Source organism: Bartonella sp. CL162QHHD, assembly GCF_042195435.1.
Lineage (GTDB): Bacteria > Pseudomonadota > Alphaproteobacteria > Rhizobiales > Rhizobiaceae > Bartonella.
The window spans coordinates 173,015-288,357 of record NZ_JBHIOG010000061.1 but is presented as its reverse complement, the minus strand read 5'-3'; the positions used below and the strand labels follow the sequence as shown (position 1 = coordinate 288,357).

Annotated in this window: 81 protein-coding genes, 1 tRNA gene and 1 pseudogene (2 of these 83 running past the window's edge); 39 read left to right on the top strand and 44 right to left on the bottom strand. The window is 37.8% G+C overall.

Features of this window, described 5'->3' with window-relative positions; genetic code table 11:
- The 3 genes in view from fabA to fabI are tightly spaced (at most 57 nt apart) and all read left to right on the top strand, a layout consistent with a single transcriptional unit that may run on beyond the window.
- Nucleotides 1–497: the 3' portion of a 3-hydroxyacyl-[acyl-carrier-protein] dehydratase FabA gene (fabA, locus tag ACFILD_RS06760; protein WP_273722474.1), read on the top strand. The gene continues 13 nt to the left of window position 1, outside the view; 497 of the gene's 510 nt are visible here — the last part of the coding sequence; the start codon falls outside the window, past its left edge; its stop codon occupies nt 495–497.
- Nucleotides 498–554: 57 nt separating this feature from the next.
- On the top strand, nt 555–1,775 hold the full coding sequence (gene fabB, locus ACFILD_RS06755; RefSeq protein ID WP_375630494.1) for a beta-ketoacyl-ACP synthase I: 1,221 nt from the start codon (nt 555–557) through the stop codon (nt 1,773–1,775).
- 48 nt (nt 1,776–1,823) lie between these two features.
- The gene (gene fabI / locus ACFILD_RS06750; protein ID WP_273790282.1) at nt 1,824–2,642 is read left to right on the top strand and encodes an enoyl-ACP reductase FabI; all 819 of its coding nucleotides are present in this window, start codon (nt 1,824–1,826) and stop codon (nt 2,640–2,642) included.
- Between the two features lie 1,938 nt (nt 2,643–4,580).
- On the opposite strand, the gene gpsA is transcribed toward fabI, so the two are convergent.
- From gpsA to acnA, 11 genes are all read right to left on the bottom strand, one after another.
- Nucleotides 4,581–5,588 carry an NAD(P)H-dependent glycerol-3-phosphate dehydrogenase gene (gpsA, locus tag ACFILD_RS06745; RefSeq protein ID WP_375630496.1) on the bottom strand — a complete coding sequence of 336 codons (1,008 nt, stop codon included), beginning with the start codon at nt 5,586–5,588 and terminating at the stop codon, nt 4,581–4,583.
- Nucleotides 5,589–5,986: 398 nt separating this feature from the next.
- Nucleotides 5,987–6,835, bottom strand: coding sequence for a cytochrome o ubiquinol oxidase subunit IV (cyoD, locus tag ACFILD_RS06740; protein WP_375664917.1), 849 nt, complete (start codon nt 6,833–6,835; stop codon nt 5,987–5,989).
- A complete protein-coding gene (locus ACFILD_RS06735; RefSeq protein WP_375630500.1) occupies nt 6,835–7,503 on the bottom strand; it encodes a cytochrome (ubi)quinol oxidase subunit III in 669 nt (222 codons plus the stop codon). Before ACFILD_RS06735 ends, cyoD begins: the two co-directional genes overlap by 1 nt.
- Nucleotides 7,500–9,518, bottom strand: coding sequence for a cytochrome o ubiquinol oxidase subunit I (gene cyoB, locus ACFILD_RS06730; protein ID WP_273790278.1), 2,019 nt, complete (start codon nt 9,516–9,518; stop codon nt 7,500–7,502). The genes ACFILD_RS06735 and cyoB overlap by 4 nt, the downstream gene beginning before the upstream one ends.
- Before the next feature lie 76 nt (nt 9,519–9,594).
- A complete protein-coding gene (cyoA, locus tag ACFILD_RS06725) occupies nt 9,595–10,566 on the bottom strand; it encodes a ubiquinol oxidase subunit II (RefSeq protein ID WP_375630504.1) in 972 nt (323 codons plus the stop codon).
- 130 nt (nt 10,567–10,696) lie between these two features.
- Nucleotides 10,697–11,149: a type II 3-dehydroquinate dehydratase gene (gene aroQ, locus ACFILD_RS06720; RefSeq protein WP_375630506.1), complete on the bottom strand. Its 453-nt coding sequence runs from the start codon at nt 11,147–11,149 to the stop codon at nt 10,697–10,699.
- Nucleotides 11,150–11,203: 54 nt separating this feature from the next.
- Nucleotides 11,204–12,334 (bottom strand): DNA replication/repair protein RecF, encoded by a 1,131-nt coding sequence (gene recF / locus ACFILD_RS06715; protein WP_273790275.1) that lies wholly within the window; start codon nt 12,332–12,334, stop codon nt 11,204–11,206.
- 20 nt (nt 12,335–12,354) lie between these two features.
- On the bottom strand, nt 12,355–13,476 hold the full coding sequence (gene dnaN, locus ACFILD_RS06710; RefSeq protein ID WP_273790274.1) for a DNA polymerase III subunit beta: 1,122 nt from the start codon (nt 13,474–13,476) through the stop codon (nt 12,355–12,357).
- A 186-nt stretch (nt 13,477–13,662) separates the two neighbouring features.
- Nucleotides 13,663–15,234, bottom strand: coding sequence for a chromosomal replication initiator protein DnaA (gene dnaA / locus ACFILD_RS06705; protein WP_273790273.1), 1,572 nt, complete (start codon nt 15,232–15,234; stop codon nt 13,663–13,665).
- A gap of 698 nt (nt 15,235–15,932) precedes the next feature.
- Nucleotides 15,933–16,199: a 30S ribosomal protein S20 gene (gene rpsT / locus ACFILD_RS06700; RefSeq protein ID WP_273790272.1), complete on the bottom strand. Its 267-nt coding sequence runs from the start codon at nt 16,197–16,199 to the stop codon at nt 15,933–15,935.
- Between the two features lie 238 nt (nt 16,200–16,437).
- On the bottom strand, nt 16,438–19,125 hold the full coding sequence (acnA, locus tag ACFILD_RS06695; RefSeq protein WP_375664916.1) for an aconitate hydratase AcnA: 2,688 nt from the start codon (nt 19,123–19,125) through the stop codon (nt 16,438–16,440).
- A 297-nt stretch (nt 19,126–19,422) separates the two neighbouring features.
- Here acnA and ccmA point away from each other — a divergent pair, with 297 nt between their 5' ends.
- The 4 genes from ccmA to ACFILD_RS06675 all read left to right on the top strand — a co-directional run bounded on the left by ccmA (nt 19,423) and on the right by ACFILD_RS06675 (nt 22,343).
- A complete protein-coding gene (gene ccmA / locus ACFILD_RS06690; protein WP_273790270.1) occupies nt 19,423–20,034 on the top strand; it encodes a heme ABC exporter ATP-binding protein CcmA in 612 nt (203 codons plus the stop codon).
- Nucleotides 20,035–20,045: 11 nt separating this feature from the next.
- Nucleotides 20,046–20,711, top strand: coding sequence for a heme exporter protein CcmB (gene ccmB / locus ACFILD_RS06685; protein ID WP_273790269.1), 666 nt, complete (start codon nt 20,046–20,048; stop codon nt 20,709–20,711).
- Between the two features lie 46 nt (nt 20,712–20,757).
- The gene (locus tag ACFILD_RS06680) at nt 20,758–21,537 is read left to right on the top strand and encodes a heme ABC transporter permease (RefSeq protein WP_375630513.1); all 780 of its coding nucleotides are present in this window, start codon (nt 20,758–20,760) and stop codon (nt 21,535–21,537) included.
- Nucleotides 21,538–21,728: 191 nt separating this feature from the next.
- Nucleotides 21,729–22,343: a DsbE family thiol:disulfide interchange protein gene (locus ACFILD_RS06675; RefSeq protein WP_375630725.1), complete on the top strand. Its 615-nt coding sequence runs from the start codon at nt 21,729–21,731 to the stop codon at nt 22,341–22,343.
- A gap of 847 nt (nt 22,344–23,190) precedes the next feature.
- On the opposite strand, the gene ACFILD_RS06670 is transcribed toward ACFILD_RS06675, so the two are convergent.
- The 3 genes from ACFILD_RS06670 to ACFILD_RS06660 are packed head-to-tail and all read right to left on the bottom strand — an operon-like array spanning nt 23,191 to nt 26,375.
- Nucleotides 23,191–24,192: an Hsp33 family molecular chaperone gene (locus tag ACFILD_RS06670; protein WP_375630515.1), complete on the bottom strand. Its 1,002-nt coding sequence runs from the start codon at nt 24,190–24,192 to the stop codon at nt 23,191–23,193.
- A gap of 36 nt (nt 24,193–24,228) precedes the next feature.
- Nucleotides 24,229–25,164 carry an ornithine carbamoyltransferase gene (gene argF, locus ACFILD_RS06665; RefSeq protein WP_375630517.1) on the bottom strand — a complete coding sequence of 312 codons (936 nt, stop codon included), beginning with the start codon at nt 25,162–25,164 and terminating at the stop codon, nt 24,229–24,231.
- Complete coding sequence (locus tag ACFILD_RS06660) at nt 25,161–26,375, bottom strand: aspartate aminotransferase family protein (RefSeq protein ID WP_375630519.1); 1,215 nt, start codon at nt 26,373–26,375, stop codon at nt 25,161–25,163. Before ACFILD_RS06660 ends, argF begins: the two co-directional genes overlap by 4 nt.
- Nucleotides 26,376–26,861: 486 nt before the next feature.
- On the opposite strand from ACFILD_RS06660, the gene ACFILD_RS06655 reads away from it, so the two are divergent.
- The gene (locus ACFILD_RS06655) at nt 26,862–27,398 is read left to right on the top strand and encodes a GcrA family cell cycle regulator (protein ID WP_273790264.1); all 537 of its coding nucleotides are present in this window, start codon (nt 26,862–26,864) and stop codon (nt 27,396–27,398) included.
- Nucleotides 27,399–28,310: 912 nt separating this feature from the next.
- Here ACFILD_RS06655 and ACFILD_RS06650 read toward each other — a convergent pair.
- On the bottom strand, nt 28,311–28,901 hold the full coding sequence (locus ACFILD_RS06650) for a Smr/MutS family protein (protein ID WP_375630521.1): 591 nt from the start codon (nt 28,899–28,901) through the stop codon (nt 28,311–28,313).
- A 52-nt stretch (nt 28,902–28,953) separates the two neighbouring features.
- A complete protein-coding gene (locus ACFILD_RS06645; RefSeq protein WP_273790262.1) occupies nt 28,954–29,646 on the bottom strand; it encodes a Tim44/TimA family putative adaptor protein in 693 nt (230 codons plus the stop codon).
- A 174-nt stretch (nt 29,647–29,820) separates the two neighbouring features.
- On the opposite strand from ACFILD_RS06645, the gene ACFILD_RS06640 reads away from it, so the two are divergent.
- Nucleotides 29,821–30,315 carry an FxsA family protein gene (locus ACFILD_RS06640; RefSeq protein WP_375630525.1) on the top strand — a complete coding sequence of 165 codons (495 nt, stop codon included), beginning with the start codon at nt 29,821–29,823 and terminating at the stop codon, nt 30,313–30,315.
- Nucleotides 30,316–30,458: 143 nt separating this feature from the next.
- Entirely contained in the window at nt 30,459–30,935 is a 477-nt protein-coding gene (gene secB / locus ACFILD_RS06635) for a protein-export chaperone SecB (protein WP_375630527.1), read from the top strand.
- A 67-nt stretch (nt 30,936–31,002) separates the two neighbouring features.
- On the opposite strand, the gene ACFILD_RS06630 is transcribed toward secB, so the two are convergent.
- A complete protein-coding gene (locus ACFILD_RS06630; RefSeq protein WP_375637207.1) occupies nt 31,003–33,303 on the bottom strand; it encodes an NADP-dependent malic enzyme in 2,301 nt (766 codons plus the stop codon).
- Between the two features lie 195 nt (nt 33,304–33,498).
- Here ACFILD_RS06630 and mutS point away from each other — a divergent pair, with 195 nt between their 5' ends.
- On the top strand, nt 33,499–36,243 hold the full coding sequence (gene mutS / locus ACFILD_RS06625) for a DNA mismatch repair protein MutS (protein ID WP_273790258.1): 2,745 nt from the start codon (nt 33,499–33,501) through the stop codon (nt 36,241–36,243).
- Nucleotides 36,244–37,281: 1,038 nt separating this feature from the next.
- On the opposite strand, the gene ilvD is transcribed toward mutS, so the two are convergent.
- The 3 genes from ilvD to ACFILD_RS06610 all read right to left on the bottom strand — a co-directional run bounded on the left by ilvD (nt 37,282) and on the right by ACFILD_RS06610 (nt 40,823).
- A complete protein-coding gene (gene ilvD, locus ACFILD_RS06620; RefSeq protein ID WP_375657966.1) occupies nt 37,282–39,120 on the bottom strand; it encodes a dihydroxy-acid dehydratase in 1,839 nt (612 codons plus the stop codon).
- 993 nt (nt 39,121–40,113) lie between these two features.
- Complete coding sequence (locus ACFILD_RS06615) at nt 40,114–40,365, bottom strand: DUF1150 domain-containing protein (protein WP_012754519.1); 252 nt, start codon at nt 40,363–40,365, stop codon at nt 40,114–40,116.
- 26 nt (nt 40,366–40,391) lie between these two features.
- A complete protein-coding gene (locus ACFILD_RS06610; RefSeq protein WP_012754518.1) occupies nt 40,392–40,823 on the bottom strand; it encodes an Hsp20 family protein in 432 nt (143 codons plus the stop codon).
- Nucleotides 40,824–40,943: 120 nt separating this feature from the next.
- Between ACFILD_RS06610 and nth the strand changes: the two genes are divergently transcribed.
- The 10 genes from nth to ACFILD_RS06560 all read left to right on the top strand — a co-directional run bounded on the left by nth (nt 40,944) and on the right by ACFILD_RS06560 (nt 50,671).
- A complete protein-coding gene (gene nth, locus ACFILD_RS06605) occupies nt 40,944–41,684 on the top strand; it encodes an endonuclease III (RefSeq protein ID WP_273790256.1) in 741 nt (246 codons plus the stop codon).
- Between the two features lie 138 nt (nt 41,685–41,822).
- Nucleotides 41,823–42,026, top strand: coding sequence for a 50S ribosomal protein L35 (gene rpmI / locus ACFILD_RS06600; RefSeq protein WP_183193590.1), 204 nt, complete (start codon nt 41,823–41,825; stop codon nt 42,024–42,026).
- Nucleotides 42,027–42,059: 33 nt separating this feature from the next.
- The gene (gene rplT / locus ACFILD_RS06595; protein ID WP_012754515.1) at nt 42,060–42,461 is read left to right on the top strand and encodes a 50S ribosomal protein L20; all 402 of its coding nucleotides are present in this window, start codon (nt 42,060–42,062) and stop codon (nt 42,459–42,461) included.
- Between the two features lie 94 nt (nt 42,462–42,555).
- Nucleotides 42,556–43,632, top strand: a complete 1,077-nt coding sequence (pheS, locus tag ACFILD_RS06590) for a phenylalanine--tRNA ligase subunit alpha (RefSeq protein WP_375664915.1) — start codon at nt 42,556–42,558, stop codon at nt 43,630–43,632.
- A gap of 39 nt (nt 43,633–43,671) precedes the next feature.
- Nucleotides 43,672–46,086, top strand: a complete 2,415-nt coding sequence (gene pheT, locus ACFILD_RS06585; protein WP_375664914.1) for a phenylalanine--tRNA ligase subunit beta — start codon at nt 43,672–43,674, stop codon at nt 46,084–46,086.
- A 289-nt stretch (nt 46,087–46,375) separates the two neighbouring features.
- Nucleotides 46,376–47,284: a metal ABC transporter substrate-binding protein gene (locus ACFILD_RS06580; RefSeq protein WP_375630541.1), complete on the top strand. Its 909-nt coding sequence runs from the start codon at nt 46,376–46,378 to the stop codon at nt 47,282–47,284.
- Nucleotides 47,281–48,111 carry a manganese/iron ABC transporter ATP-binding protein gene (locus ACFILD_RS06575; RefSeq protein WP_375664913.1) on the top strand — a complete coding sequence of 277 codons (831 nt, stop codon included), beginning with the start codon at nt 47,281–47,283 and terminating at the stop codon, nt 48,109–48,111. Before ACFILD_RS06580 ends, ACFILD_RS06575 begins: the two co-directional genes overlap by 4 nt.
- Entirely contained in the window at nt 48,108–48,974 is an 867-nt protein-coding gene (locus tag ACFILD_RS06570) for a metal ABC transporter permease (protein ID WP_273790251.1), read from the top strand. The genes ACFILD_RS06575 and ACFILD_RS06570 overlap by 4 nt, the downstream gene beginning before the upstream one ends.
- Nucleotides 48,971–49,876, top strand: a complete 906-nt coding sequence (locus ACFILD_RS06565; RefSeq protein ID WP_273790250.1) for a metal ABC transporter permease — start codon at nt 48,971–48,973, stop codon at nt 49,874–49,876. The genes ACFILD_RS06570 and ACFILD_RS06565 overlap by 4 nt, the downstream gene beginning before the upstream one ends.
- A gap of 408 nt (nt 49,877–50,284) precedes the next feature.
- Nucleotides 50,285–50,671, top strand: a complete 387-nt coding sequence (locus ACFILD_RS06560) for a YbaN family protein (protein WP_375664912.1) — start codon at nt 50,285–50,287, stop codon at nt 50,669–50,671.
- 1,561 nt (nt 50,672–52,232) lie between these two features.
- Here ACFILD_RS06560 and pncB read toward each other — a convergent pair.
- From pncB to aroA, 5 genes are all read right to left on the bottom strand, one after another.
- Nucleotides 52,233–53,537: a nicotinate phosphoribosyltransferase gene (pncB, locus tag ACFILD_RS06555; RefSeq protein ID WP_273790248.1), complete on the bottom strand. Its 1,305-nt coding sequence runs from the start codon at nt 53,535–53,537 to the stop codon at nt 52,233–52,235.
- A gap of 133 nt (nt 53,538–53,670) precedes the next feature.
- Nucleotides 53,671–62,241: a GH36-type glycosyl hydrolase domain-containing protein gene (locus tag ACFILD_RS06550; protein WP_375664911.1), complete on the bottom strand. Its 8,571-nt coding sequence runs from the start codon at nt 62,239–62,241 to the stop codon at nt 53,671–53,673.
- Nucleotides 62,242–62,469: 228 nt separating this feature from the next.
- Nucleotides 62,470–64,170: a 30S ribosomal protein S1 gene (rpsA, locus tag ACFILD_RS06545; RefSeq protein WP_026500132.1), complete on the bottom strand. Its 1,701-nt coding sequence runs from the start codon at nt 64,168–64,170 to the stop codon at nt 62,470–62,472.
- A 133-nt stretch (nt 64,171–64,303) separates the two neighbouring features.
- Nucleotides 64,304–64,951: a (d)CMP kinase gene (gene cmk, locus ACFILD_RS06540; RefSeq protein WP_375617510.1), complete on the bottom strand. Its 648-nt coding sequence runs from the start codon at nt 64,949–64,951 to the stop codon at nt 64,304–64,306.
- Nucleotides 64,948–66,276 (bottom strand): 3-phosphoshikimate 1-carboxyvinyltransferase, encoded by a 1,329-nt coding sequence (gene aroA / locus ACFILD_RS06535; protein ID WP_375659783.1) that lies wholly within the window; start codon nt 66,274–66,276, stop codon nt 64,948–64,950. Before aroA ends, cmk begins: the two co-directional genes overlap by 4 nt.
- Nucleotides 66,277–66,462: 186 nt before the next feature.
- Here aroA and ACFILD_RS06530 point away from each other — a divergent pair, with 186 nt between their 5' ends.
- Together ACFILD_RS06530 and ACFILD_RS06525 are read left to right on the top strand one after the other, a co-directional pair.
- The gene (locus ACFILD_RS06530; protein WP_273790244.1) at nt 66,463–66,843 is read left to right on the top strand and encodes a TIGR02300 family protein; all 381 of its coding nucleotides are present in this window, start codon (nt 66,463–66,465) and stop codon (nt 66,841–66,843) included.
- 117 nt (nt 66,844–66,960) lie between these two features.
- Nucleotides 66,961–67,036 (top strand) — tRNA-Ala (locus ACFILD_RS06525).
- A 1,480-nt stretch (nt 67,037–68,516) separates the two neighbouring features.
- Here the strand turns inward: ACFILD_RS06525 and ACFILD_RS06520 are convergent.
- The 3 genes from ACFILD_RS06520 to ACFILD_RS06510 all read right to left on the bottom strand — a co-directional run bounded on the left by ACFILD_RS06520 (nt 68,517) and on the right by ACFILD_RS06510 (nt 70,510).
- Nucleotides 68,517–68,639, bottom strand: coding sequence for a hypothetical protein (locus tag ACFILD_RS06520; protein WP_375630550.1), 123 nt, complete (start codon nt 68,637–68,639; stop codon nt 68,517–68,519).
- Nucleotides 68,630–69,217, bottom strand: a complete 588-nt coding sequence (locus ACFILD_RS06515) for a hypothetical protein (protein ID WP_273790243.1) — start codon at nt 69,215–69,217, stop codon at nt 68,630–68,632. The genes ACFILD_RS06520 and ACFILD_RS06515 overlap by 10 nt, the downstream gene beginning before the upstream one ends.
- Before the next feature lie 111 nt (nt 69,218–69,328).
- Nucleotides 69,329–70,510, bottom strand: coding sequence for a DNA recombination protein RmuC (locus tag ACFILD_RS06510; RefSeq protein ID WP_375664910.1), 1,182 nt, complete (start codon nt 70,508–70,510; stop codon nt 69,329–69,331).
- 96 nt (nt 70,511–70,606) lie between these two features.
- Here ACFILD_RS06510 and def point away from each other — a divergent pair, with 96 nt between their 5' ends.
- The 3 genes from def to truA are packed head-to-tail and all read left to right on the top strand — an operon-like array spanning nt 70,607 to nt 72,817.
- Nucleotides 70,607–71,143, top strand: coding sequence for a peptide deformylase (def, locus tag ACFILD_RS06505; protein ID WP_375630727.1), 537 nt, complete (start codon nt 70,607–70,609; stop codon nt 71,141–71,143).
- A complete protein-coding gene (fmt, locus tag ACFILD_RS06500) occupies nt 71,143–72,072 on the top strand; it encodes a methionyl-tRNA formyltransferase (RefSeq protein WP_375630553.1) in 930 nt (309 codons plus the stop codon). The genes def and fmt overlap by 1 nt, the downstream gene beginning before the upstream one ends.
- 1 nt (nt 72,073) lies before the next feature.
- Complete coding sequence (gene truA / locus ACFILD_RS06495; protein ID WP_375630555.1) at nt 72,074–72,817, top strand: tRNA pseudouridine(38-40) synthase TruA; 744 nt, start codon at nt 72,074–72,076, stop codon at nt 72,815–72,817.
- Between the two features lie 32 nt (nt 72,818–72,849).
- Here truA and ACFILD_RS06490 read toward each other — a convergent pair whose 3' ends face one another.
- Nucleotides 72,850–73,713: an LOG family protein gene (locus ACFILD_RS06490; protein ID WP_375630557.1), complete on the bottom strand. Its 864-nt coding sequence runs from the start codon at nt 73,711–73,713 to the stop codon at nt 72,850–72,852.
- 106 nt (nt 73,714–73,819) lie between these two features.
- On the opposite strand from ACFILD_RS06490, the gene dapD reads away from it, so the two are divergent.
- Nucleotides 73,820–74,668: a 2,3,4,5-tetrahydropyridine-2,6-dicarboxylate N-succinyltransferase gene (gene dapD / locus ACFILD_RS06485; protein WP_375630559.1), complete on the top strand. Its 849-nt coding sequence runs from the start codon at nt 73,820–73,822 to the stop codon at nt 74,666–74,668.
- A 517-nt stretch (nt 74,669–75,185) separates the two neighbouring features.
- Here the strand turns inward: dapD and lepA are convergent.
- The 6 genes from lepA to ACFILD_RS06455 all read right to left on the bottom strand — a co-directional run bounded on the left by lepA (nt 75,186) and on the right by ACFILD_RS06455 (nt 85,651).
- Entirely contained in the window at nt 75,186–76,991 is a 1,806-nt protein-coding gene (gene lepA, locus ACFILD_RS06480) for a translation elongation factor 4 (RefSeq protein WP_375643000.1), read from the bottom strand.
- A gap of 1,408 nt (nt 76,992–78,399) precedes the next feature.
- Nucleotides 78,400–79,314: a DMT family transporter gene (locus ACFILD_RS06475; RefSeq protein ID WP_273790236.1), complete on the bottom strand. Its 915-nt coding sequence runs from the start codon at nt 79,312–79,314 to the stop codon at nt 78,400–78,402.
- Nucleotides 79,315–79,346: 32 nt separating this feature from the next.
- Nucleotides 79,347–80,252, bottom strand: a complete 906-nt coding sequence (gene argB / locus ACFILD_RS06470; protein ID WP_273790235.1) for an acetylglutamate kinase — start codon at nt 80,250–80,252, stop codon at nt 79,347–79,349.
- Between the two features lie 1,709 nt (nt 80,253–81,961).
- Nucleotides 81,962–83,104, bottom strand: a complete 1,143-nt coding sequence (dnaJ, locus tag ACFILD_RS06465) for a molecular chaperone DnaJ (protein ID WP_273790234.1) — start codon at nt 83,102–83,104, stop codon at nt 81,962–81,964.
- A 158-nt stretch (nt 83,105–83,262) separates the two neighbouring features.
- The gene (dnaK, locus tag ACFILD_RS06460; protein WP_273790233.1) at nt 83,263–85,155 is read right to left on the bottom strand and encodes a molecular chaperone DnaK; all 1,893 of its coding nucleotides are present in this window, start codon (nt 85,153–85,155) and stop codon (nt 83,263–83,265) included.
- 319 nt (nt 85,156–85,474) lie between these two features.
- Nucleotides 85,475–85,651 carry a hypothetical protein gene (locus ACFILD_RS06455; protein ID WP_375664909.1) on the bottom strand — a complete coding sequence of 59 codons (177 nt, stop codon included), beginning with the start codon at nt 85,649–85,651 and terminating at the stop codon, nt 85,475–85,477.
- A gap of 471 nt (nt 85,652–86,122) precedes the next feature.
- On the opposite strand from ACFILD_RS06455, the gene ACFILD_RS06450 reads away from it, so the two are divergent.
- On the top strand, nt 86,123–86,677 hold the full coding sequence (locus tag ACFILD_RS06450) for a copper chaperone PCu(A)C (protein WP_273790231.1): 555 nt from the start codon (nt 86,123–86,125) through the stop codon (nt 86,675–86,677).
- Between the two features lie 120 nt (nt 86,678–86,797).
- On the opposite strand, the gene lysM is transcribed toward ACFILD_RS06450, so the two are convergent.
- Nucleotides 86,798–87,253 carry a peptidoglycan-binding protein LysM gene (lysM, locus tag ACFILD_RS06445; protein WP_375664908.1) on the bottom strand — a complete coding sequence of 152 codons (456 nt, stop codon included), beginning with the start codon at nt 87,251–87,253 and terminating at the stop codon, nt 86,798–86,800.
- Nucleotides 87,254–87,639: 386 nt separating this feature from the next.
- Between lysM and ACFILD_RS06440 the strand changes: the two genes are divergently transcribed.
- The 6 genes from ACFILD_RS06440 to thpR all read left to right on the top strand — a co-directional run bounded on the left by ACFILD_RS06440 (nt 87,640) and on the right by thpR (nt 92,679).
- Nucleotides 87,640–88,362, top strand: a complete 723-nt coding sequence (locus ACFILD_RS06440; protein WP_005774392.1) for a response regulator transcription factor — start codon at nt 87,640–87,642, stop codon at nt 88,360–88,362.
- A gap of 39 nt (nt 88,363–88,401) precedes the next feature.
- Nucleotides 88,402–90,186 (top strand): sensor histidine kinase, encoded by a 1,785-nt coding sequence (locus ACFILD_RS06435; RefSeq protein WP_273790229.1) that lies wholly within the window; start codon nt 88,402–88,404, stop codon nt 90,184–90,186.
- A gap of 23 nt (nt 90,187–90,209) precedes the next feature.
- Nucleotides 90,210–90,674: an HPr kinase/phosphatase C-terminal domain-containing protein gene (locus ACFILD_RS06430; RefSeq protein WP_273790228.1), complete on the top strand. Its 465-nt coding sequence runs from the start codon at nt 90,210–90,212 to the stop codon at nt 90,672–90,674.
- Nucleotides 90,675–90,809: 135 nt separating this feature from the next.
- Nucleotides 90,810–91,211 (top strand): PTS sugar transporter subunit IIA, encoded by a 402-nt coding sequence (locus ACFILD_RS06425; protein ID WP_273790227.1) that lies wholly within the window; start codon nt 90,810–90,812, stop codon nt 91,209–91,211.
- A 10-nt stretch (nt 91,212–91,221) separates the two neighbouring features.
- Nucleotides 91,222–91,515 (top strand): HPr family phosphocarrier protein, encoded by a 294-nt coding sequence (locus ACFILD_RS06420; RefSeq protein WP_012754483.1) that lies wholly within the window; start codon nt 91,222–91,224, stop codon nt 91,513–91,515.
- Between the two features lie 624 nt (nt 91,516–92,139).
- The gene (gene thpR / locus ACFILD_RS06415) at nt 92,140–92,679 is read left to right on the top strand and encodes an RNA 2',3'-cyclic phosphodiesterase (protein WP_375637228.1); all 540 of its coding nucleotides are present in this window, start codon (nt 92,140–92,142) and stop codon (nt 92,677–92,679) included.
- A gap of 106 nt (nt 92,680–92,785) precedes the next feature.
- Here the strand turns inward: thpR and grpE are convergent, their stop codons facing one another.
- Together grpE and hrcA are read right to left on the bottom strand one after the other, a co-directional pair.
- Nucleotides 92,786–93,448 carry a nucleotide exchange factor GrpE gene (grpE, locus tag ACFILD_RS06410; protein ID WP_375606140.1) on the bottom strand — a complete coding sequence of 221 codons (663 nt, stop codon included), beginning with the start codon at nt 93,446–93,448 and terminating at the stop codon, nt 92,786–92,788.
- 124 nt (nt 93,449–93,572) lie between these two features.
- The gene (gene hrcA, locus ACFILD_RS06405; protein ID WP_273790224.1) at nt 93,573–94,643 is read right to left on the bottom strand and encodes a heat-inducible transcriptional repressor HrcA; all 1,071 of its coding nucleotides are present in this window, start codon (nt 94,641–94,643) and stop codon (nt 93,573–93,575) included.
- A 505-nt stretch (nt 94,644–95,148) separates the two neighbouring features.
- Between hrcA and rdgB the strand changes: the two genes are divergently transcribed.
- Nucleotides 95,149–95,796 (top strand): RdgB/HAM1 family non-canonical purine NTP pyrophosphatase, encoded by a 648-nt coding sequence (rdgB, locus tag ACFILD_RS06400; protein WP_273790223.1) that lies wholly within the window; start codon nt 95,149–95,151, stop codon nt 95,794–95,796.
- Nucleotides 95,793–96,992 carry a radical SAM family heme chaperone HemW gene (gene hemW, locus ACFILD_RS06395; protein WP_375643001.1) on the top strand — a complete coding sequence of 400 codons (1,200 nt, stop codon included), beginning with the start codon at nt 95,793–95,795 and terminating at the stop codon, nt 96,990–96,992. The genes rdgB and hemW overlap by 4 nt, the downstream gene beginning before the upstream one ends.
- A 1,598-nt stretch (nt 96,993–98,590) precedes the next feature.
- Here the strand turns inward: hemW and dapE are convergent.
- From dapE to ACFILD_RS06380, 3 genes are all read right to left on the bottom strand, one after another.
- On the bottom strand, nt 98,591–99,763 hold the full coding sequence (dapE, locus tag ACFILD_RS06390) for a succinyl-diaminopimelate desuccinylase (protein ID WP_375637237.1): 1,173 nt from the start codon (nt 99,761–99,763) through the stop codon (nt 98,591–98,593).
- Between the two features lie 222 nt (nt 99,764–99,985).
- A complete protein-coding gene (locus tag ACFILD_RS06385; protein ID WP_273790220.1) occupies nt 99,986–100,732 on the bottom strand; it encodes a M48 family metallopeptidase in 747 nt (248 codons plus the stop codon).
- A gap of 31 nt (nt 100,733–100,763) precedes the next feature.
- The gene (locus tag ACFILD_RS06380) at nt 100,764–101,543 is read right to left on the bottom strand and encodes an alpha/beta hydrolase (protein ID WP_375630579.1); all 780 of its coding nucleotides are present in this window, start codon (nt 101,541–101,543) and stop codon (nt 100,764–100,766) included.
- Between the two features lie 195 nt (nt 101,544–101,738).
- Between ACFILD_RS06380 and infC the strand changes: the two genes are divergently transcribed.
- Nucleotides 101,739–102,257, top strand: coding sequence for a translation initiation factor IF-3 (gene infC, locus ACFILD_RS06375; RefSeq protein WP_273790218.1), 519 nt, complete (start codon nt 101,739–101,741; stop codon nt 102,255–102,257).
- A 595-nt stretch (nt 102,258–102,852) separates the two neighbouring features.
- Nucleotides 102,853–104,619, top strand: a complete 1,767-nt coding sequence (locus ACFILD_RS06370; protein WP_273790216.1) for an ABC transporter ATP-binding protein — start codon at nt 102,853–102,855, stop codon at nt 104,617–104,619.
- Between the two features lie 1,438 nt (nt 104,620–106,057).
- Here ACFILD_RS06370 and ACFILD_RS06365 read toward each other — a convergent pair.
- A pseudogene (locus ACFILD_RS06365) lies at nt 106,058–110,717 on the bottom strand (translocation/assembly module TamB domain-containing protein).
- The gene (locus tag ACFILD_RS06360; protein WP_375657975.1) at nt 110,717–112,681 is read right to left on the bottom strand and encodes an autotransporter assembly complex family protein; all 1,965 of its coding nucleotides are present in this window, start codon (nt 112,679–112,681) and stop codon (nt 110,717–110,719) included. Before ACFILD_RS06360 ends, ACFILD_RS06365 begins: the two are co-directional and overlap by 1 nt.
- Before the next feature lie 407 nt (nt 112,682–113,088).
- Between ACFILD_RS06360 and ACFILD_RS06355 the strand changes: the two genes are divergently transcribed.
- Nucleotides 113,089–114,621, top strand: coding sequence for a YifB family Mg chelatase-like AAA ATPase (locus tag ACFILD_RS06355; RefSeq protein ID WP_375630585.1), 1,533 nt, complete (start codon nt 113,089–113,091; stop codon nt 114,619–114,621).
- An 11-nt stretch (nt 114,622–114,632) separates the two neighbouring features.
- Here ACFILD_RS06355 and ACFILD_RS06350 read toward each other — a convergent pair whose 3' ends face one another.
- Nucleotides 114,633–115,343 carry the 3' portion of a transporter substrate-binding domain-containing protein gene (locus tag ACFILD_RS06350; RefSeq protein ID WP_273790212.1) on the bottom strand. 195 nt of this gene lie beyond the right edge of the window, so 711 of the gene's 906 nt are visible here — the last part of the coding sequence; its start codon lies off the right edge, out of view — the gene reads right to left on this strand; its stop codon occupies nt 114,633–114,635.

The following is a 115,343-nucleotide window of genomic DNA, read 5'->3' as shown; positions in this document are numbered from 1 at the left end:
AGTCTCGCTACACATATGAAGAGCTTCTAAGCTGCGCTCGCGGCGAAATGTTTGGTAGAGGTAATGCGCAATTGCCAGCACCGCCAATGTTGATGATTCATCGAATCACTCAAATTAGTGAAACTGATGGTAAATACGATAAAGGAATGGTTCGCGCCGAATTTGACATTACACCAGACATGTGGTTCTTTAATTGTCACTTTATAGGCGATCCCGTCATGCCAGGATGTCTCGGACTGGATGGTATGTGGCAATTAACAGGTTTTTTTCTTGGTTGGCTAGGCGAACCAGGAAAAGGAAGAGCAATATCAACAGGTGAAGTAAAGTTATCAGGGATGGTAACTCCACAAACCAAAATTCTTGAATATGAAATAGATTTTAAGCGTATTCGACGTGGAAATTTAGTCTTAGGAATAGCTGATGGGTGGCTAAAAGCAGATGGAGAGACTATTTATAAGGCGAATGATTTACGCGTTGCTTTATTCAAAGAAGATTGAACGTTATTTCCGTCAGAAAGAACTTTTCACTATTCTGTATGGAACGAGGAGGTATGAATGCGTCGAGTTGTTGTAACCGGAATGGGAATTGTCTCCGCGATTGGAAATAACCCTAGAGATGTTTTAACCAGTTTACGTGAAGCAAAATCCGGAATTTCTTACGCACCTCAATATGCCGAATTAGGCTTTCGTAGCAGAGTTTATGGCAAACCCGATATTAATATAGAAGAACTCGTAGATCGACGTGCTCTACGTTTTCATGGGCGTGGAACAGCATGGAATCACATCGCCATGGATCAGGCGATTGCTGATGCGGGTCTAGAACCGCATGAAGTATCGAACGAACACACGGGTATTATTATGGGTTCTGGAGGTGCTTCAACACATTCAATCGTAGAAGCTGCTGACATTACACGCCAAAAAGGTCCAAAACGTGTTGGACCTTTTGTTGTCCCTAAAGCGATGAGTTCTACAGCATCTGCAACATTAGCAACTTTCTTTAAAATAAAGGGAATCAATTATTCAATCTCTTCAGCTTGTGCTACCTCCAATCATTGTATTGGTAATGCTTACGAAATGATTCAATATGGTAAACAAAAGCGCATCTTTGCCGGTGGCTGCGAAGATTTGGATTGGACACTATCTGTTTTATTCGATGCCATGGGCGCTATGTCCAGCAGATATAATGACATTCCTCACAAAGCTTCACGTGCTTATGATGTTAATCGTGATGGTTTTGTCATTGCTGGAGGGGCTGGCGTTTTAGTCCTTGAAGATTTAGAACTTGCTAAAGCACGTGGTGCAAAAATCTACGGAGAAATCGTTGGATACGGTGCGACATCCGATGGACATGATATGGTTGCCCCATCAGGAGAGGGAGCGGAGCGGTGCATGCGCATGGCTCTTGCAACAGTCAATAATAAAATTGATTATATCAATCCCCATGCGACAGCAACTCCTGTTGGTGATCCTCCTGAGATAGAAGCTATCCGTCGTGTCTTTGGAGCAGGTGATCAATGTCCCCCCATTTCTGCTACCAAGTCTCTAACAGGACATTCCTTGGGAGCAGCAGGTGTTCACGAAGCAATCTATACATTGTTAATGATGAATCATAATTTTATTTGTGAAAGTGCCCATATTGAAGAACTTGATCCAGCTTTTGCTGATATGCCAATCGTTCGTGAACGACGTGATCATCAACAACTGAATACCGTATTGTCGAATACTTTTGGCTTTGGCGGTACCAATGCAACGCTTGTTTTCCAACGTTATGTATAAACAAAAGCTCTTAGTAATTGAAAAAAGTACGGTCTTACGGAGAATAATATGAAAGGTTTGATGGAGGGCAAACGCGGCCTTATTATGGGAATTGCGAATGACCATTCAATTGCTTGGGGCATTGCCTGTCAGCTCGCACAAGCAGGAGCGGAATTAGCGTTGACTTATCAAGGAAATGCTTTTGGAAAACGTGTTCATCCCCTAGCAGATAAACTTGGGTGCAAATTAGTGCTAGAGTGTGACGTTGAAAAAAGTGAAAATATTGATTACGTCTTTGAGCAACTTGAAAAAGAATGGAAAACAATTGATTTTATTGTCCATGCCATTGGTTTTTCAGATAAAACTCAGCTAAAAGGACGTTACGTTGATGTTACAACACGTGAAAACTTTCAACGCACGATGGTTATTTCAGCTTATTCCTTTACTGAAATTGCCCAGCGCGCGGGTAAGCTTATGCCCAATGGAGGAACACTTTTAACTCTTACCTACGGTGCTTCACAGCAAGTTGTGCCTAATTATAACATCATGGGTGTTGCTAAAGCAGCTTTAGAAGCTATGGTACGTTATTTAGCAGCGGACTTTGGTCCTCAAAATATCCGTGTCAATGCGATTTCCGCTGGTCCTGTTAGAACTTTAGCAGGTAATGGTATTGCAGCTGCGCGGGCAATATTTTCACATCAACGCCGTAATGCCCCATTACGGCGTACCGTAAATATTCATGAAATTGGAAAATCTGCTCTTTATCTACTCTCTGACTTATCATCAGGTGTTACAGGTGAAATCCATTATGTTGATTCAGGCTATAACATCATGTCTATGCCAATACTTGAAGAACTGAAAAAAAGTGACGATTCCCAAGAAGAATAAAATTTATTTCATTGCACTAAAAAAGAAAATAAATCATGTCCATAGTGCTTTAATCGGGTATTGAGTACTTTCTCAGCTATATAATAGTGTATTGACTTATAATAATATGACGTAAGGCATATGTGCAAATGTTTGTAAGAATAAGTCAATACAAAACCAGATGTACGATGCCTTGTTTCGCAAAATATTTTATAAAAAGCCGGAGTATTTCTTCAATCCATGGTTGATAAAGTGTGTATTTTATGACGTTATTTACCTTACTAAAGCATACGCTTTTGTCGTTGCTTATAAAGCAATATCCAGCCCTCATGCTACCGTAGTTTGAAACAGAGATTAGAGAATTATTAAAATCCTTAGTTTCAGCTTTTGTGTAGCAAATTGAAAAAAATATTCCTACCGTTTGATTTATTCTTGAAACGCAAATACAATCTAATTTAGGACGAATATGAAGGCGTAAAGAAATCAATCATTAATCTTACTATTATTCTTTAATGAGGCTTTACGATTTTAAAAGCATGTACATCAATGTTTTTTTAATAATGGAGGTTACGCTTTACCTCACACCTTTATTTTTCTTGTTCTTTAATGAAAGCATTTCTCTGATGTGTCAGGTAAAATAGAACACCCAAAAACACTATAGCTGTTTCTCCTTCATGCATTTTTTAAAGATATCTCTCAATGCACGCCATTCCATTTCATAATGGTACCTGTAGAACGTATAAAAAATCCCTGTGAAGTACATAAAATCCTTTTTTTACCACCATTTTAATGTTTATACAGATGACAAACCGACACCGTCATTTTACTTGCCATGTTCTAATATTGAAACAACCCTTGACACTTGAGATGATTCATTAGAAGTATCTTTAATAATTTTTATCCACATACTAACCCGCTTGTGACAAGCAAACACATATTTTTAATTAACTCAATACAAAAATAAAATGAATTATTTATATAAATCAATTTTTTATCTTTATAATCACATTATTTTTCAGTGTAAATGACAGCCACAAACAAGTACAATAACATTTTTTTCAATCTTAGACTTTCAAAGTTATAATTCCAAAAATCATTTCTTGCATATAAAAAACAGAATTGACATGTGAGAAAATAAAAGACTTAAATATTTCTACTGAACAGCTTCAAGTGCTTAGAGCTGTCTCAACATTGGGGGGTGTAATGATGCTCGGCTTCCTCCTTCATAAACGTAAAGATGGGGATGTGCACAATGGCTTTATCGTTACACTATTCACGGTTACCGTCGCGAAGTGGACTTGGAAGTTTTAAGAGAGGTCTCTTTAAAACAAGCGCGTGAATATACAACAGCTATCGTGTTTTTTTGGGCGTTCTATTTTACCTGACACATCAGAGAAATGCTTTCATTAAAAAATGAGAAAATAAAGGTGTGAGATAATCTCCATTATTTAAAAGATATTGCTTTAGATAGCGTAAAACTGAATTTAAAAATGATTGTAGAAATGGGAACTGGTTTTCATCTTTAAAATTTCATCTTCTTCCCAAAACAGATTGTCTTCTTGTTTTAAAGAATTACAAAAACAGAGATACATAATATCCCTGCCCCGATATTCTTAACTTATACGTTACATAAATAAGATGCTTCTACCTAATGAGTCTTGTATTATTCTGTTTGCAAACATCATTGTGAGATGAATTTAAGAGACAATAAAAATATCTTGTTCATTACATTACATAAACATGTGTAAGTGGAAACGATAATTTATCTTCAAAGAGATAGCTCTTAGATAAAAGCAAAAACTTTTATATTTCAGCCATGTTTCATAAAGAATCGAATGATATGAATCTATAATTTGCTGGAATATGACTACCTTATACAACCATCAATAAAATCTATTTTATATGTCTATCATAGCATGTTTCTATTTTTTACGATTTGAATTATTAAAAAACAGGATATCATTGTATTTCGTCCTTGAGGGCGCGGCTTAGTAATGTATTTGCCGCTTCAGTTATGTTTTTACCACAATAGAGAATTTGATAAATTTGTTCTACAATGGGCATTTCTACCCCAATACGCTGCGCCAACGTATGTACTTCCTTGGTATTTAAGTATCCTTCCACAACCTGACCAATTTGTTTTTCCGCTTCTTTTATATCTATTCCTTTACCAAGAAGTATTCCAAAACGACGATTACGTGACTGATTATCAGTACATGTCAAAACCAGATCACCTAAGCCTGTCATTCCCATAAATGTGGAAAGCTCAGCACCCATAGCCCCCCCTAAACGACTGATTTCAGCTAGTCCTCGTGTGATAAGAGCTATTCGTGCATTTGCCCCAAAACCTATGCCATCTGATATTCCTGCACCAATAGCAATAACATTTTTGACTGCTCCCCCTAATTGAACACCAATCATATCTGAACTTTTATAAACTCTAAAACTTTTGTCACAATAAAAAAGTTGCTGCAATTCTTTACCAAACTCAACATCAGAAGCTGCTATCGTCATTGCAGTAGGCCAACCAATAGCTAGTTCTTGAGCAAAAGTTGGTCCAGAAAAAACAGCTAAAGGAATTTTTTCACCTAAAATCTCACGAGCAACCTCTTGTAAAAAACGTCCAGTACCATGTTCTAAACCTTTTGTAGCCCAAATAACACGTGAATGCTGATCTAAATAAGGCTGAATATTACACAAAACTTGATGAAATACATGGCTTGGAACTGCGATTAATATATTGTGACTCGCCGTTATTGCAGTTTCAAGCGAAGCTTCAAGTAATAAATTGTCAGGAAATCGAATATCGGGTAAATATACTTGATTACAACGTTGTTCCTGTAATTCTTTGATATGTTGAGGACTATATCCCCAAAGTAAAACATTATGACCATTACGGGCAAGAGCTATCGCTAATGCAGTACCAAAAGAACCAGCACCAATAACTGTCATTGCAACGGTTTTCATTAAGTTTTCTGATTATTCTCTAAATTTTTGATTTCAATTGCATATTATTATTACAAATAACTTTAATGCTATCTTTAATATAAATTCTGTAAATCTAAAAACATTACTGCTTCGTGTTTTTTTATCTCACACAACATAAAAACTTGTTTCTCACATTCTCTTTCTTTGTAGTAAATTTTACAAACATCACTTTTTGTATATTCTACAAATAGCTATTTGTCTCAAAAATTAAAGCTTGACTAAATACCCCACGGACTTTCTCTTTTAAATTAAAAGTATATTCAAAATAATGATACTCATATCCACTGATATCTTGTATTTCTTCCCTTCTTTATATCCTACGAATTTCTTCTACGAGCTGATACATGCCGCATCAGCTCCATAGATATTTCTAACAACTACTCCACAGGAAACTGTGTATTTGGATCTTGATCCATGGGTATTTCTGAACCAGGCGCTTGATCTACAGGAGTTTGCGTACTTAGACCCTGCCCCATGGGTATTTCTGAACCAGGTGCTTGATCTACAGGAGTGTGCGTACTTAGACCCTGCCCCATGGGTATTTCTGAACCAGGTGCTTGATCTACAGGAGTGTGCGTACTTAGACCCTGCCCCATGGGTATTTCTGAACCAGGTGCTTGATCTACAGGAGTGTGCGTACTTAGACCCTGCCCCATGGGTATTTCTGAACCAGCTGCTTGATCTACAGGAGTTTGCGTACTTAGACCCTGCCCCATGGGCATTTCTGAACTAGCTTCTTGATCTACAGGAGTTTGCGTACTTAGATCCTGCCCAATGGGCATTTCTGAACCCTGTATCTTTTCTGGCTGTTTTCTTACGGATATATCTTTGCTTGATAACTGCTCAGACACTGAAGAATCATCTCTACTTGATATTTCCGGTTCAATAACACGTCCTGAACCACCCATCATATTATAATTTAAATGAGAAATAGCCCACCAAGTTCCCCCAATAATAACAAAAACGCAAATAGCAGCAAACCATAACGCGCTTAAATTCCACTTGGCGTCTGGACCAGAATTCAAGTGCAAAAAGAAAACAATTTGTACTATAATCTGAATAATCGCCATCCCAATAAGATACGCAACCTTTGTACTAACTGCCCAACTTTCCATCATTCCATACATCACAGGAACAAAAGAACCCAAAGTGAAAAATACAGCCAGAATAAAACCAACCAAATAGGAACCAGTACTGGGACCATGTGTTTCATTTTGCACGCTCATCACAACGCTCCTAATAGATAAACCATGGTGAAAACACCAATCCATACAATATCAAGTAAATGCCAAAAAATGGAAAGGCATGCTAAACGTGTTTTATTGTTCTGATCCAAACCATTACGACGAAGATGAAAAAACATCACAACCATCCAAAGAAGACCAACACTTACATGAAGTCCATGGGTGCCAACCAAAGCAAAAAATGCTGACCAATAAGCAGAGAGAATTTCCCGTCCAAAAAGCTGTAAACCTGTTGCAGGATCAATACCCGCATAAGCATTTGGATCGAAATAAAAAACCTCACTCAAAAGTTCATGAAATTCGTAAAGTTCCATACCAATGAAGCAACACCCCAATACAAAGGTAATAGCCATCCATAAACGCACACCACTGATGTTATTTTTATGTGCTTGTACCATTGCAAAGCCATAAGTGACGGATGAAAACAACAAGAAAGCAGTCTCAACCAAAACAAACTTTAAATCTATAAACTCATTGCCCGCTTTACCACCGCCATAAGAAGCAGAAAATACAGCAAAACTTGAAAACAATGTCGAAAACAGGATTAAGTCTGAAAGAATATAGACCCAAAAACCAAACGTCATTACCGAGCTACTATCGTGGTGAAGTTCATCTATAGTACTCGCGTTATTCATTGTTACAGCACTCATACTGTCACTCCTTGTTCTTTAAGAACAGCCGTAAAGGCATCTTCAGTTTTTTGCACTTCTTCAGCTGGAATATAATAACCATGATGATCACCTGTTAATGAATGACACACAAGCGTTGCAATAAAACCAACCAGTCCAACCGCAACAAGCCACCAAATATGCCAAACAAGTGCAAAACCAACAACTAATGAGAAGAATCCCGCAATAATTCCAGCAGATGTATTTGATGGCATATGAATTTTTGTAAATCCACTTGTCGGCCGTTGATAACCACTTTTCTTCATATTCCAATAAGCGTCATCAGACTGTATCTTTGGAAGGAGGGCAAAATTATAGGAAGGAGGCGGTGAAGAGGTAAACCATTCAAGTGTACGTGCATCACCCCAAGAATCATTTAATGTTACCGGTAAGTGACCTTTATGCTTAATACCGTACCAAATCGCCAAAACAACCTGTAACACAAAACAAAGAATACCAAGTAAGATAATACAAGCACCTAATGCAGCAATAATAAACATCGGCTGCCAACTAGGTTCCATGTAATGCTGAAGACGACGCGTCGCCCCCATTAAACCAAGCGCATAAACGGGGAAAAAGGCAAGGTAAAAACCAATAAACCAACACCAAAAAGATGCAATACCTAGTATGCGATTTGGTTTATAACCAAAAACTTTTGGAAACCAAAATGCAATCCCCGCTAAGTACGCAAAAACTACACCTCCAATAATTGTATGATGGAAATGTGCTATCAAAAAGAGCGAATTATGAAACTGCCAATCAGCAGGAACAATAGATAATAAAACACCGGTTAATCCACCGCCAACAAATGTAAAGATCATGCCCATGCACCAAAGCATTGGAGGCTCAAAGCGAATTCGACCTTTATACATCGTAAGCAGCCAATTAAAGACTTTTACACCTGTTGGAACTGCGATGATCATTGTCGCAATACCAAAGAAAGTATTTACAGCTTCACCGCCACCCATTGTGAAAAAATGATGTCCCCAAACAAGAAGCGAAAGAATCAAAATAACCAACATGGCCCATACCATCGAAGTATAACCAAAGAGGCGCTTTGAAGAAAAAGTTGACACAACCTCAGAAACAATTCCAAAAGCAGGAACAACCAAAACATAAACCTCAGGATGACCAAAAACCCAAACATAGTTAATCCATACCATCGGATTTCCGCCACCAACATTAGAAAAGAAATTCATGCCCAAATAACGATCGCATGCCAAGAGTGCAAATGCTACAGCCAAGACAGGGTAAATAACTAAAATAAGAACATTGCTGACAAAAGCACTCCAACAGAAAATAGGCATTCTCATCATTGTCATTCCAGGAGCACGCATTTTAATCATCGTTGCAATAAAATTTACTGATCCCATTGTTGTTGCAATACCAGAAAGCTGAAGTGACCATAAATAATAATCTACCCCTGTATCTGGACTCGTTTGCAATTCTGTAAAAGGTGGGTACATCAGCCAACCACCACGACCAAAATTACCAACACCTAGGGATATGTTAATTAATATTGCCCCCGCAGCCGTAATCCAAAAACCTAGATTATTTGCAAAGGGAAAAGCAACATCACGCGCACCAATTTGAAGCGGTATAAGATAATTAAAAAGACCAAATAAAATAGGCGTGGCCATGAAAAAAATCATGATCGTACCATGCGCCGAAAAAATTTGATCAAAATGCTCAGGGGGCAAATAACCCGCTGTTTCACTCCCAAGAGCTAAAGCTTGATGCGTTCGCATCATAAGTGCGTCCGCAAAACCGCGAACAAGCATAATAATTCCAAGAACGATGTACATAATACCTATGCGTTTATGGTCAACCGTTGTAATCCAATTTCGCCATAGAATCCCCCACCACCCAAGTGCTGTTAAAGCAATAACAGCAATTAAACCAACCAAAACAATCGCAATACATGTATACAAAACGATCGGTTCATGTGCAAGCGCATGAAAAGCACCTGCCGTAGGATCTGTAAGTCTTCCAAACATTTCTCAACCCATTTCAAATGAAATTCAAGTTTAAAAGAAACCTTTGTTAAAAGGGCTCTTTACTTTATTGACTCTGTTAAATAACATCAGGATCAAATACTGAACATAGTGCACCCCACAGCGTCTGAGCAGCAGCACGTTTCATTAAATCTTCATTACATACCGTCTTTTCATCGACACATCGATTAACAACACGATAGTAAAGCCGCTTCTCAACAGGTGCAAAATAACGAACTTCAGCATCTTTTTCCTTCGCAGCAATATCACCCATACGAGGCGCAATAGAAAGTTGACGATAAGATGCACGATCAAGTACTCGACCATTAGCCCGAGCTTTTACAATCCAATCCTCAAAATCCTGCAAAGACACAGAATGCCACTTAAACCGCATACTCGAAAAACCATCACCACTGTAATTTGCTGAGGCTCCTTTGAATACTCCTTGCTCTTCAGCGACCAAATGCAACTTAGCATTCATCTGCGGCATAGCGTAAAGAACTGTACCCAATTTGGGAACCCAAAAAGCATTGACAGAATTCTCTGACGTTAATTGCAATAAAACTTGACGTCCTTCAGGCGCATAAATCTCATTAATCGATGCAACACCATATTCAGGATAAATAAAAAGCCATTTCCAATCAAGAGCAACAGCATCAATCTGTAATGGCTTTCCTTCACCCACAACTTCCACTGGAAGAGGATTTGTAGGTTCAAGCTTATAGGTATAATAAGCTGTTAATGAACCTAAAACCATTACAATTAAAACTGGAATACCCCACATCAATGCTTCAATTTTATTTGAATGCGCCCAATCAGGAGAATAGTCCGCTTTCATATTCGATGCACGATATTTTATAGCTAAAAATACCACACTCACCATAACTGGGATGACAATACAAAGCATCACCACCACACAAACAACGATCAAAATGAGCTGTTGACGTGCAACATAACCTGATGGCTGTATAACATCAATTTTACAACCAGACAAAAGCAGTGCTCCCCCTAAAATCACAAGCATTTCTAATTGTCTAACAAAGCTTTTCACCTTTATTTACCCCCGTCATACGCACTAAAAATTGTCATAAATATATACCTCACATTGTACAGATTTGAAAATAATTATCAAGAGAATTCAATGCCTATATTACTCTTATTAAACGCCTACTCTTTATCTATCACAATTTAATTGTTTTGCTTAATTGTTTTGCAATATACTCAAGTGCAAACCAATATCCATCACCTCCACACCCAGTTATGACAGCGTCTACACCTGCAGATGTATAAGAATGGTGACGAAAAGCTTCACGCTGATAAATATGAGATAAATGAACTTCTACTTTCGGCCCTGAAAACATTTTTAGGGCATCAAGAAGTGCAACAGATGTATGACTGTAAGCCGCTGGATTAATGATCAATCCAGAACTTGCCTCTATTGCTTCTTGTATCCATGCTACTAATTGCCCTTCACAGTTACTTTGATAAAAATTTATTATAATATCATTTTTTTTTGCCCATTCTCTGCATCTTTTTTCAATATCTTCTAGAGTTTCAGTTCCATAAATTTCTGGCTCACGTTGACCTAGAAAATTTAAATTAGGACCATTTAAAATTGTTATTATCTCTGACATAGCAAGCCTTTTCTTTCAGACCTATCACTTATTAAAAAAATATTTAGCATGTTTTTATGGCAATAAAGCTCCATCCTTAATCTCAAAGAATTCTGCGCGTCCTTTTAAGTCATCGAATAAAAGACGATCTGTTCCTGTCATAAATGTTTGTACAGCTAAATCATCAAGAATATCAAATAGAGCAGCACGTCGATGCGAATCAAGATGAGCAGCCATTTCATCAAGAAGAAGAATGGGAGATCTTTCCGATATCATACCTGTTAGACGTGCATGACACAAAACTAAACCTGTCAGCAGCGCTTTTTGTTCACCTGTTGAACAAGATGTTGCTGCTCTATTTTTATCAGCATAAAAAACCTGCAAATCTGCACGATGTGGTCCTTCTAACGTCCGACCAGCAGCACGATCCATTGCGCGATTATGCCGTAATCGATCACAAAATTGTTCTTCAACTTCAGTTGCTGATATTTCACTAAGAGCTGTTTCCAAAAAACCATCAATTTGCAAAAAAGCTCGTGGAAAAGGTATCTGTGATGGCATTTGCGTAAACATGTCATTTAAAAGACGAATAACATCAACACGCGCCGCAGAAATAGCTGTCGCCAGTTCTGCCATCTGCTTTTCTAAAGCATCAAACCAAGCACAATCTTCATTTCCATCTAAAAACAAACGATTACGTGCGCGCATAGCTCTATCATAATCGGCTATGCGGCGCCTATGCAAGGGATCAATCGCCAAAACCATACGATCCAAAAAACTACGGCGCTCAAGTGAAGGACCTGTAAAAAGACCATCCATAGACGGTGTTAGGACACTAATATGACAATAATCTGTTAGGCAATCACTCGACTCATTCACACCATTAATATGGACCTTTCGACTGTTATCGCTAACCTCGAAAGCTGTACCAATCTTTACTTCACCATAAAGAGCGCATTCAAGACGCGCAAATACAACAAATCCTCCACCACCATCTACAAAGCTAACGTCAGAATAAACAGCGCGCCGCAAACCACGGCCAGGAGAAAGAAAAGATAACGCCTCTAAAAGATTCGTCTTACCAGCACCATTATGGCCAGTAAAAACCACATGCTGACCAGAAAAATGAATATTGAAAAAAGAATAATTGCGATAACGTAAAAGCTTCAGCTGCCTCACTGCCACTTTGTGCACATGACTGGCCATACATTGCAAAACAACCGCCCCTAAACGCGAATAGGCATCAGTACATAGAGCACATCCACATCATCATTATCACGAATCAGAGCGGGTGCTCCAGCCTCAGCCAACATAAAAACCATCTCATCGCTTGAAAGCTGCCCAGCAATATCCAAAAGATAACGTGAATTAAACCCTATCTCAAGCGGTTCAGATGCATAAGTTACTGATAATTGATCTTCTGCACTGCCCGAATCTGGGCTATTAACAACAAGCCTTAACTGTCCATGCTCAATCGTTAATTTAACTGCACGCCCCCGATCACTTGAAATCGTTGAAACACGATCAACGGCAGAAGAAAAGTCCTGCCTATTAACAATTAATTCTTTATCATTTCCAAGAGGGATAACACGTTGATAATCTGGAAATGTTCCATCAATTAATTTTGATGTAAAAATCACAGAGCCTATAGAAAAACGAATTTTTGTCTCTGAAAGCTCTATACACACATCACTATCATTTTCTTCTGAAAGAAGTTTTTGCAATTCTCCTACAGCTTTACGGGGAACAATAACACCAGGCATTCCCTCAACTCCCGAAGGAGCTTCCATCTCAACTTGTGCCAAACGATGACCATCAGTTGCAACCAAACGCAATTTCAAAACATCATCATTAATAATATGGAAATAAATACCATTAAGATAATAACGGGTTTCTTCAGTAGAAATAGCAAATTGTGTACAATCAAGTAAATGTTTTAAGCCTGATGCCGATAAAGAAAAACGATAACCAAACTGCCCAGGAAGCGACTCTGGAAAGTCTGACTTCGGAAGACATTGAAGCTGAAAATGTGCACAACCCGAAACCACGGACATTGTACCTGCTTGATTCTCATCGACGGATAATACAACTTCATTGCTATCAGGAAGTTTTCGAATGATATCATAAAGCAAATGTGCTGGAACAGTTGTTGCTCCAGCTTGTTTAACATTAACTGCAAAAGATTCCATAACCTCTAAATCAAGGTCTGTTGCTTTTAACTGTACACGGCCATTTTCTGCATCAATCAACACATTCGATAAAATAGGAACAGTATTACGGCGCTCTACCACACGGTGAACCCGACCAAGAGACTTGAGAAATTGACTGCGATCAACTGTAATACGCATAAAAGCCCCGTATGATTTACTAAAAACTATAAGAATTCTTTAGACTTAAAGAATAGACCCTCTTTAAGAATCGCCTGCTAGAGTTTATTAAACCTCTCTTAAAATGGCAAGTCACTCCTGCATAAGAAAAAATAAATCTTTTCATTAAATTCTTTAAAGTCTCTCCAAGGAAAGAAACGATAAACACTATACAGCCTGTTCTCCAATCAACCGCTTAAGCAATTCAAGTTCCTTAGCCAAGGTCTGATCACCACAAACCAAATCTTCAATTTTACGCACAGCGTGTAAAACTGTTGTATGATCACGCCCACCAAAACGGCGCCCAATTTCTGGTAACGAGCGAGGAGTTAATACTTTTGCTAAATACATTGCAACTTGCCGTGGCTTCACAACCGTACGTGTTCGACGATTAGATAACAAGTCCTGTTTAGAAACATTATAATGGCGTGCTACCGTACGCTGAATTTCTTCAATCCGAATACGCTTAGGTTCACCAGGACGTGTCAAGTGACCTAATAACTCATCAATCCGCTCTAAAGATAAATCAGACTCAAAAGATTGACGAAACAAGAGCTGATTAAATGCACCTTCAATATCACGCCCCGACCCTAAAACCGTTTTCGCAATATATTCCAAGATATCATCAGAAATTGATACCATGCCATCATCTTGTTGTGCCACCTTCAACCGCTGGCGCAACATTTGCAAACGCATTTCATAATCTGGTGCTTCAATTTCAAGGGCCACCCCTCCCTGAAGACGAGAGCGAACGCGAAGATCAAGCGATTCTAATTCTGCTGGTGGACGATCTGCAGCGACAACAACCTGTTTTGCACTATCAAGCAACATATTAAGCAAATGGCAAAACTCATGTTGTATCGACTTACCCTGTAAAAACTGCATATCATCAATAATTAAAAGGTCGATATCACGAAGCTGTTCTTTAAAAGAAAGAGCATCATTATCACGAATAGCTGTTGCAAAACGCCACATAAAATATTCAGCAGTTAAATAAATAACGCGCGCAGACGTTAAACGCTTCAATGCAGAAGCAGCAATCGCTTGAAGCAAATGTGTTTTTCCTAAGCCAACAGATGCGTGAATAAAAAGAGGATTAAAACGTAAAGCACTTTTATGCCCCTCCGCAATAGAACGCGCAGCCGCTAAAGCAACACGATTAGAAGCCCCCTCAACAAAACTTTCAAAAGTATAACGAGAATCAAGTGGAGATCCAAAAACTCCCGTTTGAGAACTCTTAACTGAATGCTCTGCGCAACTTTCAACAAAAGATGAAGTCGCCTGCTCCTCTAGTACAACAGAAGGAACACTTCTTTTACAAACGACATCTCTTGAAACGCGTTCCATACCGCGAACAATAACTTCAACACGAAGAATTGCTGAATTCTCTTGTTTCCATAAATGAGTCAAAAGAGAACCATAGTGATTATTAATCCATGAACGTAAAAAAGCAGTAGGAACAGAAAGCTTTACAAGAGTATGACTATATTCAGCAAGCTTCACGCGCCCAAACCAACTGGTATAAGCCTCAACACCAACCTGTACCTTTAATTGCGCCATAACACGTATAAAAGCCGCTGCACTTTCCTCCTCTGAAACAATAGAATGCCCTATAGGAGCACTTCTACAAACATTCTCATCACTCTCCGTCATCCTATTCTTTATTATGTTCTCTGCCGACAGGATATTTACCGAAACCCTTTTAAAGGAACTAGCTTTAGAGTTCAATTTATCCACCATCTTCCATCCTGATAAAAATAAAATTTTGTCCTGCCAAACAGCTAAAATAAATCTAGCGAAGGCAAAACGCCCTACCCCAAATAAGATTACTCACCCTCCCCTAGGATAGCCTCATCACAACCCCACTAACAAAGATGACCAATAAGATTTACTTGCACTCATGATATGACCCACCCTTCTAAAATGGTAAACATATCCATTAAGAAAACTAAAAAACCGTCAGAAAACCTCTCCAACACAAAAGTTTAGAAAAGCCTAAATCAAAACATCTTGTATTCAACAAAGTACAGAATAATACGCTGATGTGACCCCTTCATGCTTTTTAGTCTTCATAAGAACCATACAAAACAGCAGAGGTAAAATGCAAGAGGTCAAAATAAAATCAAAAAACCCAAAAAAAATGCTTATATTAATGAGGACTGAAAAAAATATTGATTCAATTCATTTTTTTTCTCTAAATTTACCAATAATTAAAGAATCTCTTCAGATTTAAAAAAAAATAAAATGCTTGACAAAAAAGACTCTGTAAAAATCCACAAAGCTTGTGGATAACCATACCCCCCTCTATAAACTTTCTCTCCTTTTTCAAGTGGAGAATCATTATCGATTCTTATTTTCAATAGAAACTTTTTGAAAATAAACAAAAAGCCAGCATCCTCATGGATACTGGCTTTTTTCTCAATTAAAGGAGAAAAAGTTTAAACGCTGAGAGCCTTCAACCGTTTAGCTAAACGCGATACTTTCCTCGCAGCAGCATTTTTATGAAAAACCCCTTTAGAAACTGCACGCATAATTTCAGGCTCAAAATTCTTAAATGCAATCTCCGCAGATGCCTTATCGCCACCCGCCAAAGCATCATCAAACTTACGTATAAAAGTACGAACGCGTGAACGGCGGGCCTTATTAACCTGTGTGCGCGCCGCAACCTTGCGCACCGCTTTTCGAGCAGAAGGTGTATTCGCCATAAATATAATCTCTCTTTCAACACCTTGGTAAAATGAGTCTCAATAACAACTCTACCAATATAAATAAATCCAACCCAAGCAAAACTATAAAGCTGCCTATAACTTGTGTGGTTTATAACGCAATCCCAAAGCTAACGTCAATTAGATTTTCAAAGATAGTCATAAAAAAACGAAGCCAAACTCTTTGATCCGCAACTTTATAGCCTAATAATAGATATTCCTTAACAAACAAAAGAATCTAAACAGCTAACTTACGCAAGACATATTGCAAAATTCCACCATGATGCAAATAATCTAGCTCATCTTCAGTATCAACACGGCATAATAATGGAACGGTTTTTACCGTACCATCAGAAAAAGTAATTTTCGCTACAGTCTTTTGACGAGGTTTCAAGTTATGAATCCCTTCAATTGTCACCTTTTCATCTCCCTTTAAGCCTAAAGATTTCCAACTTAGCCCCTCCTCAAAGACAAAAGGGACAATGCCCATACCAACAAGATTAGAACGATGTATCCTTTCAAAAGATTGCACAATCACCGCTTTGACACCAAGAAGATTGGTCCCCTTGGCAGCCCAATCGCGTGATGATCCATTACCATATTCAACACCTGCAAAAACAACGAGCGGAATACCTTCTTGTTTATACGCCATTGCTGCATCGTAAATGGTTTGTTCTACCGCTGACGGATAATGAACCGTATAACCTCCTTCTCGACCATTTTCCCCTAACATAAAATTACGAATGCGAATATTGGCAAAGGTCCCACGCACCATAACTTCATGATTCCCACGACGCGTTCCATACTGGTTAAAATCAGCTACTTTAACACCATGATCCATTAAATATTTTCCGGCAGGAGAAGCTGCTTTAATAGAACCAGCAGGAGAAATATGATCCGTCGTGATTTTATCACCAAATAAACCTAAAATCCGTGCATCTCTAATATCTGGTAAGATATCAGGTGTTTTCTGCATATCATCGAAATAAGGTGGATTGCGTACATAGGTGGATCGCTCATCCCAAGAATAGGTAGAACCCGTAGGAATCTGAACTTTTTGCCAATTTTCATCTCCCTTAAAAACATCTGCATACTTTTCGGCAAAAACCTTACGCGTGACATTTTTTTCGATAAACTCCTGTATTTCTTGAGAAGTTGGCCAAATATCTCTCAAATAAATGGGTTGGCCATTTGAATCTTCACCAAGAGGCTCCTTGGTTAAATCCTTACACACCGTCCCGATGAGCGCATGTGCAACAACTAACGGTGGTGAAGCTAAATAATTCGCTTGCACATCAGGGGAAACACGCCCTTCAAAATTACGATTTCCTGAAAGAACCGCAGATGCAATTATACCATTGTCATTAATCGTTTTGGAAATAGCTGGATGCAAAGGACCAGAATTCCCAATACATGTTGTGCACCCAAATCCTACTAAGTTAAATCCCAGTGCATCTAAATCTTTTTGCAGACCCGAATTTTGAAGGTAAGCTTCAACGACTTGTGAACCAGGTGCAAGAGAAGTTTTTACCCATGGTTTACTCTTGAGCCCCTTTGCCACAGCATTTCGTGCCAAAAGACCCGCTGCAATAAGAACACTTGGATTCGATGTATTCGTACACGACGTAATCGCAGCGATCACCACATCACCGTGACCAAGCGTATATTCTTCACCCTCGACCTGATAACGCTTATCTTGTCCAGAAGTCTTCTTATAGTCTTCGACCAATGCCTTCTCAAAACCCTGCCCAACGTTTTCCAATGCAATACGTCCTTCAGGACGTTTAGGACCAGCCATAGAAGAGACAACAGTTCCCATATCTAATTCAATTGTATCACTAAAAATGGGATGAGCTACCATTTCATCATGCCACATCCCTTGTGCTTTGGTGTAAGCCTCCACTAAGGCAATCCGATTTTCATCACGCCCTGTCATATTGAGATAACGCACTGTCTCCTTATCAATTGGGAAAAAACCACACGTTGCTCCATATTCAGGTGCCATATTTCCAATCGTTGCCCGATCAGCAAGTGTCATATGCTCCAAACCAGGACCAAAAAACTCAACAAATTTACCGACAACACCCTTCCGACGTAGCATTTGAGTCACCGTCAATACGAGATCGGTGGCTGTTACACCTTCCTTAAGTTTACCTGTTAGACGAAAACCAATCACTTCAGGTAACAACATAGAAACAGGTTGGCCTAACATTGCTGCTTCTGCTTCAATACCACCAACACCCCAACCTAAAACCCCTAAACCATTTACCATAGTCGTATGCGAATCAGTTCCCACACAGGTGTCAGGATAAATCGTCTCACACCCCTCTTCATTCTTCATCCATACACATTGTGCTAAATATTCTAGGTTAACCTGATGACAAATCCCTGTTCCTGGAGGAACAACACGAAAATTTTGAAAGGCTTGCTGCCCCCATTTAAGGAAACGATAGCGTTCACCATTGCGTTCATATTCATGCTCGACGTTTTCCTTAAAAGCCATGGAAGTGCCAAAAGCATCAACAATAACTGAGTGATCAATGATGAGATCAACGGGAATGAGAGGATTGATTTTTTCAGCGTTACCACCAAGTTTAACCATAGCATCACGCATTGCAGAAAGATCAACAACTGCTGGAACACCTGTAAAATCCTGCATAAGAACACGCGCAGGACGGTAAGCAATTTCTGCCCCGGCACTCCCTTTGTCGTTTAACCACTTAGCAACATTGAGGATATCCTCTTTTTTAACTGTGCGACCATCTTCAAATCGCAATAAATTTTCGAGAATAACTTTCATCGAAAACGGTAAACGAGAAACACCTTCAAGTCCGTTCTTCTCCGCTTCGATCAAACTATAATAAGTATATTCTTTGCCACCAACATTTAATACTCTGCGACAATTAAAGCTATCAATTTGAGTCATGACTGTCCACCCTCAATACTATAACCACCCAATTTCCAGGAATGAACAACACAAACTACGAGTCAAGGTCGCAGCTTGAGCGCAGACGCAATTACCTCCGCTATCCATTTCCCCTCCACCCTCTCATAGGCAAATGCGGAAATCAGCGCCAGAAACCATTTTACACCAGATATTGATGTAAGGTATCCTTTATAGAACTATTTCTAGAACTATTCTAGGTACAATTGCATAAAAAATGTGTTTTTTATTCTATAATACAATAAAGAATATGAAAATAAAAACAAAATAGGCAATCACATGGTGTTATCAGGCAAAGATTTAGCCGCTTACAGAAACGAAGAAATTCTGTTTAAAGGTCTTTCTTTTTGTTTATTTTCACAGCAACTTATGACAATCACCGGTCCTAATGGTATCGGAAAGTCTACATTACTCCGAATCATTGTCGGTCTTCTTGAAGCTGCTGAAGGTCATATAATACTTAAAGACCATGATCAAATATACCCTGTTGCAACTGCCTGTCATTATCTTGGTCCTCAAAATGCTATGAAACCTCTTTTATCTGTCATTGATAATTTGCAATTTTGGGCAGATTTTTACGGTCAACATTTACGTTTTGCGCATGAAGCTCTTGCCGATATTGGTCTTTCTAACCTTGAACATTTACCCTTTAACGCTCTGTCAACTGGACAACAAAGACGCGTAGCTATTGCTCGCCTTTTGCTCTCCTATCGTCCTCTTTGGATTTTAGATGAACCAATATCTGGGCTTGATAACCATGCTCAAAAACTCCTTGCTCGTATTTTCCAGCGTCATCTCAATCAAGGTGGTATGATTATCGCTGCAACTCATAATTCCATAGGCATTCCAGAAAACCATAAAATCGCTCTGGAAAAATTTTTACCTCTCTAGGAGAGAATAAAATGAAAGCACTGTTCTGGCGTGATCTTAAACTATTATTAGCGCTACAAGCCTCTTCACTAACAGGATTATTGTTTTTTATCGCTGTTGTTGTCATAACCCCCTTTGCCATTGGGCCAGACCCCAAAATCCTTGCACAAATAGGACCAGGTATATTGTGGTTTGGAGCCCTTCTTGCAGGGCTTCTCAATCTGAACAAACTTTTCCAAATCGATCGCGATGATGGTAATCTCGACCAATTTATCCTTTCAGGACAAAGACAAAGTTTTACTCTAATTGTCTTTACCAAATGTTTTGCCCATTGGGTAGGAACAATGCTTCCTCTTATTTTTGCCACACCTATTTTAGCCCTCATGCTCCATTTAGATGTAACAATAACTTTTACAACAATACTCACCCTTTTATGCGGAACACCAGCTATTATTTTTATTGGTGCTATAGGCGCTGCACTCGCAACCTCATTGTTGCACAGTACTTTGCTTATTTTTATCATTATCTTGCCGTGGATCATTCCAATTATGATTTTTGGTGTTTCGGCTGCTACAGCCCCAATAAACCCAAATACCTCTTTTCTTACTTCCCTAGCTCTTCTCAGTGCTTTTTCACTTCTTTTGAGTCTCTTTAGCTCTTTTGTTGCTGCAATAACGCTTAAACTTTTATCAGAATAATAAAAGATGATTGCCGCATAGCAAAACTCTGCCTATTATGAATTTTATGAATGAACTATCTCGTACATATAAAATCAGGTCACTCCCTGCAAGTTTCACCCTTTTCATGAAAATAAGCAGTATCGTCTTACCTTGGTTGGCCGGCATAACATTGTGTTTCCTTATCTTAGGGCTTATGCTGGTGATGCATTCTCCTGATGACTATCAACAAGGCATTACTGTTAAGATTATGTACCTTCATGTTCCCTTTGCGTGGTTGTCTACATTCTGCTATGTAACGATGAGTGCAGCGGCATTAGGAAATCTGATTTGGAAATATCATCTTGCTGACGTGGCACTTAAATGTGGAGCGCCTATTGGGGCAATTTTTACCGCCTTGGCTCTCATGACAGGAGCGCTTTGGGGGCGACCTACATGGGGAACATGGTGGGTCTGGGATGCACGGTTAACATCAGTTTTAATTCTGCTTTTTATCTATCTCTCCATTATCCTGCTTGGGCGTGCTTTTGACAACCAAGTAAAAGCCGCTCGTGCTACTGCAATTCTTACACTTGTTGGATTTGTTAATATCCCTGTTATTAAATTTTCCGTTAATTGGTGGAATACATTGCATCAACCAGCATCATTGTTACGTGCTGGAGGATCAACAATCGACAATGCTATGTTATGGCCCCTTATAACAATGCTCTTTTGTTTTATCTTTATGTTTATTGTGCTTTATTTGATGGCTATGCGAAATGAAATCAATAGTCATTATATCCGAATACTTCAGATTAAAAAATCCCGTCGTGCACAACAACAGGACGCTTCATCATGCTCGACCTAAATGGCATCCACAGCGGACTTTTAGGAAATCTATCTCAGAAAATTGATTTTTTCCTTAGCACCCTTAAACACGAGCAAATTGTTGTTTTAAGCTATGTGCTTTCTGCAATATCCCTCTTATGTCTTATTGGATATATTCTTTGCAAAGCTCTATACCAAAAAAAAATTCTCCAACAACTAAACAAAAAAGAGCTGTCACAAAAAGAAAAGTATAATGAAAAACATCCCTCCAAACTTAAAAAAAATATATCTTTGCCTGTTCTGCTTGTTTTTTTTGGACCATTTGTTCTTTTTCTTCTTCTCATGGTGCTTTTTTTCAACTTTATGGATAAAAAACACCTTCAAGATTCTTCTCTTCTCCCAAACGCATTGGCTGAAAAACCTGCTCCCAATATTCATCTTCCTCTTCTTGATAAAGAAAGTTATCTCAATTCAAAACAGTTTAAAGGACGTGTCACATTGGTCAATTTTTGGGGCTCTTGGTGTCTGCCCTGTCGCGAAGAACATCCTATTCTTATGCAAATTGCACAAGATAAACGTTTTGATCTGATTGGTATTAATTATAAAGATAATAAAACAAACGCTCTGCGTTTTTTAAACAGTTTTGGTAATCCTTTTAAATTTATTGGCTTTGATGTTTCAGGATATACAGCCATTGATTGGGGAATATATGGCCCCCCAGAAACCTTTCTCTTGAATAAAGAGAGCATCATTATTGCCAAACATGTTGGTCCCTTAACGTGGCAAATTTATCAAAAAAAAATTCTACCAAAAATTGAACAAGCGATTATGACAGAAGAAAAATAAAATAATGCAGGTTTGTAAAAACATAACGTTTTATCATGCTATGTATACTATTTTATTTATACGGACCATCATTCTTCTTAGAAAAATTTTACAAGAGCATTACCATTGTTGATTCAAAAACATGTGTAAAGAAATATCTGTTGGGAGCTTTATTTTTGATTACTTGGACAAAAACAATATTGCTGTAGAACCATCGTTAGATTAGTGACAGCAACCAACTATTATTTTCAAAGTCATATAGTATTTTGTCTTCGCATTTTTATCTAAAATGCACATTGTTATGAGGGGACTTCACCACTATTCTCATCTTTTTTATAAAATAACAAACCCGTTCCTTCGCAGCGTCATTGTTACATTTATTCCCATTACACTATCTGTTCGTAATAGACTCTATAAAGTCCATATTGAGTCTATACATTCTTATTCTATCGATAATTTCTCTTATGATTATAACTAATGAGCTTTTTTGACTCTTAATAAGATAAATTCGAGTAAGAAAATATGACTACAATCAAAAAGTCTCATTTAACAGAGAAGATAAGTTATGAATACATAATCAATCTATCAATGAACATTATAAAAGAATTCATTGTAAGAAATAAACTTTTGAGATGTAAAAAGTATAAAAGAAGCTTTTTCGAGAGGAGAAAATATATTTTACAGAGAACTCTTTTTTAAGCACTCTATAACGTGATTACTGATTTCAACAGAAAGATCACTCGTATACATTAAAAAACTCTAAGACAAGAAATATTCTAGAAGTTCATATGAGCTTATGCGTAAACTTTTATAACGCAAATAAAATAGGCTTTTGTTGCAATCATCATTTTTTATGAAAAATATTTGATTATGTTTTTTCTTCTAAAAATTCTTGCGGTGTAAAACAATATGTTTTTGAGCAAAATTCACATGTGACTGAAATATATTTATTTTTAACCATTTTATTGCGTTCATCAATAGAAAAACCTTCTAGGATTCCTTTAATTTTTTCGTGTGAACAAGAACATTGATCGACAAGAGAAAAAGGATTAAAAACTCTAACACCTTGTTCATGAAAAAGGCGGAACAAGAGCTGTTTACTACCGACTTGGGGATCTGTTAATTCTGAACTTTCAATCGTTTCCATGAGTATTTTAGATTCCTGCCATTGGTTATCCAATTGGGTATGGGTTTTCGTTTCTTCTCGCTTTTGATGAGGGGCATCTATTTTATGATGAGACGATTCTTGGGGTAAAAGTTGGATCAAAATACCTCCAGCTCGCCAGCTTTTCTGCGGTTTTCCTTGTTGGTCACGATTAATTAATATAGCAACAGCCAGACGGATATCGGTAGGAATTTGTTCTGACTGATCAAAATAAATACGAGAAGCTTCTTGTAAATTTGATCCATCTAATGCAACTATCCCTTGATAGGGTTGCATATGGGGACCTTGATCAATGGTGAAGGCTAAAGTGCCTTTTCCTAAAAGTGTTTCTGAAGAAGTTTGACCATTGTCTATGGCTTGTTTTAGCTGTTCCTTATCAAAACGAGCGTATCCACGTAAACTGGAAGGAGGCGAAAAATCGCACACCAACATATTAACAGGTCCATCGGAATGGGTTTGTAGAATAAATTTTCCCGTAAGTTTTAGAGAAGTTCCAAGCAGAACCGTTAAAAGTAAAGCTTCTGCTAGAAGATAAGAAACCGGTTCAGGATATTGATGTCTGTTAAGAATAGAATTTAAAGTTTCCCCAAGTTGTACGGCACGTCCACGGATATCAAGTTCTTCAACTTGAAAGGGAATAACACTATCATCTTCACGCAAGAAGTTGTTGTTGAGAGAGGCTTCATCTTTAGCTTGTTCACTCATAGCTTTGCCTTTTTTATATAATTTGTTGTAGGGAGGCTATTGTGGAGAGAAAAACGCATCTTGTAAACACCAAGAAAGAATTGCTTTTTGAACATGAAGACGATTTTCAGCCTCATCGAAAACAACGGAGTGCGGTCCATCAATCACAGAATCAACAACTTCTTCACCGCGATGAGCAGGAAGACAATGCATAAAAAGAGCATCAGATTTTGCTAATTTCATGAGAGATTCATTGACTTGATAAGGCTGAAAAGTAGAACGACTGCGAGCACGAAATTCTTGTCCCATGGAGACCCATGTATCGGTCATAATACAATCAGCATCTTGAGCTGCTTTTTGGGGATTATGGGTTAGTGTAAGATGTGCTCCTCGTTCACGTGCCCAATGGATAAATTTTTCCTGTGGCTCACTGCCCTTTGGAGTAGCAATACGCAAATGAAAATCAAAAAGAGCTGCAGCTTCAATTAAGGAATGGAGCACATTATTACCATCCCCCATCCACGCAAATATTTTACCAGAAATAGGCCCCCGATGCTCCTCATAGGTTAATATATCTGCTAGAATTTGGCAAGGATGTGTATCATCTGTAAGGGCATTAATGACAGGAATTTGTGCATATTGTGCCAATTCGAGCATACGTTGATGTTTTGTTGTTCGTAATATCACGATATCCACAAAACGAGATAAAACACGAGCCGTATCAGCTATAGTTTCACTGTGACCAAGCTGCATCTCTGAACCCGTGAGCATGATTGTATCTCCGCCAAGCTGGCGCATACTGATATCGAATGAAATACGGGTTCGTGTGGATGGTTTTTCAAAAATCATCGCAAGTGTTTTACCTATAAAAGGTTTTGAACCTTTTCCTGCTTTAAAAGATGCTTTAAGGATCTTCGCATAATCGATCAGTGCGCGTGCTATTGCTGGCGTTAAAATGGATAAGTCCGTGAAATGACGAAGAGCATTTGTCATGTGTGTGATATTTGTCTTTCTTTGTTTACTTGCGAAAGATAAGCTATTGCTTTTTCAATACGATGCAAACTTTCATCTATTTCTTCTTCCCTAATGATAAGAGGAGGCAATAAGCGCACAACATTGTTGTTGGCAGCAACACTTAAGAGATGTTCATTTTCTAAAGCATTAACGACAAGATTTGAAGACACAACACATTGAATACCCAACATTAGCCCCATCCCCGGAACTGCGCGGATAATATCAGGATAGATATTGAGAATATGCAAAAGTCCACTTTTTAGTTTATCCCCCATGCGCTGAACATGGTTGAGAAAACTTGGCTCTAACAAAATATCAAGAACACTATTTCCTACAGCCATTCCAAGAAGATTTCCTCCAAAGGTTGAACCATGTGTCCCAAGTGTCATGCTTTTTGCAACTTTATCCGTTGCAAGGCAAGCGCCTAATGGAAATCCCCCTCCTAATCCTTTTGCGAGGGTAAGAATATCAGGCGTGATATCACTCCATTCATAAGCAAAAAGCTTTCCTGTTCGTCCTATACCCGTTTGGACTTCATCTAAAATCAATAATAGACCATTATCATCGCATATTTTGCGCAAAAATCTTAAATATTCATGAGGGACCGTTCGTATTCCTCCTTCTCCTTGAATAGGTTCAATAAGAATAGCGGCGGTATTTTTATTAATAGCATTACACAAAGCGATTTCATCACAAAAAGGTACTTGAATAAATCCACCAGCTTTAGGTCCAAAGCCTTCAAGATATTTTTCATGCCCAGTCGCAGCAAGTGCTGCAAGTGTACGTCCATGAAATGCCCCTTCAAAAGTAATTATTTCAATGCGTTCTGAATGACCAGCAGCATAGTAATAATGACGTGCCGTTTTGAATGCGCACTCCAATGCTTCAGTACCTGAATTGCAGAAAAAAACCTTATCCGCAAAACTATTTGCACAAAGCCGCGTGGCAAGAGATGCTTGTTCAGGAGATTGAAAAATATTAGAAACATGCCAAAGTTTTTCAGCTTGTATTTTGAGCGTATCAACCAATTTTGGATGTGAATACCCTAATGCATTAACAGCAATGCCAGATGTGAAATCAAGATAATGTTCTCCTTTATCGGAAATAAGCCATACACCATGCCCCTGTTCAAAATGCAAATTTCGTCGTGCGAAGCATTCATAAAGTGGTTGTATAGAGACAGCATCCATCATAATTCCCTTTATATTTTAACCTTTTCAATATATATACAAAGCAACACTACAAATAAAACAGCATGGTACATTTCGTTACGGTGCTTTCAACATTTCATTACGATTAGTGATTACACCTATAGAATAGATCATTACACCAATTGAAAAAAAGTCAATGAAGGTTCTACAAATAAGCATTTTGGGGAAAATCCTTAAACAAAAGTGAAAGTTTAACCTATGATTGATTTGCAAGTTGGGGAAAACATTCTAAATAAACTCTTCAAGAGGTAAAGACTCTTGTCATAGAGTGAGTGCATATTGTAATTTACAATATAATAAGCAAGATGATGTGTTTTGATTTGTAAGTCCACAGGCTGGATGATTTTCTTATGCTCGTTTAGAGTGTAAAGTTCTTTCATTCAGCGTAATGAAAACATTATTTAAACATTTGAAGATGCAACGGGGGAGAGCATCTTAGTGACGTAATCGGAATGGAGTGCTGGTATGGGTTGGACATGTGAACGCGTTGAGCTTCTTAAAAAGCTTTGGAGTGAAGGGTTAAGTGCAAGTCAAATTGCTGCTCAATTAGGTGGGGTCAGCAGAAATGCAGTCATCGGCAAAGTACATCGATTAAAGTTACCAGGACGTGGTAAGACAGCTCAAGGAAGCACGCGTGCGCAAAAAACTCCCGTGGGAAGCAGCAGCCCATCATCTCCACGTGTGCGTCGCAACACATCCACGGTATCGCCAATAAACACATCATCTGTAAGTATTGAAGAAACAGCTTTAAAGACAGAGTTTGTAGTGGAAGATGTAAAAGAAGTTGATATGTCCACAAAATCCAATGTAGTGGTGCCTATATCACGTCAACTTAATCTTCTACAATTGAGTGAAAATACATGTAGATGGCCGGTTGGCGATCCATTATCAGCAGATTTTCATTTTTGTGGTGCAGATTCTGATGAAAGTAGCCCCTATTGTGCCTTTCATGCTAAGCTAGCATTTCAACCAATATCTGAAAGACGTCGGATAAGAGTGTAATATCCTCAATTGAATCTCGTATTTTACGTCTTCTGCGCTTCGTTATTAAATTTTAATTATCGAATTATTATGAGAACGAAATTTGATGGAGCTTTTAATGAATGAAAAAATTTCTTCATGAAATTATTCAACGAAACTGTATCTTTTGATGCTACTGCGCAGCTATGTGTTGTAAAGTTATATTCTTTTTTATTTTCACGATTCTCTTTAATTTAGTTGTACTGCTGTTAACACTATCCATAGCAATGTCTTTTGAATAATACAGTTCTCAATTTCTCATGTTTTTATTCTTCGTGTATTTAATAGAGTAATGCTGTGGTTTATAAAAATAATTTATCGCTTTGCAACCTGAATGAGATCCATCTATATCTCTCTCATTTTAAGTCCTCTTATATTGAATCGATCAAAATCTTTCGTTTGGGCGTCACGCGCGAGATGAGAACTGCGGAGAGTAAAAACACTTACAGAAAAGCATGCCTCTGTATAAACGCTTTAAAATACCAAGGACTTAAAGGGTTGTTGCAACATTGGGAGATGGTAAAGTGTATGATGATGCCAGCTTACTCTTTTACTAAGCATAAAGATAGGGGGGTGCTTCATGGATTTATCATTATACTCTTCACGGATACTGTCGCAAAATAAGCTTGAGAGCGTTGAAAGATGTTTCTTTAAAACAAGCCTGTGGATATATTCAATTCAATGTCGTTCTGTTTTGTGTGAGGGATGTGCCCCGTTAACGAATGCTATAAACAAAAGCGTGAAGCAATACGTAGAATGTAAAATAATATCTTTATAATTCTTTATAAAAAATTATAACGAAGGGAATATTGTATTCAAGGCTCTTACGAAATATACGAAAACAATAAATTATAAGTATAAATAAATATTAAACCTGAAACGACCATAATGACATCACATTCCTTCTCCCGACATAAAACGGCGCAACCAAACATAAAGCGCACCTTCTCCGCCATGCTGACGTGCTGCTTGCTCAAACGCGTGGACATAATATCGAAAAGCTGGTGTTGATAACCAATACGGAACAAATCTATATAAAGCTCCATCACTCCCAACGGATCGTCCTTTTCCTGTAATCACAAGGACATAACGCAATCCTCTCTGCTGAGAGGATTGTAGAAATTTTTTTAAGAAAAAATAAGCTTCTTCCTGTATATAACCATGAAGATCAAGACGCGCCTCAAGAGGATAACGACCTTGGGAAATTTTACGATATGCAACATGATCAAAGAAATGAATCTTTTGTGCTTGTATAACTGCCCTCTTTTCTCTTTTAATAATTGTCGAGGGTTGTTGATTTTCCTGAGACAATGAGGAGATTTGAGTTACAGGTTGATTTTTATCATTAATATTTGCAATAATTTCTGAAGTAGAAGAGAGCATCTTACCGTGAAGCGGTGTTATCGTACGACACACCATCTCCCATAAAAGGCGATCTTGTGAAGCCAATAAATCTCTTTTTTGTCTCCATTTACTTGAGGACATTTTAATTTCTCATAAATCATTGAATGCTTATGGAAGAAAAACAAAAAGTATTTTAATTTTCATTTTCTGTAGCAAAAAGCTTCCAGTTGGGATCTGACGATAAACTATTGCGAACAAAAGTCCAAATATCTCTGATTTCTACAATAGCATCAGGATCACCGTCTATACGCTCGCCCTGTTCATTATAAGTAACAGAAATCATCTCACTGACAATACGTATCGTTAAAAGTTCATCCTTTTCTTGTATTGCCGCCGCAATAAATTCGATCTTATTAATTCCAACAAAAGTGAATTCTATTCTTTCTTTATTTTTTTCTCGTTGCTCAATAGCCGTACAAAAACTCTCAAAAACATCCTGACAAAGCAAGCTTTTAAGCTGATTGCGATCACCTTTGGCAAAAGCTGTTACAATCATTTCATAAGCAATTTGCGCACCTTTTATAAAAAGTTGAGGAGAAAAATGAGAATCAATTCTATGCAATTCCCGCAAATTTTTATTCAAAAGACTCCCCTCCGGTGAAATTTTATCAATTTCACTAAAGTCGTCTTTTTGTGAATTTTTCTGATGAGGGAACGAAACAATATTATCAGCCGTTTCTGCTTCAACCTGTTTTTTAGAACGACGTGAATAAGGATCAAAGGGTGGCTTTTCAAACCCAATTCGTTTCCCTAATACATTACGGAGTTGCACAAAAATAACAACCATAACAACAAGAGCTATGACAAGTATAACGTCAAATTCCATAGGCGCTGTCAATCTCCAAAGCTTAAGTCTCTAATAAACATTGCAGTCAATACCATTTATCAATAAATATGTAAAATAAGGAATCTTATCATTCAAATATTTTTATAGATTTTGTATTTAAACGGAGTGCTCTTAAGAATTTCTCCCCCTACTCATCCAGAAGGAAATTTTCATGTGATAAAACTTTATTCTATAAATCCTCGTTTTTTTGTTGTTATCTTTCTTTGCATTCTTTTAATCGAGATTGCTGGTTTTATCTTTGTTGGTCAAGAAATTGGTATTTTGGCAACTTTGAGTTTGGTTATTCTCACAACCATAGTTGGGGTTGTTTTATTGCGAATTCAAGGGATTAGCCTTTTAAAAAATATACAAACTGAACTTGTCCAAGGACGCACATTAGAGAATAATATTATTAATGATGCTTTCATCATCTTTAGTGCAATTTTACTTATTCTTCCCGGCTTTGTAAGTGATTTCTTGGGAATATTACTTCTTATTAAACCAATTCGCTCTGTTGCTTGGCATTTCTTTATATCATTAAAAAACAAAATGAATCCCAATACTAAAAGAAAAAATGACTCTGAAAAAATAATTGATCTTAAAGCAGAAGATTACACAATTCATGATACGACAGAATCTCCATGGCGCAAAAATGATGATAACCATTGAAATGCCTAAAAAATCTGCAACAAACTAAAAAAATATTCAAGATAAAGAGCGCATTTCTTGCAACCTTTTGCAAGGCGTGATAACCAATCTGGTCTTTAGATCTAAAATAAATTATACATATTATAATAAGAGAGGTTCGTCGTATGGCCGAAGGTGAAATGAATAACAGTGGTGGAGAGCCGGTTTTTGCTGTATTAACTCAATATTTAAAAGATTTATCATTCGAAAATCCAGGTGCTCCTCGTTCATTGCGTGCACGTGAAAAATCACCACAAATTGATATCAATATTAACGTCAATGCTAACCCAATTGGTGATGACAATTATGATGTCGTTTTGTCTCTCTCCGTCAAAGCCAATGATGAAACTGAAACCTTATTTCATGTAGAATTGATTTACGGTGGTGTTTTTCACCTTAAAAACATTCCACAAGAACATGTTATGCCTCTGGTCTTTATTGAATGTCCCCGTCTTTTATTTCCATTTGCTCGCCAAATTATATCTGATGCTACTCAAAACGGTGGCTTTCCACCTTTGTGGATTGATCCTATTGATTTTGCAGCACTCTTCCAAAAGCGTCTTTCTGAAGAACAAAAAGACAGTCAAATACAGCCCTCTTAAAAAGTTTATTCTTTTGTTATTAAAAAGCCCCTTGATATATTCTTGGTATAGTAGGGGCTTTTTTCCTTTAGACGACTTTTGCGGCATGATAAGCCGCAAGCATTGCAATATTGACAACATCTGTATCGCTTCCACTAAATGGTACAATTTGGACAGATTTTTCCAATCCAATTAAAATAGGACCAATGATGGTTGCTTCACCAAGTTCTTGTAACATTTTGCTTGCAATGGAAGACGCGTGATATCCAGGCATAACCAAAATGTTAGCGGGCTCCGTTAATCCCATAAATGGATATTGCTGCATCAATTTGGAATTGAGTGCCACATCAGCACTCATTTCTCCATCAAACTCAAAGTCAACTTTGCGTTCATGCAAAATATTAATCGCATCCTGAATTTGCTGCGTCGTCTGCCCTTTCATATAAGCAAATGTAGAAAATGCTAAAAATGCTACCCGTGGTTGATATCCAAATCCTCGCACAAATGAAGCTGCTTGTTCCGCTATATCCGCAAGTTCTTCAGCATTAGGATTTTCATAAACGGCTGTATCCGTAATAAACACAATTCGTCCACGGCAAATAGCCATTGAAATACCAATCAATCGTTCTTTTGGTTTTTCATCAATTGCACGACGTATATCGATTAACGCTGTTTCATAATTGCGTGTCACCCCTGTAACCATTGCATCAGCATCTCCTAGTGCCACCATACACGCAGCAAAATAATTGCGATCATTATTGATACGATGATGACAATCACGCAACAGCCAGCCTTGACGCTGCATCTTTTTATAAAGATAATTCGCATAAGCATCTGTACGGCAAGAAAGCTTAGCATTCATAATAGAAATACCTTCACGCTCCAGATCAATTCCAGCGATAACAGCCGCTTCTCTTACTTGCTCTTCACGACCAACCAAAATCGCTTGTCCTAATTTTTGATGGACATAGGAAACGGCTGCCCGCATAACTTGCTCTTCTTCACCTTCTGCAAAGACAATTTGTTTTGGCGCTTGACGAACATGGTTATAAACCCCACGCATCATCGAGGAAGTAGGATCACGTCTCGCATTCAAATCGCGCTCATAGGCCTCTAAATCATCTATGTTCTTTTGCGCAACACCGCTTTCCATTGCTGCTTTTGCTACCGCTATTGAAACAACCGTAAATAAACGCGGATCAAAAGGAACAGGGATGATATAATTAGGACCAAATTTTAATCGCTTTCCATGATAAGCTTCCGCAACGCTGTCAGGCACTTCTTCATGCGCTAAATTAGCAAGAGCCTTTGCCGCAGCAATCTTCATGTCTTCATTAATAACTCTTGCACGCACATCAAGCGCACCACGAAATATATAAGGAAAACAGAGAACATTATTAATCTGATTTGGATAATCGGAACGTCCTGTTGCGACAATGGCATCATGACGCACTTGCATAACCTCTTCCGGCGTAATTTCTGGATCGGGATTAGCCATAGCAAAAATGATCGGCTGGGGTGCCATGGATCTTACCATTTCAGGAGTAAGAGCACCTTTAGCAGAAACCCCAAAAAATATATCTGCACCTTCCATTGCTTCCATAAGCGTACGTTTATCTGTTTGAATAGCATGCGCAGATTTCCACTGATTCATTCCCTCTTTGCGGCCTTCATAGACCACACCCTTTGTATCACATAATATGATATTTTCGGAACGAAAGCCCATCGCTTTAATCAGTTCAATACAAGCAATTCCTGCAGAACCAGCACCATTACAGACTAACCGCGTATTTTGCATATCGCGCCCTGTTAAAGTCAAAGCGTTGAGAACACCAGCAGCAACAATAATTGCTGTACCATGTTGATCGTCGTGAAAAACAGGTATATTCATTACCTCGCGTAGGCGGCTTTCAATCATAAAGCACTCTGGCGCCTTAATGTCTTCAAGATTAATTCCACCAAAAGAAGGTTCTAAATGGCGCACCAAATTGATAAAACTTTCTGTATCGTTTATATCAATTTCTAAATCAATGGAATCAATATCCGCAAAACGCTTAAACAGCACTGCTTTTCCTTCCATGACCGGCTTAGAAGCAAGTGCACCTAAATTGCCTAACCCTAAAATAGCTGTACCATTTGAAATAACAGCAACAAGATTGCCTTTTGCTGTATAATCATAAGCTAGCGCTGGATTTTGAGCAATTGCCTTAACTGGAACGGCAACACCTGGTGAATAAGCAAGTGCTAAATCATGCTGTGTTGCCATAGACTTTGTTGCAACAATCTCAAGCTTTCCTGGTCGACCACGACTATGAAAATCTAGAGCTTCTCTTTCGCTCGCACTGTAAACAGTTTGAGATATTTTCTGATCTTGCTCGCTCTTTTTCATCTCACTTTATTTTCTCCAAAAACAGTGTAAATTTTGCTTGATAATGCGTATAGTCATTAAATCTGATTCATATATTAGAAATCGCTATTCTTGCCTTAGCAAATCTGATGATGCGTTGCAATTTAGAGATAAATAGATATTGAAGTAAATAAAAAAGAGTAAAAACTTCACTTAAAGGAAACAGGCCTCGTACAAATGGATAAAAAAAACAATCATAAAAATAATTTAATTCCACAGCCTGCCTCCTCATCTGCTTCCTCTCAAGAACGTCTTACACCTATGATGGAGCAGTACATAGAAATCAAAGCCGTCCATCATGATTCCCTTCTCTTTTACCGAATGGGGGATTTTTATGAATTATTTTTTAATGATGCGATTGAAGCTGCTCAGGCTTTAGGAATCACACTCACAGCACGCGGAAAACATTTAGGACAAGATATTCCTATGTGCGGTGTTCCCGTTCATGCTGCTGATGATTATTTACAAAAACTGATTGCTTGTGGTTACCGAGTTGCTGTTTGTGAACAAATAGAAGATCCTGCTGAAGCAAAAAAACGTGGCTCAAAATCTGTTGTTCGGCGTGATGTTGTTCGCCTTGTAACACCTGGAACGATAACAGAAGAAAAGCTCCTTGATCCAACACGTGCAAATTATTTGATGACACTTTCCCGTATAAAAACTAGCGATGGAGAGGAATTTGCTCTTTCTTGGATTGATATCTCAACAGGCATATTTCGTGTAACAGAAAGCCGCCAAGAAAAACTTTTAGCAGATATTATGCGTGTTGATCCACAAGAAATCATTGTTGCTGATTCATTTTTTCATGATAAATCTCACAAGTCACTTTTTAGTGTTCTTGATCGTATCGTTTCACCTCAACCTGCTTGTCTCTTTGATGCACTCACCGCTGAACGCGATATTTGCAATTATTTTAAACTCTCAACTCTTGAAGGCGTTGCCGATTATTCACGTTCCGAACTCTCTGCAATTGTAGCTGCTATTCGTTATATCGAAAAAACACAAATCACGCATCGCCCTCCCCTCATGCAGCCTGAGCGCCAAAATGAAAGTGCGACTCTTTTTATTGATGCCGCAACCAGATTAAGCCTTGAACTTATTCGTACGACATCAGGTCAACGGGATGGAAGTTTATTAAAAGCTATTGATCGCACTGTAACAGGAGGAGGATCACGCCTTCTTATTGACCGCCTTATTGCTCCCCTCACCACTCCTTCGGCTATTGATACGCGTTTGGATTCTATCGATTTTTTTCTACGTAATCCTTCTCTTGCAGAAGCGATAAAGCTTATTTTAAAGGGGGGACCAGATATGCCCCGCGCCGTTTCACGTTTGGCTCTTGGACGAGGAGGTCCCCGTGATATGGCGACAATCCAGCGCGGCTTTGAAATCATTCGTGAATTGCATCAACTTCTTGATAATGAGCTTCTGCCTCAAGAAATAAGTGATGTACAACAGGTGTTCTCAAACTTACCCACAGCGTTATACTTTCATTTAGAACAGGCATTAGCTGATGATCTCCCACTCCTTAAACGTGATGGTGGTTTTATTCGTTCTAATTATCATAAAGAGCTCGATGAAATGCGTGCTTTACGTGATGAATCTCGCCGTGTCATTGCTGAACTTCAAGCGCAATATGCCCAAGAAACAGATATTAAGACGCTTAAAATAAAGCATAATAATATTCTAGGTTATTTCATTGAAGTAACCAGCACACAAGCATCTTCCCTTACAAATAATCCACAAGCTAAAGCGCGTTTTATTCATCGGCAAACAATGGCAAACGCTATGCGTTTTACGACAACAGAGCTCGCTGACCTTGAAAGCCGTATTGCCCATGCTGCCAATCACGCATTGACACTTGAACTAGAGATTTTTGATATTCTCGTTCAGGAAATTACCGAACAAGTTGATTTTATTCGTAAAGCCTCTGAAGCACTTGCTATTTTAGATGTCTCTGTCGCTTTAGCATATCTTGCTGAAGAACAAGGATATTGCCGCCCTAAAATTGATCTTTCACTTACCTTTCATATTACAGCAGGACGCCATCCTGTCGTCGAGCAAGCACTCCGCAAACAAGCAGCAGAACCTTTTATTGCCAATAATTGTGATCTCTCTGTGCAAGAAAATCAGCAATATGCAGCAATCTGGCTGTTGACAGGGCCTAATATGGGAGGAAAATCAACTTTTTTGCGGCAAAATGCTCTTATTGCTATTATGGCGCAAATGGGGTCCTTCGTTCCAGCAACTTCAGCACATATTGGTGTCGTTGATCGCCTATTTAGTCGCGTTGGGGCTTCCGATGATCTTGCACGGGGGCGCTCAACCTTTATGATGGAAATGGTTGAAACAGCAACGATTCTCAATCATGCTAGCCACCATTCCCTTGTTATTCTTGATGAAATAGGACGTGGAACATCAACCTTTGATGGACTTTCTATTGCTTGGGCTGCTGTTGAATATCTCCATGAAGTTAACCATTGTCGTGCTATTCTTGCTACCCATTTTCATGAAATGACTGCACTTACCGAAAAACTTGACAGACTGCATAACGTAACCATGAAAGTCAAAAATTGGGATGGTGATGTAGTTTTTCTTCATGAGGTCACACCAGGAGCCGCTGACCGTTCCTATGGTGTACAAGTCGCAAAGCTTGCTGGACTTCCCCCAGCCGTTATTACACGAGCAACAGATGTACTCCATCAATTAGAACAAGGCGAAATGGCTGGAAAAGGACATAAACTCATTGATGATTTACCACTCTTTTCTCTTAAAGCAACATCTCCAGTCAATGAAGCAAAAAACAAACATTGTATACTTCACGAAGCTTTAAAAAATATTCATCCCGATGAACTCTCTCCTAAACAAGCTTTAGAAGCAATTTACCACCTCAAACAACTTGAAAAGAGTAACCCTTTATAGAAAACAGATGTTATTTTTTATTAAAAAACCTTCTTAATAGGAGATAACGTAACCATTTTTGATATACCACAGCATAAACAGTTATTTATCGTATTCCCATCGCTTTTCTACATAATATATTTGTAAGTATAATTGCCTATAGAAGCAAAACCATATGCATTATATTTCATATTCCCTTAGATTAATATTGGCTCTTATACAAAAAATTGGTCAAGATCGACTATTTTTACAAGATAGTCGTTTTTTGTAAAGATTGTCATGAAATCTCCTCCACCTTGCAAATACGCCATATTTAGTGAATTATGCTTTTTCACGATCGATATTATTGTTATCATAGCAACATTTCTAGTTTAAAGCTGTTGGTGTTGGGATACCATCCCATTTTGCATAATAAATTCATGGATAATGGGTCTCGTATTTTCTTCACATTTTAAGCTATAAAGAGCTCTTTTACTGTTTTCATATGGAACATATAATCAGATATATCACAGCAGCATTTTATTTTCCTAAATATCCTTAAACTCCTTCTTACATCTCAAAGGATAAAGATTTTCATTCGAATCAAGTCTGCAAACAATCCAGATTCTAAGGAATTTATCTTGATTTCCTAGTCATGTGATTCACTTAAACTAAAAGCTTTACAAACAAGTCTAAGAATATTCACCACGCACTAAGAAACACTTAATATTTAAGGAGGATGCCGTATATCACAGTCCTAAATGACAGTGTTTTACGGTACAACAAGATAATGCCACCAGTACAATAAATATCTTCCATAAATATGAGAACAGGAAATTGTAATTTCGTATAAGATTGGAATATGATATGAAAAGTAATGATACTGTATCTATCTTTATCTGTCTTACATAGCTGCTAAAATAAGCAATCCGCAGCTGCTTTTAGTTGTATTGATAGCTTTTTAATCATACTCATCCATGACTCGAAATATTCTGATAAGTTCATAAACTCATAAAATAATTAGCTCAGAATATCGTGCAAAAGATGCAAAAAATCAGAGTACTGTCTCTATTCAACTCATCAAATATTACGTACTGCACCTTTTGAAGCAGATGTAGTCATCGCTGCATAAGCTTTGAGAGCCTTTGAAACTTTACGCTGACGCTTCTCAATCGGTTGCCAAGCGCCTTTTCCTTTTGCTTCCATCTTAGCACGGCGCTGCTTCATCTCAACGTCATCCACCAACATATGAATTCTACGATTTGGAATATCAATTTCTATGATATCCCCTTCTTCCACTAACGCAATTTCTCCTCCTTCCGCAGCTTCTGGAGAAATATGTCCTATCGAAAGCCCTGAACTTCCTCCTGAAAAACGTCCATCTGTAACAAGTGCACAAACCTTGCCTAATCCTTTAGATTTGAGATAACTCGTTGGATAAAGCATTTCTTGCATTCCAGGTCCACCACGTGGACCTTCATAACGGATTAAAACAATTTCACCTGTTTTAATCTTATCAGTTAATATAGCTGAAACAGCTGAATCTTGGCTTTCAAAAATTCTTGCCGGACCTTTAAAAGTTAAAATTGATTGATCAACGCCTGCTGTTTTTACAATACAGCCATCTTTTGCAAGATTTCCATAAAGAACTGCCAATCCTCCATCTTGTGAATATGCATGTTCTCTATTGCGAATCACACCTTTTTCACGATCAAGATCAAGGGTCTCATAGCGACAAGATTGGCTAAAAGCTGTTTGTGTCGGAATACCACCTGGAGCAGCACGATAAAATGCACGAACTGTTGGCTCATTAGTTTGCTTTACATCCCAGCGGTAAAGAGCTTCTTTCATTGTTTTTGCATGAACCGTATAAGTTGATGTATCAATGAGTCCCGCCGCATCCAGTTCGCCTAAAAGCCCCATAATACCACCAGCGCGATGAACATCTTCCATATGTACATTTGCAACAGCAGGAGCAACCTTACATAAAACAGGAACATGACGTGAAAGATGATCAATATCCGTCATGGTAAAATCCACCTCACCTTCTTGCGCCGCGGCTAAAAGATGCAGTACTGTATTGGTTGATCCCCCCATGGCAATATCAACGGTCATTGCATTTTCAAAAGCCTTGCGTGAAGCAATAGAGCGTGGCAAAACTGTTTCATCATCATTTTCATAATAACGCTTAACCAATGCAACAATCTGTTTTCCAGCTTCTTCGAAAAGCATCCGCCGATCTGCATGTGTTGCTAACATTGATCCATTTCCAGGAAGAGAAAGCCCCAATGCTTCCGTTAAGCAATTCATGGAGTTGGCCGTAAACATTCCTGAACAAGAACCACATGTAGGACAAGCTGCACGCTCCATTTCAGCAACTTCTTCTTCTGAATTTTGTTCTGAAGCTGCTGCGACCATGGCATCGACCAAATCAACCCTTAGATCTTGATCCTTCCATTTAATCTTACCTGCTTCCATAGGACCGCCAGAAACAAAGATTGTCGGAATATTCAACCGTAAAGCAGCCATTAACATACCAGGCGTAATTTTGTCACAATTAGAAATACAGACAAGTGCATCCGCACAATGTGCATTAACCATATACTCTACAGAATCAGCAATGATTTCACGTGAGGGCAAAGAATAGAGCATTCCATCGTGCCCCATCGCAATTCCATCATCTACAGCAATGGTATTAAATTCTTTCGCAACACCACCGGCAACAGCTATCTGTTGTGCGACTAATTGCCCAAGATCTTTTAAATGGACATGCCCTGGTACAAATTGTGTAAAAGAATTCGCAATCGCAATAATGGGTTTACCAAAATCAGTATCTTTCATCCCTGTTGCACGCCAAAGTCCGCGGGCTCCTGCCATATTACGCCCGTGGGTTGATATTCTTGAACGGTAAGAAGGCATTATTTTTTTCCCCTCAAATAATTCCATTTTGCTTGTTGTGCTGTAACTTCATTATAAAAACAAGAGCTTTAATATTCAAAAGAGCAAAATACCTCGTACTGAGGCATTTGAAGCACAAAATTAAAAGCCCTGTATAAACTTTTTCATAAAGCCTTTGTTTTTTTCTTACCTGTTAATCAACATCTAATCCCTGTGCAAGTCCACGTTTGAGACAAATATCAAAACGCTTCAGTGTGGAACGAACTGTTCCAGATTTTTGTATGCCAGATTTGGTCAGTATATTGCATCTATCTGTTTGCGTAATTTCTGGAACAAGAAGACAGCCTCATTTGGAAAGAATATAAAGGCATCGTGGTAAAAATCTATCATCTCCTTACAATTCAGCTTTACACCTTTCAAACGCATTCATAGAAATATCTTTTAAATAATTATGACGCATTATCTCATGCTTTTGTTTTTACACTCTTCAATAGAGCTACTCCCCTCAGGAAGAACAAAACACACCAAACAAAATACACTTGTATAGCCTTTATGTACTCATTTTAAAGAGACATCTTTCAATGTAACTCGAGCCCATTTCACGATAGCGCCCATGAATGGTATAACAGCCCTCGTGAATAATATAAATCTATAAGGGACATCTTCACACTTATGAAGAAGAAAACTGACACCATCATACATTTTTTCATCCCCATATTGTGAATGTCTTTGGTAATTGAGACAATTAAAAAGAGATATTTTTATTCCTTTCTTCAAGTGTTTTTATCCACATGGCTCTCCCTGCTTATGACATCAAGCAAGTGACTTTAATTGTTTCAATATAAGAAGATCTCAAATGAGAGAACCTTATGATATTCGGGACTCTCATTCCAGTTGTAAAAAATTAATTATGAATATAAATCAATACTTAATCTCATTATAACCCACATTACACCCTTTACGAAAAAACAGATAGAATTTATAAAAGAGTACAGCTTTTTCTCGTAAGGTAATCTAGTGCAGAGTTACAATTTGTAGTTCATGCTCATTGGCTCCAGCAAGAGCGATAGAACGCTCATCGGATAAAATGATAGGATAACCTGTTTCACCAAAGAGAGCCCATATCGTAATGCCTGGGGTCATCGGTGGAAGATCTGGAAAGTTTTTAGCCAGATCATCTGTACAAACTTTTTTTAAATAGGCAATCTGTCCCGCATCAGAGTAGGATGTGTTCTGAAACGACAAGTTTTGTTTATGTTCTCCCATTTCACTGTTCCTTTACGCCTTAACTTTTATGACTCACCACTACTGACTTTAATTGGAATCTGTTTTATTTCTTTTTTTAATTTTGGTTGATACAGATTAATTGATAAAAGACCATTTTTCAACTCCGCATTTGTAACATGCATCCCTTCCGCGAGAACAAAGGTTCGCTGGAATTGTCGCGCAGCTATACCGCGATATAAATATTGATGATTTTGGTTGTCTGTTTGTTTACCATGAATAACCAATTGATTATCATCAAGCAAAATATTAAGATGGTTAATCTTAAATCCAGCAACAGCCAAAGTTATCCGGATATGATTTGCATCATCATTTTTATGCAAACGTTCAATGTTATAGGCTGGGTAAGCCTCATCAGCTTTACCGATACGTTGCAATATTTTTTCTACGGTTTCAAACCCTAAAAGAAAGGGATTGGAGAAAGGCGTCACATGTGTCATTCATGAGTATCCTCTTTAAAACGGCTTTACTTGACCACACTCTATAAAAGTGTTCGCTGCATTTCTCTCATATGGCGAGCGTGAATGATAACTTCAAGAGAGAAGATTTAAGAGAGTTCAATGCCTCAACGTACCATAAAATTGTCAAAAGTGCGAAATTTATCTGGTATATTATATAATGAAAATGAAATTGCAGAAATATTTCGCCGTTTTTCTGTGCAACGCCCAGCGCCTAAGAGTGATCTTATCTATACAAATATTTTTACGCTTTTGGTTGCCGTTGTGCTTTCGGCTCAAGCGACAGATGTAAGCGTTAATAAAGCGACAAAAGAATTATTTCGCCTTGCTGATCAACCGGAAAAAATGGTTGCATTAGGAGAAGAAGAAATAGCACATCATATCCGTTCAATTGGTCTTTGGCGTGCAAAAGCACGTAATGTTTATGCGCTTTGCAACTATTTAATTGATTATTATGGCGGTCAAGTACCCGATACGCGTGAAGCACTCATGGCCCTTCCTGGAGTGGGGCGCAAAACGGCTAATGTGGTCTTGAATGTTGCTTTTGGTCAACCTACATTGGCAGTAGATACACATATTTTTCGCTTAAGCAATCGTCTTGGTTTAGCGCCTGGCAAAACACCAGAAATTGTTGAGAAAAAATTATTAAAGATTATACCGGTTCATTATATTCGCCATGCACATCATTGGCTGATTTTACATGGTCGCTATATTTGTCAAGCCCGTAAACCACAATGTACGCAATGCATTATTGCCGATTTATGTAAAGCAGCTATCAAAACAAATGCAATTCCAGCACCTTTAGTTGAGCTTCAAGGCAATGGAGCGCCGATTTTTTTGTAATACGGTCTTGCAATTTTGTGTATACTAGCTTATGAAAACGTCTTTAAGAGCCGCCCGGCAGGGCATGCCGTGGCTGTTTAAATGCTTGTTCAAGCGTTGGTCCGCTTGAGTGAATAAATTAATGTACGGAGTAGCAAAATGCCCAAGATGAAGACCAAATCATCCGCTAAAAAGCGGTTTAAAATCACTGCGTCAGGCAAAATTAAAGTAGCAGCTGCCGGTAAGCGCCACGGCATGATTAAGCGTTCGAATAAATTTATTCGCGATGCACGTGGAACAATGGTTTTGTGTGAACAAGATGCTAAAAAAGTCATTCAGCATTATTTGCCGAATGGTATTTAAACCTTACGCTTTTGATTTTGAGGAGATTATAATATGGCTCGTGTGAAAAGAGGTGTGACAGCACACGCTAAGCACAAAAAAGTTCTTAAACAGGCTGAGGGTTTTTACGGTCGTCGTAAAAATACCATTCGTGCAGCTAAAGCAGCGGTTGATCGTTCAAAGCAATACGCTTATCGTGATCGCAAAAATAGAAAACGTACTTTCCGTGCTTTGTGGATTCAGAGGATTAATGCGGCTGTTCGTGCAGAAGGTTTAACTTATGGACGTTTTATTGATGGCTTATCAAAAGCTGGTATTGAAGTTGATCGTAAAGTTCTTTCAGATATAGCAATCCACGAGGCGGAAGCATTTTCTGCTTTAGTTGCCTCGGCAAAAAAAGCTTTAGAATATTTAAAAGATACGACACCTAATGCTTTCGAAGGCGCTGTCAAATAAGCCAGTCGTGTTCTCTTAAAGCATTCATTTATTTGAGGTCCCGTGCTGGCTATTGCAAGTGCGGGTTTTTCTTTATTAAAAAATAGGCAAAAATATGAATGATATTGAGCGTCTGGAACAAGAAATTTGTTTAGCCTTAGAGGCAGCAGGTGATGAAAAAGCTCTTGAAGAAGTGCGTATTGCAGCATTGGGTAAAAAAGGTAGTATCTCTGAAAAATTAAAAGAATTAGGAAAAATGAATGCTGGCGAGCGTCATAAAGTTGGACCAGTTCTTAATGGATTAAAAAATCGTATTTTAGAATTATGGGCGCAAAAGCGTGATCTTCTGAAAAGACAGGCAATGGATGCCCGTCTTTCTCGTGAAACAGTTGATGTTACCTTGCCTGTTCGCTCTTCACCTATAGAACGGGGACGCATTCATCCTATTTCACAAGTGATTGAGGAAATTATTGCCATTTATACGAAGTTGGGTTTTTCTCTTGCAGAGGGACCTGATATTGAAACAGACTATTATAATTTTACGGCATTGAATTTTCCTGAAGGGCATCCAGCACGCGAAATGCATGATACCTTCTTTTTTGATGTTGATAAAATGGGAGAACGAAAATTATTGCGGACCCATACATCACCTGTACAAATTCGCACACTAGAAAGACAAAAAGCACCGATACGGATCATTATTCCTGGAAAAACTTACCGCATGGATTCGGATGCAACACATTCTCCCATGTTCCATCAGGTAGAAGGTCTTGTCATCGATAAAACCTCCACCATTGCCCATATGATGTGGCTACATGAAACCTTTTGTAAAGAATTTTTTGAAGTTCCCTCTGTAAAAATGCGTTTTCGTCCCTCTTTTTTCCCTTTTACCGAGCCATCTATGGAAGTGGATATTCAATGTGATCGTTCTGGTTCAGACGTAAAGTTCGGAGAAGGGCAGGATTGGTTGGAAATTTTAGGATGCGGAATGGTGCACCCTCATGTGTTGAAAAATGTTGGCTTAGATCCCGATGAATATCAAGGCTTTGCATGGGGAATGGGCATTGATCGTATTGCCATGTTGAAATACGGTATGCCTGATTTGCGGGCTTTTTTTGATGCTGATCTGCGTTGGTTAGACCACTATGGCTTTCGTTTCTTTGATATGCCTGCTTTTTTTCCTAATAGATAATGTGTGATCTTAGTCATCGCTTTCATGTGAGGTTTTAAAATGAAATTTACATTGTCGTGGTTAAAAGATCACTTAGAGACAAATGCATCTTTGGATGAAATTTGTGAGAAACTAACAGCTATCGGTCTTGAAGTTGACTCCTTTGATGATCGATCTTCTTTAAAAGGTTTTGTGATTGCAAAAGTTTTAACAGCAATAAAGCATCCTGATGCAGATAAACTCCAGATTCTGTCCGTCGATACAGGGACTTCCACACCTGTTCAAGTTGTCTGTGGAGCACCAAATGCGCGTGCAGGTCTTATTGGTGTTCTGGCACTACCAGGTACTTATATTCCAGGACTTGATGTAACATTATCTGTAGGAAAAATCCGTGGTGTTGAAAGTTTTGGGATGATGTGTTCACAAGCAGAGCTTGAATTATCGAATGAGCATGATGGGATTATTGAACTTCCAGAAGATAGTCCTATTGGAGGTTCATTTGCAGCTTATGCTGGTTTAGATGATCCGGTCATTGATATTGGTTTGACCCCTAATCGTTCCGATTGCACAGGTGTTCGTGGTATTGCCCGTGATCTTGCCGCTACAGGAATCGGACAATTAAAAGAATTGTCTTTACCAAAATTTGAGCCTTCCTTTGAAACACCTCTCGATGTTTCATTAGATTTTTCGCAAGATTTATCATTATGTTTAGGTTTTGCTTGGCGTGAAGTACGCAATGTTCAAAATGGCGAATCACCCCAGTGGATGCAACAGCGTTTGAATGCAATTGGTTTGAGACCGATTAATGCGCTTGTTGATATGACCAATTACATCAGTTTTGACCTTGGTCGTCCACTCCATGTTTTTGATGCAGATAAAATTAAAGGTAATTTGTGTGTACGTTGTGCGCGTGAGGGAGAACAGCTTCAAGCACTGAACGGAAAAATCTATCATTTGGGCGCTAAGAATTGTGTCATTGCAGATGACGAGGGAGTTGTTTCGATTGCCGGTATCATGGGCGGAGAAAGAACGAGTTGTGATGAAACAACACATCGCGTTATTATTGAATCGGCGCTTTGGGATGCGCAAAGCATTGCACAAACAGGAAGAGCATTAGGTCTTATCAGTGATGCACGTTATCGATTTGAACGAGGTGTTGATCCGGCTTTTATAGAAACAGGGCTTGAGATTGCAACAGAATTGGTCTTGCATCTTTGTGGTGGTGAAGTATCTAAGAAGAGGATCGTTGGCTATCAGCAACAAGAAATCAAACAGATCGCTTTTCCTTTTTCTGAAATTAAACGTTTAACAAATTTGGAAATAGAGCCTGAAAAAATCATCTCTATTTTAACAAAACTTGGATTTTTTGTTGAAGGAAAAGGAGATATCGTTACGGTAAAAGTACCATCATGGCGCCCTGATATTATGGGTAAAGCCGATTTGGTGGAAGAGATCATGAGAATTTATGGGTTAGATAAAATTAAACCTATTCCTTTGGAAAACTTCGTAGAAGAAAAAGATCAGATTGTAACATGCGCACAAATTCGTTCACGTGCTACACGTTTGGCTTTAGTGCAACGCGGTATGAAAGAAGCGGTAACATGGTCTTTTATTTCTGAAAATCAAGCTCTTGCTTTTGGAGGAGGTCAAGAAGAGCTTAAATTGGTTAATCCTATTGCTGCTGATATGTCAATGATGCGTCCTTCCCTTTTACCTGGTTTGATTATGGCGGCACAAAGAAATGCTGATCGTGGTTTTTCCGATCTTGCTTTGTTTGAAGTTTCCAGTATTTATGAGGGCGACACCCCTGATAAACAACACCGTGTTGTTAGTGGGATTCGTCGCGGAACAGAGCAATTTAAAGGTGCTGGGCGCTTTTGGAATGGAAATGCAACCGTCGTTGATGTTTTTGATGCCAAAGCAGATGCTTTAGCTATTTTAGAAGCATGTGATATGGATATTGGGAAAGTGCAGATTGAAGTTGGAGCACCAGATTGGTATCATCCTGGTCGTTCAGGTGTCATAAAACTTGGATCAAAGATTATTCTTGGTTTTTTTGGTGTTTTTCATCCTGCTACATTAGAAAAGTTAGATGTCAGTGGCCCTTTATGCGGCTTTGAAATTTTTCTAGACCGAATTCCAGAATCAAAGAAAAAAACGACCAAAAGCCGTCCTCCTTTGAAACTCTCACCTTTTCAAATGGTGCGGCGTGATTTTGCCTTTATAGCGGATAAAACTGTTGCCTCTTCTCTTATTATTCGTGCGGCAAGTGGAGCCGATAAAAAACTTATTCATTCAGTGCAAGTTTTTGATGTTTTCGAAGATTTAAGCTTTGGTGAAGATAAAAAATCTGTTGCAATTGAAGTAACTATTCAGCCCATAGAACGGACTCTAACGGATGAAGATTTAGAAAAGCTTGCCTCAAAGATCGTGGATAATGTTACCAAAATGACAGGTGCATATTTACGCTACTGAGTATTCTCATTTTTTATGAGATATTTTACATGAAGTGGGAGCATCTTTGAGTGCTCCCTTTTTGTTTGGCATTCAAGAGCTATAGAACTTCTTGAAAGGGGACCTCCTTACCAAAACAAGCTGCTTAAATCATCAATTTTTTCAATATGAAAAAACTGTTTTTAAACATTTTGAAAAGTTATTTTTCTCTTAATCCTTCATTGCAAATGTAAAAGATAACTGCTATTGCTAAATGATAATGCAAATTATTTGCAATAAAAAGAAGGCATATAAAGGAAAGAGAGAATCAATGAACGTAAGAACGTTTTTCACCATAGTTTTTGGAAGTGTTATTTTTTTTACACCCAATTTTGCTTTGTGTGCTGGTAAATTTAAAGCTGTTACGACATTCACTATCATTGCTGATATGGCACGCAATGTAGCAGGTGATGCCGCTGATGTTGAATCCATTACAAAACCAGGTGCGGAAATTCATGAATATCAACCCACCCCACGCGATCTTATGCGTGCTCAGGGAGCTAACCTTGTATTGTGGAATGGTTTAGAGTTAGAGCTTTGGTTTGAAAAGTTTTTTCAAAATATCAAGGATGTTCCAAGTGTTGTTGTTTCAAAAGGTATTGTACCCATTAAAATTGGTGAGGGCCCCTTTAGCGGTAAACCTAATCCTCATGCGTGGATGTCACCGACCTCTGCTTTGATTTACGTTGATAATATTCGCGATGCTTTTGTAAAATATGATCCTGAACATTCTGAAATTTATAAACAGAATGCTGAAATTTATAAACAGAAAATTCGTGCAACGATTGATCCAATTAGGGCTGAATTAGAAGCTGTACCGCAAGACAAACGTTGGCTTGTGACAAGTGAGGGGGCTTTTAGCTATTTGGCGCGTGATTTTGATCTAAAAGAACTTTATTTATGGCCCATCAATGCTGACCAACAAGGAACACCACAGCAGGTCAAGCATGTTATTGATATGGTTCGCAAATACAATATTCATGCAGTTTTTTCTGAAAGCACTATTTCCCCTGCGCCTGCTAAGCAGGTTGCCAGAGAAACAGGGGCTAAATACGGTGGTGTTCTTTATGTTGATTCTTTAAGTGAGAAAAATGGTGAGGTACCCACTTATATTGATTTATTACGTGTCACGAGTGGGCGTATTAGCAATGCTTTAGTAGAGGGAGTAAAAAGCCAATGACGGAATGTGGAATATTTGCCCAAGGAGTAACGGTAACATATCGTAATGGACATACAGCTTTACGCGAAGTGAATTTTGAAAGTCCAAAGGGTTCTATTACGGCATTGGTTGGTGTTAATGGATCCGGTAAGTCAACGTTATTTAAAGCGATTATGGGGTTTGTACGCCCCTCAAAGGGAAAAATTCGCATGTTTGATTTACCTGTTGATATAGCTTTGAAAAAAAACCTCATTGCTTATGTTCCTCAAAGTGAAGATGTTGATTGGAATTTTCCTGTCTTGGTCGAAGATGTTGTATTGATGGGGCGGTATGGTCATATGAATTTCTTTCGCTATGCCCGTACACAAGATTATGAAGCCGTTCGTATTGCCTTAGAACGCGTTGATATGTTGGCTTTTGCCAAGCGCCAAATTGGAGAACTTTCTGGTGGACAGAAAAAGCGTGTTTTCCTAGCGCGCGCTCTTGCACAGAAAGCAAAAGCTATTTTATTAGATGAGCCGTTTACAGGGGTTGATGTTACAACAGAAGATAAAATCATTGCTTTGTTACAAGATCTTCGTAAAAAAGGAGCAGTGATCTTGGTTTCAACTCACAATTTGGGTTCTGTTCGCGAATTTTGTGATCATACAGTTTTAATAAAAGGGACCGTTTTAGCTTCTGGGTTAACAGAAAAAATCTTTACAAAGGAAAATCTGGAGAAAACTTTTGGAGGGTCTTTGCACCACCATATTTTTGATCTTCAAACCACAAAAAAAAATGATGTTTTCATGGGAAGAAAGCAGTCTGCCGTTTGTGAAGATATTGAAAGAGTGGAGCACGTTGCATGATTTCTTGGTTGCTTGAGCCACTGAGCTATCAATATATGGTGAATGCAATGTGGGTTTCTGGATTAGTTGGGTGTGTTTGTGCCTTTCTTTCGGCTTTTTTGATGTTAAAAGGTTGGTCATTGATTGGTGATGCACTTTCCCATTCGATTGTTCCTGGTGTAGCAGGAGCTTACCTTTTAGGGTTACCTTTTTCACTTGGCGCTTTTTTTTCTGGTGGTCTTGCAGCAGCAGCAATGCTCTTTTTTAACCACCGGACAAAACTTAAAGAAGATACCATTATTGGGCTCATTTTTTCTTCCTTTTTTGCCTTTGGGTTGTTTCTCAAATCATTAAAACCAATGGCTGTTAATATTGATACGATTGTTTTGGGAAATATTTTAGCAGTTAGTTCAACAGATATTCTACAATTGGCTTTTATCGGCTTTGTTTCGTTGCTTATATTGCTTTTGAAATGGAAAGATCTTCTTGTTTCGTTATTTGATGAGACGCATGCGCATGCCATTGGATTAAACGTAAAATTTTTAAAGATTCTCTTTTTCACATTGCTTGCCGCTTGTACCGTTGCTGCGATGCAAACCGTTGGAGCGTTCTTAGTCATTTGTCTTGTTGTGACACCTGGGGCAACGGCCTATCTTTTAAGTGATCGTTTCGTGAACATCTTGGTTATTGCAGTTGTAATTGGAACCTTCACAAGTATCTTGGGTGTTTATGTGAGTTATTTTTTGAATGCACAAACGGGGGGGGTTGTTGTGCTTTTTCAAGCATCTTTATTTGTTTTAGCTTTTATTTTTGCTCCTAAACATGGGTTTATTGCCGCGCGCTTACGCATAAATGCAGCAAAAAAGGGTGTAATATTATCATGATTGATCAATTACTGCTTCCGTTTCAGTTTTCTTTTATGCTTAAGGGTATGCTTATTGTCATGATTCTTTCTATTCCCATGGCGATGCTTTCCTGTTTTCTTATTTTGAAAGGATGGGCGCTGTTAGGCGATGCCATTTCTCATGCAGTTTTTCCAGGTGTTGTTGTTGGTTATATGACAACACCATGGGTAATCGCATTTTTAACTTCTTTGCCATTTGCTTGGTTTCAGCATATGCGTCCAGAGAATATTACAATGACTTTGATTACTTGCGGTGCTTTTGTTGCAGGAATGGTGTGTGCACTATTAACGGGTTTTTTAGGGAGCAATAGCCGTATCAAACAGGATACGGTGATGGGCGTGGTCTTTTCTTCAATGTTTGGTTTAGGGCTTGTTTTAGCCACGTCTATTTATAGTAGCTTAGATTTGAATCATATTCTATTTGGTAATCTCTTGGGTGTTAACTGGCTTGATATAACGCAGACGGCAATCATTTCTGCTGTTGTCACTTTTATTTTAGCAGCAAAATGGCGCGACTTTATGCTGTATATTTTTGACACAGTTCAAGGACGTGCAATGGGGTTACCAATATCTCTACTCCACTATACCCTTCTAACGATGATTTCTCTTACAATTGTTGCAGCTTTGAAAGCTGTCGGTATCGTGCTCGTTATTTCTTTACTGATAGCACCAGGAGCAATTGCCTATCTTGTCACAAAGCGGTTTTCTTTTATGTTAATGATCGCGATACTTGTTGCAGCTTTTTCTGGTTTTTTAGGGATTTATCTCAGCTTATTTATCGGCTCTGATTCTGCTTCCACAATTGTGTTGATCTTGACGTTGATTTTTATGGCTATTTTCATGATGATTTTCTTTCGTCGAAACACAGTTCAAGAAACTTGAAAGTGTTAAAATTCATGCATATCAGCCATGCATTTTTATATATTGTTTCTCATTTTTATTTTAATTAGAGTCTGGGGTGCTAGGTTGTTTTTCCTCCTAATATCTAGCAGATGAGTGCAGTACATTTTCTCCCCCCCAACACTGCATTCTTAATTAAGAGGCTGCATTGATTTCTTCTGCAGCCTTTTTATTTTTTTGTTTTTCTAAAATCTCTCCTCTTTTCTTGAAATCATTTAAAATGATTATCATATTGTGTAAGCTATTCGGTATTTTCAAGGAACTTATAACAGCAAAGACACTTACGCATGAAGGGGTAGAGCGTAATTGTGCACTCAGACATGTAAACAGAAAAAAACAGATACAATGTTTTTGTATAGGGTTTTGCGTAGAGGAAAATAGTACGAGAGAATGAAAAAAGATTCGAAGATATCGCACCCTTTACGTATCTGCTATTATATAGCAGGGTGGGCGATGGTTATATTAGGTATTATCGGTGTCGTATTACCTATTATGCCAACGGTGCCTTTTTTATTGGTTGCCTCATGGTGTTTTACGCGTTCTTCTCCACGTTTTCATCAATGGTTGAATAATCATCGTATTTTTGGTCCCCCTATTAAGCGCTGGGAAGAAAAAAAAGCAATCTCTCCATTCGTTAAAGTTTTTGCAATGATGAGTATGACAGGAGGATTTTTATCCTTTTTCGTAATACTACACCCTCCTTTATGGATTTCCTTACTTGTTGCGGTTATATTATTGCTGATTGCCATTTATATTGTAACACGTCCATCTTCTTAATGATAAAAAAGGCTTTATGAGATACTCTTTTTAGCTTCGACTTATTTGTAAAAACTATGAGGACTTTTAAGTTTTGAATATAAGCTCTCCATATCCAAAATACATATGAAATAGCAAGCTTTTTGAGCGCAATTAATTAATAATATGTTTGTGAAATAATTTTTATGAACAAAGAAGATTGTTTACGAATACTCAAAATGTTCTCACTTGGTAAACAATGATAAATCACATTCATGGAAGAGAGTCATTATTTTTGTAAAGCATGTTTGTATGAATCTCTATATATACATCATTGAAAAGTCATTGATATGATAGACATTTCGTTTGTTTTCATATCTCTTAATGAGGATATAATACAAAGCTTACTAAATACCCTCATTTTTATACTTATACAGTTAAGAAGCCGGTCTATTATATCAATCTTTAAGGTTACATCTGTTCTTAACTTAAGAATAATTCATAAGAAACAACAGAATTTTTCAAATGGTTTATACATACACGCATTCTTATTATAATATGCGAATAAATAATTTCTCTGTCTTGATATAAAGCTTATTCGAAATAAAAATATTATTGCATTCTCTGTTTTTTAATGAAGTCATGCCCCTCACGTAAAACAAAAGGTCTCCCAAATCATGTTATTTACACATTTATTTTAATGAAACATTTCTCAACGCTTTACTCATTTCATAATAGCAGACCATACATGGATAAAGTAAAATCTCCTGTAAAGTGTATAAAATCTATTTGAGCACCATCATCCTTGCCTTGCAAAATGCATACCGATAGTCACCATGCTATTTATCATCCTCCAATGTTGCCTTAGTAATTTCTAATGTTGCAATTGTAGCTTGTCATCTGGTTTTGTATATTTTGACACTAGATTTTGTACCAATTTATTTTTTTCAAAGAGTTTTAAAGGTGTTCTCAAAGGGTTTTGAAAGCCTTTTCTCATTTTTACTATGGAAACGCACTTTTTTCTGATTTTCGGTAATTTTTGTAATTTTAGGTGTCAAAATCTATTTTGATAAAACGCGCATTTAATGGTAAAAATTGTACATAAAACAACAAATTACCACGTATTCCTACTTAATCCCGCCTCTTTCCACTTAGTATAAAACCTACTGTCAAACTACAACAATAACTCTTAAAACTTGAAAACCTTCATATATGCAAGGGGATTAGTGTGCTTGATTTAACAGGATTGAAATGAGAAAAACTTATGATACTCGCGCACGCTCATTCAACATGCAAAATGATAGTATCTTGTTATGCTGTATAACACTGTTATTTATGACAAATGATATAAGGAAGCCTCCTTGGCTAAACTTCCCTAGCGCGTTAAGTATTTTTTTAATGCGTAGTGAATATTTTTAAGTCTTATCTATCGCGCCTTATGTAAGTGAAGCGTATGCGTTGATAGACTAAGTAGAATCTGCTCAAAAAACAGCCGAACTATTTCAAACCAGCAAAGGTTAAGAATCCTCATCCTTAGGGCAGAACAAAAATCAATCTTATAAACAATATGTTGAGGCAATATACTTGTTTAAAGAGCCGAAAACTACGTTTTTATAGGTCTAGCAATTCGCTTTGTATTACCAAAAAAATTGATATAACGTTGTACTTCTTTTGAATCACCGATCGTTTTTTCAGGATTATCTGAAAGTTTCACGGCTGGTCGACCATTGGCATAGGTCACCTTACAAACAAGGGAAAGAGCATCAAGAGTTTCGATTTCCTGAGGTGCACAGCCTGTAAAGTCATTGGTAAGATCCGTGCCCCACCCAAAACTCATGCGCACTTTACCATGGAAATGATGATAGGTTTTTTCAATTGTATTGACATCAAGAGCATCAGAAAAAATTAGAAGTTTTTTGCATGGATCTTTTCCTTTTTCTTTCCACCATTGAATAATACGTTCGCCACCTTCAATAGGGGGCGCACTATCGGGTCTGAAACCCGTCCAATCAGCTACCCAATCTGGTGCATTGCGTAAAAATGCTTCTGTACCAAAGGTATCAGGTAAAACAATGAGAAGATTTCCACCATAATAACGGTTCCAATCCTGCAAGACTTGATACGGAGCTCTGCGTAATTCATCATCGTTATTGCTGAGAGCCGCAATAACCATGGGCAATTCGTGTGCATTGGTTCCAAGAGCTTCTAAATCCGTATCCATGGCAAGAAGAACATTAGAAGTTCCAGTAAAAGAATTACCAATCCCTTCTTTTAATGCTTCCACACACCAGCGCTGCCATAAAAAAGAATGGCGGCGCCTTGTCCCAAAGTCAGATATTTTAATATCAGGCAATTTTTTGAGACGTTCAACTTTACTCCACATTTTTGCTTTAGCACGCGCATAAAGTACATCAAGAGCAAAACGATCTAGTTTTTTGAGAGCAGCACGTGAACGTAATTCACTTATAATAGCAAGGGCTGGAATTTCCCACATAGAGCTATGAGCCCACGAACCATAAAAATGAAGAATATACTGGCCATCTTTACGGGTTAGTTCATATTCTGGGAGTTGAAAATTCTCAAGCCACTGAAGAAAATCCGGTTCAAAAATTTGTTTGCGTCCATAAAATGTATTACCAGCAAGCCAAATCATTTCTTTTTTTGTAAAGTGCAAACTAAGAGCATGATCAAGTTGAGCACGTAATTCACTCTCATCAATATCATCGGCAAGACGTATTGTTTTAGAGCGATTTATGAGGGAAAAAGTAACATCAACATTAGGATATAACCCCCAAATCATCTGCACCATAAGAAGCTTATAAAAATCCGTATCGAGAAGTGAACGAATAATGGGATCAAGTTTCCAAGTATGATTGTAAACACGTCTAGCAATATCCGGATGATTCATAACCTTTTTCTTTCAGTTTCATAAAATCTAAAATATTATGCACCAACACGGCTAATATAGGCGGTGCAATATAACAACTCTACAGTTTTGGGCAAGAATAAAAAAGTCTGCTCTCTTTTTTCATCTTTCATCTTTAATATTTGACAATACGTATAATTTCATGCTGACCTGTTTTTTGTAACTTTATCCCTGTATGAAATTCGGTATATTCTTTGCTATTAACATAGAGCATATTTTTAGGTCCCCATTTTACTTTAATGCTATAAACGGCATCATAAAACTTCATTGTTGCTTCATATTTTGGCCAAATAGAGGGTAAATGTGGCTGCAAAAACAAGAGGTCTCCCTGACGCTGTATTCCAAGAATAGCTTGTGTTGCGGCGCGATAAAACCAACCGGCTGAACCTGTATACCAAGTCCAACCGCCTTGACCACATCGTGGTTCAACAGCATAAATATCTGCGGCCATCACATAAGGTTCAACACGATAAATTTCAGGATCTTGTCCGTGGGTAATTGGGTTTATCATAGAAAATAAAGCATAAGCTTTATCGTTTTGTTCCATTTCAGCCAACGCAAAAATACTCCAAATGGCACCATGCGTGTATTGACCACCATTTTCTCGAATTCCTGGAGGATAACCTTTTATGTAACCAGGCTCGAGCGTACTTTTATCAAAAGGCGGCCAAAAAAGGCGAATGAGTCCACTTTTTTTATCATAGAGATGTTCCAGCATTGATGTCATTGCTTGTTTTTGGCGCTCAAGCGATGCCATTTGAGAAATGACAGCCCAAGATTGAGCAATGGTATCAATTTGACATTCATCATTGACTTTAGAGCCCAGAGGCGTTCCATCATCAAAATAACCACGTCGATACCAAGCACCATCCCAACCATTTTTCTCTAGGGATTTTGTTAAATGTTCAAGGTACGTACTCCATATTTGCATATGGCTATTGTCACCACGTTTTTTGGCTAAAGAGATAAATGCTTGTAATGTGTGCCCAAGAAACCATCCTAACCAAATGCTTTCGCCTTTTCCTTCCACACCGACCAAATTCATGCCATCATTCCAATCCCCACCTAAAATAAGAGGGAGACCATGTGGTCCGCAGCGTTTAATGGCAAGGTCTAAAGCTAAAGCACAATGTTCATAAACTGTTGCAACCTTTGAGGATTGGGTGGGTTGAAAATAAGCATCCTGTTGCCCACTTTTGAGAACATCACCTTCAATAAAAGGAATGAGCGTATCAAGAAAGGCATTATCGCCAGTGGTATTGACATAAAGAGCTGTTGCATATGCAAGCCAAACGATATCATCAGAAATGTATGTACGAACACCAGCATTTGTGTCAGGCAACCACCAATGTTGCACATCACCTTCAAGAAATTGGTGCGCTGCTGCATTTAACAATTGTTCACGTGCTAATTGTGGTTCCAGCAATAACAAAGACAGGCTATCTTGTAACTGGTCACGAAAACCAAATGCACCACTAGCTTGGTAAAAGCCTGCGCGTGCCATGATGCGGCATGAGTAGATTTGATAAGGAAGCCAATGGTTGACCATAAGATTAAAAGAAGCGTCCGGTGTTTTGACTTGGAAAGGAGAAACAAAATCACTCCATTGCTGTTTTTGTTTTGTGAGCTGAATCTCAAAATCACTTGCACGTACTTGATTAAGTAATTTTTCAGCTTCTTGCCTATTTTCAGCACTGCCAAGATAGAAGATGATTTCTTTTGTTTGCCCTGGTTGAAGATCAATATCATAGGCGAATGCTGAACAAGGATCACATCCTGCTTCAATGGTATTCAAAAGAGCACCGGCTTTACGGATCGCATTTGGACGTGTTACGGTTCCCGTTGCACCAATAAATTCAGCGCGATTGGTCGTAGTGCTGGTTGGCATTTCGGATGCTGATAAAAATGTAACTTGTTGAGATTTCTCGATGTGATAGGGATTTTGAATAAAATGTGCACCCCATCTAGCCTCATAAGAGGAAACAATAAAGGGGGCATATTTTGTACGGATATTTCCCAAAACCCATTCAACATAATTATAAAGGCGTAAACTACGTGGTTTTTTCCCTTCATTCGTAAGGATAAGACGTGAAAAGCGAATAGGTTTTTCGGGATCAAGTGTATGAGTCAGTTCTAATGCGATTTCTGAATGTGTTGATTTAAAAGTTGAGAATCCAAACCCATGACAAGCCTCATAGACAATATTTTCGTCACATTCAACAGTAGAAACGGGTGAGAAACGTTTTAAAGACTGGCGATCAACCAGATAAAGAGCTTCTCCTGGCCGGTTAGACGTTGGATCATTCGCCCAAGGAGTTAGTTGATAATCGCGGCTATTGTTAGCCCAAGTAAAAATTGCACCTTCAGCAGAGACATGAAAACCAAATCTGTGATTAGCAATGACATTAATCCACGGATGTGGTGTGGTGGTACGTCCATGAAGACGTATTACATAATGATTGTGCTGATTAAAACCACCGTAACCATTCCAATATCTTAGATCTTCTCCATTTGGGAGAAAAGAGGATGGTTTTTGTTGGCTAATAAGACCAATGGAAGAAAAAAGATTTTGTTCAGTTTGTGTTGTAAATTGCTGTCCTTCGTTATATCTTGGCAAGTCTAATTGATCATAAGATTCTTGATAATTTTTATGAATTGTGAGATTAAAATCATTCTCATCAAGTCGTTTAAGTTGTTCAGATAAAGAGCCATTTTGGGCATCAAGAACGATGCGTGCTGATGCAAGAAGCGTTTTAAAACTCTGTTCACTCATTTGATCGCGTCGAAGCATGAAAATATGTTGGCGTTCATCTGCTTTTTGCGTGTGGTGATAATAAGTTTCACAGACCCACTCGAGAGCGCGTTGTGTACTTTGTATATAAGAAAATGTTTGTTCATTAAGAATGACCAAATCAACAATGAGTCCGCGCATACACCAATATTCGTGTGCTTTAAGGAGCTCGCGCAGTACGGTTATATTTCCCTCGTTATTTAATCTAAGAAGACAGAGTGGATTGTCTCCTGAGATAGACATGGGCCAAAGATCAGACTGTTTTCCTAGCGTTTTTGCTAATATTTCAGAAGGAAGACGCCACGTTCTTTCTGGATAGATAAGCGGTGTTGCATATTTTTGATAGATAATAGCTTCTTTAAGCTGGGTTCCGCTCTGATACAGTGCGACTTGTGAGCGCGTCCATGCCATTGAAAGTTCTTTTTGAAACATATCAGGTTGTCGATAATGTTTAATATGATTATTTAGCGCTTCTTTTGTATGAGCAGCAAAGGTCCAAAAAATAAGTTCTGCTTTTTCATGGGCTGAAATTTTTATACGGCATCGCAATGACATAACAGGATCAAGAACACAACCTTGACTGTTACTGAAACGAGCATTTTGGTCAAATGCAGCGGGCCGATGAATGGATCGCCCCCGACCAATAAACAGAAAGCGATCTGTTTCAGCTTCTGTCTCTTGGAGAATATCTGTTGTACTAGAAACAAAATGGGCAACATAGATTTCAGGATCACTAGGCGAGCGTTTGCGCCTTTTGGCAAAAATTGTTTTACCTTCTTCAGCAATTTCTGTCTCTATAAACATACGGGAAAAAACAGGATGAACTTGATCTGTATCCATCGTGGCAAGCGCTAATTCACCATAAGAAGTCACTTCAATGAATCGGTCTTTATTTGTCGTATTCATCAATTGAATACGTCTCCCTTCGCCACATCCTTCAGATGTAATAAGACATTCAAGTGTTGATTTAATACCATCAACCATTTTTGTATATTCAGCCTTTTCATCTGTAAAAATGCTGACAGCTTCTTCTTCAATAACACGTGTTGGCTCACCAGTAACAGACCACCACCGTCCACTATGCGTGTCACGCAAGAAGAATAAAGTACCTTGTTGATCTTCTGTTGCATCAGGAATAAAGCGCGTAATCGCATAATCGTGCCAACGGCTGTAACCAGAACCATTCGCTGTTAACATGGTAGAATAAAAGCCATTAGACAAAAGTAAAGTCGCTCGTGGTTTGAGTAACGGGTTTGTAATAATGCGCAAAGGGGCTGCATCAAATGCTTGAGACTTATTGCGCATACGATTAACAGCTTTGGTATGAATAATAGGAATGAGATGAGGCGCTCTTTCCTGTAAGAGCAATTGTGTTGCCTCAATAAAGGGATCACGGTGAAAACGATCACGCATTCGCCCTTGAAAAATAACATTGTTAAGAGCAAGGATAGACATGCCATGATGGTGCGCATAATAATTGCGTACAACGGCGTATTTTTCCCCTGTTTTCACGCGTGAAGGGGTAAAATCAACAGAGTCATAATAACCATATGTTCCTAAAGCTCCAAGATCACGAAGTCGTTTTAAATTAGCGACAGCGCAAGCAGGAGCATATTGTGCCGCTAGAAGGCTGGCATAGGGAGCAATGACAGCATTGCGTGAAAGACCACGTTGGAGTCCGAGGTTTGGAACACCAAAATGAGCGTATTGGTAATTCATTAAATGATCGCGAGCATTAAATGCGGCTTCTGAAATACCCCATGGCAATTCCCGTTTATGGGCATATTGTATTTGACAACGAATAATCAATCGATTTGTTTGATCTAGGAGAGACCCTAAAGGTTCATGCATTATGAGAGATGGCATAAGATATTCGAACATTGATCCAGACCATGATAGGAGTGCACCTTTCCCACCTATGGGTACGAGAAGTCGACCAAGACGAAACCAATGTTTAAGTTTTATATCTCCTTTTGCGATGGCAAAAAAGCTTGCAAGACGTGCTTCTGAAGCAAGCAGGTCATAACAATTTTCATCGAGTTTGTTTTCTTGAACACGATATCCAATGGATAAGAGATGCCGTTTAGGCTGTTCTAAAAAGTCAAATTTCATATCAAAGGCTATTTGCCGTGCCACTATAGCCAGCCTGTTTAGTTTTTTACGTAATTTTTCAGTATCACAATGAGCAGTCGCATCATGATGATAAGCGTTACAGGTGTCGATAAGGCATTTAGCCCAAGAAAGTGCACGAGCAGATTCTATCGTTTGAATTTTGTGGTCAAGTTCATCGACTAAGTGCACAATATCGTGGGCTGCAAGTGAAAGATTTATGACGTGAGAAGGGATCGTATTTTCTTGTTCTATAAAAGTGAAGACAGAATCATGAAAACGAGTGATGTTTTCTTCGATTTTTTGGCGTAAAGAGCGTAAACTGGGTTTATGATCTGGAATTTCTCTGACAGTTTCTTCAAGAATAGCAAGAACATCCGATAAGCCTTCTCGATCACTTTGAAAAAAAAGAGGCGGTTTTTCAGCCCATTCACTTAACGCAGAAGAGAGTGTTACCAAATGACCGGCAAGATTTCCCGAATCAACGGTTGATACATAAGTAGGCAAAAGAGGCCTAAGTGTATCCGTTTCATACCAATTATAGAGATGACCACGGAACTTTTCCATTTTTGTAAGAGAGCGTAATGTACATTCAATACGGGTGATGGTCTCTTCAAAACCAATCCAGCCAAAATCACGTGCTGCAATAATAGAAAGGAGATAAACGCCAATATTCGTAGGCGATGTACGTTGAGCAACAAGAGGTTCAGGATCTTCTTGAAAATTATCGGGAGGCAAATAGTTGTTTTGTTCGTTGACAAAGGTTGCATAATAAAGCCATGTCCGCCGTGCAATAGAGCGGAGTTTTTTTTCATCTTTTAAAGAAAGATAAAGGCTATCTTGAAAGGTTGAAGGTTGACTCACAATCCAAGCAATAAAGGGTGAAAAAAACCATGCTATCCCAAAAGGTAAAGCAACCAAACTTGCAAAACTATCAGAAAAAAGAGGGAGTGCTATAGTAAGAACACCGATAAGCGATGCTGGTGCCATTGTAAAAACATAGAAACGCAAACTATTGGGCATTGATTTTGTTGCGGCAGAAGTTTTCCATTCAAGAAGATGCTGTTTTGAAATCGTCATACGATAGAGTGTACGAATAATCGCATCGGTCATAAAATACGCCGAATGAGCAAGAAACGTCGTTTTAAGAAATATATCAGCGCTTGTAAGAGCAATTTTGTTCCCGATTAATTGAAAATGTCCACGCAAAGAATGATCTATATTAGATGAGACAAGCGTTTTTAATACACATAGAATGGGTGAAATGAAGGAGCTAAACAACAAGAATATTTGCCAGACGATTGCACTCTTTAAAGACAAAAAAGCCCATCCTGCAAATGCTGCGATTAACCACATAAGTGGAGTGAGAGAACGACGTAAATTATCCTGCATTTTCCAACGCGTCACGAAACTTATTTGACGGTGGGAAAAAAGATAAGGCAAAAGCTGCCAATCACCGCGGACCCAACGATGATAACGCATAACATCAATATTGTAAGCGGTTGGATAGTCTTCAATGACTTCTATGCTACTTACCAGAGCAGTACGAGCATAACCTCCCTCTAAGAGATCATGGCTAAGAATAGTATTTTCTTTAATTTTGCCATCAAGCGCTTGTTCAAATGCATCAATATTATAAAGACCTTTACCGATAAAGGTGCCTTCTCCTAAAAGATCTTGATAAGTATCAGAAACAGCAAAAACATAAGGATCAATGCCACGGTTGATAGAAAAAACCCGTTGGAGAATTGATGTTTTTTTTCCTGTTGTAAGAGAAGGAATAATGCGTGGTTGTAAAATGCTATAGCCCTTTACAACCTTTCCACTTTGTGGATCAAAAACGGGATGATTGAGTGGATGGTTAAGCTTTCCAACAAGTTTCGCGACGCTCTCTGGAGTAAGACGTGTATCACAATCCAGCGTCATAACAAAACGGCAATCCATAGGAAGATGTGGATTGGGAGGATAAAAGCTTGTATTTTTATCGCCTCTTAAGAGCCGATTAAGTTCATGAAGTTTTCCTCGCTTTCGTTCCCATCCCATCCAACATTTTTCGCTTGCATTATAAAGGCGTCGGCGATGTAAAAGGAAAAAAAGCGGAAGTTCATCACGATGATAACGACTATTGAGTTTATCAATACTCTTTTGCGCATAGTGCAATAAATCAAGATCATCTTGCGTTTCTCTCAATGGAGCATCCACCCAATCTGTAATGAGCGCAAAATGAATGGCACCTTTAGGATTGGAAAGATAGTGCACTTCAAGATTGCGCACTTGTTCATCAACATTAGCGCGTGATGTCATCAAAGTAGGTACAACAACCATTGTCCGTGCATGTTTTGGAATACCTTCTTTATATTCATAACCAATGAGTTGTTTTGATGGGACAAACCACGAAACAACAGTGTTAAATAAAGCAAAAGAAGCATCAATAGCAGGAAAAAGCGCCAATACAGTAAAGCAAAAAGACATCCATTGTGTCATGCCAGATATTTGTAAAAGGGCGTAAATTACCAGCAAAAGAGAAAGCGTCAGAAAAGAGACAGGAAGGGCGATGACTCTCAATTTTGAGCAACAGGAAGCGCGTGTCCATTTTATGAGAAAGGGCGGAATATACCCACAAGCCTTTTCAAATATGCCACGACCATCATCAACAAGGTACCACCCCACACAAGAATGATGAGGCATATCTTTAGAAGTGGAATTTGCCATTTCTACAACTTTATGTGCAACTTCCAGTTCACTAAGAGGCGAAAAGCGTGAAACTTTTTCAATGACTTGTCGATAAATATTGCGTGAGTGAGCATCAATTTCAGAAAAATCACTATTTTTACGCAAAATAGAATCGACACAACTCACTGTTTCAAACCATGCTATCCAATCAACATCATCTATAGCTTTAAGAGCACGGATAATATTTCCCATGGTCACACCATCTGCTGCTTGTCGGGTATGTTCATCAGCTGTTGCAATCTCTAAGCTACTGCCTTGGCTTTTCAATTGCTTTTCAAGCCAAGTTAATGCTACGGTTGAATCGACAGATGCACTGCGCAGGCGATAGAATAAATGTGCTGAAAAAGTTGGATCAACAGTAAATGGTTTATACTGCGTAAAAAGAGAGTGTAGATTTGTTTTATTTTCTACAAGAGAAATTTTATCAGCCACTTGACTAGCAAGATGGCGCATATGTCGCGCTTTTTCGATACGGACTGAAAGACGACGGACATTTTCAATGAGCAGCATTTGCATAACAGAAGGAAGAGCCCACAATTCACCAATTGTGAGCGCACAAACTTCTTGAAATCCGTTGGTCATAGCAGTGAGTGTTTCTTGTGAAAAGCTGCTATCGGTATGCGCAATATAAAGCCAAGTTAAAGCAAAAATTCGTGGTATTCCCGCTTTGTGTGTAGAAAGAGGAAGTTGCTTTATGAAGGACTTGGGTAGATTACGACGTAGCTTTTGTATGGTTTTATCAATGGTGTAATGATTATCAATGAGCCATTGAGCAGAAGGTGCGATGGTTTCATCATTTCGGGCAGCAAAATCACTGGTGTGAAAGGCATGAAGAATAAGTTTAGCATTTTCATTCAATCTCTTGCGAAAATCTTCTACTCCTTCATATTCAGGGAGTAAAATTTCTTTACCAGAAGCTATATCATGCCCTAAGTTATAAAGATCTTCCTGTACCTTATAAATTGCACGAAGAGGAAAATCCGTATTAATAAAATGGTCTTTTTTCTCTTTTTGAGAAAAAAAGCACTTTATGAAAGGTCTTATGCACGTCATAATGTCCCATTGTTATTCAATTACATCGTTTTTTATTTAAATTTTAAGCATTTTATCTGAATAGTGAACCGTTGTTAGACAAAAAACAAACTTTTTGTTTTTATTTGCAAGCATTTATAATTTTTGTTTCAATAATTTAAAAATAAGCAGACAATTTCTTTAGAAAATAAAAAGGTCACTCCTAAAATGAGTGACCTTAATAATAACACTAACTTTAATGATTGATGATTAATCTTGTTCTTGTTTTTTCAAAGCTGCACCAAGAATATCACCAAGAGAAGCACCTGAATCTGTAGAACCATATTGTGCAACAGCTTCTTTTTCCTCTGCAATTTCTAAAGCTTTAATCGATACTGAAATTTTACGTGTTTTTTTATCAAATGCTGTGATGCGAGCATCAACCTTTTGCCCAATTGCGAAACGCTCAGGACGTTGCTCATCACGATCACGTGCGAGATCAGCACGCCGAATGGTTGTCTCAAGGTTGTGATCAATCAATTTCACACCAATGTCATTGTCGTTAACAGCAATCACTTCGCATGTTACAACAGCACCTTTTCGCAATTCGCCAGAAGCAGCTGCTTCTCCAACTTTATCGCTGGAAAGCTGCTTAATTCCAAGAGAAATGCGCTCTTTTTCAATGTCAACATCAAGGACCACAGCCTTAACGATATCGCCTTTATTATAAGTATCAATAACTTGTTCACCAGGACGGTTCCAATCAAGATCAGACAAATGAACCATACCGTCAACATCGCCTTCAAGCCCAATAAACAGACCAAATTCTGTTTTATTTTTAACCTCTCCTTCAATTTGCGAATTGACAGGAAATTTATTGGCAAAAGCTTCCCATGGATTTTCAAATGTTTGCTTTAAGCCAAGAGAAATACGCCGTTTAGAAGGATCAATCTCAAGAACAACCACTTCTACTTCTTGTGATGTAGACAGAATTTTTCCAGGATGAACATTTTTCTTTGTCCAGCTCATTTCAGAAACATGGATCAGCCCTTCGATTCCTGGTTCAATTTCAACAAAACCACCGTAATCAGTAATGTTGGTAACAGCACCCGTAATTTTTTTACCAATCGGATACCGGACACTGATGCTTTCCCAAGGATCACTTTCAAGCTGTTTCATTCCAAGAGAAATACGGTGCGTGTCTTGATTAATGCGAATAATCTGAACTTTAATCGTTTGGCCAATTGTGAGCACCTCAGATGGGTGATTAACACGCCGCCATGCCATATCTGTAACGTGCAAGAGACCATCAATCCCACCAAGATCAACAAAGGCACCATAATCTGTAATATTTTTCACCACACCTTCAACGATTTGGTTTTCTTCAAGATTTTGTACGATTTCTGAACGTTGCTCAGCGCGACTTTCTTCTAAGACAGTGCGACGTGAAACCACAATATTGCCACGACGACGATCCATCTTCAAAATTTCAAAGGACTGTGAATTATGCATGAGGGGTGAAACATCACGAATGGGACGAATATCAACTTGGCTGCGAGGCAAGAAAGCAACGGCACCATCAAGATCGACTGTAAAACCACCTTTTACTTGGCTAAAGATCACTCCATCAACGCGTGCACCAGCATTGAATTTTTCCTCCAAACGGACCCAACTTTCTTCGCGCCGTGCTTTTTCACGCGATAAAACAGCTTCACCCATCGCATTTTCAATGCGTTCAATGTAAACCTCAACTTCATCGCCAACTTGCAAAGAACCATCTTTTGCTTTAGCTCCAAATTCTTTGAGAGGAATACGTCCTTCGACTTTAAGACCAGCATCAATAATGGCCATGTCTTTTTCGATTGCAATAACACGACCTTTAACAACAGATCCTTCATTAAGATCATTAGTTTGAAAAGATTCTGTTAAAAGGGCTTCAAAATCCGCTGTTGTGGGATTGTATTGTGACATAAGAACTCCTAATATATACCTTGTATTATAAGGTATGAGCGCTGGGTTAGTGTTAACATAAGCAACTTCTTAGCCTTTTTCCTTGAATAAAGGAAAAAAAGTTAGCGCTAGGCTGGAAGTTACCTTAACGAATTTATCCAATTATATGCATTTTTATGATTGGATCAATAAAACTGCATGCAACTTCAAATGTTGCTTCTATACTCAATTCTGACGTATCAAGCAAGTGGGCGTTTTTTGCTGGTTTTAATGGACTTTGTTTGCGCGTTATATCGCGACTGTCGCGCTGTTCAAGTTGAGCTAGGATTTCATGATAATTTGCTTGAACACCTTTTTTTAAAATCTCTTGGTAGCGACGTTTGGCGCGTGTTTGGACATTGGCTAGAATATAAAACTTGATATCGGCATCAGGACAAACAATAGTTCCGATATCACGCCCATCAAGCACACAGCCGGGCAAAACTTTAGCAAAGTTGCGTTGTTTTTCGACAAGAATTTTGCGTACAGCAGGATTAATTGCTATTTTTGAAGCCGCTTCACCAAGTTCATGAGAAGAAAGAAGAGAAGGATTTAAGGTATTAAAATCAAGTTCTTTAGCATAAATAATAGCATTTTTTTCATCATTAAGAGCTAAATTTTGTTGTAAAAGCGTATGAGCAACACTACGATAAGTAAGACCAGTATCGAGATGGCGAAGGCGATAATGTGCAGCAATTTTGCGTGCTAAGGTTCCTTTGCCTGAGGCTGCAGGTCCATCAATGGCGATAACAAAAGGCTTCAAGCGATTTTTCCCCCAAGTTGTTTTATAAAAGGAATAAATTCTGGAAAGCTCGTAGCGATCATTCGTTTATCATCAATAGTAACAGGTTTTTCTGATACAAGCCCAAAAATGAGAAAACACATAGCAATTCGATGATCAAGATGTGTGGAGACATGTCCACCACCCAAACCTTTGGCAGAACCTTTTCCATAAACAATAAGAAAATCTTGACCTTCTTCACAGTCTACGCAATTAATTTCGAGTCCTTGAGCAACAGCAGACAGTCGATCTGATTCTTTTACACGCAACTCTTCAATTCCTAGCATTACTGTTTTGCCTTCTGCAAAGGCTGCTGCTACTGCCAAAGCAGGATATTCATCAATCATCGATGGAGCACGTTCTTTGGGCACCGTAACGCCTCTAAGGACCGATGATTTTATCCGTAGATCAGCAACATCCTCTCCACCTGTTTGACGTCGGTTCAAAAATTCAATTTGAGCACCCATTTCCCACAATGTTTCGATAAGTCCTATTCGAGAGTTATTTATCAAAACATTTTCAATGGTGATATCAGAGTCTTCTATAAGAAGGGCTGCGATAATTGGAAAAGCAGCAGAAGAAGGATCGCCCGGAATATGAATCGTTTGTCCAGTAAGATGGGGTTGACCATTAAGATGAATCAAACGCGCACCTTCGTTATCTTTTTCTATTTCAAGTTGCGCACCGAATGCTTTTAACATTTTTTCCGTATGATCTCGTGTCAGAACTGGTTCAATAACAGTTGTAATGCCGGCGGTATTGAGTCCAGCAAGCAGAATTGCTGATTTAATTTGGGAGGAAGCTATTGGAACACGGTAACGAATCGGATTAGCCATTTTCGGACCATAAAGCGTTAAAGGAAGATGATCGTCGCGCGTTGCCTCAATTTCAACCCCCATGAGACGCAGTGGATCAAGGATACGTCCCATTGGACGTTTAGAGAGAGAAGCATCACCAATAAAGGTTGTTTTCATATGATACGGACCAACCATTCCCATAACCAAACGAGCACCTGTTCCAGCGTTTCCAAAGTCTAAAGGTTTTTGTGCAGCTAAAAGGCAACCATTCCCTGTTCCTCGTATGATCCAGAAGTCATCTTTTTTAATAATACAGGCACCCATAGCTTGCATAGCAGCAGCTGTATTGAGTACATCAGCGCTTTCAAGTAATCCATGAATATATGTCTCACCACTTGCTAATCCTCCCAATATAAGAGAGCGGTGAGAGATTGATTTATCTCCTGGTATTTGAATTTTTCCAGAGAGACTACTCGATTTATAGGTGGTTATAGGGATTGCTTTTTGCATGGAAATTCTATTTAATTCTATCTAACTTTTATGAAATTGTGCATCCTTTAGCACATGCTTTAAAAGACGTCATGAAAAAATCACTGTGGAACAGTGTATTTATCTTTGACAAAGGTATTATTTTTCGATTAAGCACCATAAAATTTATCTTTAATGGAATAATAGTTAATCAAAGAGGCACGGTTTATGGCAAAACAAGAACTTGGAACTAAACGTGTTGATCCAGAAACAGGAAAAAAATTTTACGATCTAAATCGCGATCCTATTGTGTCGCCCTATACAGGAATTTCTTATCCGCGTTCTTACTTTGAAGTTGCAGCAGCTGAAGCAAACAATGAGGAAGAAGTTGATACTGAAGAGCTTGATACAGCACTTGAAAAATCTGCTTTTATGCTTCTTGAAGAGGATGATGAGGATTCTAAAGATGACGATCTTCCTGATTTAGAAGATAGTGATGTAGATCTTGGTGATGATGATGATACATTTTTATCTCATGATGGTGACGATGAAGATGATGACGTTACTAATATTCTCGGAGGCGGTGTTTCTAATGATGACGATGCTTAAGAGAAATAAAAAAGGACATCTTTTCCATTGAATGTAAATTCTTCTTGATCTTCAACTTTGATCGTTCTAGAAAAGTTGGAATTGTATACTGTCCTTTTGGAAAAATTTGTTTTTATAGGGGCTATAGCTCAGCTGGGAGAGCGCTTGCATGGCATGCAAGAGGTCAGCGGTTCGATCCCGCTTAGCTCCACCAAAAGGACAAACTGTTCTATCAAGGGAATCAATTATAATAAAGGATGTGTACATCAATTTAAAAGGTTTATTTGCTATTTAATCATCATTCCAATAGCGCTTGTTCCTTGCATTTTAATGATATTATAATACGTTTTTAATCATTTGTTGGATTATAAAATTTTACTGTTGCAACCGTGAAAGTAGATAATTCTTTTATGTTTTGCACAGAAATAGAAAATGTGCTGTTTAACCTACGCCTTGTCTTAAAGGACAAAATTTGAATTTCCTTTACCACAATATTTCCACAAAATCATAATATGTTGGCTACCGATATCTTTTTAAAAGGTATGAAGTACTTAAACAAAGAGTAGAGAATAAAATATTAAAATATACTTCTCAATTATTGAAAATTAGAGCTTTTTTTGAGTATTTTTAATCTGATCAGATGTCCTGCCAAGAAAATTACTCACTTTGATTAGCATCTACCTGCTCAATACTAAGGTATATTAACGCTTAAATAATATATTGAATCAATTATTTTTTTTCCTTGCGCATCACAAGAAAGGTTGAGGTGTGAGAGCAAAGTAGCGCCATCATTATTGTGCTAATTCCCAATGTTGGCGATAATTCTTACATTTTAGAATGTTCATAAAAAACATTTTTAGTCTTTTCTTTCACAGTTTTTATCCACATGCCAATTGCGCTTGTTATGTGCAAGCCAATGGATTTATTGATTCAACCTCAAGAGATCTGAAACGATAAAGCCCTACGCCATTCGAAATTCTTACTTTAATATGAATAACGATATATTATCTTTATAAATCAATATGCTTAAACAATTTAAGAAAAAGAATAAAAATGCTTCTCATAAATATTCTCAAATGCAAAAGCTATCACAACATTGGAGACTGACTTGTTACTTCATAGGCGCTACAAATCTTTCTCTGAATACTCCCTACCCTGAATATTCATTGTGTGTAAAGTTGCATATACCTTATCATCCTATAAACGATAGTGTTTTTACAATACAATAAGATAACGTCTTTCAATTAAAATGGACTGGATGGACGAGTATGTTTTATTTCATACAATACTAAATATACTTAGTTCTTTTGAGGACTGTAGCGCCCTCTTTATACAAAACAACGTTTTTTCGTTTAATGCATTTCTCGTTTTTTTATATTGAATATTTCACCCTTTTTATGATGCCCGAATTGCATTTGTTTTAATTGCTATTTTATACGCTTAACAAAGAAAATATTCATATAATAATCAGCCAGTAATACGCATAATGAAAATAAAAAATGATATTATATTTTAAAATTTTTCTTCAATAACCTCTAGTACTTAGCCCAATGCGAAATGCCAGCGCTAAATAGAAGATAGTCTCCATTGTAAATTTTTTAAACAAAGGAGGTAAAAATGTCGAGAGTATCTTCAAATATATTGTGTATTGCAAAAGCTTTCTGTTGCTTGAGTTTATTCTAAAAAATAACAATTTATTTCATTGAATGATCAGAAAAACGAGACAGCCTTGTCGTATCATAAAAAATTTTTCCCTCAAATGATTTTACCACATCAATTCCCTGATTGAGATTTTCAAAAATCTTCCCTAATGCCATCCACATCTTTTTAATTGCTGTTCATAGAGCCTCGATATCCTTGCCATGCGCTGTGCTGCCTGTGAGAGTGCCGTAGTGGCATGCCCGCCACTACGCGCATAAGCACCATGTCCCATATGATAATTTAAATAAAGGCTATATGCATCATCAAATCTCACCCCATTGCGTTGAACACTTTGGCGATGATACCAAGCAACAAAATCAGCAGCATCTGCGAAATTCGTACGCCATGCAAAAGACTTTCCTGTCGAGCGAAGATACATTGCCCATGTACTGTCAAGCGCTTGAGCATAACCATAAGCTGTCGACCGACGCTTCCATGGGATAAAACCAAGTAGTTTTTTGCGTGGAGGACGTGCATTGTGACGAAAGCTCGATTCCATCTTAATGGTTGCAAGAATGATAGGCATAGGAATTCCATAGCGCATTTCCGCTCTTTGAGACACTTTACCCCAATTGTCAAAAAAACCATTTTTTTGTGCCAAAATAGCACAAGCATTATTTGTGTGGATGGGAGTGGTTGTTGCACATCCCTCTAGCAAAAACACCAGTGCCCCTAAAAACAAAAGGTGTCGCATATTCCTATTCCTCTCGTTTAAGAAATAAAACAAGATAGAGATACTAAAAAATGATTACCAATCAATAAAGAACATGATCTAACTTGTGATATTTAAGAAGCTTGCTTTGCTTTATTCCTCATCAGCAAAACGCAATGTTTGCGACTGAGCTAATGTTGTCATTTTTGTTGGTTCAGAGTAATTTTCTTTTAATTCAACAGTTTCAATGCGATTTGCCCGTTTCATAATTTTGGAGGACGATATCAAAATACCCTCTATATCTTCACCTGCTTTGTGAAAGTGCTTCTGTAATGCGCGAACACGCATATCCATTCGTCCAAAATCTTCCATCAATTTTGCTACTTCTGATTGAATTAAATGCGCTTGTTCACGCATCCGCGCATCTTTCATAATGGTTTGTACCACTTGGACAGAGAGCATCAACAAAGATGGTGAAACAATAATCACATGAGCTCTATTGGATTTTTGTACCAATGCCTCAAAGTCCTCATAAATTGTTGCAAAAATCGATTCAGATGGCACGAAAAGGAAAGCAGTGTCATGAGTTTCTCCAGGAATCAAATATTTTTGTGCAATATCACGAATATGGACTTCCATATTGGTACGAAATTGGCGTTCTGCCTCTTGACGCTCTTGCGCTGATTCTGCCTTACGCATAGCATTCCAAGCCTCCAGAGGGAATTTAGCATCAACAACAAGAGAAGGGGCTTTATTGGGCATATGAATGAGACAATCTGGGCGCTTTCCATTAGAAAGAACGGCCTGAAAAGCATAAGCGTTTGTTGGTAAGGCATCGGCAATAATTGCTTCCATCCGCCCCTGACCGAAAGTACCACGTGTCTGCTTATTGCTTAAAATAGACTGTAACTGAACAACTTGTCCCGTAAGCGATTGAATATTATTTTGTGCCGCATCAATCACTGCTAAACGCTCTTGCAAACGATTCAAATTTTCATAAGTGGATTTAGTCTGTATCTGAAGTGTTTGGCCTAAGCTTGTTGTCATCCCATTGAGTTGCTCACTGAGTGATTTATTCAATTCAGCCTGCCGTTGACCAAAAATTTCCGCCATCGTTTGCATTCGCCCTTGCATTTCAGCTTGTGTTTTCAGCAAGGTAGCCATCTGCATTTGTGCCTCACGTGCGCGTTCAGCAATTTCATTTTCCAAAAATGCTTTTTTTCGATGAGAATGTATCAACATAAAAAATGCCAAACAGACAAGTATAAATAAAAGCAAAAGCACTAGTTTAGAAAAAAAATCACCAGCGAGTATGGAAAAAAACGAATCAAACATAAATTGTAATATAACGCTCTTATTGTAAAAAAACGCAAGAATCCGTTATTCAATATTGACCAATAACAAACCATTGATTAATCTCTACTTATGCCTATGCCAATGAGATCTTTAATTACTTTACCTGATCCGATTTTACGGGAAGTGTCCAAACCTGTTGAGCAGGTCGATTCATCTCTCCAAAAACTTGCAGATGACATGTTGGAAACCATGTATAATGCTAAGGGCGTTGGTCTTGCTGCTATTCAAATTGGTATACCGCTACGTATGTTGGTTATAGATGTCTCTGGAAATTCTGAAGATGAGCAGAAAAAACCACTTGTTATTATCAACCCTGAAATTTTATGGCTTTCAGATGAGCGTAATATTTACAAAGAAGGTTGTCTTTCTATTCCTGATTATTTTGCAGAGGTTGAACGTCCTAAACGCCTTCGTGTTCGCTATCAGAACCGTAAAGGAAAACAAACAGAAATTGAAGCAGACGATCTCTTGGCAACTTGCTTGCAGCATGAAATTGATCATTTAGATGGGCGCCTTTTTATTGATTACATTTCAAAGATCAAACGCGATATGGTGATACGAAAATTTAAAAAACGCGCAAAAGAAAAAAACATGCAGGAAGCAGTTTTGTAATGGCTTTACGATTAAGTTTTATGGGAACACCAGATTTTTCTGTTCCTATTTTACATGCTTTACTGGATGCAGGTCATGATGTTGTTGCTGTTTATAGTCAACCCCCTCGCCCAGCAGGACGTCGAGGGCTTAAATTAATCCCCTCCGCTGTTCACACCGTAGCAAAAGAGAAATCTATACCCATCTTTACACCTCAAACACTTAAAACAATCGAACAACAGGAGCAATTTGCAGCACTTTCTGTTGATGCTGCTATTGTGGTGGCTTATGGACTCCTTTTACCCAAAGCTATTCTCGAAACGCCGCGTTTTGGTTGTTTTAATGCCCACGCTTCACTCTTACCACGTTGGCGTGGTGCTGCGCCTATTCAACGAGCAATTATGGCTGGTGATAAAGAAACAGGTATCATGATCATGAAAATGGATGAAGGACTTGATACGGGGCCTATCGCTCTTTCTCGCTCCATCCCCATTACGGATAACACCACCACTGCTGAGCTTTCAAACAGACTTTCACATATTGGCGCAGAACTTATGGTAGAGACTTTATCCACTCTTGAAAAAGGACGACTTAAACTGACCCCACAATCAGAAGAAGGCATCACCTATGCCGCCAAAATTAGAAAAGAAGAAACCCGCATTGATTGGACAAAACCAGCAGAGTTTATTCATAGGCATATTCGCGCGCTCTCTCCCTCTCCTAGTTGCTGGTGCAATATGAATATCGGTGGACGAGAAGAACGTGTAAAAATTCTTGATAGTCGTTTAACAACAGGTCCTTCTCTTGAAATTGGACGGATAGAACCAGATTCTTTGATTATCCATTGTGGGCAAGGACGGATAGAAATAACCTCTCTCCAAAGATCTGGCGGTAAAATTCTTGATAGCGCAACCTTTTTGCGAGGTGCTCATATTTCTGCTGTTTTTTAAGATGCCACGTTTTAAACTCACTCTTGAATATGATGGTTCAAATTATGCTGGTTGGCAGCGTCAAGCAAAACTTCACACGATACAAGGAGCTCTTGAACAAGCGATTTTTTGCTTTAGTGGACAACAATTGACCATAACAACAGCAGGACGAACGGATGCGGGCGTACACGCTACCGGACAAGTTGCGCATGTTGATTTTGAAAAAAACTGGCTCTCCCATACTGTGCGAGATGCGCTCAATGCTCTTTTACGTAAACAGGGAGAGGCGATTTCAATCTTAAATGTAGAAAATGTCCCTGATGACTTTGATGCACGATTTTCCGCAACCAAACGCCATTATCTTTTCAAAATCCTCAATCGTCGCTCTCCACCAGCTTTAAATGCCAAACGCGTGTGGTGGTTGCCAAAGCCTCTTAATGCTGACGCCATGCATGAAGCTGCGCAAAAGCTTGTAGGACAACATGATTTTACAACTTTCCGTTCAGCACATTGCCAAGCCAAAAGCCCTATTCGCACCCTTGAACGCCTCGATATTCAAAGAGAAGGTGAAGAAATTTTTCTTTATGCACAAGCTCGTTCTTTTCTTCATCATCAAATCCGTTCATTCGCAGGAAGCCTCATGGAAGTGGGTATTGGACGTTGGACAGCTCAAGATCTCGAAGCAGCTCTTCATGCTAAAGATCGTAAACGTTGTGGTGTTGTTGCCCCCCCCTCAGGACTTTATTTAACCAAAGTAGAGTATTAATGATCCTTCAAGAGTGAGCGTCTCAAAAGTCGTTAAGGCAGTTTATAAAAAGAACGAATTTCTTCAAAAGCTTCTGCTGCTGTATTAACAAATTTCACAAAATTAACATCAGTAGGAGAGATTGTACCTTGTGCAGACAGATACTCAAAATTGATAGTATTGCTCCAAAATTCTTTGCCAAACAATAAAATTGGTACCTGTTTCATACGCCCTGTCTGTACTAAAGTTAACGTCTCAAACAGTTCATCCAGAGTCCCAAATCCGCCAGGGAAAATGGCTAGGGCTTTCGCTCGTACTAAAAAATGCATTTTGCGCATCCCCAAATAATGAAAATTGAAACACAAATGCGGCGACACATACGAATTAGGCTCTTGCTCATGTGGTAAAATAATATTCAAGCCAATCGTTGGGGCACCAACATCACAAGCACCACGATTTCCCGCCTCCATGATTCCTGGTCCGCCCCCCGTAACAACCACAAATTCACGATATTCTGTCGTAGCAGAATAAAGTGAGCACAAACGCGCAAACTCTCTTGCTTCATCGTAATAATGTGACATAGCATGCAAATTTTTCTTTTGTATTTCATTTTTTGCAGCCCACGCTGCTTGCCCAGGTTCAGGAATACGCGCACCACCAAACAAAACAACTGTTGATTGAATATCATATTCTTTAAGGGTTATTTCCGGCTTTAAAAATTCAAGACTAATACGTTGTGAGCGCAGCTCTGGACGCATCATAAAATCTTGATCGGTATAGGCTAAACGATAAGTAGACGAACGCATTTGTGCTGAATTAGAAACTTTATGTATTTGTTGTAGAGCATCCTTCGCATGGAGAAGTGGTGCCCAGTTTTCTTGCTCTGCTTTTCTTTTTTCTTTACAGCTTTTTTTCATACACCTGTCCTACTTCCTCATCGTTTTATTGACTGAACACATTTCTTCGCGTAGTTCATAGAGAATAAATCTTGAAGCTTTCAACTTGTTTAACGGAACTCTCGTCATGACCCATATCACACAACTTGAAATTATTATCGAACAAGCTTTTGATGATCGCGATTCTATCGATACTACCACAAAAGGCGAAATACGTGAGAGTGTTGAACATGCATTGAACCTTCTTGATAAAGGTGAAATTCGTGTTGCAGAACGACACAAAAATGGACAATGGCATGTTCATCAATGGTTGAAAAAAGCGGTTTTACTCTCTTTTCGGCTTAATCCTATGCAAATTATTACTGGTGGAATCAATGGGACACATTGGTGGGATAAAGTTCCTTCAAAATTCTCTGGTTGGCAAGAGGCAGATTTTAAAAGTGCTGATTTCCGTTCCGTTCCTGGAGCCATTGTACGTCATTCTGCTTACATTGCACCCAACGTTATATTGATGCCTTCCTTTGTCAATCTTGGTGCTTTTATCGATGAGGGCACAATGGTTGATACATGGACCACCGTTGGTTCTTGTGCACAAATTGGTAAACATGTCCATCTTTCTGGCGGTGTTGGTATTGGAGGTGTTTTGGAACCACTGCAAGCAAATCCAACAATCATTGAAGATCATTGCTTTATCGGTGCTCGCTCTGAAATTGTTGAAGGCTGTATTATCCGTGAAGGTGCTGTTTTGGGAATGGGAGTCTTTATTGGAAAATCAACAAAGATTATTGATCGTACAACAGGTGAAATTTTTATTGGTGAAGTACCAGCCTATTCAGTGGTTGTACCAGGTTCTCTCCCTGGAAAACCTTTACCAAATGGTGAAGCAGGACCTAGCCTTTATTGTGCTGTTATTGTAAAACGTGTTGATCAAAAAACACGAGAAAAAACATCCATTAATGATCTTTTACGTTCTTAGACACAAGATTAATGCATAATAATATTTCATCGTTTTTTAACTTGAATAATAACCTCGAATACAAGGATTCTCTCATTTCAAATCCTTTCATAGTGAATCAATCACTATCATTTTCTGCTCGTCTCATAAACACTGTTGGTGTATGGGTAAGAAGCACTTTAAGAAAAGAATAAAAATGTCTTTAATGAATTTTCTCAAGCACCATGTGTCTTTATGACAATAAATATGGTTATGAGTTTTATGTCATTCACGGAAGCTTTACCGTTATACTTTCTACGCACGCTATCGTGAAATGAGGTCGAGTGTATTGAGAGATATTTATTAAAATACGTGCACAAATATGCAACACAAACGCATTTTGTTTAAAGCATTCTGTTTTACATGAGAAAGTGACACCATTACGCAATACACAAAAACATGAAGCACGGCGCAATTCTATTTAAAGTGTCCTTTAAACACCTGAACCAATCGACAAAAGCAAAAGCGCAATCAATGAGAGAAAATACTCCTTTTTTCATTATTTGTTCATTTTGAGCGCTTGAATAAATGCTGATTGTGGAATTTCTACTTTTCCAAATTGGCGCATCCGCTTTTTGCCTTCTTTTTGCTTTTCCAAAAGTTTGCGCTTACGCGTAACATCACCCCCGTAACATTTCGCTGTTACATCTTTACGCAAAGCACGAATCGTTTCGCGCGCTATAACTTTACCACCAATAGCCGCTTGAACTGGAATCTGAAACATATGCTGGGGAATAAGATCTTTCAGTTTTTCACACATGGAACGCCCGCGCTTTTCTGCAATCGTGCGGTGAACAAGCATCGATAATGCATCAATAGGCTCTCCATTCACCAAAATAGACATTTTAACTAAATCACCTTCTGCATAATCTGTCATTTGATAATCAAAAGAAGCATAACCCTTTGAGATTGATTTTAGCCGGTCATAAAAATCAAAAACAACTTCATTCAGTGGTAAATCATACGTTACCATAGCACGGGTTCCAACATAGGACAAACCAACCTGTACCCCGCGCCGCTCTTGGCATAGTTCTAAAATTGACCCAAGATAATTATCAGGAGTCATGATTGTCGCCCGAATCCACGGTTCTTCTATGGAAGAAATTTTAACCACATCAGGCATATCCGCTGGATTGTGCAACTCTTTAACAGAACCATCATTCATATTCATGCGATAAACAACCGAAGGTGCTGTCGCGATTAAATCCAAATTAAACTCACGCTCTAATCGCTCTTGAATAATTTCAAGATGCAGAAGTCCCAAAAATCCACAGCGAAAACCAAACCCCAAAGCCGCAGATGTTTCCATTTCAAAAGAAAAACTCGCATCATTTAAGCGTAATTTGCCCATGGCTGCACGCAAATCATCAAAATCGGCAGCATCAATTGGAAAAAGTCCACAAAAGACAACCGGTTGCGCAGGCTTAAAACCAGGTAAAGCATTTTCACAAGGACGGCGCTCTTCAGTAATCGTATCCCCAACCCGTGTATCTGCTACCTCTTTGATAGAAGCAGTGATAAAACCAATCTCGCCCGGTCCTAATTCATCAACCTGTACCATTTTAGGTGTAAAAACCCCAACGCGCTCAACTGGATATTTTGCTCCTGTACCCATCATACGAATGGTTTGGCCTTTTTTTAAAATACCATCTATCACCCGTACCAAAACAATAACACCAAGATATGCATCATACCAGCTATCAACCAACATTGCTTTCAAGGGATTTGCAACATCGCCTATATGTGGAGGTGGTAATTGTGCAACAATTGCCTCCAAAACATCAGGAACACCCAAACCTGTTTTTGCTGATATTTCTACTGCTTGAGATGTATCAATGCCTATTACATCTTCAATTTGTTCTTTAACACGCTCAGGTTCTGCTGCTGGAAGATCAACTTTATTGAGAACAACAACCAACTCATGGGAATTATCAATGGCTTGATAAACATTTGCTAACGTCTGCGCCTCTACGCCTTGGCTTGCATCCACCACCAACAGAGAACCTTCACAAGCTGCCAATGAACGCGAAACCTCATAAGCAAAATCCACATGACCAGGTGTATCCATAAGATTTAAAATATAGGTTTCACCATTCTTTGCCTTATAGTGTAAACGTACCGTTTGTGCTTTAATAGTAATTCCACGTTCACGCTCAATATCCATGGAATCGAGTACTTGTTCTTTCATCTCACGTGTATCAAGCCCACCTGTTATTTGAATCAAACGATCAGCTAAAGTTGATTTGCCGTGATCAATATGCGCCACGATGGAAAAATTACGAATATAATTACGATCTATTGTCATATAAGGCGATTTAGCAAAGAATAATACAAAACGCAAAGACCAATTATGTTCCGGCTTCTATCAAAATAATATAAACCTAAAAAGCTTCTCAAAACACAACTTTTTATAGCCTAAAAAATGAGGCTTTTGTTTGCTAAATTAAATCCAAGGGTGCTAAAATGATCCTTTCACATCTTATTTGATAACTCATATCTGTAGTAAGCCGGCACCATCACACACTTTGCCAGCCTCCAATATTACGACGATCCTTTACACTTGAAAAAGTTTATAAGAGATATGCCTTTCTTGTACAGTCTTTACCCACATGCCCCCCACCCACTTGTGATGTGTAAGCAAGTGATTTGGATTGATTTAACATGAAAATGATTTGACGTGAGAAAATTTTACGGTATTCAGGGTTCTAATTCAATGTGAATAGTGCTATATTATAATTATAAATCAATGTATTATCATATTTATATGATGGGCGTGTATATCACTTAGGCTTGCAATAAATTCGCAAGAAATGCTTTTTTATTTGTACGCAATAATCTTCTTTTTTAGTAATCTTATATAAAATAATATGAATATCGCGGGAGTTTCTTCTCAATTTTTAAAACTTTAGAAATATGCTCTATTGAGTCATGTTTTTATATAACTCCTTCCTTCCTCCATTAAACATAAAGCACACCAATCCTCTTCGATTCATTGGATAACACATTGATTTATAATGATCGTTTATTGTTTTGCGATTTAAATTAAAACTCTGAATATCGCGAGCCTCTCTCATTTTAAATCTTCTCATAATGAATCAATAAATTTTTTGCTTCCCCATTATAAAACAGAGCTAGTGTATGGATAAAAACGTTTAAGAAATGAGTAAAAATGCCTCTCTCTTTCAAATGCCAAAGGCTATCATAATATTGAGAACTGATAAAGAAAATGCTAGTGCCCTTTATTTTAAGTAAAATGATAATGCTCTGTGGTTTTTCTATACTTCATGCGGACTGTCAATGAATATGATGTATATTGAGAAAATTATCTTTTAAAAAACGCTTTGTTATGGGGATACTTTGGGCGTTCTATTTTGCATGAGAAGCGTAACTCTATTAAAGGACAAAAGAAATAACGTGCGACAGTGCGTAATTCTCATTATTCAAAAACATTACCGTAGATGTTTTTGAAAGTTGTTAAAGCCAAATTTAAACATGATCGTAAAGATGAGCGTTAATTTTTACCTTTATATCACCTCATGCTTTGGCTCAATAAAGGTTGTCTTCCCGTTTCAGAAGTTAGGCAAACAGATACATGCAAAAGCTGGAATAACTTATAGAACTTCTTAATCATCTTAATATTAAAAAAGCTTCAAAAATGAAAACTCTACAAGCAAAAATCTCATGCAATAAAATCATAATAAAAAAATGTATAGCTAATCAATTTTTTTAATTGCTTTATTTTTTTTACGCCATTGTGAAGGTTGTAATTCAGCCACAATTATCCCAATCAGAATAAGCAAACCGCCCAATAAAGCTAAGGGAGATAAATGTTCGCCAGCCAAACGCCCAACAATACCAGCCCATACCGGTTCACCTGCGTAAATGAGTGTCGCACGCGTAGGGGAAATAGACTTTTGTGCCCAATTCATAGCTAATTGAATGATGGCACTCATTAATGCCAATCCTATACCAATATTAAACCACACCCACGAAAATTCAGGGATGCTTTCACCCATCAAAGGCATACAAGCAAATGAAAAAAAACCACTAAAAAATAACTGAATAATGGTTACACGCCGACTATCAACCTTGTTCGCAAAAATTCCGATGAGTATGACTTCTCCAGCAATCGCTAAAGCGCCTAACAAAGTTAAAATTTCGCCTTTTGAAAAATCAAAATTTCCCGGCTTTTGCCCTGAAATAAATACAAGCCCAATAAAAGCGAAAATAATACCAATCCAACAAGCTAAACGGGGAGGTTTTTTAAAAACAATCCATTGCAAGATTGGAACCATCGGTACATAAAGCGCTGTGATAAAAGCTGACTGACTACTAATAATTGTTTGAAGTCCAGCTGCTTGAAAAGCATAACCAAAAAACATGGCTAAACCTATCGCCATCCCAGCGAAAACTTCATAAACAGTTATACCTTTTATAGAGCGCCAAAAAATTACCCCACATATAAGAGATGCAACAATAAAACGAAATCCAACAAAAAACAGAGGACCACTATAGCGTACCGCAATGTGAATGACTAAAAATGTAACGCCCCACAATATTGTCGCAGTAAATATTGCCAATTCTGGCTTACTTAATAAAGGATATTTAAACTGTTTTAGATTCACCATGAAAAACTTTCTCTTCCAATTTTCCCCACAATTTATGAAACAATAAGCGTTCCAACTCCCTGTTCGGTAAACAGCTCTAGTAAAACAGAATGAGGAGTTTTACCATTTAAAATGACAACACCTTCCACGCCATTTTGAAGGGCTTTTATACAAGTCTCTACTTTTGGAATCATGCCTCCTGAAATTGTCCCATTTTTAATAAATTTCTCAGCTTCAGAAACTGTCAATTCTTTTAAAAGTTTACCCTGGTTATCCAAAACACCAGGAACATCAGTGAGAAATAAAAGGCGTTTAGCCTCTAATGCACCAGCAATAGCTCCAGCAAAAATATCAGCATTAATATTATAAGTTTTACCATCGCGTCCTGGAGCCACAGGAGCAAGAACCGGTATCATTTCAGAACATGCTAAAAGATCTAGCAATGTGCGGTCAACTTCAACAGGCTCACCAACAAACCCCAAATCTAAAACACGTTCAATATGCGAATCAGGATCAATGACAGTTTTATAAGCCTTTTCGGCAAAAACCATATTGCCATCCTTGCCGCATAATCCTATTGCCCATTCTCCCTCAGCATTGATGAGAGCAACAATTTCTTTATTTATGGAACCCGCTAAAACCATTTCAACCACTTCAACGATCCGCTCATCGGTTACCCGTAATCCGTTTTCAAATCGCGATTCAATCCCCATTTTCATTAAAATTTCAGCAATTTGAGGCCCACCACCATGAACAACAACAGGATTAATCCCCGATTGCTTTAATAGAGCAATATCACGCGCAAATGCTCGCCCCAAAGCAGGATCACCCATAGCATGGCCGCCATATTTTACCACGACCGTTTCATTTTCATATTTTTGCATATAGGGTAAAGCAGACGATAAAAATGCTGCTTGTTTTTCCAAAACATCTACATCACCGTTTTTAGCATCATCCATCAATAGAGCCTCCTCATCACTTTTTACCATCTCTTAATGAAATTTAGGAAAAGTGAAAACAATAAAACCAAACTTTACTCTACCCACCCCCCTGAAAATCGTCAATTTTCCTCTAAATTACGAAAAAGGAATAGCGAAATGAAATACAAAAACTTCCTTTAAAAATTGACAGCGAAAAATTAAACAAAATAGGCGTAAAAAAACGTCATTATTTTATGATCTTATATATAAAATTGAAAAGCAAAATTTTGAAGCTACGCTGCACATTCAACTCATTATTTTATCCCTATGGATACTTAACAATGAATAGGAATATATACAACCATTGATTTTGTAAGATAAAAATAAAGTTTCTTATAATAATAAAATTAACATATTCCTAAGATAAGAAATCACTCAACTGCTTTATAGCTTATCCCAATAAACTATAACTTTGGTTTTAAAAATTTGACTTTTTCTCAATCATTAAACATGAGGAAATGTCGATTGAACGCTCCTCATGGAGAATCATAATAAGTTGATTTATAATAATAATTTATCTTTTTATATCGTAAAATCGAAAAAAGGCTTTGCAACTTTATCCATATATTGTGATAGCTCTTCAAAAGCATCTTCGTAAAAGCATTTAATTGTTTAGATTACTCTCTTCGTAAGGTTTTATAAAACTTCTCATTTTTCATGATCGGTCATTAAGTTTTTCTTTCTGCATAGCGATACATGCTTGAATTATTCAATGTTTTTTAGAATTGTTAATTCTTTTAATGTATTATTTTAATTATGTTATTTTATGAAAAAAGATTCATTTCGTAAATTTCTCTTTCCATATCACTAACAATTTCAATAATATATCGTGCTGTTTTCTAAGCATATTGTGCTATTTTTTTATTGTATTTATTTTTTCTTTTTAAAGGTAACTTCCTCTATCTTCCCACCAACTTTTTATTATGCCAATAAATTCAATTAAGTGAATTCCATCGAATCTGTTTCCCTACAAGAGAGATACATAGAATACCTCAAAACGTGTTTTGTTATGTCTTCTTTAGCATTAAACACACATTATCTCATTCCACAATTTCTTTGGAACAAAATAAACTTGATTATAGCGTTTTTTATTATCTGGAAGAAGTATTTATGACATCAGAAATACAAAACTAAATCCGCATCTAAAAAGACATGATTACGGCTAAAAGCTAAGATGAGGCATGTAAAAGCTATTCCAAATAAAATAACCCTTATTTTAAAGGAAGCAGTGATTAAAACTATGAAAAATGCCAAAAATAAAATCGGTTATAAGAAGTTGATACTTTATTTGAAATAAGATGGATTGCCTAACAGCTTATTTAGCGTTTCTTGGCAAGCTGCTACCTATTTTACAGTTTTATTATAGAGCCTTTAAAAAGAAATACAAAAAATACTGAATGCATAAAGGCAGTTATCATGACACTGGCAATATTTATTATCAATCACTCAATTGCGTTCTTATATGGATAAGCCCTTTTTAAAATGTCATAGACACTCAAAAATAAGACTTATCCATAAAACTCATGAAATATAAAAACTATCAGCAACAGGAGTTTATCCTAAATTAGCTGTCTCTCTCTTTTCTTTTCAAGAAAAAATGCTTTTCAAAGACAATGAGATAATAGAAAACTTAATGAAAATAACTTTCCTACAGCTCTCTCTAATTATTCTGAGAACATTCACATATTTTAACCAGAAATATTTTCAAAAAATTCTTTCATACGTGAAAAAAAACCATGTGATTGCGGTGAATTTTCATGATTTGAGAGCTTTTCAAATTTTTGCAACAATTCACGTTGTTCTTGCGTTAATTTCTGCGGTGTCTCAATCGTGATATGGATGTAAAGATCACCCCTTGCTTGCTGACGGCGCAACATGGGCATACCTTTGCCTCTAAGGCGGAATTGACGTCCATTTTGTGTCCCTTCTGGAATCTTAACGCGTGCTTTAACACCATCAAGGTCGGAAACTTCAAACTCTCCTCCTAAAGCAGCTGTTACCATTGAAATAGGAACGCGACAGTGAAGATCTGCTCCTTCTCGCTGAAAAAACTCATGCGGTTTAATGGAAAGGAAAATATAAAGATCACCATTGGGGCCACCACGAATACCAGCATCACCCTCACCAGAAAGGCGAATACGCGTTCCATCTTCAATACCAGCTGGAACATTTACGCTCAATGAACGTTTTTTCTCTATGCGTCGTGTCCCCTGACATTTGGGGCATGGATCCGTAATAGTTTCACCACGTCCATGACATGAAGGACATGTTCGCTCAATAGAAAAGAAACCTTGTGCTGCACGCACACGACCAGATCCATGACATATTCCACAAACTTGCGGCTTAGAGCCCTTTCTCGCTCCTGATCCCTCACAAACATCACACGTGACGGAACTGGGAATATTAATTTCTGCAGTTTTTCCTGAAAATGCCTCTTCTAAAGTCACTTCCATATTATAACTCAAATCTGCACCACGTTCGCGACTATCACCACGCTTACGGTGTGTCCCTCCCATAATCTCACCAAAAAAGTCTTCGAAAATATCCGCAAATCCACCACCAGCAGCAAAACCGCCAAAGGGATTTGCTCCCCCTTGACCACCACTATTTTCAAAGGCCGCATGGCCAAATCGATCATAAGCAGCACGCTTCTGAGGATCTTTAAGAACTTCATAGGCTTCGCCAATTTCTTTGAATTTTCGCTCTGCCTCTTTATCCCCCGCGTTGCGATCAGGATGATATTGCATTGCCAACTTACGAAAAGCAGATTTCAACTTTTTATCATCACATTCGCGAGTCACGCCAAGAATTTCATAATAGTCAACCTTCATCATGTATTCCTGATAATTTTTCTGTCATCCATCTTTATGGATAATATTGCTTTTAATTTATATTTTTAGCAACAAAGTTGCAACTTATCTCAAATAATAAAGCCCAGCCTTATATTTCAAAGGCCGGGTTTATAAATTAATCAACACATATGCTGACACTATTTCTTCTTATCATTAACTTCTTCAAAATCAGCATCAACAACATCATCATTCTTTGCCTCTGTTTCAGTGTCAGCGCTCGCTGCTTGTGAGGCTTCGTACATAGCCTGTCCAAGCTTCATACTGACTTCTGCTAATTTTTGCATCTTTGTTGTTACTTCTTCCGTATCACTGCCTTCAAGCGCAGATTTCAAATCAGATATTGCTGTTTCAATCTGTCCCTTTTCTTCAGCTGATACTTTATCGCCATATTCATTGAGCGACTTTTCAGTTGAATGAATAAGAGCCTCCGCTTGATTTCTAGCTTCAACACCTTCACGGCGTTTTTTATCCTCAGCCGCGTGCTCTTCTGCATCCTTTACCATTTTTTCAATATCAGCATCACTTAAACCACCTGATGCCTGAATACGAATTTGATGCTCTTTACCTGTTCCCTTATCTTTGGCCGAAACATTAACAATACCATTCGCATCGATATCAAAAGTAACTTCAATTTGAGGTATACCACGTGGTGCTGGAGGAATACCAACAAGATCAAATTGAGCCAATAACTTATTATCACTTGCCATTTCCCGTTCACCTTGGAAAACACGAATCGTCACAGCACTCTGGTTATCATCAGCTGTCGAAAAAACTTGCGATTTTTTTGTTGGGATAGTGGTATTGCGCTCAATAAGGCGTGTGAAAACCCCACCCAAGGTTTCAATACCCAAAGATAAAGGCGTTACATCTAGCAACAACACGTCTTTGACATCGCCTTGCAATACACCTCCTTGGATGGCAGCACCCATTGCGACCACTTCATCAGGATTAACACCTTTGTGTGGATCCTTACCAAAGAAGCTCTGCACGACTTGCTGAATCTTGGGCATACGTGTCATACCACCTACTAAAACAACTTCGTCAATTTCACCAGCCTTTAATCCAGCATCTTTCAACGCAGCTTTACAAGGCTCGATGGTACGCTGCACTAAATCGTCAACGAGAGATTCAAATTTTGCCCGAGTCAATTTCATTGTTAAGTGCTTGGGACCTGATTGATCTGCCGTGATAAATGGTAAATTGATTTCTGTTTGCTGTGACGAAGAAAGCTCAATCTTTGCTTTTTCTGCCGCTTCTTTTAAGCGCTGTAAAGCTAATTTATCATTTTTCAGATCAATTCCTTGCTCTTTTTTGAATTCATCTGCAAAATAACCAACTAGGCGCATATCAAAGTCTTCACCACCTAAAAACGTATCTCCATTGGTTGATTTAACTTCAAAAACGCCATCTCCAATTTCAAGAACTGAAATATCAAATGTACCACCACCAAGATCGTAAACTGCTATTGTTTTTCCGTCTTTTTTGTCCAAACCATAAGCTAAAGCAGCAGCTGTTGGCTCATTAATAATCCGTAAAACTTCAAGTCCAGCAATTTTACCCGCGTCTTTCGTAGCTTGACGTTGCGCATCATTAAAATAAGCAGGAACCGTAATAACGGCTTGTTCAACTTTTTCACCAAGATAAGATTCTGCTGTTTCCTTCATCTTTTGCAAAATCATAGCTGAAATTTGCGACGGAGAATATTTCTTTCCCGCTTCTTCAACCCATGCATCACCATTGTCACCTTTAACAATTTTATAAGGCACAAGTGCTTTATCTTTTTCAACCATAGGGTCATCAAAACGGCGCCCTATCAAACGTTTAACTGCAAAAACTGTCCCTTCAGGATTTGTCACCGCTTGCCGTTTAGCAGGCTGCCCAACAAGCCGCTCCCCCCCATCAGTAAAGGCAACAACGGAAGGTGTTGTTCGCGCTCCTTCTGAGTTTTCAATAACTTTTGCGTTTTTGCCATCCATAACAGCCACACAAGAGTTCGTTGTCCCCAAATCAATACCAATTACTTTTGCCATATTATAATCTCCATTCAGCAAGCTACCTCAACCTTCATAAAGCATCTTTTTAAGATAGCTCCTCATAACACCTAAAGCCCGTATATTGCTTCAAGCAACATAAATAATAATAAACTGCAAGTCGCAACAAGCCTTGCTGCCTCGTATATAAGAACAGGCTTTTATTGCTACAAGAGAATAATGAGAGAAACATCTCTAAAATAAAAAATTTATTTTAAAATAGGCACTCTAATGACCCATAAATACCATATTTATGAGAGACTTGAGATCATAATATATTTTTCTTGCAATTCTCAACAAATATATCTTTCTATAAAAATTAAAAAAATAAAAGAGCGATTGCACTCTCGCTCTTGATCTTCTCATCATTGATAAAATGATACTCCCGTAAAAGCTTTTTAAAAGGCAAATAATTTATATCACGAATATTATAAATTTTTCTTGGACTAAAATAATCATCATATCTAATACTCACATCTGTAAAGGTATTATCCATCGATCTCCTTTCAAAAATTCTCCTTCTAACGGTCTCATTGTTTGCGGTTATTTGAAATCTATGCTTTAAACTCACCTAAAGCGTTTTTTCTTATACTATATAATTTTGAACTTTGAAAATATATAAAAATGCCTCTGTATAAACGCTTTAAAATGCCAAGAGCTGTCATAATATTAAAATTGGTAAAGTGGTTGATGATTGTTCTATATTATATTTATTAAGCAAAATAGCAGTGCATCATAGATTTTATACCATTTACAAATATTATTTATGAGATGAACACGGAAGCGTTGAGAGGTGTGTTGTCGTTGTAAACCTTACTGCCTTCCTTTAAAATCAAATAATTCTATGATTTTTATTCTCATATTCAAATCAATTTCATTTTAGTATTTCTTTCTTTTATTTTAAATAAAAGCTCTGCTAAAATAAAAAAATATTCAAAGTGTGAATCTTATGAAGGAGGGTAAATCAATGATGACATCTATTATTAAGAAAATAACAAATCTCATCTTTAAGAATATAATCCATACACAATATCCATACAAAAAGGTTATCATAAATATCGTGTGTGCTCTTCTCTTTGCTGGTATAACCCTGCCAGCAGGTGCTCAGCAATATAAACTTGGCGACATAGAAATTCTCAATCCTTGGACACGAGAAACACCTAAAGGTATAAGAGTTGGTAGCGGTTATCTCTATATTATTAATCACAGTAATACCCCAGACCGTTTGGTTTCTATTTCCACAAACGGAGTAAAAACAACAGAGATACACTCTATGGCTGTCGTTAATGATATTATGAAAATGGAAAAAATGCACAATGGCATTGAAATTCCGGGAAATGGAGAAATCACGCTTAAGCCTGGCGGTGATCATATTATGTTTATGGGGCTTTCAAAACCATTCAAGTTAGGTGATAAAATTAGCGCAAAATTGACATTTGAGAAAGCAGGAACCATTGATGTTGATTTCTCTGTAAACGCTATGAAAGTACCATCACCTTCTAAATCCTCTCTTGTTCACTAAGCTCCTTTTATATAAATACACAATAAATACACACTTTATAAAATGAAGGAGCGTGAATTTTTTTACGCTCCTTTATTTTTTGTTTAATGCCATCAGTAAAAAATTATCCTCTTTGATGAATTAACTATGGTCAATTTCAGGAATACGTAAAACTTGTCCAGGATAAATTTTATCGGGAGATTTTAGCATTGGCTTATTGGCTTCAAAAATAAATGTGTTTTTATTACCTTGCCCTTTTCCATAAACCTCTTCAGCAATTTTCCAAAGATTATCATCAGATTTAACCTCATAAAAGCGAGAAGTTTTTCTAGGCGTTGTATCTATAACCTTTAATTGATCAACATCTACAGAAGAGATACCTTGTGCATTGCCAACAACCAGCAGTGCTTTTTCAAGTGTTTCCCTATCTGGAACTTCACCGCTTAAAATAGCTTTACCGTCTTCAACTTGAATATTGACTTTTTCTGTACCGAGTTGAAAATCATCAAATGCTCTTTTAAAATCTTTTTCTTTTGGTTCATGGTCCCCAATACCTAACTTTTCCCCTACAGTTTTAATAAAATTAAAAAATCCCATTACGACCTCCTTTCGTGTAGCAGAAACAAATTTTTGTGCATATATTGCCACATTCTTTTCTTTGCTCTTAAAACACATAGGCAGATTTTCTAAACTTCAACAATCAAAACTACATCTGTTCAATTATGAGACAAATACAATAATAAACTTTGTAATAAACCTTGATAAAAAAAGCCTTTATGAAAATTTTCTCTCAAATGAAGGGATCTTAATAGACGTAGAAACATTATAAATTATGAAAGCAAAACAAGATTTTACAGTAATGACAAAAGGTTTTTTACTTTGCTACAATTTGTATCATATTTGTTTTGCAAAAAAAATATGAACTCCCATATAAATAAGTGTGGGTAATTTGCTACCACAGCAATAGAAAGGTCTAAGAAACCATGAAAGATACACCAACAATCACACAAACGATTGTACTTGTTGATGATGATCGCAATATTTTGACATCTTTATCTTTTGCGCTTGAGACAGAAGGATATCGGGTTGAAAGCTATACAGATGGAGCATCTGCACTCAAGGGTCTCACACTTCACCCTCCACACTTAGCTATTTTTGATATTAAAATGCCCCGAATGGATGGGATGGAACTTTTGCGTCGTTTGCGTCAAAAATCTGATCTTCCAGTTATTTTTCTCACCTCTAAAGATGATGAAATTGATGAATTATTTGGTCTCAAAATGGGAGCTGATGATTTTATTACTAAACCTTTCTCCCAACGTCTTCTTATTGAACGCGTGAAAGCTATTTTGCGCCGTTCTAATGCACGTAACCAACCGCTTTCTACAGGAACTTCTTCCACCTCTTCTCTCAAACGTGGAGATCTTGTGATGGATCAAGAACGCCATACCTGTACATGGAAAGATAAACCTGTTATTTTAACCGTTACGGAATTTTTGATTCTGCAAACCTTAGCACAAAGACCAGGAGTTGTAAAAAGTCGTGATGCTTTAATGGATGCTGCCTATAGTGATCAAGTCTACGTAGATGATCGCACCATTGATAGTCACATTAAACGTCTGCGTAAAAAGTTTAAACAAGTGGATGATGATTTTGCAATGATTGAAACACTTTATGGTGTAGGTTATCGTTTCCACGAGGTATAAAACTACTTTGTCGCAAAAATTTGAACGGCAATCAAATCGATGACAGACAATTCTCAACTGGAAACTTTACAAAAAACAACCGTTAATGGTACATCCTCAACGCCATTTCTTATGTTTTCTCGTTTGCATCTTCGAATACAACGTCTCTTTAGACAATTGCTTTTTTCCAGCCTTACACGTCGCATTGTTATATTAAACATTGCTGCCCTTGCCGTTTTAGTTACAGGCATTTTATACCTTAACCAATTTCGCGATGGTTTAATTGAAGCAAAAATTAAAAGTTTATGTACCCAAGGAAAAATTATTGCTGGGGCTATTGCTGCTTCTGCAACAGTAGATACAAATTCTATCCTCATTGATCCCCAAAAACTCTTAGAGTTACAGACTGGTGAAAGCGTTACACCAGCCCCTCAATCAACCGATTCTTGGGATTTTCCTATTAACCCTGAGCAAGTTGCCCCTCTTTTACGGCGTCTCATCACACCTAAAACGACAAGAGCACGTATCTATGATCGTGATGCTACTCTCCTTCTTGATTCGCGCGTTCTTTATTCTAGTGGAGAAGTTTTTAGTTATGATTTACCCCCACTTAAAACAGAACAAAACATGTGGGATCGCCTTACTTCATGGTATTCAAGCGCATTTTATGGTAAAGGTATTGCTCTTGACAGAGAACAAACAAAAACCAGTGGTATTGCTTATCCAGAAGTGTACCGCGCATTAAACGGATCTCTTGCTACGGCAAAAAGACGCAACAGACAAGGGCAATTAATTGTTTCTGTTGCCGTTCCTGTTCAACGCTATCGCGCAGTGGTTGGAGCTCTTCTTCTTTCAACCACTGGTTCCGATATTGATAACATTGTAAAAGGCGAAAGACTGGTTATCTTTAAAGTTTTTGCCGTTGTAGGTAGCGTACTTTTGGTTCTTTCTCTCTTTTTGGCCCATACGATTGCCCATCCATTAAGTAAATTATCTGCCTCGGCTAATCGAGTGCGTAATGGCAATAATCAGCGTGTAGAAATTCCTGATTTTTCAATGCGTGAAGATGAAATTGGTCACCTTTCAACTTCTATTCGTGATATGACCAATGCCCTTTATATGCGTATTGAAGCCATTGAACGCTTTGCTGCTGATGTAAGCCACGAATTAAAAAATCCTCTCACCTCTCTACGCAGTGCTGTTGAAACGCTCCCTCTGGCTAAAAATGAAGAAGCACAAGAGAAATTGCTTGAAATTATTCAACATGATGTGCGCCGCCTTGATCGGTTGATTACAGATATTTCTGATGCATCACGGCTCGATGCAGAGCTTGCACGAGAAACCGCAGAGATTGTTGATATGACACCGCTTTTGGAAAGTCTTGTTCATGCTGTTCAGGAAGTGTATCGTAATACGCAAACCATTGATATAAGCCTTAATATTGTCCCACGTCCTCATGGAAAAGCCTATCTTGTATTGGGACACGAACTCCGTTTAGGACAAGTGATTTCAAATCTTCTTGAAAATGCGCGTTCTTTTATTCCTCGGAATCGTGGCAAAATTTGCATTACTATGAAAAGTCATGCTTCAACCCTTATTTTAACCATTGAAGATAATGGCCCAGGTATTCGTTCAGAAAATATTGAACGCATTTTTGAACGTTTTTATACAGATCGACCAAATGAAGATGCTTTTGGGCAAAACTCTGGACTTGGCCTTTCTATTAGTCGGCAAATCATCGAAGCTCATAATGGGACAATTACAGCCGAAAATATTATTGATCCTACACTTGGGAAGTGTAAAACTGGTGCACGTTTTACTATTATGCTTCCGCTTGCTAAATAAATCTTTTATCCAAAGTAAAAGACATGAAAACAAAATGTGAAATACTCCACGCAAATTGCCTTCAACTAGGCGGCAAGGGGCTGTTAATTATAGGTCCATCGGGATCAGGAAAATCAACCCTCACCCTTTCTTTGCTTGACCGCGCTGAGTGGTCAAAACGTGAAGCGAAGCTTATCAGTGATGATTATACAATGTTGCGTGCGGAAAATGGAAAGCTTCACGGATACACTCCCGATAATTTAGAGGGCGGCATCGAGATTCGTGGCGTTGGTCTTTATATGATAGAATTTGAAAAGCACACAATTATCGATTGTGTTATTTTTCTCGGTCCGGAATATGAACGTTTTTCCACAAATAAAACTTTTCAATTTGAAAATTTGCACATTCCTCTTTTAAAACTTCCCTCTCTTCGTGAAGCCGATTGTACCGCCATTTGTCAAGCTATTGAAGCATTTTTGTTTAAAAAAATATGGCAAAAATCTGTCTAATTTTTTTCTAAAGATAAAAAAATCACAATTTTTGCCTTTTTTTTGCAAATTTTTCTTGGCAGCAAGATAAAGCCTTGTACAATGTCTTTCCCACCAATATGGTTGGGTCTTATTAGTTAACAGGAGTTTGCGTAAATGATTGGACTCGTGCTTGTAACGCACGGTGAGCTGGCTGTCGAATTTTTACATGCCGTGGAACATGTTGTTGGAGTACAAGAAAAGTTCGCAACAATATGCGTTTATCCCGATGACGATATAGATCAGCGCCGAGGTGATATTATAGCCGCAGTAACCGATACAGATACGGATCATGGCGTCATCATATTAACAGATGTGTTCGGTGGAACACCATCAAATATAGCTATTCCTGCTATTGAAAAAGGACGCGTTGAAATGATTGCGGGTGTTAATTTGCCCATGCTTATTAAACTGATTTCTATTCGCAAATGTCCGGATATTTCATTATCAGACGCGTTAAGAATAGCACAAGAAGCAGGGCGTAAATATATTAATGTACCAAGTATGATTAGCGGATAATAAAATACCAATGTTTTCCAAAGATACCCTCCCGTGTATAAGTCGTCATTTCAATATCTGTAATAAACGTGGGTTGCATGCACGTGCTTCTGCAAAATTTGTACAAACTGTTGACAATTTTAATGTTACTGTTGAAGTTGAAAAAGATGGAAAAATTGTTGGCGGATCATCAATTATGGGACTTATGATGCTAGCGGCTTCATCCGGTTGCAACCTCACCATTCGTGTTTCAGGGCCAGAAGCAACAGATGCTCTTAATGCTCTTGAAAAGCTCATCAATAACAACTTTGGAGAGGAAAACTAGTGCTTTTTCATCATAAACAAGGATGATAATTCTTAGAAAATAGGAACTTTCCATCATTATTTTGAAATTTAATTTCTCTTCCCGCTTTTATACCAATATTCATATCCATTATGGATTGGTATAATTATCATAAATGTAAAAGCTTATAGTAATTTTGTTATGCTGGTTTTTTCTTCCTTTCCTAACATTATTTGACCAATTTGAATAGTTTTGCGTATTATGGCTATTCCCCGACTTAATCATATAATTAAATCTTTACAGAAAAGAGAACTCTTCACCTTGTATTAGAATATGCTTTATTTTAGGCTAAAGATAAATGTCAAAATAATTTCGCACATCAACAATCTATCAACTTTTCTTATTTTCTGCTAACTTTGTAGCCTTTATAATACACAAGTAATCTTCCATTGCACATCATTGTGATACAGATCATGAAAACGCAATTCTTATCAATGTCATAACCATTTTCTTAAAACGAATAAGCTTTGTACGCTCATAATTATAGTAAGCATTTTTTAGACATTCTTTTTCTATACTATTGCCTTGTTTTATGTGGTACGTGCCCCGCCCTTATTATCTATATTGCGCTTGGGATAGCATCTTTCATTATAAGGAGATAATATCATGGGTCGTCTATTTAGTGCTCTCCAGATTCCTCAACAAACAACAAAAGCCCTCGTATCATTGCAAAATGGCTTACCAAAAGCGCAATGGATCAACCCGCAAAATTTTCATGTCACCTTATCTTTTTTTGGCGAAGTTGAAAGTTCTACAGCAGATGAAATTATGCATACCTTTAACACTATAGAACTTCCTTCTTTTACGCTACAGATAAAGGGTTTTGAAGTTTTTGGTTCAGAAAATGCTCCCCATTCTCTTGTGGTTCGCATTGAACCTTGTGAAAAGCTTACTCTTTTACATGAAAAGATGCAATATATTCGGAATAAATTAGAGTTAAAGCCTGATGAAAGACTGTTTATTCCGCATATCACTCTTGCACGAATATTTGATATTAATCTTAAAGATCTTTCTTCTTATCTATCTTTTCAAGATGATTTTTTTGTCCCTCCTTTTGAAGTTGATCATTTTGTTTTATTGTTATCGGCCTCTCCCTTAAATAAGGCTCCCTATATTGTAAAAGGAAATTGGCCACTTCAAAAATAAAAGGGTGTTTGTCACACCCTTTAAAAACTCTTTGAGAAAAGACCCTATATATATGAAACTGCAGGGAATACTGCATTTTACGATAGAGGTTTGTTATTGATGTGTTTTAAGCCGAATCAGCTTCAACAGAAGCTTCTTTTGCTCCTCCTTTAGCTACACCCACTATAGCTGGACGTAACACCCTTTCCCCGATAATATAACCTGCCTGAACCACTTGTTGAACAGTATTATCTGGAACATCAGCATTGGGAATTTCAAACATCGCTTGATGAAAGTGAGGATCAAATTTTTGCCCCTCTGGATGAATTTTTTGCACCCCATGACGTTCTAATGCTGCCATCATGGCACGTTCAGTCATTTCAACACCTTCTGCCAATGATTTCAAACCAGCATCACTCTCCCGTGCACCTTCTGGAATAGCTTCCAAAGCACGATTGAGATTGTCAGAAACCGATAACATATCCCGTGCAAAATTAGCAATGGAATAAGCCTTTGCATCCGCCACATCTCGCATAGTACGGCGTCGAAGATTTTCCATATCTGCAACAAGACGTAAAAGCTGATCTTTCAGTTCTTTATTTTCATCCTGCAAAGACGCTAAAAGATCACTAACCTCATTGCTTTCTGTTTCAACGACTTCGTGTTCCTCTGTTTTATGTGTTTTTAAAAATTCATCGGCTGCCTGTTTAAGTGTATTACGATCAGCTGGATTTTTTAAATCACAATTTTCAAATGAAGCGTCAGTAAATTTGTTTTTTTCATCAGACATAAAAATTTTATTCCTTCATAAGATTCGTTATTCTCGATATCGAAATTCTACAGACAAAAATCAAGGGGTAGCGATGTATATAATACAATGAGCTTTTATAGTACAAATACTTACTTGCATCGTTTTAACGCAATAACTGTGACACAAGTTGAGCTGTATAATCAACCATGGGCACAATCCTTGCATAATTAAGCCGTGTAGGACCAATAACACCTAAAGCACCAATGACTCTTTGTTGTGAATCTCGATAAGGTGCTACAACTAAAGAAGAACCAGAAAGAGAAAATAACTTATTTTCTGAACCAATAAAAATTCTAACCCCAGAACCTTCATCCGTTAAATCGAGAAGCTGTGCCATACTCTCGCGCGTTTCAAGATCATCAAACAAATGGCGTAACCGTTCTAAATCTTCTTCTGCTTTCACATCTTCAAGTAAATTGCTACGCCCGCGAACAATGAGGTGTATTTTATGATCAGCATCTTCTCCTCCCCAAAGAGCTAATCCCGTTTCAACAAGATGATGTGATAAATCATCAAGTGCGGCCCTTGTTTCTGCGCATAAGCGGGCAATTTCCCCTTTAGCTTCACTCAATGTACGCCCTTGAATATGGGCATTGAGAAAATTCGTTGCTTCCGTCAATTGTGCATGGGTAACCCCTTCTGGTAAATGAACAATACGATTTTCAACTTCACCTTGTTGAGTCACCAAAACGGCAAGAGCGTGCTCCCTATCAAGGCGCACAAATTCAATATGTTTCAATGTTCCTTCTTGTTTTGTTGCTAAAACAAGCCCTGCCCCACGTGAAAGATCTGAAAGAACTCGGCTTGCTTGAACAAGAAAATGTTCAACCGATTGTGCATGACCAGCCTCTTTGACTTGCATTTCAATATTTTCTCGCTCTTCGTTTGGCAAATCACCCGCTTCCATAAATGCATCAACAAAAAAGCGTAAACCTGATTGTGTCGGCATTCGACCCGCAGAAACATGTGGTGCATAAATCAAACCGAGATGTTCAAGATCACTCATCACATTGCGAATCGTCGCAGGCGATAATGTCTGTTGTAAAAGCCGCGAAAGATTACGTGACCCTACAGGTTCACCATCATTAAGATAAGCTTCAACAATATGGCGAAAAATATCACGCGAACGTTCATCAAGATATTTTAGTTCATTATCAATAGTTTTGTGCTTCATCACAATTGTTTCACTACTTTTAAAATCCTCATCTCTTATATAAGTTTTGCCAAGGTTTGGTCAAATAGTCTAAAGTAGTATAAAAATATATTATCCTATTGAGCTGTAAAATGCTACCTTTCAGAGTGATGCTTGATAAATTACGCAGGAAATATTTTTTGTTAGAGTGTGTGAGAAATATTTAAGATAAGAGTTGATCTGTAAAGTGGTCTGCTGTAGGGACTTATCAAGAGAATCTAGATTGATTAAAAACCGCTGTAGATAGAAAATTTCACCCTTTAGAGCAAGCAGGAAATTGGAAATTTACCATAAAAATGCTATCATAAATAAAGAGATGTCTTTCATATCTTTGCAAGGTTATCTTCATACAAGATAAAAAATTTTATTGGAATAAAATATCATTAAACGTGTAAAATAATCATATCATGTAAAATGTGTGTGTATGAGCATTAAAGTCGGTTTTTAGCACAAAAATAATTCCCCTTTCATTTTTGGAGAAATCTATATGAGAAGCATAGCAGATAAAAAACTTGTCATTGCTACACATAACACCGGAAAATTGCATGAAATCACTACTTTAATTACGCCTTTCGGTTTAATAATACAATCGGCAAAAGAACTGGGCTTGCCAGAACCAAAAGAAACGGGAAAAACATTTGAAGAAAATGCTTATATTAAAGCTTTTTCAGCAGCAAAAAAAACAGGACTTCCTGCCCTATCTGATGATTCAGGCTTAGAGGTAGATGCATTGGAGGGTGCGCCAGGCGTTTATACCGCTGATTGGGCAATTCAAGCCGATGGTACACGTAATTTTCCAAAAGCTATGAAAAAAATAGAAAATGAACTCCAAAAAGTCGGAGCACGAGAAAAAAGTCAACGGAAATGCCGTTTTATATCCGTCATTTGCATTGCATGGCCTGATGCTCATGCAGATTACTTCCGTGGATGCGTTGAAGGAACGTTCATTTGGCCTCCACGGGGAGATAAAGGCTTTGGTTTTGATCCTATTTTTTTACCCGATGGATGTGAAAATACCTTTGGAGAAATGTCAACAGAGCAAAAACACAACTGGAAACGTAATGATATTCCCCCTCTTTCACATCGCGCACGTGCTTTCAAACTTTTGGCAGAAAACCTTTTAGCATTCTCATGAATGAACCTTTTGGCATTTACATTCATTGGCCCTTTTGTGCAGCTAAATGTCCTTATTGTGACTTTAATTCGCATGTTCGCATCCATGGTGTTGATCAACCACGTTTTGTCACCGCCTTTAAGCGCGAAATAGAAACGCAATACCACAAAATAGGCCCACGCCATATTACAAGTATTTTTATTGGTGGAGGAACCCCTTCCCTTATGGAGCCGCAAACTGTCGATGCCCTATTGCAAGCACTTGCAAAAAAATGGGTAGTCGATGATAAAGTTGAAATTACATTAGAAGCTAATCCATCCAGTGTGGAAGCAGAGCGCTTTCGTGGATACCGTGCGGCAGGTGTTAATCGCTTATCTCTAGGGATACAAGCGCTCAATGATAAAGCATTGCGCAAACTTGGCCGACTCCATAATGTGGAACAAGCTCTTTGTGCCATTGCTTTAGCACGGCAAATTTTTCCACGTTTATCCTTTGATCTCATTTATGCCCGCCCCGAACAAACCCTTGAACAATGGAAATCTGAACTTGTACAAGCAATTGATTTAGCAGCGGACCATCTTTCTCTTTATCAATTGACGATCGAAGAAGGAACCGCCTTTAAACGGCTTCATGATGCAGGAAGACTTATCCTTCCCCCATCAGAGCTAGCAGCAGATCTGTATCATCTTACTCAAGAAATAACGGCACTACATGGACTTCCTGCCTATGAAATCTCAAACCATGCAATGCCCGGTGCCGAATCAGCACACAATCTTCTTTATTGGCGTTATCACCAATATGCAGGCTTTGGTCCAGGAGCACATGGACGTTTCATTGAGCACGCATCGAATCATTCCTCTTTCTGTTCAAAAACATTGTCATCACACCTTGAAAACCGCGAACGTTATGTCACAATAAATGAAAAGCATCCCGAACAGTGGCTTAATTTGGTAGAAACAACAGGACATGGCTGTATTGAAACGGAACATTTAACCACTGAACAACAGGCAAATGAAATGCTCCTTATGGGATTACGCCTTTGCGAAGGCTTAGAACTTATACGCTATGAAACCTTAAGCCCTAAACGTATCCCAATGGAAAAACTGATCGATTTACAACACCAAGAATTGATAGAAATGGTGGATAACCAACGCTTAAAAGCAACAACCAAAGGACGTATTGTTCTTGATCACATCATCAGCCAACTTGCAAATTAAAGTTTTTATAACAACATACTTATTTTAATCATAATTATCATTTTTCATAGCAAGGTGAGATTAGAATATTGTGAGCTTCTCTCATTTCAAAACTATTTATAGCAAGTTAGTTATCGCCATTTGCTTACACCTTAAAAATAGAGAAGCATGTGGATAAAAACTATAAAAAAGGAGTAAAAAGGCCTCTTATGAACACTCTTAAGTGCTAAAAGCTATTGCAATATTTTGAGCTAGAAAGTGTATGGTGCTCTAACTTTATTTTTCATAAACATAAAGATGGGGAGGCATTATAGATTTTATATTACAACATTCATAAGCACCGTAGTAGCACAAATGTGACAAACATTGAGAAAATTTCTCTAAAACAAATACGTGAATGCATAACACGATAATGTATTTTTTCTTTATGAAATCGTGGCACCATTAAAAGAACCATAGAAATAAGCATGAAGCCATGCATCAATTTCTGATTATTTAAAAAGATCTTACTCTATTTACTTTTGAAAACCGTAAAGCCGAATAAAAAAGAAAGTAAAAAAGCACGCTGATTTTCACCTTTATACCTTTATATTTTTCCTCAATGAAATTGTATGTCTGTTTCAGAGATTATAAAAAATAGATATACGCAATACTTTTATCCTATTCTGGCATGTAAAAGCGGTTATCGCAAAAAGTACTGAACCAATATTTATTTGAGATACGCGGCTGTATGATTGGTATTGATTTATAGGTCACAGCAAAATCACGAGCTTTATTAAACAAATAATGCACTCAAATGGCAAATATACCCGATATGAATCGAGATTGCTTTGTTAGCGAGCGAAACGATGTTAATCCCATATGATCTTACTTGTATGCATAATACTTATGAGTATCTGTACGCGTCCTTTAAGGTTATTTTATTAAAAAATTGAGAATAATACTAGGACAATCCTTGGCTCAAGAAGTCAACGTGCTGCTACAAAAAATTCTGTGTATCTTTATCATAACCAAGATTAAAGCTGATTAAATAAGCTCACCTTCTATCTCGTAATGATTTTGCAACGGAAGTTCTTGGGGACAAAAAAAGCATGGCAAAATATATGAAATAAAACAAACTTAAAGCGCTTTTCCTATAGGCTTTATTCTAAGAGAGTCTAATTGGAACAAGAAGTACCTTTTATGAGAGTGCAGAAAACATATCAAAACATGAGCTGTGAATGAGCGCATTTATGTTGTACGAACTTTTTACAATAGCAGCATGTTTTTGTGTGTCTTTATGGCTTCAACCTGTCATCACACAATGATGATATAATATTCATTGTTTTCCATATATGATTGCGTGTGACTTCCTTTCTACACTTTAAAGAACGAATATTTTCAATCCAATATGGTCTAAACAGTTCTACTTCTTCAAGCAGGTCTCCCTTGGCTTTCCAATTATGTAATTCACTTAACTAAAAACTCTACAGGCAAGAATCCCAACTTAAGAATATTCATCACTTACTCTAAAACCACTTAATATATTAAGTCTTACGAGACTCATATCACCACACCTTAAATGTCAATATCTTATAGCTCAACAAGATAAAGGTATTTTTGAACCAAAAATCTTTTCTTTATGCAAAAAATTCAATAATAAAACGCTCATAAATAGCAGTAAGAGTTTCCACTGCATCAAGGGCCACACACTCATCTACCATATGCATCGTTTGCCCTGGTAAGCCAAATTCAATCACTGGGCAATAATCCTTAATAAATCGCGCATCTGAAGTACCACCAGAAGTGGAACATTCTGGTATATTCCCTGTTACACTTTTAATAGCATTGGATAAAGTTTGAATGAGTTTATCATTTTTGGTCAAAAAAACATCTCCTAAACTTGGAATCCATTCAAGCTGATAAGAGGGATATTGGTCACCATTGTTTTTTGATTGCACCAAAGCAAGACGCTTTTCAATTTCCTTCATCAGTGTTTCTTTTGTCCAAAGATCATTGTAGCGTATATTAAAATGAACTGTTGTCTGCGCTGGGATAACATTGACCGCTAAATTACCGGTATCGATGCTTGTTAGCTCTAGATTACTGGGTTGAAAATTCTCTGTCCCTTTATCTAAATCAGTTTGTGTCAATGCTTGAATAAGCTTACTTGCCAAAGGCAAGGGATTAGTAGCCCGCTCTGGAAAAGCAACATGACCTTGGCGACCTTTCACGGTAATGATACCAGAAATCGATCCGCGGCGACCGATTTTGATGACATCCCCAACAGTCTTTACACTTGTTGGTTCCCCCACAAGAGCCGCAGTCCATTTTTCGCCTTTTTTTTCTGCCCATTTGAGAAGTTTGACGGTACCATTAACAGCAGGTCCCTCTTCATCACCGGTAATCAAAAAACTTACCATTCCTTTAATGGATCGTTTCTCAAGAACTCGCGCTAGCGCCGCAATAAAACAAGCGATTCCGCCCTTCATATCAACAGCACCCCGCCCATATAATTTCCCCTGATCTATGACAGCTTCAAAAGGTGAATAAGTCCAATCTTCCAATGCACCTGGTGGTACGACATCTGTATGACCCGCAAACATAAGATGGGGTCCTTCATTTCCCATTTTTGCATAAAGATTTTCAACATTATCTGTATTTTTATCCGTAAAAATAGGGCGCTCGACGTGAAATCCCATTTTTTTCAAAAATTGTTCCAAAGTTGATAAAGCCCCCGCTTCATGAGGTGTAACAGAAGGACAACGGATAAGTCTCTTTAGTAGCTGAAGTGGATCTGTAAGAACAGGCATAAGGTCCCTTCCCATTTTTTATAAGTCATCGGAACTTAAGGTTATTACGCTGAATTACAAAAAAGATAAAGAAAAAACATTGAAGACACTCAGCAAACCAAGCAGGGGAGAACAATCGTGCTGAGAGCTTCAATGGCTTCCTCATTATAAATGAGCAAGCACACACACAACAAAACACTCAACAAAAAGTTCCGTTAAATGTTGCCTTCATTTGAAAGTTTTTTACGCCTCTAAATTATATGAATCAAAATTAATTGCTTGCAATCTATGGGCATTTTCCTTCAACCAAGCACGGTACGTTTTACTATCAGGACATAGCTCTTCACAAAGAGCCCAAAATCTTGGTCCGTGATTCATTTCAACAAGATGAGCAACCTCATGAGCAACAACATATTCCACAACTTCTTTTGGTGCCATAACAAGGCGCCAAGAAAAAGAAAGACGCTTATCTATTGAACAAGATCCCCAACGACTTCTCGTATCTTTATAACAAATTGATTTGACTTTACGCTCTACTTTATGGGCATAATGTGCCACCAAAGGTGTTATAATAAGTGCTGCTTGTTTTTTCAAAACGTCAGCAATGCGTCTTGGGAGGTATTCTAATTGACCATAAACAATAATTTTAGGTCCTTGCTCCGCATCTGCTGTAAGGATTTCTGTTACCCCACGCCCTTCTCTATGCTTTATGGTATGGGAAACACCTAATAAAGGAATCATTGCCCCCTCTTTGAGATAAGCATTTTCATGAGAGATTTGTAAACGAGCAAGACGTGCCTCAATCCAAGATCGATGCTTTTCAATAAAACTTTGAATCGTACAGAGACTTATCGCTGGTGGTGTTGTTACACAAATCTCTTGACTGCTGGCATCAATACGTAAGGTAAGACGGCGTGCATACTTATTTTCCCGCACCCGTACAGGTACAGAGCGATCAGAAAAAATAAAATGCTGTTTAGAAATGCTCATATATTTTTATCTTCATCAATAAATGTACCCCTTATTTTGCATTAATCTGATTAATAAAAGATCTCAATACTGTTTCAAGGCAATCTAAATCTTGTGGACGAGAAAAGCGATGATCAGCATCACGAACAAGTGTCAACGTTACATCATGGAGAGGTAAATGATCAAGTAAAGTCAATGTATGCTGATAGGGAATATCTTCATCTTCCATCCCTTGTAGAATATGGACTGGACACCCAACATCAATGCATCCTTTCATAACACAATTTTTGCGCCCATCTTCAATTAATTTTTTTGTAAAGGGCATTGGCTCTGTATCATCAACAGCAGGTCGTTCAATATAGCCTTTTTCTTCCAAAATCTTCCATTCTTCTGGGCCTAATTTGGGTTCCACCAATGTTTGTGTAAAATCAGGCGCTGGAGCAATCAATATCATGCCAGCAAGCTTCTTATTTTTCTGTGCTAGCATCATAGCAAGCCTTAGTGCAATCCACCCACCCATAGAGGAACCAATCAAAATTTGTGGACCCTCACAATAGGTTTCAAAAGTCGCTAAACTTTCCTTAACCCAACGCGAAATTGTTCCTTGAAAAAAATCACCTTCAGATTCTCCATGTCCAGAATAATCAAAACGTAAACAAGACAAATCATTCTTCTGAGCAAACTGATCAACTAACGTTGCCTTACTTCCCAACATATCGGATTGATAGCCAGGAAGCCAAACCAAACCTGGAGATTGGCGCCCCTTGCGATAGCGTACTGCAAGTGTGGTGTTCTCAAACGAAAAAAACTGACAAGGAATATGTTGATCCATGATTCTTTATCCTCCATAAAACAATTTCTTTAAATTAAGAGAAAACTTTTATAATCTAAATCATTCCAAAAAGTAATAAATCAAATAATGAAAATAACACGAATTATAGTTGTTTTTAGGTGCATAATTGTATATTAAATTAACTGTAGTTGAATCAAAATTTAAGGAGCATAAACCATTCGTAAACCGTTTAAAATGACACCTACCCAAAAAGACGGACCACGTTCAAATAAGGATATTCGGGTACCTCATGTTCAGCTTATCAATGATGAGGGACAACATCAGGGAGTTGTTGCGATACAAGAAGCTCTTGCTATGGCTGCAGATGCGGGACTTGATTTGGTTGAGATTGTACCAAATGCAGAGCCACCCGTATGTAAAATCATCGATTTGGGAAAATTAAAATATCAAACCCAAAAAAAAGCTGCTGAAACACGTAAGAAGCAAAAAGTCATCGAAATCAAAGAGATTAAGATGCGCCCAAATGTTGATGTCCATGATTATGGAGTCAAGCTCAAGGCTGTTCATCGCTTTATTGATCATGGTGATAAAGTAAAGATTACTTTGCGTTTTCGTGGTCGTGAGATGGCTCACCAAGATCTTGGATTAAAGCTTCTTCAGCGTGTGAAAGAAGATACAAGTGAAATTGCCAAAATCGAATTGGAGCCAAAGCTTGAAGGCCGGCAAATGATGATGGTGATAGCACCTAAATAGTTTTGCATTGGAATAATATTCGCATGCAACTCATTAGCATGGGCGTATGGTATTTTTAGAAGCACCACATAGAGTTTTTGTGGTGCTTTTAAGGTTTTATAAATGTGTATAAAGCCTTTTAAGAGTTTAATAATGCTTGATCGATTTATAAGAAGAATTCGTTATTTTGCATATTAAATGAGAAAGCTCAAACATCGTAAGGCCTTCTTATTTCAAGCACTCTTATCATGCAATGCGGCGAAATTGTTTGCTTACACATCACAAATGGAGATGATACATAAAAAATTATTAAAAAAGCAGAAATGTTTTTTGTGAGCCATTTCAAGTGCCAAAGGCTATCACAATACGGAAATTGGTAAATACAATAGTGAAACCCGCCGGTATCTTTTATTGAAAACTAAAAATAATGATGAACAACGAATTTTCGTTATACCTTTTACAGAAACTTTGCACTACATTCTTCACTCTCGCCGTCGTGAAATTGATATGATGAGCCTTGAAAGAAAAGACTATTTTTGTAAAAAAGATTAAGGGGCTTTTTAATTAAGAGTGTTTCAATCTTGCATAAAATAATGAGAGAATATAGAAGCACTTCATGGCTAAAAAACAAATTTCCTCTTTCGACAAACATCTTATTATCCGCCTTTTACGAGAAAATTTTCGTAAACATATGCGTTGGTACAGTGCGGCTATCTTCTCAATGATCATCATTTCTTGTACCACAGCAACCAGTGCATGGATTATGCGGGATGTTGTTAATCAGATTATTGATGCACAAAATTTTCCTATGATTGTTTTGATTTCTAGCTTCATTGCTTTTATCTTTATTCTCAAAGGAGTTGCAACTTTTTTCCAAACTTACTTTCTAAACAAAGCAGGCAACAGTATCATTGCTGAACAACAGCGTAAAATTTTTGCACGACTTATGGAACAAGGAGTCTCTTTTTATCATAATAATACTTCATCTGATCTTCTTGTTCGTGTAACTCATAATGCAACAGCCGTACGTAATATAATTGATACTATTATCACAACTTTTGTACGTGATTTGCTTTCCGTTAGTGGTCTGTTGCTTGTCATGTTCATTCAAAACTTTGTGTTAATCTCCATTACTTTAATCGTAGGACCACTAGCTTTTTTAGGCGTTCGAATGGCTTTAAAACGCGTTCGCAGCTTGATGGAAAAAGAGCTCCTTTCACTTGGTGAAATTATCAAAATCGTACAGGAAACGGCTGTTGGTATTCGAATCATCAAGGCCTTTTCACTAGAAGAAGTCATGAAAAAACGGATGGACAAAGCCATTTGTGATGTTGAAAAACAAACAAACAGTATTGCAACACTCGAAGCTATTACCAATCCAATTATGGAAACACTCACGGGTGTTGCCATTGCAGGTATTATTTGTTTTTCCGGTTATCTTGCAACCCAACGCGCAGGTGTTCAAGGTGAATTTATGTCCTTTATTGTTGCTTTACTTTTAGCTTATGAACCCGCAAAAAGACTAGCAAATGTACGTGTTAAAATTGAATCTGGCTTGGTCAATATCCGTACGATGTTTGAAATACTCGATTGTCCCCTTACAGTTGTAGAACATAAAGAAGCTAAAGATCTGAATAAAACGCAAGGAACTATTCGTTTCGAACATGTTTCTTTTGCATACACTAATAACAAAATGATATTGAAAGACATCAATCTAGAAATAGAAGCCGGAAAAATGACAGCATTGGTGGGACCATCCGGTTCGGGAAAATCAACCCTTATCAACCTTATTATGCGCCTCTATGACCCCACAAAAGGACGCATATTGATTAATGATCAAGACATTCGCTACACAACATTTCGCTCTCTGAGAAACCTGATGGCCTATGTAGGACAGGATACTTTTCTCTTTCAAGGAACTGTTAAATATAATATCGGGCTTGGAAAAGAAGGGGCTAGTGATGACGAAATTATCGAAGCAGCAAAAGCAGCAAATGCTCATGACTTTATTATGAGTTTGCCAAATGGTTATGATACACAGATAGGTGATAATGGCTGTAATCTTTCAGGGGGGCAAAAACAACGACTCGCTATCGCTAGAGCAATGATTCACGATAGTGAAATTCTGATTCTTGATGAAGCAACAAGTGCGCTCGATTCACACACCGAAGCACAAATTAATGAAGCCATTCACCACCTTACTAAAGGACGCACAACGATCATTATTGCTCATCGCCTTTCAACGATTGCTCGTGCTCATAAAATTGTGGTCATACAAAATGGACAACTAATTGAACAAGGTACTCAAAAAGAATTGCTAGCAAAAGAAAATGGGTTTTATAAAAAACTTCATAATATCCAGTTCAAAAAACATACCTCCTAATTTCTAGATCCTTAAATAAGATTTGAAATAAAAAATGGATAGAAGGTAATGCTCCATTTATAAAAAAAGACTTGTTATCAAGAAAAAGCATTACTTCAATCAAGAATTGGTAAAGAATTTATGGTTTATTGAAAATAAAATTCTTGGATTTAGATGAAAACTTTACTCGTTGTTTTGTTGAATGCAAAAGATAAGATGTAATTTGCTTATTGCAAACTTTCTTTATATTTATGATGAATCAATCAAAAGCGCTTGTTGTACGTCATAAGAGATATTGGTATATGCATAAAAACTCTTAAGATAAGCAATAAAAATACCTCTACACTTTCAAGTGAAAAGATTGTCAGCAACATAAAAAGCTGGAAAATAGAATGATAATGCCGGCTTATAGCTTTAGCAAATACTTATACCTTTATTAATAACGGTAGTGTAGATTTTATACCATTCATAAGAGGTACTGTATACCATTTCACAAGCAATCTTATGAAATAGACTCAAGCGCACATTGAGAAATGTTCCTTTAAAACAAGTACATAAACTTGCAACACAATAATGTTATATTTTGGAGTATTCTGTTTGGGGAGCTATTCGTTATAAGAAAAGTGATCTCATTCAAGACACAATAAACAAAAATCTAAAATAATAGGTAATTTTTATTATTAAAAAATATTGCTTTAAATGCGTTTGACAATAAAATTGGTATCTTATGAATTCTCTGCTTGCCTCATGCTTTTGACGGTCTTTAATGGAATCATGTCCTTCACGTAAAAACAGAATGCCATTGTGTTGCAAATTCACGTACTTGTTTTAAAGAGACCTCTCTCAAAGTCTTCCCTAAGCCCATTTCGCGATAACATTCGTGAATTGTATAACGATAAATCCATTAACCCCTCTATCTTTACGCTTATGGAGTAATAAACCGGCACCATTCACACTATTCTGCCAGTCCCTAATGTTGCGACAGCTCTTAGCTCTCGAGATGATTCATAAGAGGCATTTTTAGTCATTTCTTAATAGTTTTATCCACACAGGATTCCCCGCTTGTAGCATACAAGCCGAATGGTTTTGATTGATTCAATACGAAAGAGATTCGTACGATATTCAAAGTTCTAATTCAAGTTGAATAACAATAAATTATCTTTATAAATCAATATATTGCACACACTACATTCTTTAGGCAACAGCACGATATGGGCTTGAAAACAAGGTAAGGTATTTCTCTAAAATAAATATATAGCAGCAAAATAACATACTATCTTTCGTGAAGATTTTGTCCCTTTAGAGAATAGCATAACAAAAAATCGAATATTTCAGATATATCTCTTCACGCCTCAACAAAAAGCTTCTTCTTTTATAGGATTTCTAGTCTATGCCTCCTTCCTCAGATTTAGAAATGAAAGACAAAAAACGAAGAAATTGTTTTTTTAAAATTCAATCTTTAATAATCTCTTTCATAAAAGAGACCTATACTAGAATTTTGTTCATTTCCTATAGCACCTTTAGCTTTGAGATGACGCGAAATATCTAAATTAATTGTCCCTTTCGTCGTTCCATCAGACCCTGCTTCAAAGCCCAAATAAATATTATTGTGTATGTAGCGTCCAATACGTAAGCCTGTATTACCCTTCTCATTAACGATAACATCAAGATCATCAAGTCCAATTTTAGTTCGTAAAGTATTCAACAAAGATGTATTAGAAGCACCTGCAAGATCAGCCGCTGCTGCTGCAAGTTGAGCAATCTGAAATGGTGATAATTCATTAAGAGAGCGATTAAAAATCAAACGAGCCAAAATCTCATCCTGAGGCAAATTTGGTTGTGAAGAAAAATTAATATCAAGATTATCAACCGTCCCACTTACAGTTACAGTGACGCGAATATCACCACTGTTATTGTTGGTTACAAAATAAACCGTAGGATTAAGATTACCACTAAAACTCGCTTGTCCTTGATCAAAATTAAGACGTTGCGACAGGATATCAAAACGTCCACGAATCATTCTAAATTCACCAACTGGATGCACATCATTCAATGGACCTGCTAGATTAATGCGTCCTCCCAGTTCAGCATCTAAGCCTTTTCCGCGTACAAAAAATTGATTGCGTGCTGTAATACGCATATTTGATAGCACGACAGATGACGATTCTTGTGTAACTATACGGCTTTTGCTTTTGTTCGTGTTCTTAACATCAGCACGTTCAAGTGTTGTTTGAATCGATTTAGTTAAATTCTTATTTCTAACATCAAGAAACTTGGCACTTTTAAAATGATCAGGAACAAAAACTTCAGCTTTTTCAACGATGATATCACCACCAAGAACAAGATTATTTAAAAAATGACCTGTCATTGTCATCTCACCTGATAATGTTGCCAGAATCATAGAACCATCATTATAATTGGCATTATCAAGATGAAATATCAAATCTGTCTCTAGACTATTAGAGATACGACCTGAAGCAGAAATCCCCCCCCCCCTCAAACGAAGAAGCTGAAGCTTTCTCTATAAGGATATGATCACCTTTCAATTTGCCTTCAAGCTTTATATTATTCAATCCTACATTTGTTTGTGAATCAAAAAAGCTACCGTCGCCTATAGAAATATTTCCTAACAATTGTGGCTTTGATAACGCCCCATTAAGAGCTGTATCAATTCTTGCTGTACCCGTTATATGTGCACCACGCTTGGCTAATAAGAGATTAACAAAATCAAGAGGCATTATCCCTTTAACGTTTAATTTTGCCTCTGAACCATTAAGAGACACAGGCCCATGGATGGAAAGATCTAATCCTTTATCTCCAGTAGCTATCATATTTTCAATATGAAATGTCGATTTTTTATAAGAACCACGAGCATTTATATTGATTGACATCGGTCCTTTATGCGTCATAGCGGTTAAATTTTGACTAGAAAGCTCAAAATGAGCAGATGGATCCTTCATTGTTCCACCAATATCAACTTTACCTATCACTGTCCCATCAAGCGCTTGTCCTGCAATAAAACCATTCGCCAAACGTGCAGATAAATTTTGCAAATTAATATGAAAATCAAGCGCATTTTTCTCTAGAGATACATGCCCCTGAGCTTGTGCTTGTACTCCTTCTCCTGTTAAATTTGCATTCAAAGTAAGATTTTGATCTACAGTGTTCCCCGTAGCAGAAAGAGAAAAAGGCATAATTTTTTTATCTTGAAAAGCAACGGTTGTCAGTCCCTCACCTTTTATATCGTAAGTTATATTAGGTTTTTTTAAATGACCACGAATCATAACCTGCCCTGTTACACTCCCTGCTGCTCCAAGATCGGATTTCCACAGATTGACTAAAGCAGCAGGAAGCGCATTCATTGTAAGTTGCAAATTCATGGTATCTTGAATATTCCCTGCTAAGATGATGTTGCCTCCATTTATTGCAATTCCTAATTCATTGATTGTCATTCCATCTTTATCAAAAGCAATTATGGATGGCTTCGGCAATGTTGCATGAAAAGTATGTTGTTTTAAGTCCACAGTTTCAATTTGCACTTCTCGTTTTATACTTTCTGGAAGTTCCTCAACCATTAAACGACCAGAAAGCCGTGCATTGAGAGTATCATGCAACATCGCTTGGACAGTAAAAACCGTTTGTCCATTATTCCTATCAGCGTGAGCATTTAAACGATTGATCATTACCAAAGGTGTTTGAATATGTTCTGCATTGATAACTCCTTCAAACTGAGTCATGCCAAAAGGATCGAATATGTCAGCATCTATTGCCAATTTTTTTATTTTATTCTTGGAAAAATTCAAATGGTTAACATGCGCCTTCACATTGGTTTTTTGTCTGCCATTTTGTTCATCAAAAATAAAATCTCCTTTTACTTTTCCACTACCATCCTGCAAAAATAACGCTGAAAGTACGGAAATATCATCGGCATCAATATGCAGCGCTCCTTTCAAAAAACCGCCAAGTTGTTGAGAAAGATCACCCGTTATTTTTGCACTTCCCCCTCTAATATCGATATTTTTAAGTTTTCGAATTTTATGAGAATCTTCAAAAGAGGCCGATAAATGCAAAGGTTTCTTAGCAAAAATCCCTTCACCTTTTACCACCCCCGTTAAAGAAGTAATTGGTGCTGTATTATCTACAAATGCATCTATGTTAAGTGTTGTGTTTTGAAGTTTCTTCCCTACAATTAATGCTTCAGCAATATGGGCACGTGTATTTAGTTTTATATGGCTATTGCGCCCTCTCGCCGTACTTTGAATTGTAAGCGCACCGCTTATCTTTGGATCTAATTTGGACAAATCAGATATTTGAGCAGATAGATCCATTTTAGCGCTTTCATCTGAAAAATAACCATTAGCCTCTATGTTTGTATATTGATTTTTCAAATTAAAATGACGAAAAATGACACCCCTCGTATTTCGAGTAACACCACCTGAAAGAGTGATGTTTCCTTTGAATAAACGATCAAAAGACTGCATGCCTATTTTCATATCGTCAGCCATTCCTGATAATTGGAGATCAAAAATACCACTCAATAAACTGATCGTTCCTTTGGCTTTAATATCTGCACTACCAGAAAGTGATTGTTTACTGAACACTTCCAAAGGAGTTAATGTTTGAGCTTTTAAACCGAGATCGCCTTTAAAAACAAAATTCTCCATTGTCCCTTTTAACCAAGAAGAAAAACCCTGAGCCGTAACACTCAGATCATGAATCAAAATTGGTTTGTTCGAAACAATATCCGTATCTAAATGCACATGAACCGCTTGGCTTAAATTTTCTACTAACGCTCCCTTAATCTTTTTAACCCCTTGAAGCGTCCCTTTAACCTGAACACCAACATGACGAGAAGCTGCATTATCAAGATTTTCGCTTACTCCTCCCATATCAAAAATTGCATCGCGAATATAAATATTTTTATTGCTTAAATGATTTACAACCAACCGCCCACTCCAAGATTGTTGACCTTCGCGACCATAGTCAATGTTCAAAGCAAGAGTATTCGCAGATTTTGGCACGTCTGATATAGGTAAATGAACAGAATCCTTTTCGTTATCAAGAGCCATTTTTCCATCAACAAAAAGCCGTCGCAAAAATCCATCGGCGGTTATTTCAGCATTGGCTATAACGTTCATTGCTTTGTTCTGAATAACCATCTGATCAAGGTGTGTCACACCTTCTTTTGTTCTTCTTGCCTTTGCTTTTAATGTTATATTAGATTCGAAGAGACTACGATATTGAGAAGGTATTAAAGGGCTCAGTGTTCCCTCTAGTTTCGTAGAAAAACTCTGTCCTTCTGGAACACTTGCAAGAATAACATTACCATCTACAATAGAATGATGATCAGACTCTAAAGAAAGTTTGATAACCAAATCATCAAAAGTACCATCACCTTTCAGGACGAGATTTAATGCTGGACATTGTTCAATGTTAAAAATATTTGCCAAAATACCATTTTGTGGTTCGTTAGCAGAAATATCAATTTGAGCTGTACGATTACTATCAGATATCTTGGTGAGAACAGAAAAAGAACCCGGTGCATCTAAACGATGCGCCGCTATATCGACATCAAAATTACCACTAGCCAAGGTGAAATTGCCTTTTAAGGACATATCAGCAGAAAAACCAAAAAGATTCTGTTCAAATGTCACATGTTGAGCAGTAAGCGTATTGATAGAAAGAGCAAGCGGTAATTTTGGTAAAGAGAACTTACCCGTCTCAAGGGAAGAAACAAAAGAAGAATTGCCTTGCGGTTTGCGTAAGAATGTAACCTGTTCTGCCGAAAGCTGGTTAATATCCATCCGCCCTCTCAGCAATGCTAGACGATTCCAATCCATTTTAGCATTGGTAATTTTAAGCCAAACCCCTTTTTTATCACTGACAGTAATAGTATCAATTGATGTTTGAGAAGACAGTGTCCCTTGCATATTGTGTAAACGAACTTGACGATTAGGCGCTGAAAGCTTTCGTTCAATTAAAGAAACAAACCATGAGCGATCATCTGTTTTCATTTCGCTAGAGGGAAGAATGTCTCCTCTTTGCGCAAAAACAAAACCACCCACCCCAAAAAACAAAAATACAAAGAAGAAAGCTGATAAACGTACACCTTTTTTCATTAAAATGCTTGCCCTATACCCACATAAAAACCAATGCGAGGGTCACCCTTCTCTCTCTTTAAAGGAAAGGCTAAATCAACGCGTAAAGGACCAAGACCCGTCATATAACGTCCTCCTATACCGGCTCCCCATTTAATTTTTTGAGAAAAATCAAAATTCGCCTTTTCCCCTACTAAACCTCCATCAAGAAAACCGACAACCCCTATTTTATCATTTAAAGAAACACGCAATTCTGCCGATCCCTCAATAAGCGCCCGTCCACCAACAACCGCATCATTTTCTATTTTGATACCAATATTACGGTAAGCATAACCACGAACAGAGCCCCCACCACCAGCAAAAAAAAGCGTATTTGCGGGTACTTGTGCTGTATCATTCCCAAGAATTGTACCAAGCTTTGCCCGCGCAGCAACAACAAAACGATCCCCTTCATCCAACGCCCAATAAGAACGACCTTCTGCTGTTACTTTTGCAACAAAGTTGCTAAAACGCATCTCATAAAAAGGCTCAATGAAAACTTCACCATATAAACCTTTTGTTGCATTAAACTTATTATTACGACTATCGTAAATCAAGCCGCTAGGGAAACCGATTGTTGTAAAATTACGGCTCCCAAAATAGATATCACGTGAATAACCATTTGAAACTTCTACAGCAGCCTGTCCCGATAGATTACCATTGAAAATATGCGTAATACCTAATTTTCCTTTGATGGCTTTTGTCGTATAATTTTCTAAAACATCTTGTTGTATTTTTAATTCTGACCTGAGATCTGTATCTGGCGTGAGTACACCAGGCTTTATAAACGTGCCACCGAAAAGATAATCAAAATTTTTAAAATTATATGATTGCTTTTTATTGCTACCAACACCACTTATTTTTGTTTCAATTTTAAGAGTCTCTGCATGACCCAAAAGATTGTTATGCATCCAATAAGTCTCAAAACCAGCACCATCTAATGTTGAATAGCTACCGCCTACACCAAAACGACGCGGTTTACGTTCTTGTACAACAAGCATAAGCGGTAAACTACCATCTAGATTAATAGTATCAGCCTCACGTATATTGATAGCACGAAAAACACCAAGGCGCGCAAGACGTTCATTTGCCTTAGCTAACGCATCGGAATCGTATATCTGCCCTGGTTTCAATCCAGTCATCCACGCGATATAAGCTGAATCTACACGTGGTTTCTTACTTATATTACGCACACTTAAAGGACCATAATGAGCCTTTTGTCCAGGACCAACAACAATCCGTCCTTCAACACGCAATGTAGCATGATCAGCCACGACTTCACTCTTCATAATTTTAGCTTTAGCATAACCTTGTTGCCGCCATCCTTCTATCGCCCATTTTTCTGCTTTCAAAATGGTTTCAGATTTAGCAATAGCCCCAACTTTATAGCCCAATTCTTCAATTGTGGGCATTTTATGCGCTTTACGTTTTTCAAACGGAGCTACTTTATCAATATTGGCAATACTAAAAACATATTGTGGACCAGCATTAATTGTAATAACGATATTCGATTGTGTTGGAAGTTGAGTTACCGGACTTAAATCAGCGACTTCTAAGCCATTAATTTTAATACTAATAACACCACCATAGCGTCCATCAGCATAAAGAGCAGAAAGAATTGCTCGATAATCTGAACGCGCCTTGGCTAGCAAACCAGAAGAACTAGCGGATGCTTTCTCTTTATCAGCAACAAGAGAAGAAACAGATTTAACTATTTTTATACCTTCTAATGGCGCTCCTGGCGGTGCAATAACATCAACTTTATAAAATCTCTCTGTACTTTTGGCATAATGTGAAGGAGAATTTGTTTTCTTTTTACCAAAAAGAGGAATGCCGAAAAAATCAAATGCAGCAAGAGGCTGTGGAAAAGAAAAAGAAAAACACAAGCCTATAAAGACACAGCGCACAGTCCCTGATTTTAACAAAATTCTTGTCTGGTATACCATAAAATCAGATACCTTATAATACACTTTGCATCTACTACGCTTTAAATAATATAAAAATAAGAAAGGTAAATATAATTACTTTGCACATTTTACGCGTTTTATCACATCAAATAACACTCTGCGATACATAACGTCACCCTCCCCTTATATTTTCATAAAATTCTGCACTGTTGTATAACACGAACAGCCTCATTCTTTTTTTCTTAACATATTTATTTAGCTTATTATAAATGTTTTATTGCGTCCCATATTATCATGGTTAAATTTGTACAAATGACTTTCCATGAGAACGCTAAAAACTGCCCATGTATATAGATCTCTCTATAAAAAAAACCATAGAGATGCTTCTTGATTTTTATAAATAGATATGATTGTCTCTACCAAGTCTAAAGGGGGAAAATAAATAAATGATCGCACGTATTACAACTGTTGCTTTTCGCGGTCTAGAAGCAGTCCCTGTCGATGTACAGGTTATGATTTCGTCTGGTAAAATAGGAATGGCTATTGTTGGATTAGCTGATAAGGCAGTTGCAGAAAGCCGTGAACGTGTACAAGCAGCCCTCCACGCTTGTGGACTTTCTATGCCTACTAAACGAATTACGATTAATCTTGCACCAGCTGATTTGCCTAAAGAGGGATCGCATTATGATTTGCCAATCGCCGTAGGCTTAATGCTTGCTATGGGAATCCTCCCTCCTGAAGTAGCACAAGACTATATCATTTTAGGAGAATTATCACTGGATGGTTCACTTACCGCTGTTAATGGTGTTTTACCAGCCGCCATGACAGCTTTATCACTCGATAAAGGGCTGATTTGTCCCTTCCAATGTGGACCTGAAGCAGCATGGGCAAATGCAGAAATAAATATTCTTGCTCCAGAGACTCTGCTCACTATAGTCAACCATTTCAAAGGAACCCAAATTCAAAAACGTCCACAACCGCGCCAATATACTATCGAAACTGAACTTCCAGATCTTTGCGAAATCAAAGGACAAAAAACAGCCAAACGTGCCTTAGAAGTTTGTGCTGCTGGACGCCATAACCTTTTGTTTGTAGGCCCCCCTGGTGCTGGGAAATCTATGTTAGCGCAACGCTTACCTTCCATTTTGCCACCTCTTGATAGCCGTGAGCTTTTAGATGTCTCTCTGATTGCTTCTATTACAGGAGAAACGGTTCATAATACCATTTCACTTCATTGCCCCTTTCGTTCCCCACATCATTCTGCTTCCATGGCCGCAATGATTGGTGGGGGGCTTAAAGGACGACCGGGAGAGGTCTCCCTTGCCCATAATGGTGTGTTATTCCTTGATGAATTGCCTGAATTTTCTCCGCAGGTTCTTGATTCTCTTCGTCAACCTTTAGAAAGTGGGGAGTCAGTTATCGCCCGCGCTAATCACCATATTAGCTATCCTGCTCGCTTCCAACTCATTGCCGCAATGAATCCTTGCCGATGTGGTATGGCAGGCGAAAAAGACCATGTTTGCCCTAAAGGAATACGCTGTCAAATCGATTATCAGTCCCGTATTTCTGGTCCTCTGCTTGACCGAATTGATTTACGGATTGATGTCCCTGCTTTGACAGCTATGGACCTTATGCAACCAGAACAATCAGAAAAAAGCTGCGACGTTGCCAAACGCGTCGCACGATGCCGTACCATTCAAGCTAAACGTTTTTCAACAATGGGGTTTGATCATATTCGTACCAATGGCGATTGCCCTGCCAAAATTATAGAACAGATTGCCATTCCTGATAAAAGTGCGACCATACTCTTACGAGATGTGAGTGAAAAAATGCACCTCTCTGCACGCGCTTATCATCGCATTCTCAAAGTTGCACGCACAATTGCTGATCTTGACGGATCAGATACTCTTTCACGCTATCATCTCGCAGAAGCTATTTCCTATCGACTAGGCGCAGAAAGATTAACAGCCCTTAATTAAAAAACTATTCATCAATAAAAACTTATTGGAAAATAACGCAAATAAAGTTCTGTAAGTTTACCATCTTCTTCTAGTGATTTCAGCGCATAATTGAGTATATCAACCAATTTTTCATTCTTTTTTGCAACAGCAAGCTGCATTCCTTGCCCCAATAACTGTGGCGCCATATATGCCCCCCCAACAAAATGGCAGCAATCAACAGATTTTTGTTTTTTGAACCATAATGATAAAGCAAATCCATCATCAAAAATAAGGTCAATTTTACGCTCTTGTAACGCTTTATAGAGCTCTTCTCTCTTTTTAAATCCTTGCCATTTGGCTTTAGGAAAATAATGTTGAAAGAGTTTTTCGTGAACACTTTTAGACAAAACACCACTGGTTAAATGTATCAATTGATCGCTTATTGGCTCATCGAGATTTAAACGTCGAGAAGCAACAAATCGCGCTGGAAAACGTAAATATGACTTTGTAAAAACAAGATCTTGCTGGGTTTTACTTGTTTCTTTTAAACCCGCAATAATGACTTCCGCATCACCATTTTCAACATGTTCTACAAGCTCTTTCCAAGGAATCACTTCTACTTCACAAAGCTTCTCTAATTTTAATTTTGAACAAATAGCGCGCAATAAATCGATATTATAACCTGCAAGATGCCCCGTTTGATCAATAAAATTAAAAGGAGGAAAATCAAAAGTTGTTACAAAACGCAAACGAAAGATATC

What these genes read in the sequence shown, in the direction of transcription:
- fabB (WP_375630494.1), top strand. Translation starts at nt 555, where the DNA reads ATGCGTCGAGTTGTTGTAACCGGAATGGGAATTGTCTCCGCGATTGGA.
- fabI (WP_273790282.1), top strand. Translation starts at nt 1,824, where the DNA reads ATGAAAGGTTTGATGGAGGGCAAACGCGGCCTTATTATGGGAATTGCG.
- gpsA (WP_375630496.1), bottom strand. Translation starts at nt 5,588, where the DNA reads ATGAAAACCGTTGCAATGACAGTTATTGGTGCTGGTTCTTTTGGTACT.
- cyoD (WP_375664917.1), bottom strand. Translation starts at nt 6,835, where the DNA reads ATGAGCGTGCAAAATGAAACACATGGTCCCAGTACTGGTTCCTATTTG.
- ACFILD_RS06735 (WP_375630500.1), bottom strand. Translation starts at nt 7,503, where the DNA reads ATGAGTGCTGTAACAATGAATAACGCGAGTACTATAGATGAACTTCAC.
- cyoB (WP_273790278.1), bottom strand. Translation starts at nt 9,518, where the DNA reads ATGTTTGGAAGACTTACAGATCCTACGGCAGGTGCTTTTCATGCGCTT.
- aroQ (WP_375630506.1), bottom strand. Translation starts at nt 11,149, where the DNA reads ATGTCAGAGATAATAACAATTTTAAATGGTCCTAATTTAAATTTTCTA.
- recF (WP_273790275.1), bottom strand. Translation starts at nt 12,334, where the DNA reads ATGGCCAGTCATGTGCACAAAGTGGCAGTGAGGCAGCTGAAGCTTTTA.
- dnaN (WP_273790274.1), bottom strand. Translation starts at nt 13,476, where the DNA reads ATGCGTATTACAGTTGATCGCAGTCAATTTCTCAAGTCTCTTGGTCGG.
- dnaA (WP_273790273.1), bottom strand. Translation starts at nt 15,234, where the DNA reads ATGGTGGATAAATTGAACTCTAAAGCTAGTTCCTTTAAAAGGGTTTCG.
- rpsT (WP_273790272.1), bottom strand. Translation starts at nt 16,199, where the DNA reads ATGGCGAATACACCTTCTGCTCGAAAAGCGGTGCGCAAGGTTGCGGCG.
- acnA (WP_375664916.1), bottom strand. Translation starts at nt 19,125, where the DNA reads ATGACTCAAATTGATAGCTTTAATTGTCGCAGAGTATTAAATGTTGGT.
- ccmA (WP_273790270.1), top strand. Translation starts at nt 19,423, where the DNA reads ATGGTGTTATCAGGCAAAGATTTAGCCGCTTACAGAAACGAAGAAATT.
- ccmB (WP_273790269.1), top strand. Translation starts at nt 20,046, where the DNA reads ATGAAAGCACTGTTCTGGCGTGATCTTAAACTATTATTAGCGCTACAA.
- ACFILD_RS06680 (WP_375630513.1), top strand. Translation starts at nt 20,758, where the DNA reads ATGAATGAACTATCTCGTACATATAAAATCAGGTCACTCCCTGCAAGT.
- ACFILD_RS06670 (WP_375630515.1), bottom strand. Translation starts at nt 24,192, where the DNA reads ATGAGTGAACAAGCTAAAGATGAAGCCTCTCTCAACAACAACTTCTTG.
- argF (WP_375630517.1), bottom strand. Translation starts at nt 25,164, where the DNA reads ATGACAAATGCTCTTCGTCATTTCACGGACTTATCCATTTTAACGCCA.
- ACFILD_RS06660 (WP_375630519.1), bottom strand. Translation starts at nt 26,375, where the DNA reads ATGGATGCTGTCTCTATACAACCACTTTATGAATGCTTCGCACGACGA.
- ACFILD_RS06655 (WP_273790264.1), top strand. Translation starts at nt 26,862, where the DNA reads ATGGGTTGGACATGTGAACGCGTTGAGCTTCTTAAAAAGCTTTGGAGT.
- ACFILD_RS06650 (WP_375630521.1), bottom strand. Translation starts at nt 28,901, where the DNA reads ATGTCCTCAAGTAAATGGAGACAAAAAAGAGATTTATTGGCTTCACAA.
- ACFILD_RS06645 (WP_273790262.1), bottom strand. Translation starts at nt 29,646, where the DNA reads ATGGAATTTGACGTTATACTTGTCATAGCTCTTGTTGTTATGGTTGTT.
- secB (WP_375630527.1), top strand. Translation starts at nt 30,459, where the DNA reads ATGGCCGAAGGTGAAATGAATAACAGTGGTGGAGAGCCGGTTTTTGCT.
- ACFILD_RS06630 (WP_375637207.1), bottom strand. Translation starts at nt 33,303, where the DNA reads ATGAAAAAGAGCGAGCAAGATCAGAAAATATCTCAAACTGTTTACAGT.
- mutS (WP_273790258.1), top strand. Translation starts at nt 33,499, where the DNA reads ATGGATAAAAAAAACAATCATAAAAATAATTTAATTCCACAGCCTGCC.
- ilvD (WP_375657966.1), bottom strand. Translation starts at nt 39,120, where the DNA reads ATGCCTTCTTACCGTTCAAGAATATCAACCCACGGGCGTAATATGGCA.
- ACFILD_RS06615 (WP_012754519.1), bottom strand. Translation starts at nt 40,365, where the DNA reads ATGGGAGAACATAAACAAAACTTGTCGTTTCAGAACACATCCTACTCT.
- ACFILD_RS06610 (WP_012754518.1), bottom strand. Translation starts at nt 40,823, where the DNA reads ATGACACATGTGACGCCTTTCTCCAATCCCTTTCTTTTAGGGTTTGAA.
- nth (WP_273790256.1), top strand. Translation starts at nt 40,944, where the DNA reads ATGCCTCAACGTACCATAAAATTGTCAAAAGTGCGAAATTTATCTGGT.
- rpmI (WP_183193590.1), top strand. Translation starts at nt 41,823, where the DNA reads ATGCCCAAGATGAAGACCAAATCATCCGCTAAAAAGCGGTTTAAAATC.
- rplT (WP_012754515.1), top strand. Translation starts at nt 42,060, where the DNA reads ATGGCTCGTGTGAAAAGAGGTGTGACAGCACACGCTAAGCACAAAAAA.
- pheS (WP_375664915.1), top strand. Translation starts at nt 42,556, where the DNA reads ATGAATGATATTGAGCGTCTGGAACAAGAAATTTGTTTAGCCTTAGAG.
- pheT (WP_375664914.1), top strand. Translation starts at nt 43,672, where the DNA reads ATGAAATTTACATTGTCGTGGTTAAAAGATCACTTAGAGACAAATGCA.
- ACFILD_RS06580 (WP_375630541.1), top strand. Translation starts at nt 46,376, where the DNA reads ATGAACGTAAGAACGTTTTTCACCATAGTTTTTGGAAGTGTTATTTTT.
- ACFILD_RS06575 (WP_375664913.1), top strand. Translation starts at nt 47,281, where the DNA reads ATGACGGAATGTGGAATATTTGCCCAAGGAGTAACGGTAACATATCGT.
- ACFILD_RS06570 (WP_273790251.1), top strand. Translation starts at nt 48,108, where the DNA reads ATGATTTCTTGGTTGCTTGAGCCACTGAGCTATCAATATATGGTGAAT.
- ACFILD_RS06565 (WP_273790250.1), top strand. Translation starts at nt 48,971, where the DNA reads ATGATTGATCAATTACTGCTTCCGTTTCAGTTTTCTTTTATGCTTAAG.
- ACFILD_RS06560 (WP_375664912.1), top strand. Translation starts at nt 50,285, where the DNA reads ATGAAAAAAGATTCGAAGATATCGCACCCTTTACGTATCTGCTATTAT.
- pncB (WP_273790248.1), bottom strand. Translation starts at nt 53,537, where the DNA reads ATGAATCATCCGGATATTGCTAGACGTGTTTACAATCATACTTGGAAA.
- ACFILD_RS06550 (WP_375664911.1), bottom strand. Translation starts at nt 62,241, where the DNA reads ATGACGTGCATAAGACCTTTCATAAAGTGCTTTTTTTCTCAAAAAGAG.
- rpsA (WP_026500132.1), bottom strand. Translation starts at nt 64,170, where the DNA reads ATGTCACAATACAATCCCACAACAGCGGATTTTGAAGCCCTTTTAACA.
- aroA (WP_375659783.1), bottom strand. Translation starts at nt 66,276, where the DNA reads ATGCAAAAAGCAATCCCTATAACCACCTATAAATCGAGTAGTCTCTCT.
- ACFILD_RS06530 (WP_273790244.1), top strand. Translation starts at nt 66,463, where the DNA reads ATGGCAAAACAAGAACTTGGAACTAAACGTGTTGATCCAGAAACAGGA.
- ACFILD_RS06520 (WP_375630550.1), bottom strand. Translation starts at nt 68,639, where the DNA reads ATGGCATTAGGGAAGATTTTTGAAAATCTCAATCAGGGAATTGATGTG.
- ACFILD_RS06515 (WP_273790243.1), bottom strand. Translation starts at nt 69,217, where the DNA reads ATGCGACACCTTTTGTTTTTAGGGGCACTGGTGTTTTTGCTAGAGGGA.
- ACFILD_RS06510 (WP_375664910.1), bottom strand. Translation starts at nt 70,510, where the DNA reads ATGTTTGATTCGTTTTTTTCCATACTCGCTGGTGATTTTTTTTCTAAA.
- def (WP_375630727.1), top strand. Translation starts at nt 70,607, where the DNA reads ATGCCAATGAGATCTTTAATTACTTTACCTGATCCGATTTTACGGGAA.
- fmt (WP_375630553.1), top strand. Translation starts at nt 71,143, where the DNA reads ATGGCTTTACGATTAAGTTTTATGGGAACACCAGATTTTTCTGTTCCT.
- truA (WP_375630555.1), top strand. Translation starts at nt 72,074, where the DNA reads ATGCCACGTTTTAAACTCACTCTTGAATATGATGGTTCAAATTATGCT.
- ACFILD_RS06490 (WP_375630557.1), bottom strand. Translation starts at nt 73,713, where the DNA reads ATGAAAAAAAGCTGTAAAGAAAAAAGAAAAGCAGAGCAAGAAAACTGG.
- dapD (WP_375630559.1), top strand. Translation starts at nt 73,820, where the DNA reads ATGACCCATATCACACAACTTGAAATTATTATCGAACAAGCTTTTGAT.
- lepA (WP_375643000.1), bottom strand. Translation starts at nt 76,991, where the DNA reads ATGACAATAGATCGTAATTATATTCGTAATTTTTCCATCGTGGCGCAT.
- ACFILD_RS06475 (WP_273790236.1), bottom strand. Translation starts at nt 79,314, where the DNA reads ATGGTGAATCTAAAACAGTTTAAATATCCTTTATTAAGTAAGCCAGAA.
- argB (WP_273790235.1), bottom strand. Translation starts at nt 80,252, where the DNA reads ATGGATGATGCTAAAAACGGTGATGTAGATGTTTTGGAAAAACAAGCA.
- dnaJ (WP_273790234.1), bottom strand. Translation starts at nt 83,104, where the DNA reads ATGAAGGTTGACTATTATGAAATTCTTGGCGTGACTCGCGAATGTGAT.
- dnaK (WP_273790233.1), bottom strand. Translation starts at nt 85,155, where the DNA reads ATGGCAAAAGTAATTGGTATTGATTTGGGGACAACGAACTCTTGTGTG.
- ACFILD_RS06455 (WP_375664909.1), bottom strand. Translation starts at nt 85,651, where the DNA reads ATGGATAATACCTTTACAGATGTGAGTATTAGATATGATGATTATTTT.
- ACFILD_RS06450 (WP_273790231.1), top strand. Translation starts at nt 86,123, where the DNA reads ATGATGACATCTATTATTAAGAAAATAACAAATCTCATCTTTAAGAAT.
- lysM (WP_375664908.1), bottom strand. Translation starts at nt 87,253, where the DNA reads ATGGGATTTTTTAATTTTATTAAAACTGTAGGGGAAAAGTTAGGTATT.
- ACFILD_RS06440 (WP_005774392.1), top strand. Translation starts at nt 87,640, where the DNA reads ATGAAAGATACACCAACAATCACACAAACGATTGTACTTGTTGATGAT.
- ACFILD_RS06435 (WP_273790229.1), top strand. Translation starts at nt 88,402, where the DNA reads ATGACAGACAATTCTCAACTGGAAACTTTACAAAAAACAACCGTTAAT.
- ACFILD_RS06430 (WP_273790228.1), top strand. Translation starts at nt 90,210, where the DNA reads ATGAAAACAAAATGTGAAATACTCCACGCAAATTGCCTTCAACTAGGC.
- ACFILD_RS06425 (WP_273790227.1), top strand. Translation starts at nt 90,810, where the DNA reads ATGATTGGACTCGTGCTTGTAACGCACGGTGAGCTGGCTGTCGAATTT.
- ACFILD_RS06420 (WP_012754483.1), top strand. Translation starts at nt 91,222, where the DNA reads ATGTTTTCCAAAGATACCCTCCCGTGTATAAGTCGTCATTTCAATATC.
- thpR (WP_375637228.1), top strand. Translation starts at nt 92,140, where the DNA reads ATGGGTCGTCTATTTAGTGCTCTCCAGATTCCTCAACAAACAACAAAA.
- grpE (WP_375606140.1), bottom strand. Translation starts at nt 93,448, where the DNA reads ATGTCTGATGAAAAAAACAAATTTACTGACGCTTCATTTGAAAATTGT.
- hrcA (WP_273790224.1), bottom strand. Translation starts at nt 94,643, where the DNA reads ATGAAGCACAAAACTATTGATAATGAACTAAAATATCTTGATGAACGT.
- rdgB (WP_273790223.1), top strand. Translation starts at nt 95,149, where the DNA reads ATGAGAAGCATAGCAGATAAAAAACTTGTCATTGCTACACATAACACC.
- hemW (WP_375643001.1), top strand. Translation starts at nt 95,793, where the DNA reads ATGAATGAACCTTTTGGCATTTACATTCATTGGCCCTTTTGTGCAGCT.
- dapE (WP_375637237.1), bottom strand. Translation starts at nt 99,763, where the DNA reads ATGCCTGTTCTTACAGATCCACTTCAGCTACTAAAGAGACTTATCCGT.
- ACFILD_RS06385 (WP_273790220.1), bottom strand. Translation starts at nt 100,732, where the DNA reads ATGAGCATTTCTAAACAGCATTTTATTTTTTCTGATCGCTCTGTACCT.
- ACFILD_RS06380 (WP_375630579.1), bottom strand. Translation starts at nt 101,543, where the DNA reads ATGGATCAACATATTCCTTGTCAGTTTTTTTCGTTTGAGAACACCACA.
- infC (WP_273790218.1), top strand. Translation starts at nt 101,739, where the DNA reads ATGACACCTACCCAAAAAGACGGACCACGTTCAAATAAGGATATTCGG.
- ACFILD_RS06370 (WP_273790216.1), top strand. Translation starts at nt 102,853, where the DNA reads ATGGCTAAAAAACAAATTTCCTCTTTCGACAAACATCTTATTATCCGC.
- ACFILD_RS06360 (WP_375657975.1), bottom strand. Translation starts at nt 112,681, where the DNA reads ATGGTATACCAGACAAGAATTTTGTTAAAATCAGGGACTGTGCGCTGT.
- ACFILD_RS06355 (WP_375630585.1), top strand. Translation starts at nt 113,089, where the DNA reads ATGATCGCACGTATTACAACTGTTGCTTTTCGCGGTCTAGAAGCAGTC.